At 70.2% G+C, this 115343-nt stretch carries 89 protein-coding genes, 2 tRNA genes and 2 pseudogenes (1 of these 93 cut by a window edge); 34 read left to right on the top strand and 59 right to left on the bottom strand.

All coding sequences use genetic code 11. The features are described from left to right. A protein-coding gene (locus tag AMK16_RS19885) for a threonine/serine ThrE exporter family protein (RefSeq protein ID WP_073917534.1) crosses the window boundary here: on the top strand, positions 1 to 1561 show its 3' portion. The gene continues 80 nt to the left of window position 1, outside the view; only the last 1561 of its 1641 coding nucleotides appear in the window; the start codon falls outside the window, past its left edge; its stop codon occupies positions 1559 to 1561. Positions 1562 to 1690: 129 nt separating this feature from the next. Here the strand turns inward: AMK16_RS19885 and AMK16_RS19880 are convergent. The 6 genes and pseudogenes from AMK16_RS19880 to AMK16_RS19855 all read right to left on the bottom strand — a co-directional run. Beyond that, positions 1691 to 2329: pseudogene (locus AMK16_RS19880) on the bottom strand (DedA family protein); the annotation flags it as partial. Between the two features lie 141 nt (positions 2330 to 2470). Continuing rightward, a complete protein-coding gene (locus AMK16_RS19875) occupies positions 2471 to 3229 on the bottom strand; it encodes a MerR family transcriptional regulator (RefSeq protein ID WP_073917530.1) in 759 nt (252 codons plus the stop codon). A gap of 95 nt (positions 3230 to 3324) precedes the next feature. Further along, complete coding sequence (locus tag AMK16_RS19870) at positions 3325 to 3921, bottom strand: DinB family protein (protein WP_073917528.1); 597 nt, start codon at positions 3919 to 3921, stop codon at positions 3325 to 3327. 109 nt (positions 3922 to 4030) lie between these two features. Continuing rightward, positions 4031 to 6106, bottom strand: a pseudogene (gene mrdA, locus AMK16_RS19865) (penicillin-binding protein 2); the annotation flags it as partial. 58 nt (positions 6107 to 6164) lie between these two features. After that, complete coding sequence (locus AMK16_RS19860) at positions 6165 to 7622, bottom strand: aldehyde dehydrogenase family protein (protein ID WP_073917527.1); 1458 nt, start codon at positions 7620 to 7622, stop codon at positions 6165 to 6167. Between the two features lie 89 nt (positions 7623 to 7711). Beyond that, positions 7712 to 8590 (bottom strand): helix-turn-helix domain-containing protein, encoded by an 879-nt coding sequence (locus AMK16_RS19855; RefSeq protein ID WP_073917525.1) that lies wholly within the window; start codon positions 8588 to 8590, stop codon positions 7712 to 7714. Between the two features lie 339 nt (positions 8591 to 8929). Between AMK16_RS19855 and AMK16_RS19850 the strand changes: the two genes are divergently transcribed. Then, positions 8930 to 9436 carry an ATP-binding protein gene (locus tag AMK16_RS19850; protein ID WP_073917523.1) on the top strand — a complete coding sequence of 169 codons (507 nt, stop codon included), beginning with the start codon at positions 8930 to 8932 and terminating at the stop codon, positions 9434 to 9436. 142 nt (positions 9437 to 9578) lie between these two features. Here the strand turns inward: AMK16_RS19850 and AMK16_RS19845 are convergent, their stop codons facing one another. The 3 genes from AMK16_RS19845 to AMK16_RS19835 form a co-directional block, all read right to left on the bottom strand. After that, on the bottom strand, positions 9579 to 9824 hold the full coding sequence (locus AMK16_RS19845) for a DUF397 domain-containing protein (protein ID WP_199885484.1): 246 nt from the start codon (positions 9822 to 9824) through the stop codon (positions 9579 to 9581). A 119-nt stretch (positions 9825 to 9943) separates the two neighbouring features. Continuing rightward, positions 9944 to 11989, bottom strand: a complete 2046-nt coding sequence (locus tag AMK16_RS19840; protein WP_073917521.1) for an FUSC family protein — start codon at positions 11987 to 11989, stop codon at positions 9944 to 9946. A 350-nt stretch (positions 11990 to 12339) separates the two neighbouring features. Beyond that, positions 12340 to 13512: a DUF2786 domain-containing protein gene (locus AMK16_RS19835; RefSeq protein ID WP_073917519.1), complete on the bottom strand. Its 1173-nt coding sequence runs from the start codon at positions 13510 to 13512 to the stop codon at positions 12340 to 12342. A 311-nt stretch (positions 13513 to 13823) separates the two neighbouring features. Here AMK16_RS19835 and AMK16_RS19830 point away from each other — a divergent pair, with 311 nt between their 5' ends. After that, on the top strand, positions 13824 to 15509 hold the full coding sequence (locus AMK16_RS19830) for a bifunctional 3'-5' exonuclease/DNA polymerase (RefSeq protein WP_073917824.1): 1686 nt from the start codon (positions 13824 to 13826) through the stop codon (positions 15507 to 15509). 28 nt (positions 15510 to 15537) lie between these two features. On the opposite strand, the gene AMK16_RS19825 is transcribed toward AMK16_RS19830, so the two are convergent. The 3 genes from AMK16_RS19825 to AMK16_RS35830 all read right to left on the bottom strand — a co-directional run bounded on the left by AMK16_RS19825 (position 15538) and on the right by AMK16_RS35830 (position 18923). Beyond that, positions 15538 to 16038, bottom strand: a complete 501-nt coding sequence (locus tag AMK16_RS19825) for a GNAT family N-acetyltransferase (RefSeq protein WP_073917517.1) — start codon at positions 16036 to 16038, stop codon at positions 15538 to 15540. Positions 16039 to 16238: 200 nt separating this feature from the next. Then, entirely contained in the window at positions 16239 to 17468 is a 1230-nt protein-coding gene (locus AMK16_RS19820; protein WP_073917515.1) for a serine hydrolase domain-containing protein, read from the bottom strand. A gap of 465 nt (positions 17469 to 17933) precedes the next feature. Continuing rightward, a complete protein-coding gene (locus AMK16_RS35830; protein WP_143196837.1) occupies positions 17934 to 18923 on the bottom strand; it encodes a helix-turn-helix transcriptional regulator in 990 nt (329 codons plus the stop codon). Positions 18924 to 19503: 580 nt separating this feature from the next. Between AMK16_RS35830 and AMK16_RS19810 the strand changes: the two genes are divergently transcribed. Then, positions 19504 to 21549 (top strand): hypothetical protein, encoded by a 2046-nt coding sequence (locus tag AMK16_RS19810; protein WP_143196836.1) that lies wholly within the window; start codon positions 19504 to 19506, stop codon positions 21547 to 21549. 409 nt (positions 21550 to 21958) lie between these two features. Continuing rightward, on the top strand, positions 21959 to 23935 hold the full coding sequence (locus tag AMK16_RS19805) for a DNA cytosine methyltransferase (RefSeq protein ID WP_242438804.1): 1977 nt from the start codon (positions 21959 to 21961) through the stop codon (positions 23933 to 23935). A gap of 150 nt (positions 23936 to 24085) precedes the next feature. Here AMK16_RS19805 and AMK16_RS19800 read toward each other — a convergent pair whose 3' ends face one another. From AMK16_RS19800 to AMK16_RS19755, 10 genes are all read right to left on the bottom strand, one after another. Further along, on the bottom strand, positions 24086 to 26104 hold the full coding sequence (locus AMK16_RS19800) for an AIPR family protein (RefSeq protein ID WP_073917508.1): 2019 nt from the start codon (positions 26102 to 26104) through the stop codon (positions 24086 to 24088). Continuing rightward, on the bottom strand, positions 26097 to 27104 hold the full coding sequence (locus AMK16_RS19795) for a PD-(D/E)XK motif protein (RefSeq protein WP_073917505.1): 1008 nt from the start codon (positions 27102 to 27104) through the stop codon (positions 26097 to 26099). The genes AMK16_RS19800 and AMK16_RS19795 overlap by 8 nt, the downstream gene beginning before the upstream one ends. Continuing rightward, on the bottom strand, positions 27101 to 29893 hold the full coding sequence (locus tag AMK16_RS19790; RefSeq protein WP_073917502.1) for a Z1 domain-containing protein: 2793 nt from the start codon (positions 29891 to 29893) through the stop codon (positions 27101 to 27103). The genes AMK16_RS19795 and AMK16_RS19790 overlap by 4 nt, the downstream gene beginning before the upstream one ends. 48 nt (positions 29894 to 29941) lie before the next feature. Then, positions 29942 to 31417, bottom strand: a complete 1476-nt coding sequence (locus tag AMK16_RS19785) for an ATP-binding protein (protein WP_073917820.1) — start codon at positions 31415 to 31417, stop codon at positions 29942 to 29944. 541 nt (positions 31418 to 31958) lie between these two features. Beyond that, positions 31959 to 32441 carry an NUDIX domain-containing protein gene (locus AMK16_RS19780; protein ID WP_242438803.1) on the bottom strand — a complete coding sequence of 161 codons (483 nt, stop codon included), beginning with the start codon at positions 32439 to 32441 and terminating at the stop codon, positions 31959 to 31961. A gap of 612 nt (positions 32442 to 33053) precedes the next feature. Continuing rightward, positions 33054 to 34520 carry a hypothetical protein gene (locus AMK16_RS19775; protein ID WP_073917496.1) on the bottom strand — a complete coding sequence of 489 codons (1467 nt, stop codon included), beginning with the start codon at positions 34518 to 34520 and terminating at the stop codon, positions 33054 to 33056. 71 nt (positions 34521 to 34591) lie between these two features. Beyond that, positions 34592 to 35773 (bottom strand): caspase family protein, encoded by a 1182-nt coding sequence (locus AMK16_RS19770; protein WP_073917493.1) that lies wholly within the window; start codon positions 35771 to 35773, stop codon positions 34592 to 34594. Continuing rightward, a complete protein-coding gene (locus tag AMK16_RS19765) occupies positions 35770 to 36930 on the bottom strand; it encodes a hypothetical protein (RefSeq protein ID WP_073917490.1) in 1161 nt (386 codons plus the stop codon). The genes AMK16_RS19770 and AMK16_RS19765 overlap by 4 nt, the downstream gene beginning before the upstream one ends. A 448-nt stretch (positions 36931 to 37378) precedes the next feature. Further along, on the bottom strand, positions 37379 to 38092 hold the full coding sequence (locus AMK16_RS19760; protein ID WP_073917488.1) for a creatininase family protein: 714 nt from the start codon (positions 38090 to 38092) through the stop codon (positions 37379 to 37381). Between the two features lie 19 nt (positions 38093 to 38111). Beyond that, on the bottom strand, positions 38112 to 39311 hold the full coding sequence (locus tag AMK16_RS19755; RefSeq protein ID WP_143196835.1) for a helix-turn-helix domain-containing protein: 1200 nt from the start codon (positions 39309 to 39311) through the stop codon (positions 38112 to 38114). 210 nt (positions 39312 to 39521) lie between these two features. Here AMK16_RS19755 and AMK16_RS19750 point away from each other — a divergent pair, with 210 nt between their 5' ends. From AMK16_RS19750 to AMK16_RS19720, 7 genes are all read left to right on the top strand, one after another. Beyond that, positions 39522 to 40415: an aminoglycoside phosphotransferase family protein gene (locus AMK16_RS19750; RefSeq protein WP_242438802.1), complete on the top strand. Its 894-nt coding sequence runs from the start codon at positions 39522 to 39524 to the stop codon at positions 40413 to 40415. Between the two features lie 77 nt (positions 40416 to 40492). Then, positions 40493 to 41743 (top strand): methionine adenosyltransferase, encoded by a 1251-nt coding sequence (locus AMK16_RS19745; RefSeq protein ID WP_073917483.1) that lies wholly within the window; start codon positions 40493 to 40495, stop codon positions 41741 to 41743. After that, positions 41743 to 42669: an aminoglycoside phosphotransferase family protein gene (locus AMK16_RS19740; protein WP_073917481.1), complete on the top strand. Its 927-nt coding sequence runs from the start codon at positions 41743 to 41745 to the stop codon at positions 42667 to 42669. Before AMK16_RS19745 ends, AMK16_RS19740 begins: the two co-directional genes overlap by 1 nt. Continuing rightward, a complete protein-coding gene (locus AMK16_RS19735; protein WP_073917478.1) occupies positions 42666 to 43382 on the top strand; it encodes a histidine phosphatase family protein in 717 nt (238 codons plus the stop codon). The genes AMK16_RS19740 and AMK16_RS19735 overlap by 4 nt, the downstream gene beginning before the upstream one ends. Continuing rightward, on the top strand, positions 43375 to 44667 hold the full coding sequence (gene serS / locus AMK16_RS19730) for a serine--tRNA ligase (RefSeq protein WP_073917474.1): 1293 nt from the start codon (positions 43375 to 43377) through the stop codon (positions 44665 to 44667). Before AMK16_RS19735 ends, serS begins: the two co-directional genes overlap by 8 nt. A gap of 1 nt (position 44668) precedes the next feature. Beyond that, complete coding sequence (locus AMK16_RS19725) at positions 44669 to 45691, top strand: glycosyltransferase (RefSeq protein WP_073917472.1); 1023 nt, start codon at positions 44669 to 44671, stop codon at positions 45689 to 45691. A 35-nt stretch (positions 45692 to 45726) separates the two neighbouring features. Further along, positions 45727 to 46680 carry a hypothetical protein gene (locus AMK16_RS19720; RefSeq protein WP_242438801.1) on the top strand — a complete coding sequence of 318 codons (954 nt, stop codon included), beginning with the start codon at positions 45727 to 45729 and terminating at the stop codon, positions 46678 to 46680. A gap of 30 nt (positions 46681 to 46710) precedes the next feature. Here the strand turns inward: AMK16_RS19720 and AMK16_RS19715 are convergent, their stop codons facing one another. The 6 genes from AMK16_RS19715 to AMK16_RS19690 form a co-directional block, all read right to left on the bottom strand. Continuing rightward, positions 46711 to 47244 carry a hypothetical protein gene (locus AMK16_RS19715; RefSeq protein ID WP_073917470.1) on the bottom strand — a complete coding sequence of 178 codons (534 nt, stop codon included), beginning with the start codon at positions 47242 to 47244 and terminating at the stop codon, positions 46711 to 46713. A 276-nt stretch (positions 47245 to 47520) separates the two neighbouring features. Further along, positions 47521 to 49203: a relaxase/mobilization nuclease domain-containing protein gene (locus AMK16_RS19710; protein ID WP_073917467.1), complete on the bottom strand. Its 1683-nt coding sequence runs from the start codon at positions 49201 to 49203 to the stop codon at positions 47521 to 47523. Beyond that, positions 49203 to 49859 (bottom strand): plasmid mobilization relaxosome protein MobC, encoded by a 657-nt coding sequence (locus AMK16_RS19705; protein WP_242438800.1) that lies wholly within the window; start codon positions 49857 to 49859, stop codon positions 49203 to 49205. The genes AMK16_RS19710 and AMK16_RS19705 overlap by 1 nt, the downstream gene beginning before the upstream one ends. Before the next feature lie 96 nt (positions 49860 to 49955). After that, positions 49956 to 50738: a DUF2637 domain-containing protein gene (locus tag AMK16_RS19700; protein WP_242438816.1), complete on the bottom strand. Its 783-nt coding sequence runs from the start codon at positions 50736 to 50738 to the stop codon at positions 49956 to 49958. Positions 50739 to 51151: 413 nt separating this feature from the next. Next, positions 51152 to 52435: a DUF3631 domain-containing protein gene (locus AMK16_RS19695; protein WP_073917462.1), complete on the bottom strand. Its 1284-nt coding sequence runs from the start codon at positions 52433 to 52435 to the stop codon at positions 51152 to 51154. Positions 52436 to 52665: 230 nt separating this feature from the next. Further along, positions 52666 to 52896, bottom strand: a complete 231-nt coding sequence (locus tag AMK16_RS19690) for a hypothetical protein (RefSeq protein ID WP_073917460.1) — start codon at positions 52894 to 52896, stop codon at positions 52666 to 52668. Between the two features lie 93 nt (positions 52897 to 52989). On the opposite strand from AMK16_RS19690, the gene AMK16_RS19685 reads away from it, so the two are divergent. Both AMK16_RS19685 and AMK16_RS19680 read left to right on the top strand, forming a co-directional pair. Then, positions 52990 to 53661, top strand: coding sequence for a helix-turn-helix domain-containing protein (locus AMK16_RS19685; protein WP_073917458.1), 672 nt, complete (start codon positions 52990 to 52992; stop codon positions 53659 to 53661). Continuing rightward, positions 53658 to 55268 carry a tyrosine-type recombinase/integrase gene (locus tag AMK16_RS19680; protein ID WP_073917455.1) on the top strand — a complete coding sequence of 537 codons (1611 nt, stop codon included), beginning with the start codon at positions 53658 to 53660 and terminating at the stop codon, positions 55266 to 55268. Before AMK16_RS19685 ends, AMK16_RS19680 begins: the two co-directional genes overlap by 4 nt. Positions 55269 to 55395: 127 nt before the next feature. Here AMK16_RS19680 and AMK16_RS19675 read toward each other — a convergent pair. From AMK16_RS19675 to bldG, 11 genes are all read right to left on the bottom strand, one after another. After that, positions 55396 to 55469: transfer RNA gene (locus AMK16_RS19675), tRNA-Thr, on the bottom strand. A 170-nt stretch (positions 55470 to 55639) separates the two neighbouring features. Next, positions 55640 to 57184, bottom strand: a complete 1545-nt coding sequence (locus tag AMK16_RS19670) for an alpha/beta hydrolase (RefSeq protein ID WP_073917452.1) — start codon at positions 57182 to 57184, stop codon at positions 55640 to 55642. 429 nt (positions 57185 to 57613) lie between these two features. Further along, positions 57614 to 58825, bottom strand: coding sequence for a DNA polymerase III subunit delta' (locus AMK16_RS19665; protein ID WP_073917812.1), 1212 nt, complete (start codon positions 58823 to 58825; stop codon positions 57614 to 57616). A 70-nt stretch (positions 58826 to 58895) separates the two neighbouring features. Next, positions 58896 to 62159, bottom strand: a complete 3264-nt coding sequence (gene tmk / locus AMK16_RS19660; protein WP_073917449.1) for a dTMP kinase — start codon at positions 62157 to 62159, stop codon at positions 58896 to 58898. 236 nt (positions 62160 to 62395) lie between these two features. Next, entirely contained in the window at positions 62396 to 65251 is a 2856-nt protein-coding gene (gene topA / locus AMK16_RS19655; protein WP_073917446.1) for a type I DNA topoisomerase, read from the bottom strand. A 266-nt stretch (positions 65252 to 65517) separates the two neighbouring features. Continuing rightward, the gene (locus AMK16_RS19650; RefSeq protein ID WP_443333581.1) at positions 65518 to 65727 is read right to left on the bottom strand and encodes a hypothetical protein; all 210 of its coding nucleotides are present in this window, start codon (positions 65725 to 65727) and stop codon (positions 65518 to 65520) included. Positions 65728 to 65840: 113 nt separating this feature from the next. Next, a complete protein-coding gene (locus AMK16_RS19645) occupies positions 65841 to 67394 on the bottom strand; it encodes a DUF7059 domain-containing protein (RefSeq protein WP_073917443.1) in 1554 nt (517 codons plus the stop codon). Between the two features lie 274 nt (positions 67395 to 67668). Next, positions 67669 to 68235 carry a small secreted protein gene (locus AMK16_RS19640; protein ID WP_073917440.1) on the bottom strand — a complete coding sequence of 189 codons (567 nt, stop codon included), beginning with the start codon at positions 68233 to 68235 and terminating at the stop codon, positions 67669 to 67671. 162 nt (positions 68236 to 68397) lie between these two features. Further along, positions 68398 to 70800, bottom strand: coding sequence for a sodium-translocating pyrophosphatase (locus tag AMK16_RS19635; protein ID WP_073917437.1), 2403 nt, complete (start codon positions 70798 to 70800; stop codon positions 68398 to 68400). Between the two features lie 422 nt (positions 70801 to 71222). Further along, positions 71223 to 71663 carry an ATP-binding protein gene (locus AMK16_RS19630; protein WP_107417183.1) on the bottom strand — a complete coding sequence of 147 codons (441 nt, stop codon included), beginning with the start codon at positions 71661 to 71663 and terminating at the stop codon, positions 71223 to 71225. A gap of 97 nt (positions 71664 to 71760) precedes the next feature. Then, positions 71761 to 72102, bottom strand: a complete 342-nt coding sequence (gene bldG / locus AMK16_RS19625; RefSeq protein WP_073917433.1) for an anti-sigma factor antagonist BldG — start codon at positions 72100 to 72102, stop codon at positions 71761 to 71763. Positions 72103 to 72183: 81 nt separating this feature from the next. On the opposite strand from bldG, the gene AMK16_RS19620 reads away from it, so the two are divergent. Then, on the top strand, positions 72184 to 74682 hold the full coding sequence (locus AMK16_RS19620; protein ID WP_073917431.1) for a DEAD/DEAH box helicase: 2499 nt from the start codon (positions 72184 to 72186) through the stop codon (positions 74680 to 74682). On the opposite strand, the gene AMK16_RS19615 is transcribed toward AMK16_RS19620, so the two are convergent. Genes AMK16_RS19615 through ssd form a run of 7 tightly spaced genes read right to left on the bottom strand, consistent with a single transcriptional unit; the run spans position 74649 to position 79691 of the window. Continuing rightward, positions 74649 to 75104, bottom strand: a complete 456-nt coding sequence (locus AMK16_RS19615) for an Rv3654c family TadE-like protein (protein WP_073917429.1) — start codon at positions 75102 to 75104, stop codon at positions 74649 to 74651. The two genes, AMK16_RS19620 and AMK16_RS19615, sit on opposite strands and share 34 nt — an antisense overlap. Then, positions 75101 to 75463, bottom strand: a complete 363-nt coding sequence (locus tag AMK16_RS19610; RefSeq protein ID WP_073917427.1) for a TadE family type IV pilus minor pilin — start codon at positions 75461 to 75463, stop codon at positions 75101 to 75103. Before AMK16_RS19610 ends, AMK16_RS19615 begins: the two co-directional genes overlap by 4 nt. Positions 75464 to 75503: 40 nt before the next feature. Further along, positions 75504 to 75701 carry a DUF4244 domain-containing protein gene (locus tag AMK16_RS19605; RefSeq protein WP_073917424.1) on the bottom strand — a complete coding sequence of 66 codons (198 nt, stop codon included), beginning with the start codon at positions 75699 to 75701 and terminating at the stop codon, positions 75504 to 75506. 48 nt (positions 75702 to 75749) lie between these two features. Beyond that, complete coding sequence (locus AMK16_RS19600; RefSeq protein ID WP_079191608.1) at positions 75750 to 76526, bottom strand: type II secretion system F family protein; 777 nt, start codon at positions 76524 to 76526, stop codon at positions 75750 to 75752. Further along, the gene (locus AMK16_RS19595) at positions 76526 to 77368 is read right to left on the bottom strand and encodes a type II secretion system F family protein (RefSeq protein ID WP_073917804.1); all 843 of its coding nucleotides are present in this window, start codon (positions 77366 to 77368) and stop codon (positions 76526 to 76528) included. Before AMK16_RS19595 ends, AMK16_RS19600 begins: the two co-directional genes overlap by 1 nt. Positions 77369 to 77406: 38 nt before the next feature. Next, entirely contained in the window at positions 77407 to 78555 is a 1149-nt protein-coding gene (locus AMK16_RS19590) for a TadA family conjugal transfer-associated ATPase (protein ID WP_073917421.1), read from the bottom strand. Further along, positions 78552 to 79691, bottom strand: a complete 1140-nt coding sequence (gene ssd, locus AMK16_RS19585; protein WP_073917806.1) for a septum site-determining protein Ssd — start codon at positions 79689 to 79691, stop codon at positions 78552 to 78554. The genes AMK16_RS19590 and ssd overlap by 4 nt, the downstream gene beginning before the upstream one ends. 538 nt (positions 79692 to 80229) lie before the next feature. Here ssd and AMK16_RS19580 point away from each other — a divergent pair. Further along, a complete protein-coding gene (locus tag AMK16_RS19580) occupies positions 80230 to 81105 on the top strand; it encodes an HAD family hydrolase (protein ID WP_073917418.1) in 876 nt (291 codons plus the stop codon). 495 nt (positions 81106 to 81600) lie between these two features. Here the strand turns inward: AMK16_RS19580 and AMK16_RS19575 are convergent, their stop codons facing one another. After that, positions 81601 to 82422, bottom strand: coding sequence for an oxidoreductase (locus tag AMK16_RS19575; protein WP_073917416.1), 822 nt, complete (start codon positions 82420 to 82422; stop codon positions 81601 to 81603). Positions 82423 to 82531: 109 nt separating this feature from the next. Here AMK16_RS19575 and AMK16_RS19570 point away from each other — a divergent pair, with 109 nt between their 5' ends. Next, entirely contained in the window at positions 82532 to 83590 is a 1059-nt protein-coding gene (locus AMK16_RS19570) for an ATP-binding protein (protein ID WP_242438799.1), read from the top strand. Here AMK16_RS19570 and AMK16_RS19565 read toward each other — a convergent pair. Further along, complete coding sequence (locus AMK16_RS19565) at positions 83544 to 84851, bottom strand: hypothetical protein (RefSeq protein ID WP_073917413.1); 1308 nt, start codon at positions 84849 to 84851, stop codon at positions 83544 to 83546. The two genes, AMK16_RS19570 and AMK16_RS19565, sit on opposite strands and share 47 nt — an antisense overlap. 235 nt (positions 84852 to 85086) lie before the next feature. On the opposite strand from AMK16_RS19565, the gene AMK16_RS19560 reads away from it, so the two are divergent. The 6 genes from AMK16_RS19560 to AMK16_RS36675 all read left to right on the top strand — a co-directional run bounded on the left by AMK16_RS19560 (position 85087) and on the right by AMK16_RS36675 (position 93133). Then, a complete protein-coding gene (locus AMK16_RS19560) occupies positions 85087 to 87519 on the top strand; it encodes a SulP family inorganic anion transporter (protein ID WP_073917410.1) in 2433 nt (810 codons plus the stop codon). A gap of 171 nt (positions 87520 to 87690) precedes the next feature. After that, positions 87691 to 89688, top strand: a complete 1998-nt coding sequence (gene acs / locus AMK16_RS19555; protein ID WP_073917408.1) for an acetate--CoA ligase — start codon at positions 87691 to 87693, stop codon at positions 89686 to 89688. A gap of 221 nt (positions 89689 to 89909) precedes the next feature. After that, positions 89910 to 91382: a Na+/H+ antiporter NhaA gene (gene nhaA, locus AMK16_RS19550; protein WP_073917405.1), complete on the top strand. Its 1473-nt coding sequence runs from the start codon at positions 89910 to 89912 to the stop codon at positions 91380 to 91382. Between the two features lie 54 nt (positions 91383 to 91436). Continuing rightward, a complete protein-coding gene (locus tag AMK16_RS19545) occupies positions 91437 to 91895 on the top strand; it encodes a phage holin family protein (RefSeq protein WP_073917402.1) in 459 nt (152 codons plus the stop codon). Next, on the top strand, positions 91892 to 92866 hold the full coding sequence (locus tag AMK16_RS19540; RefSeq protein ID WP_073917401.1) for an alpha/beta fold hydrolase: 975 nt from the start codon (positions 91892 to 91894) through the stop codon (positions 92864 to 92866). The genes AMK16_RS19545 and AMK16_RS19540 overlap by 4 nt, the downstream gene beginning before the upstream one ends. A gap of 93 nt (positions 92867 to 92959) precedes the next feature. After that, entirely contained in the window at positions 92960 to 93133 is a 174-nt protein-coding gene (locus tag AMK16_RS36675) for a hypothetical protein (RefSeq protein WP_199885482.1), read from the top strand. 147 nt (positions 93134 to 93280) lie between these two features. On the opposite strand, the gene AMK16_RS19535 is transcribed toward AMK16_RS36675, so the two are convergent. The 3 genes from AMK16_RS19535 to nth form a co-directional block, all read right to left on the bottom strand. Next, on the bottom strand, positions 93281 to 94483 hold the full coding sequence (locus tag AMK16_RS19535; RefSeq protein WP_073917398.1) for a MarP family serine protease: 1203 nt from the start codon (positions 94481 to 94483) through the stop codon (positions 93281 to 93283). Positions 94484 to 94496: 13 nt separating this feature from the next. Then, the gene (locus AMK16_RS19530) at positions 94497 to 95282 is read right to left on the bottom strand and encodes an NUDIX hydrolase (protein WP_242438798.1); all 786 of its coding nucleotides are present in this window, start codon (positions 95280 to 95282) and stop codon (positions 94497 to 94499) included. A gap of 77 nt (positions 95283 to 95359) precedes the next feature. After that, positions 95360 to 96226: an endonuclease III gene (nth, locus tag AMK16_RS19525; RefSeq protein ID WP_073917393.1), complete on the bottom strand. Its 867-nt coding sequence runs from the start codon at positions 96224 to 96226 to the stop codon at positions 95360 to 95362. Positions 96227 to 96480: 254 nt separating this feature from the next. On the opposite strand from nth, the gene AMK16_RS19520 reads away from it, so the two are divergent. Together AMK16_RS19520 and AMK16_RS19515 are read left to right on the top strand one after the other, a co-directional pair. Next, positions 96481 to 97155: a Crp/Fnr family transcriptional regulator gene (locus AMK16_RS19520; protein ID WP_003981529.1), complete on the top strand. Its 675-nt coding sequence runs from the start codon at positions 96481 to 96483 to the stop codon at positions 97153 to 97155. Positions 97156 to 97300: 145 nt separating this feature from the next. Continuing rightward, positions 97301 to 98110: a nucleotidyltransferase domain-containing protein gene (locus AMK16_RS19515; RefSeq protein ID WP_073917391.1), complete on the top strand. Its 810-nt coding sequence runs from the start codon at positions 97301 to 97303 to the stop codon at positions 98108 to 98110. Here the strand turns inward: AMK16_RS19515 and AMK16_RS19510 are convergent. The 5 genes from AMK16_RS19510 to AMK16_RS35155 form a co-directional block, all read right to left on the bottom strand. Next, a complete protein-coding gene (locus AMK16_RS19510; RefSeq protein ID WP_073917388.1) occupies positions 98107 to 98409 on the bottom strand; it encodes a hypothetical protein in 303 nt (100 codons plus the stop codon). The genes AMK16_RS19515 and AMK16_RS19510 overlap by 4 nt on opposite strands. Beyond that, positions 98406 to 99251, bottom strand: coding sequence for an MBL fold metallo-hydrolase (locus tag AMK16_RS19505; RefSeq protein ID WP_073917385.1), 846 nt, complete (start codon positions 99249 to 99251; stop codon positions 98406 to 98408). The genes AMK16_RS19510 and AMK16_RS19505 overlap by 4 nt, the downstream gene beginning before the upstream one ends. Further along, positions 99248 to 100147, bottom strand: a complete 900-nt coding sequence (locus tag AMK16_RS19500; RefSeq protein ID WP_073917382.1) for an NUDIX hydrolase — start codon at positions 100145 to 100147, stop codon at positions 99248 to 99250. Before AMK16_RS19500 ends, AMK16_RS19505 begins: the two co-directional genes overlap by 4 nt. Before the next feature lie 113 nt (positions 100148 to 100260). Further along, positions 100261 to 100731 carry a RidA family protein gene (locus tag AMK16_RS19495; protein ID WP_073917379.1) on the bottom strand — a complete coding sequence of 157 codons (471 nt, stop codon included), beginning with the start codon at positions 100729 to 100731 and terminating at the stop codon, positions 100261 to 100263. Further along, positions 100728 to 100889: a DUF4177 domain-containing protein gene (locus AMK16_RS35155; protein ID WP_007264966.1), complete on the bottom strand. Its 162-nt coding sequence runs from the start codon at positions 100887 to 100889 to the stop codon at positions 100728 to 100730. The genes AMK16_RS19495 and AMK16_RS35155 overlap by 4 nt, the downstream gene beginning before the upstream one ends. A 97-nt stretch (positions 100890 to 100986) precedes the next feature. On the opposite strand from AMK16_RS35155, the gene AMK16_RS19490 reads away from it, so the two are divergent. Together AMK16_RS19490 and AMK16_RS19485 are read left to right on the top strand one after the other, a co-directional pair. Further along, on the top strand, positions 100987 to 101967 hold the full coding sequence (locus AMK16_RS19490) for an ArsA family ATPase (RefSeq protein ID WP_073917376.1): 981 nt from the start codon (positions 100987 to 100989) through the stop codon (positions 101965 to 101967). Continuing rightward, complete coding sequence (locus AMK16_RS19485) at positions 101964 to 103334, top strand: ArsA family ATPase (RefSeq protein WP_073917374.1); 1371 nt, start codon at positions 101964 to 101966, stop codon at positions 103332 to 103334. The genes AMK16_RS19490 and AMK16_RS19485 overlap by 4 nt, the downstream gene beginning before the upstream one ends. A gap of 36 nt (positions 103335 to 103370) precedes the next feature. Here the strand turns inward: AMK16_RS19485 and AMK16_RS19480 are convergent, their stop codons facing one another. Continuing rightward, a complete protein-coding gene (locus AMK16_RS19480; RefSeq protein WP_199885479.1) occupies positions 103371 to 103721 on the bottom strand; it encodes a WhiB family transcriptional regulator in 351 nt (116 codons plus the stop codon). Positions 103722 to 104107: 386 nt separating this feature from the next. Here AMK16_RS19480 and AMK16_RS19470 point away from each other — a divergent pair, with 386 nt between their 5' ends. Beyond that, positions 104108 to 106414 (top strand): transglycosylase domain-containing protein, encoded by a 2307-nt coding sequence (locus tag AMK16_RS19470; RefSeq protein WP_073917370.1) that lies wholly within the window; start codon positions 104108 to 104110, stop codon positions 106412 to 106414. 444 nt (positions 106415 to 106858) lie between these two features. Here AMK16_RS19470 and AMK16_RS19465 read toward each other — a convergent pair whose 3' ends face one another. Continuing rightward, positions 106859 to 107320, bottom strand: coding sequence for a GatB/YqeY domain-containing protein (locus AMK16_RS19465; RefSeq protein ID WP_073917797.1), 462 nt, complete (start codon positions 107318 to 107320; stop codon positions 106859 to 106861). Between the two features lie 68 nt (positions 107321 to 107388). Here AMK16_RS19465 and AMK16_RS19460 point away from each other — a divergent pair, with 68 nt between their 5' ends. From AMK16_RS19460 to AMK16_RS37300, 5 genes are all read left to right on the top strand, one after another. Then, on the top strand, positions 107389 to 108327 hold the full coding sequence (locus AMK16_RS19460; RefSeq protein ID WP_073917367.1) for a metallophosphoesterase: 939 nt from the start codon (positions 107389 to 107391) through the stop codon (positions 108325 to 108327). 132 nt (positions 108328 to 108459) lie between these two features. Continuing rightward, positions 108460 to 108533, top strand: a tRNA-Pro gene (locus AMK16_RS19455). Positions 108534 to 108765: 232 nt separating this feature from the next. Further along, on the top strand, positions 108766 to 110166 hold the full coding sequence (locus AMK16_RS36670) for an MGMT family protein (protein ID WP_073917364.1): 1401 nt from the start codon (positions 108766 to 108768) through the stop codon (positions 110164 to 110166). Between the two features lie 498 nt (positions 110167 to 110664). Beyond that, complete coding sequence (locus tag AMK16_RS37305) at positions 110665 to 111312, top strand: hypothetical protein (protein WP_242438797.1); 648 nt, start codon at positions 110665 to 110667, stop codon at positions 111310 to 111312. Then, positions 111309 to 111584 carry a creatininase family protein gene (locus AMK16_RS37300; RefSeq protein WP_443333588.1) on the top strand — a complete coding sequence of 92 codons (276 nt, stop codon included), beginning with the start codon at positions 111309 to 111311 and terminating at the stop codon, positions 111582 to 111584. The genes AMK16_RS37305 and AMK16_RS37300 overlap by 4 nt, the downstream gene beginning before the upstream one ends. Positions 111585 to 111807: 223 nt before the next feature. Here AMK16_RS37300 and AMK16_RS19440 read toward each other — a convergent pair whose 3' ends face one another. After that, positions 111808 to 112632: a hypothetical protein gene (locus AMK16_RS19440; RefSeq protein WP_242438795.1), complete on the bottom strand. Its 825-nt coding sequence runs from the start codon at positions 112630 to 112632 to the stop codon at positions 111808 to 111810. 1617 nt (positions 112633 to 114249) lie between these two features. On the opposite strand from AMK16_RS19440, the gene AMK16_RS19430 reads away from it, so the two are divergent. Continuing rightward, the gene (locus AMK16_RS19430; protein ID WP_073917355.1) at positions 114250 to 114891 is read left to right on the top strand and encodes a hypothetical protein; all 642 of its coding nucleotides are present in this window, start codon (positions 114250 to 114252) and stop codon (positions 114889 to 114891) included. Positions 114892 to 115343: the final 452 nt, after the last annotated feature.

Raw genomic sequence — 115343 nt, 5'->3', positions numbered from 1 at the left:
GGAGCCGGAGGCACTGGAGGAGGACCAGCCCACCTCGGAATTCGCCCGGCCGGCGGGCGCCGAACCGGTGTCCGCCGAACCGGAGGGCTCCGCCTTCGCCACCCCGGCCACCTACAGCGCCCAGCACTCCCCGCCCGCCTACACCCCCGGTCAGGGGTTCCCCGTCGCCCTGCTGAAGGAATCCCCCTGGCAGGACCGGATGCGCACGATGCTGCGCATGCCGGTCGACGTGCGGCCGGTGCCGGACCTGGTGCAGCGGCCGACCGAGGCCGGGCCGCCCGTGGGCCGCGTGCTCGACCTGACCCTGCGCATCGGGGAGCTCCTGCTCGCGGGCGGCGAGGGCGCCGAGGACGTGGAGGCCGCCATGTTCGCGGTGGCCCGCTCCTACGGCCTGGACCGCTGCGAGCCGACGGTCACCTTCACCATGCTGTCGATCACCCACCAGCCCACCCTGGTGGGCGACCCGGTCTCGGCGAGCCGGACCGTACGGCGCCGCGGCACCGACTACAACCGGCTCGCCGCCGTCTTCCGGCTCGTGGACGACATCAGCAACGCCGAGATCGACGTCTCGCTGGAGGAGGCCTACCGGCGCCTCGCCGAGATCCGCCGCAACCGCCACCCGTACCCCGGCTGGATGCTCACGGCCTGCGCCGGGCTTCTCGCCGGCGCGGCCTCCACGCTGGTCGGCGGCGGGACGCTGGTGTTCATCGCGGCGGCGCTCGGGGCGGTCCTGGGCGACCGGCTGGCCTGGCTGTGCGCCGGGCGCGGGCTGCCGGAGTTCTACCAGTTCGTGGTCGCCGCGATGCCGCCCGCCGCCATCGGGGTGGCGCTGAACATGACGGGGATCGACGTCAAGGCCTCCGCCGTGATCACCGGCGGGCTGTTCGCGCTGCTGCCGGGGCGGGCCCTGGTCGCGGCGGTGCAGGACGGCCTGACCGGCTACTACATCACCGCCTCCGCCCGGCTCCTGGAGGTCATGTACCTCTTCATCGGGATCATCATGGGCGTGCTGGTGGTGCTCTACCTCGGCCTCCAGTTCGACTCCTCGCCCAGGCCGGAGGAGGTGCTCCAGATCACCCAGCGGCCGCTGATCCAGATCGCGGCCTCGATGGTGCTGGTCTTCACCTTCGCGATCCTGCTCCAGCAGGAACGCTCCACGGTGTGGATCGTGACCCTGAACGGCGGCGTCGCCTGGGTGACCTTCGGAGCCCTGCACTACGCCGGCGAGATCCCGCCCGTGCCGTCCACGGCCATCGCCGCCGGGCTGGTGGGCCTGTTCGGGCAGCTCTTCTCCCGCTACCGCTTCGCCTCCGCCCTGCCCTTCACCACGGCCGCGATCGGCCCCCTGCTGCCCGGCTCGGCGACGTACTACGGGCTGCTGCTGATCGCCGAGAACCGGCTCAACGAGGGACTGGGCTCCCTCACCAACGCCGCGGCCATCGCGCTGGCCATCGCGATCGGGGTCAACCTGGGCTCGGAGACCTCACGGCTGTTCATGCGCATCCCGGGCGCGGCGAGCGCCGCCAAGCGCCGCGCCGCCAAGCGCACCCGCGGCTTCTGACGGGCACGCGTACGCCCCGGGACCCCCAAGGGGTCTTCCGGGGCGTACGCGGGGCCTGCCGGCCGCCTGGGCCTAGCGCTTGGCGTGGCGGCCGCGCTGACCCGGGGCCTGGGCACCCTCGCCGTCGAGCGGGGCCGCGCCGGCCTTCGCCTTGTTCTCCTTGCGCGCCTTGAGGACTTCGAAGATCACCGGGATCAGGGAGATGAGGACGATCAGGACCAGGATCGCCTCGACATTGGTCTTGATGAACTCGATCTGTCCGAGCCAGTAGCCCGCGACCGTGATGCCCGCACCCCAGCCGATGCCGCCGATGACGTTGTACGTCAGGAAGGTGCGGTACTTCATCGAGCCGGCTCCCGCGACCATCGGCGCGAAGGTGCGGATGATCGGCACGAAGCGGGCGAGCACGATGGCCTTGGGCCCGTGCTTCTCCATGAACTCGTGCGCCTTGTCGAGGTTCTCCCGCTTGAAGACCTTGGACTTCGGCCGGTTGAAGATCTTCGGGCCGAAGAACTTGCCGATCAGGTAGCCGACCTGGTCGCCGACGACGGCGGCGACCACGATCAGCGTGCAGACCAGCCACAGCGGCTGCTTGATGTACTCGCCGTTGGCGACCAGCAGCCCCGCCGTGAACAGCAGGGAGTCACCGGGCAGGAACGCGAACAGTCCCGACTCCGCGAAGACGACGACCAGGATGCCGATCAGTCCGAAGTGCGAGATCAGATAGTCCGGGGACAGCCACTGAGGGCCGAGCGCAAGCGTGTACACGGGTTCCGGACTCTCCTGGATCGGGGGGCGTGCCGGCGGCTGCAGGCGGGGTGCGGGCGGAGCGGGCGGTTTCAATTATCAACGCACGCGACCCCCGCCCGGTTCCAGGGACCGGCGGGGGCCGCGCGCGCGTGGTCCCGTCTACGCCCCGCGCACCGCGTTGGCCGTGATCGCGTCCCGCAGGAACACCGCCAGACCCGGCCTGACGGCGTCGTAGTGGGCGGCGAACCGCTCGTCCGCGATGTACATCTCGCCGAGGCAGGTGTGCATCGCGTGGGAGCAGTCGTAGTGGTTCTGGCTGATCCAGCCGCGGTGCTCCTCCGCCAGGTCCATGGCCGCGGCCGATCCGGCGGACGCGCCGCAGTCCATCAGCGCGGCCAGCCGCCGGTTGATGTCCTCGGCCTCGGCGAGGATCCGCTTCCAGTCGTCCTTGGTGTGGGCGGCGGCCCGGGCACGCGACTGCGCGTACGCATCGGTGGCGCCCCAGCGCTGCTCGGCCTCCTTCGCGTACTGCCCCGGATCGTGGTCCCCGAAGACCTCGAACCTCTCCTCGGGCGTGAGGTTGATGCCCATCTTCTTCGCCTCCATGGCGTGCTCGACGGCCTCGGCCATCTGCTGGAGCCGGGTGATCCGCTCGGACAGCAGGGCGTGCTGCCGGCGCAGGTGCTGTTGCGGATCCGACCGCGGGTCGTCCAGCAGGACCGCGACCTCTTCGAGGGGGAAGCCGAGCTCCCGGTAGAACAGGATCCGCTGCAGACGGTCGAGGTCGGCGTCGTCGTAGCGCCGGTGGCCCGCGTGGCTGCGGCCGCTCGGCGACAGCAGCCCGATCTCGTCGTAGTGGTGCAGGGTGCGCACCGTCACTCCGGCGAGTCCGGCGACCTTGCCCACGGAGTAGCCCATCGACTCCGCTCCCCCTCTCTTTCCCTGTGGGTACGCCCCTCACTGTGGTCCCTCACGCCGCGTGAGGTGCAAGCCCGCCCGTCACGGAGCCCGCGCTACCCGCTCATGGCGCGGGTCCCGTCGACGGATTCGCGGATGATGTCCGCGTGGCCCGCGTGCCGGGCGAACTCCTCCACCAGGTGCAGGAGCATCCAGCGCACCGAGACCTCCGCGTCCTTCGGGAACCAGGGCGCCGGCGGGAGCGGGAAGGTGTCGTCGAGGCTGGGGACGGCCGCCACGAAGGCCTCCGTCTCCCGCGCGACCCCGTCCCAGTGGGCCAGCACCGAGGGCATGCTCTCCCCGTCGACGAGGCGGAAGGCGTCCTTCCAGGCGTCCGGGGCGGCCCCCTGGCCACCCGCGTCGGCGCCGGCCCCCTGGCCGCCCGCGTCGGCGCCGGCCACGCCGTCTCCCGCGCCGGGCGCCGGGGAGGCGTCCTGCGGCCGGCGCCGGGCCATCCGCAGCCAGTTGAGCTCTACCTCGGCCGCGTGCTTGAGCAGCCCCGACAGTGACAGCTCGCTGACGCAGGGGCGGCTCGCCGCCTGCTCCTCGCTCAGCCCCAGGGCCGCTTCCCGCAGCGCCGCGCGCTGCGCCTCTACGAAGGCGAGCAGCGTGCCCCGCTCGTCGCCTGGGATCTCCGTGGAAAGCCGTGCCATGACCTACCGCCTCGGGTGTCGGTGCCTCTCCTGCTGACACCCGTCACGCTACGGAGCCTTGCGGACGACTTCTGTCCGCGATCGAACGCCGACCGGTTCAGTTGGGCGCGATCTCCCCGTCCGGGCGTATCGCCGGGAGGGCGGTGGCCGGCTGCGGCAGCAGCGCCTTGGACAGGTCCTGCCTGCCCGTCGGGTCGAGCCCGTACATCGCCTCGTAGATCTTGCGGACCGCCGGTCCCGACGCGCCCGAGCCGGTGCCGCCCTGCGAGATCGTCATCACGATCGCGTAGTCCTCGGTGTACGAGGCGAACCACGAAGTGGTCTGCTTGCCCTGCACCTCGGCGGTACCGGTCTTGGCGTGCATCGGGATCTGCTTCTGCGGCCAGCCGCCGAAGCGCCAGGCCGCGCTGCCGGTGGTGGCGACCGAGGCGAGCGCCCCGTCGATGTCGTCGCGGGTCTTGGCGTCCATCGGCAGCTTGCCCTGGACCTTCGGCTCGATCTCCCGGACCGAGCTGCCGTCCGCGCTGACGACGGCCTTGCCGACGCTGGGCTGGTGCAGCGTGCCGCCGTTGGCGATGGCCGCGTAGACGGAGGCCATCTGGACGGGCGTCACCAGGGTGTCGCCCTGGCCGATCGAGTAGTTGATCGCGTCGCCCTCGCGCAGCTGGTTGCCCTGGCGGCAGTTCTCGTAGGCGATCTTCTCGGCGAAACTGCCGTTCTTCTTGCCGTCCCGGCACCAGGCGGCCTTGTTCGCCTCGAAGAAGTCCTGCTTCCACTTGCGGTCGGGGACCCGGCCGGCGACCTCGTTCGGCAGGTCGATGCCGGTGGGCTTGCCCAGCCCGAAGTCGTGGGCGGTCTTGAAGAACCAGTCGTTGGGGTTCTTCTTGGGGCTGATGCCGCCGTCCTTCTTCCACTCCTGGTCCGCGATGGCGTAGTAGACCGTGTCGCAGGAGACCTCCAGGGCGCGCCCGATGGTGATGTCCCCGTAGCCCTGCGACTCGAAGTTGGTGAAGGTCTGGTTGCCCACCGAGTAGGAGCTGGGGCAGCCGTAGCGCCCGTTGAAGGGGTACCCGGCGTTCACCGCGGCGGTCGAGGAGACCACCTTGAAGATCGAGCCGGGCGCCGCCTGGGCCTGTATCGCCCGGTTCAGCAGCGGGTAGTTCGAGTCCTTGTCGGTGAGCTTCGCGTAGTCCTTGCCGGAGATGCCGCCCACCCAGGCGTTCGGGTCGTAGGTCGGGTTCGAGGCCATGGCCACGACGCGGCCGGTCTTGGCCTCCATGACCACGACGGCCCCCGCGTCGGCCTCGTAGGTGCGGTGGGTGTTCTTGTCGTACGTCTTGCGGGCCTCGACCATCGCGTTGTTCAGCTCGCGCTCCGCGACCGCCTGCACCCGCGAGTCGATGGAGGTCACGATGTTCGAGCCGGGCAGCGCCTTGTCGGTCTGGCCCTGGCCCGTGACCCGCCCGAGGTTGTCCACCTCGTAGCGGGTGACGCCGGCCTTGCCGCGCAGTTCCTTGTCGTAGGTGCGCTCCAGGCCGGAGCGGCCGACCTGGTCGGAGCGCAGGTAGGGCGAGTCACCGTTCTTCGCCTTGGTGATCTCCTCGTCGGTGACCGGCGAGAGGTAGCCGAGCACCTGTGAGGTGTTCGCCCCGTCCGGCCCGGCGTAGCGGCGCATCGCGGTGGGCTCGGCGGTGATGCCGGGGAAGTCCTCGGCGTGCTCGTGGATCTGCAGGGCCTGCTCGGTGGTGGCCTCGTCGCTGACCGGGATCGGCTGGTAGGGGGAGCCGTTCCAGCAGGGCTGCGGGGTCTTGGCGTCGCAGAGCCGGACCTTGTCGACGACCTCCTGGGGGTTCATGCCCAGGACCCCCGCGAGGCGGGTCAGCACGGCCTTGCCGCGGTCCTTCATCGCGAGCAGCTCGGTGCGGCTGGCGGAGACCACGAGGTGGGTCTCGTTGTCGGCGAGCGGAACGCCGCGCGAGTCCAGGATCGAGCCCCGGACGGCGGGCTGGACCACCCGCTGGACGTGGTTGTTCTTGGCCTTGTCCGTGTACTCCTGGCCGTTGCGTATCTGGAGGTACCAGAGCCGTCCGCCGAGGGTGAGCAGGAGCGAGAAGACCACGATCTGTATGACGACGAGCCGGTTCTGGACCCGAGGGGTCCGGCCGGTCTGCGGTATGTTGCTCAACTCTGATCTCCCCCGGGCGGCGCCGCGTACGCCCGCCCGAGTCTAGAACGGCTCCCCGCTAGAACGGGAAGCGCGTCCGGCCGTGCTGCACGGAGATCCACTTCTGGGTGGTGAAGGCCTCGATCGTGGCCTCGCCGTTGAGCCGGCCCAGGCCCGAGGCCTTCTCGCCGCCGAAGGCCGCCAGCGGCTCGTCCCCGATGGTCGAGTCGTTGACGTGGATCATCCCGGTCTCGATGCGCTGCGCGAAGCGGACCCCGCGTTCCACGTCCCGCGTGTGCACGGCGCCGCTCAGGCCGTACGGGGTCGCGTTGGTCAGCCGTACCGCCTCGTCCTCGCCGTCGAAGACCACCAGCAGGGCCACCGGGCCGAAGATCTCCTGGCCCAGCAGCGGGGAGTCCTCGGGGAGCCCGGCCAGGACGGTGGGTTCGACCAGGTTGCCGCGCGTAGACCCCCGTACGAGCGCCTGCGCGCCCGCCTGCACGGCCTGGTCCACGAGCGCGGTCAGCGCGTCGGCCTGGAAGGAGTTGATCAGCGGGCCGATCTCGGTGTCGGCCTCGTGCGGGTCGCCCGTCCGCAGGGCCCGCACCCGCGCGGTGAACTTCCCGGTGAACTCCTCCGCGATCGCCGCGTCGACCAGGATCCGGTTGGCGGCCATGCAGACCTGGCCCTGGTAGACGAAGCGGCTGAAGACGGCCGCGTCCACCGCGTAGTCGACGTCGGCGTCGTCGAGGACGACCAGGGCGCTGTTGCCGCTGAGCTCCAGGACCGTCCGCTTGAAGTGGCGGGCGGCGACCGCCCCCACGTGGCGCCCCACCCGGTCCGAGCCCGCGAAGGAGATGACCTTGGGGACCGGGTGGGTCAGGAGCGCGTCGCCTATCTCGGCTATGTCGGTGACCAGGACGTTCAGCAGACCCGCGGGGAGCCCGGCGTCCTCGAAGATGCGGGCGATGACCCCGCCGCCGACGACGGGTGCGTTCTGGTTGGGCTTGATCACCACCGCGTTGCCGAGCGCCAGCGCGGGGGCGACGGACTTCAGCGTGACCAGGAAGGGGAAGTTGAAGGGGCTGATCACGGTGATCACGCCGACCGGGAGGCGCTGGACCCGGTTCTCCTTGCCCTCGACCGGCGAGGCCAGGATCCGGCCCTGGGGGCGCACGGCCAGCTGGATCGCCTCGCGGAGGAACTCCTTGGCGAGGTGGACCTCGTACTCGGCCTTGGGACGGGTCCCGCCGAGCTCGTCGATCATCGCCTCGACGATCTCCTTCTCGCGCTCCTCGGTGATCCGCAGGGCGCGCTCCAGGACCGTGCGTCTGCTGTAGGGGCTGGTGGCCGCCCATTCCCGCTGCGCGCGCTCGGCGGCGCGGTAGGCCTGGTCCACCTGCTCGACGGTGGCCACCGTGATGGCCGCGAGCTTCTCCCCGTTGTAGGGGTTGACGTCGATGATGTCCCACGAACCGGTGCCGGCCAGCCATTCGCCGTCGATGTACTGGTGAGCCAGGTCGCTGAATATGGACATGCCATCCCTTACTGCGAGCGCGCACCCGTGCGCTGCACCGGAGACCGATCGGTCATCATGCACTGATCAGACGTCATACTACGTGCGAATCAAGACAGTTGGAGCAGGCCACGGAGAAGATCGCGGGTCCGGTCCGCGTCCGGGCAGTCGGCCTGGAGCCGCTCCATGGCGCGGCCGTACTGCCCCACTTCCTCGTCCTTGTCCAGGTAGAGAGCGCTGGTGAGCTGTTCCAGATAGACGATGTCCTGGAGGTCCGACTCGGGGAAGCGCAGCAGGGTGAAGGCCCCGCTCTCGCCCGCGTGGCCGCCGAAGGAGAAGGGCATCACCTGGAGCTGCACGTTGGGCCGCTGCGAGACCTCGATGAGGTGCTCCAGCTGCCCGCGCATGACGTCCCGGTCGCCGTACGGGCGGCGCAGCGCGGCCTCGTCGAGGACGGCGTGGAAGACCGGGGCGCTCTCGGAGACCAGCACCTTCTGGCGCTCCAGGCGCAGGGCGACGCGGCGGTCGATCTCGGCGGCGGTGGCACCGGGCATGCCGCGGCTGACGACGGCGTGGGCGTACGCCTCGGTCTGCAACAGGCCGTGCACGAACTGGACTTCGTAGATGCGGATGAGCGAGGCCGCGCCCTCCAGACCGATGTACGTCTGGAACCACCCGGGCAGCACGTCGCCGTAACTGTGCCACCAGCCCGTCGCGTTGGCCTCGCGGACCAGGCCCAGCAGCGACTCGCGCTCGGCGTTGTCCGTGACTCCGTAGAGCGTGAGGAGGTCCTCGACGTCCCTGGCCTTGAAGCTCACCCTTCCCAACTCCAAGCGGCTGATCTTCGATTCGGATGCGCGGATCGAGTAGCCGGCCGCCTCACGGGTGATGCCGCGGGATTCTCGGAGTCGCCTGAGCTGCGAGCCCAGGAGGATGCGACGCACCACAGAACCGCTGGCTTCTGCGGTCACTAGTACTGCCCTCCCCATCGCAATGGCGTGCGCATGGTGTGCGCGGTGCGGTGGGGCCCCCGCACCCCAGGTCCCGCAGTCTGCCACCAAAACGCATCGGTCCGTACTCGTTCTGTAACGGAATACGGGCTCCCGGAAAAGAAGTCCGCTCGCATGCGTAGGAAGAAATGAGCAAGAACCGTCACGGGAGTGGACAGGTCCGGCGCGTGCACGTGCATCTGCCCTTGCATCCGGCTCCGGCATTCGGAACGATGGTCCCCGCGCACCTGCGTGCTCCTCGCGCCGGCGCCGGACCCACCCCGCAGTTCTCTTTGGACAAAGCCGCCGCTTAGTCCGCGAATCCCGGGAGTGCCTCGCATGGGGACGAATGGATCGACCATGCTCGAGCCGTTACGGCAGGGGCTTCCCCCGGTCGACCCCACGGCTGTCTCCGGGTCCGCCTCCTGCGCTCTGCCCGCCCGCTTCGAGGCGGTGCGGGGCGCGCGCACGTTCACTCGCTCGACGCTGTCCCAGTGGGGCCTCGACGGGCGCTTCGACGACGTGGCGCTGGTCGTCTCCGAGCTCGTCACCAACGCGCTGCGCCATGCCCTGCCGGAGGATTCCCGGCGGGCGGGCGAGGCGGAGCCGCCGGTGCGCCTGCACCTGATGCGGTGGCGCACCCGGCTGGTGTGCGCGGTGCGCGACCCCAGCGAGGACCGGCCCGGTGGCTGCTTCTCCCCGGAGCGGACGGACGAGAACTTCGACCTGGAGTCCGGGCGGGGGCTGTTCCTGGTGGACAGCTACAGCGACAGCTGGGGCTGGCACCCGCTCGCGGGCCGGCTCACCGGCAAGGTGGTCTGGGCCCTCTTCCTGCTCCACGACTGAGACGGGTCCGGGCCCGGCGCTGAGCCGGCCCCCGGAGCACGAGGGCATCCGATACGGACAACTGGCCGGGATTGATCATTGCGATCAGTCCCGGCCAGTGCACGTGCACGGCTCGATCGGAGCGCTCCGCGCCAACCGTTCGTCAGCTGATCAGATGATCGAATTCGCCGTCCTTGACGCCCAGGAGCAGGGCCTCTATCTCGGCGGGTGTGTAGACGAGCGCCGGACCGTCCGGAAAGCGCGAATTGCGCATGGCGACATCGCCGCCGGGCAGCCTCGCGAACTCCACGCAGGAACCCTGTGAGTTGCTGTGTCTGCTCTTCTGCCAGGTCAGTCCATACAAGGAAGCGAGTTCTGCAGCTGCCATCCCGTTGTACGCGTGGTCCACAGGAAGCCCCCGATAGTGCAGATGTCAACTGCACCGGATCATAGCTGTGTTCACAAGCGCCTGCATGGGCAGATGCACGTGCACGCGGGGTGCCCCTCCCGTCACGCAGAGGCTTCTCCTCACGCCCGCAAGGCCGCTGACACCTCGTCGAGCGAGGCCAGCATCTGCTCGGCGGCCGGCCGCAGCACCGGGGACTGCGGCGGCGCCCCGTATGCCAGCGCCGCGCGGACCTCGTCCCATTGCGGCACCCGGCCCTCCCGCACCGCCGCGGCGCCCTCCTGCGTGGCGGCGCGCAGCGCCAGCGCCAGCTCGGCGGCGCCCGGGACCGGCCCGTGCGCGCGGTCCGGGATGTGCGCCTCCAGGAGCATGGCGCCGCGGCCCATCGCGGTCAGGGCGTCACCGGCGTCGGCCGCGGCCGTGCGGGACAGGCCCCGGCTGCGCACCGGCTCGCCGGCGGCCCGCGCCAGCGCCTCGTGCCAGGCGACCCGGGCCTCGCGCGAGGCCAGCAGGCTCTCGCGCACGTCCGCCCGCCGGGCCCCGGCCGGATCCGCGTACTGGCCGAGCACCGCGGCGGCGTACCGCCCGTTCGCGGCGAGCCAGTCGGCCAGGCGGGTGCGCAGCCGCGGGGTCTCCCAGGCCGGGTAGACGGCGTAGGCGATCATCGCGAGCACTCCGCCGACCAGGGTGAGGGCGACCCGGTCCGGCACGGTCTGGTCCCAGCGGGCCCCGCCCATGCCGAGGAGGAAGACGACGTACGCGGAGACGAACACCTGGGAGACCGCGTACCCGGTGCGCATCAGGGTGTACATCAGGCCCGCGCTGACCACGGCCAGGAAGCCGGACAGGTAGGTGCCCGGCTCCGCGAGCCGCACGGTCCCGGTGGCGACGGCGACACCGACGAGGGTGCCGCAGAAGCGGGCCACGGCGCGCGAGTAGGTCTGCGTGAAGTCGGGCCGCATGACCATCACGGAAGCCATCGGGGCCCAGTAGCCGTGCCCGAAGGGCAGGACGTGGCCGAGCAGGTAGCCCGCGCAGACCACGGCGCTCACGCGCACGGCGTGCCGCAGGACCGGGGAGCCGGCACGCAGTTCGGCGCGCACGGCCCGCCACGTCAGCGGCACCTGCCGGGGCAGGGTGGGCCGCAGCCTCGGCTCGCCGGGATCGTCCGCGCGCCCGGATCCGGGGTCCGCCGTCTCCAGTACGTCGTCCAGCAGGGCGGCGAGACGGCGCGCGGGCCGGCGGGCCGCGCCGGTGAGGAGGTCCTCGGTGTCGGGGGACTTCAGTACGGCAAGGGCCGGCGCGGGGACGCGTACCCGTGCGCCGTGCCGGATCGCCCGCGCTGCGGCGTCCAGGACCGACCCGGCGGCGGCGAGCAGTTCGCGCACCCGGTCCCGCGCCGGCCCCTCGGCGGGCGCCCCGACGGCCGGGTCGGCGAGCGAGGCCAGCGCCGGCCGGATCCGCTCCGCGAGCCCGCGCACCCCGTGCAGCTCGGCGGGCCGCCGACGGGCCTGGCGGCGGGAGACCGCGGCGGCGTCCCGGGCGTGCATCAGCGGCTGCGGGTCGAAGGGCGCGAGAGGGTCGTGGCGCAGACGGCGGGCGTAGTCGGCCTCGGCGGCGAGCGCGTCGGCGAGGGCGTCACGCCGGGCGCCCCAGCGGCGGACGGGGAGCAGCACGATGAGCAGCGCCTGCACGACCCCGCCGGCGGCGATCATCGCGGCGTGCCCGGCGGCCTGGGGCACGGAGGTGGGCAGGGTGACGGTGACCAGCACGATCGCGACGTTGCTGGAGGCGATGATCCCGGCCGTGGGGCCGGCCGCCCACATCAGGCCCGTCAGGAAGGTCCAGGCGGCGAGCAGGGCGAGGAAGAGCAGGGTGTGCGAGGAGCCGACGAGGTAGCCGACGAAGGTGGAGACGGCGAGGGTCAGACCCGAGGCCAGGGCGAGGACGGGCCGCGGACGCCAGCTCTTCTGGAAGGTCGCGATGGCGGCCGAGAAGGCGCCGAAGGCGGAACTGACCGCCGCAGCGGGCCCGAGGAAGGCGAGGCCGCCCCCGATCACGAGGGCGAGCCCGAATGCGGCCCGCAACGCGGCGAGCGGCTCGAGCCGGGTCCGCTCGATCGCCACGCCCGACCGGGCGGTGTGCTTCAGCGCCCGGAACCAGCTCATGGATGCGAGGTTAAACGAAGAAGCGCGAACGAATGGGGACAAAGGGGCCACCACGGGCGCGGGCCGAGGGCGACGACACGCCACGCCGGCGGACGAGGCCAGGCAGCCAGCGGACAGCGAACGCCGGTCCGGCCCCGGCCCCCGCTGCGGGGAGCAGACGCCGGTCCGGCCCCAGCCGCGGGCCGCAGGGCCGCAGGGCCCGGGCGGCAGCCGACAGGCCGCAGGCCGCAGGCCGCAAGCCCACAGGGCCGCAGGCCACAGGGCCACAGGGCCACAGGGCCCGCGTCTACGGCGGCGGCAACGGGGTGCGGCTACGGCAGTGGGCGGGCGGCTACGCCAGTGGGCGGGGGTTACGGCAGCCGGGGGCGGCGGCCGCCCATGTGGGCGGCGTCGGCGGCCGCCGTGCCGTCCTCCCAGCCCGCGTGGTCCGTCGCCCCGCGCAGCCGCGTCGTCGTGGTCCGCGGGAACATCTCCTCCGCCCTGGAGGTCACCGCCACGTCGCGTGCCACCAGAGCCGGCAGGTTGTCCGGAGCCTCGCTCGCCGTGTGCGCCGCGGTCTCCGCGAGCCGCTGCCCCAGCCGGCTGGCGTACGCGAGCAGGAACGACTGCCGGAATGTCTTCGTCCGCTTGCGCCCGCCCGAGCGCTGCGCGGCCTCCGCGCGCGTCATCGCCGCCGTGCCCTGCACGAGCAGCGAGGTGTACAGCAGCTCCACCGCCTCCAGATCGCTCTCGAAGCCGACCACCGTCGAGAATCCAAGGCCGCTGTTCCACACCGCCCGGCAGCGGTTGGCGCCGGCCACCGCGTCGAGCAGCACCGCCTTGGCCTCCTCGTACGGCGCCTCGACGCCGATCCGGCACGCCCCGGGCACCTGCGCGGGAGCGCCACCGCGTGCGACCAGCAGCGCCTCGTCCACGGTGTGCCGGGCCATCAGCTCCTGGGCCTTGGCGCTGAGCGCCTCCGCCTCCTCGGGGAAGGTGGTGGCCTCGGCCTTCGCCAGCAGCGCCCGGATGCGGCCGAGCATCCGGGGCTCGATGTGCGCGTGCTCCAGCGGATCGGCGGGATCCCCGGGCAGCGGACCCACCGGCTCGATCGAGGGCAGCCGGATCAGCAGCCGCAGCACCTCCAGGAAGGCGGTGGCCAGCGTGAACCGGTCCGCCCGTTCGCGCTGCGCGAGCCGGTCGGCGTAGGCCGTGTCCTCACCCCACCACGCCGCGGCCTCGGTCCACCGCTCCGGGAGGCGGGCGTAGCGGCGCGCCTCGGCGGCGACCAGGTCACCGGTGATCCGCACGTGCCGCTCGTCGAGGTCGCGGCGGACCAGCCGGAGCACATCGGCCGGCCGCCACCCCCGCTCCCAGCCCTGCCGTACGTACGCCTCCCCGCGCGCCAGCAACTCCTGCCCGACCCCCGCCCACCGGGCCGGTTCGGCCGCGAGCAGCGACGCCCCGGTGTCCAGCCCGGTGTCGTCCTGGGCATACAGGGCAGCGGCGAACGCTCGGTCGACGGTCTCGGCAAGGTCTCTCACGCCTCCCAGCTTGGCAGGACCCCCCGGGCCCGGCCGACCCGGTACGCCCTCCCCGCCCGAGGCACGGCCCCGGCCTCCACGGGGTCCGCGGCGGAGCCCGGCAACGACCCGGCGGACCCGAGGCACGGCCCCGGCCTCCACGGGGTCCGCGGCGGAACCCGGCAACGACCCGGCGCCGGGAACCCGCCCGGCCCCGCCGACGCGCCGGACCCCCGCTGTCAGCCCCTGGTGGGACACTCGCACCCGTGAGCGAACCCCCCACCCGCTGGGCCCTCGCGGAGGACGGCGACGGCTGGTGGCACGCCGCACCCGTGGCCCCGGCCGCCCGTACCACTGCGGCCGATCCGGCCGAGCCGGCCGATCGCGCCCATCCCGCCACCCCCACCGGCCCCGCCACCCCCCGGCTGCGCGTGCGCGACCCCGCCGAGGCGGTCCGCGCCGCCCCGCCCGGCACCCGCTGGGTCTGGCGGTCCACCGCCGCCGTGTACCCCCGCCTGCTCGCCGCCGGCGCCCGCGTCGAGCGGTGTCACGACATCGAGGACTGTGAACTGCTCCTGCTCGGCCACGAGGGACGGTCCGGCGAGCCCCGCTCGGCCGCCGCCGCCTGGGCCCGCCTCACCGGCGGCCCCGTACCGCCCGACCCCGCGCCGCGGGCCGCCGAGCGCGGTGCGCAGGATTCCCTCTTCGAGCCCCGGCCCTCACCCGTCCCCCTCGACGCCCTGCTCGCGGTCCACGCCGACCAGGCCGCCCGGCTCGGTGCCACCGCCCACCCCGACCGGATGCGGCTGCTCACCGCCGCCGAATCCGCGGCCTTCCTCGTCGCGGCCGAGATGAACCGCGCGGGCCTGCCCTGGCGGGCCGACGTCCACCGCGCCCTGCTGACCGAGCTGCTCGGCGAGCGCTACGCGGGCGGCGGGGAGCCCCGGCGGCTGGCCGAGCTCGCCGACCGGATCTCCGCCGCGTTCGGCCGGCGGGTCCGCCCCGACCTGCCCGCCGATGTGATCAGGGCCTTCGCCGAGGCCGGCATCAAGCTCAAGTCCACCCGCCGCTGGGAGATCCAGGGGCTGGACCACCCCGCCGTCGAGCCGCTCCTCGCGTACAAGAAGCTGTACCGGATCTACACCGCCCACGGCTGGGCCTGGCTCGCGGACTGGGTCCACGAAGGCCGCTTCCGCCCGGAGTTCCTCCCCGCCGGCACCCTCACCGGCCGCTGGGTCACCAACGGCGGGGGCGCCCTGCAGATCCCCAAGGTGATCCGCCGAGCCGTCGTCGCCGACCCGGGATGGCGGCTCGTCGTCGCCGACGCCGACCAGATGGAGCCCCGCGTACTCGCCGCGATCTCCCGCGACCCCGCCTTCATGGAGGTGGCCGGCCGGCCCGAGGACCTCTACACCGCCGTCTCCCGGCAGGGCTTCTCCGGCGACCGGGACAAGGCCAAACTCGCCGTACTGGGCGCCGTTTACGGGCAGACGTCCGGCGACGGCCTGAAGAACCTGGCCGCCCTGCGCCGCCGCTTCCCCCGGGCCGTGGCCTACGTGGACGAAGCCGCCCGGGCCGGCGAGGAGGGCCGGCTCGTGCGGACCTGGCTCGGCCGCACCTGCCCGCCGCCGGCCGTTTCCGGCGACCCGGACGAGGGGGGCGGCGGCGAGGCCGGTGTCCCGCAGGACCGGGACGACGCCTGGACCCCCGGCTACGCCTCGACCGACACCCGGGCCCGCGGCCGCTTCACCCGCAACTTCGTCGTGCAGGGCAGCGCCGCCGACTGGGCCCTGCTGCTGCTCGCCGCGCTGCGGCAGGCCCTCGTCGGGATGCGGGCCGAGCTGGTCTTCTTCCAGCACGACGAGGTGGTGGTGCACTGCCCGGCCGAGGAGGCCGCGGCCGTCGCCGAGGCGATCGGCGCCGCCGGCGAGCGGGCCGGGCGCATCGCCTTCGGCGACACCCCCGTCCGCTTCCCGTTCACGACGGCGGTCGTGGAGTGCTACGCCGACGCGAAGTGACCGCGGGCGGTGACCGGCCGGGGCGTGCTCAGTCCAGCGAGCGGAAGTAGAGGTGGAACCCCTCGCGGACGAAGCCCTCCGCCTCGTACAGCCCCTGCGCGACGGTGTTGTCGTAGGCGGTCTCCAGCTGCACCCCCGCCACCCCGGCCTCGCGGGCCCGGCGCAGCACCTCCCGCAGCAGCGCGCGGCCGGCGCCGGTGCGGCGGCCGGCGGGGTCCACGAAGAGGTCCCCCAGGATCCATGCGGGCCGCAGGGCGAGGGACGAGAAGGTGCGGTAGACCTGCGCGAAGCCGACGGTCCCGGCTCCGGGGACCTCGGCGAGCAGGACGAGGGACTCGTCGTTGGCGATCCGCTCCGCCAGGAAGGCGCGCGGGCGGTCCGGGTCCCCTACCGTCACCTCGTAGAAGTCCAGGTAGCCGCGGAACAGGGCCGCCGCCGCGTCGAGGTCCGCTTCCCCCGCGGTCCGCACCGCGACCGCGGATTCACCCCGCGGGCTCCCGCTGCCGTCGTGTGCCGCCCGACCGTTCATGTGCGTCTCCCTGGTCCACTCATCGCGTCGGCACTCATTGTGCGCAGGGGCCCATGGGCGCGCGGAGGCCGGGAGGCCGGTCGACCGCCGGGAAGGCGGGGCGGGCGGGGCGGACGGGACGGATAGGACGGTAGGACGGACGGGGCGGAGGGGGCGGGCAGGGCGGACGGGCGGGCGGGCGGGCGGGCGGGCGAAGCGGCTCAGTGCTGTCCCGGTACCGGCTGGGCGGGCAGCCGGAAGAGGTGGTCCGGAGTGACGATGCGGGTGATCGCCTCACCGAAGAGCGAGCTGGGCTCGGAGCCCTCGAAGGAGATGTCCGTGTTGAGCAGCACCACCAGCGTCGCCCGGGACTGCGGCAGGTACACGGTCAGCGACTCGTAGCCGGGCAGCGAACCGTTGTGCCCGATCCAGCCGTCCACGTCGAAGATGCCGAGGCCGTAGCCCGTGTCGGGCAGGTTGCCCGCCGGGCTCACCTTCAGACGCTCGGCCTGCGTGGCCGGCGTCAGCAGGGTGCCGGTGGCCAGCGTCTTCGCCCAGGACCGCAAGTCGGCGAGGTCGGAGATCATCGCGCCGGCCGCCCAGCCCCAGGAGGGGTTCCAGTCGGTGGCGTCCTCGGTCTTCCCGGAGGCCGTCTGGTTCGTGTAGCCGTGGGCGTGGGGGGCGGGGAACTCCGCGCCCGTGGGGAAGAGCGTGTGCCGCAGTCCCGCCGGTCCGACGACCCGGTCGTTGATGGAGGACGCGAGCGGCTTGCCCGTCACCTTCTCCACCACCAGCCCCAGCAGTACCAGGTTGGTGTTGCAGTACTCGAACTCGGCGCCCGGCGCGAACTGCACGGGGTGCCGGAAGGAGTAGTCGAGCAGCTCCCGCGGGGTGAAGGGCCGCCGGGGATCACTCGTCAGGGCCTTGAAAAAGCCTTCGTCCTCCGAGTAGTTGAAGAGCCCGCTGCGCATTCCGGCCAGCTCGCGCAGGGTGATCCGGTCGCCGTTGGGAACCCCGTCGACGTACTTCCCGATCGGATCGTCCAGCCCCACCCTGCCCCCGTCCACGAGCTGGAGGACGGCCGTCACGGTGAACGTCTTGGTCTCGCTGCCGATCCGCATGTTCAGACCGGTCCGCATCGGCGCCCCCGTCGCCTTGTCCGCGACCCCGAACGCCCTGACGTACTCGCCCTTGCCCGGCGCCGACAGCGCCACCATCACCCCGGGCACCTCGGCCCGGTCCATGACCTTCCGGACGGCCCCGTCCAACTGCGCGGCCACGGCGGGCGTGAGCTCGGGGAACGGCTCCGACTCGGGAGCCGTACCGGAAACCCCCGGCGAGGGATCGGGAGCGCCCGCGTCCCAGGCGTACACCGCCCCCGCCCCTACCGGCACGGCCATCAGCGCCGCCGCCACCACCGCGACCGCCGTCCTGCTCACCCGTGACGTCATGACCGATCTCCTGCCACCCGACGCCGGCGCCCCGACCCACCGTCTCTCCACGCTAGACCCGGCACGCCGCCCGGGCGACCGCCGGCCCCGCCCCGGCCGCCACACCGGCCCACTCCACACGGCGCCCGCTGACCCGTCCCGAAAAACAGCAAAACCCCCAGGTCACGGCGAGTGAGTCCTGGGGGTTCTACAGAGCCGCCTTCGGGATTCGAACCCGAGACCTACGCATTACGAGGCCCCACAAGATCATCCCAGCTGGTTCCGGGCAGTGCCGCGGAATCCTGTTTCCCCAGGTCAGCAAGGTACGGCCCGGCCCCCGCGTGCCACCCAATCCACCCTGTGCCACCCCGTCCGCTCACGCACCGCTCACGAAAGCCGTTCCTCGGCGACGCCGTGATCGAGGAGGGCGGGCTAGCCGGTATTGGATCAGATCCGGCCGAAGTCGGCTGGCTGCTGGCTGCTGGCTCACCGTACGCAGCCACTCGCATGAAGGGCACCATTCTCAACGTCGTCGACATGAACAATGGCATCCGGAATATCCATAAAGCGCATGAGGGCCCTGACGGAGACTTTGTAGCTCCGTCCCGCCCTCGCCACAGGGAAAGGAAACTGCCCGGCCCTGATGAGTCGATGTGCGGCAGATTCGGCAATTCCCATAACCCCTGCCGCTTCTCGGAGCCCAATGAACGAGGGGTAGAGATCCGAGGCATAATAGTAGCTGCTCTGGCCGGAAATCTGAGATTGGGTCGGCCGAGAGACCTTCATCGCTTGACTGACCGACCCCGAACGGCGGCCGGCACGAATTTGATCGTGAAAACCCCGCACTACGTCGAAGTAGCCCAGCATATGAAGTAGCGACCCGAATCGTTCACCCCTGATCTGTTCTGCGACGCCCGCGTCACGGATGCTATTGACATCAATAATCGACAATGCCCGCAGCGTAGAGTCCTGAGCATTCGATTCAGGCCGGAAGATCTCGACGTCGTCGGCCGAGCACTCCGAAGATGCGGCCCTCCCACGACGAAAGGCGACATCGAAAGCCGCCTTGACCATGCGATCCCTGACGTGACGCGGCGGAACACTCATGGCAGTGTCTGCCCATACCTCCAACGCCGTTGCCGTCATTGCTGACCGGATTTCTTCACACTCGATGCGGAAGTCACGGGCGATACTCGCGGAAAGCGGACGAAAGCAGGGAGTGATGCAATCGAGGATGACCAGCCGCCAGGTTTGGTCGCCATCCAGGTCACACAGCCTCCCCATGGTGATCATGGATTCCCATAGACGGGAAGTCGGAGCGGACCGACCCGACCGGATCGCCGAAGCGCGAAATCGCGGATAAGTCGGATGGCGCTTAATTTCACATTCTTCAACATTTCCCACATGGACACAGACCGGCTCTTCTCTGAAAAGATCCCGAACAGCCCATTCAATGCGATCGAAGACATCCGGCATGATTCAGACCCCAATCTCCTCCGACCATCCACAACCGAGTGTGGCGAACCCAGAAAGACGTAAAGGCTCGCCCCCTGGCCAGACCACCCGATCGTGTAAAGAATGTTTGCACTCGGCTTTCACTGCGGACTCAGGAGAGCCATCTCGACTCAGCTGTCACCAGGTTCGCAATTCAGGAGCGGTCCGCCGACTCCCCTGGCTCCGCGCATCCCGCGGGCCCCGCCCTTGAATGCAGATCGACAGCAGAAGCAAAGAACCTCAGGCCAGATGTCTGACCTGAGGCTTCTACAGAGCCGCCTTCGGGATTCGAACCCGAGATCCAAACATCACGAGGCTCCACAAGATCATCCCGACCCGTGCCAGACCACGCCGCCAAGCCCGCTACCCCAGCTCAGGAAGGTACGGCCCGGACCCCGCGTGCCCCCCAATCCACCCTGTGGCACCCTGTTCGCTCACTCAGACCGTGGATCCGATCCACACAAATGGGGTACTCCACACCAGCATCGTCGGGTACGCAGGCACCGACAGGCGCGAGGAAAACAACACCCTTCGGGATGGGCTCCGGTGTCATCCTGTACTGGTGGACGTATCCCTGCCCGACCAACTGGGCGCAGTCGACCAAGAGTCCTGTTCCGCAGCGCCAGCGGTGATCCGAAAGTTGGATCTCTCCCCACCTCCTGCACTCATCACGGGGCAGCAGGACGTGGCCTTTGTTCCGGTAACCCGCGCGCAATGGAAGTCAGTGTTGAGGGACGCCGACCTACCTCGGCTTCAGCGGGAGACCGACGAGACGGTCGCGGAGATTCTGCGACTGCGGACCGCCTCCGGCCGGATCGTGGGGAAGGAGCTTCCGGAGCTGTTGCGGCGCCTCTGCGCGTCGGTGGTCACCGTGGGCACTGTCGCGGAAGAGGTCTCCCGGTTCAGTCCGTCCCGCACCAGCGCGGCAGAGCGACGGTTAGCGACTGACCTGGCGAATGCGAATCGGGACGAGGTGCGAACGCTGTTCGCCTGCCTGGAACAGGGATGGTCGGAGTTCGCTTGGTCTGAGGTACGGAGGCATGCTCTCGCGGCCCAAGCAACTGGACGGACTCTGGAGGCTGCCGCCAAGGTTGATCACGCCAGCCTTCCCGACGAGGACGTCTATCAGCGAACGCTCGGGATGCCGGCCGAGCAACTGCGTCCCGGATCGGGTGTGGCGTCACGGGCCCGCTTGCTGGCCGCTTGGGCGCAGGCTCCGAGTGCGCTCGATCGTCGGCTGCGACGGAGCATGAGGCATCTGGTCGATGACTCGCTACCGCTGACGGTGAAACTGCTCCATCACCTTGCCGCCCTCGCGCTGTCCGATCGCCCCTTGGTGGCGCATCGCGCCGCATTCTTGGCGCGTGATCTGGTGACGTCCCATCTGAAGGCCGAACCGGAACTGACGTGTTCGGTGATTGCACGACACGTCGATCGTGAGCCGGAGATGCTGTCCTCCCATCGCGGGCAGGTCGCCTACCGCGACGCCTACAACCGCGAGGAACACCAAGAGGAAAAGGCGCGTGCGGCCATGGACCTGCACAGGGCCGTGCTGGAAGGTGACGTCAAGCGCACGGCCGCCGTGGTCATGGAACTGCTGGGCAGGGCGGTTCCGCACGGCGCTGCGCTCTCGACCGTACGGGACCGGCTGACAGCTGAAGACGGTGAACCGCTGTGCAAGTTCCTGGCTTCGACGATCCGCACTGAGTGGCGAAACGCGAACGCACACGAAGACTTCCGCTGGGACCCTGTCAACAGCACGCTCCTCCTAGGCGGACAACCCACGGACCTGGATCAGGTAATGGACGCAGCGAACCGAGCTCGTGCCATCTGCCACGGGTTTGAGCACGGAGTTGCCTTGGCTTACGCGCAGAACGCAGCGCTGATCACCTGGGGCGTGGAAGACCCGAACTACGTCAGCCGAGATCTCTCGGTACTTCAGGCAGCTGGAGAAGCCAGATACCCGGTGCTGGACATCCGACGCCACGGCAGCCTCGTACGGTTGGACGTGCCTGACATCTCCGTTGAGACTCTGAGCGCGGCGTGCCGGGCGCTTCTCAGGGCCGCCTTGGCGGACCCCAGCGTCGAGCGCTGGGAACTACGTCAGACTTCTCTTGGCCGGGCACCTCTGTGCGTGGACCGTAGGGGAACACATGCCGGACTCCAGGTCGCGGCACCCCTCTGGGAGCTTGCCGACCCCATCCCTTTCGCCGTTCTCCCTCTACTAGCGAATGCCATGACCAATGCCGGAGAACCCGCCGAGACGGCATCTTCAACGGTTCTCTGCTTGGCCGCTGCCCACGTGGTCGGAGAACGAGACCGCTTGTCGCCTGCCCTTGCACAAGGCGATTCAGCCGCCAAGGACGAGTTGATCAGCACAACGAAGCTGATCAGCGACGGCGCCACGGCGGCAGCTCAGCTGCTTGAGGGCCCAGCCCGACGCAAGTTGCTTGCCTTCGCAGAAGTCCTTGCTGGCCACTGCCACCGGCTGCGGAGCGCTCGCGCCTTCGAGCTCGTCCACGAGTTCGTGCCGGCGGATCGGGTCCTACTGAGGCATGCGCCAGCTCGCCTGCCGTGGGTCACAGCACTCGACGAGTCTGGCGGTTGAGATCCCCGACACAGCGCAGATCATGCTTCAGAAGCCAGTACGTGCGGTGGGCCAGCGGCCGCGGTGGTTACGGCGCCTATGAAACGAGGCGCAGCACTGTGATCGAACGTGTCTTCTGGTGCGGGGTCTCGTTGAGGCAGGTAGCGATCGTGGATGTGTCGCCCTGAAACAAGACAGTCACGGGGAGAGTCCTAGGGGGGCTCCTTTAACATGGGGTGTCTCATGAGGAGATCACTACTTTAAGCGACCACTTTCGCACGGCGAGTGGGCGGTGGCGTTCGCTCGGCAGGTCACCCGCGTGGTAGTCGAGGGTTTACGGCGGCGCGGACCAACCGGAAGCCTTGCCTCCGCAGCGTCATGCGTGATCTCCTGGAGCTCGTTCAGGTCGGCAAGTACGGAGGATTGGGTCGTGGCAAAGGAGAAGGGGGCGAAAAATACGTATGGCGTGCCCCTGGAGCGGAGCGACTACCTCAAGCTGGACAAGCACAAATACCACTGTGAGCCAGAAAAATTCGGGGAATGGGTCCGGTCTGGTTACGGGAAAGGCAAGCGCCTCGCCGTTGACCTTTTCTCGGGCGCCGGCGGTCTGAGTCTCGGCCTTGAACGAGCCGGATGGACCACCGCCGCGGCCGTGGACTTCGACGAGCGGGCACGCGAGACTCATGCGGTGAACTTCCCCGGAATGAGCCTTTGTGTCGACCTCGGGGACGACGGACAGCGAGGCGCGTTCGTCCAGCGAATTCTTGACTCCGGAGCCGAGATCGACATCGTGGCGGGAGGCCCTCCCTGTCAGCCCTTCAGTCGTGCCGGGCGTAGCAAGATTCGGCACTTGGTCGACAACCACAACCGCGACCCGCACGATATCCGCAAGGAACTGTGGCGCGCCTATGTCGACGTGGTGGAGCAGCTCCTTCCTCGTACTGTCCTCATGGAGAACGTCCCCGACATGGGACTCGGCGACGATTTCAGCGTGATCCGCATCATCGAGGCAAAGCTGGAGAGCCTTGGGTACGCGACCCAGGTTCGTCTCGTCGATGCGTGGAACTATCGCGTTCCGCAGCACAGGAAGCGTCTGATCCTGCTTGCGCGGAGAGATGGTGGCAGCTTCACGTGGGATAAGCCAAAGAAGCAGACCACCCTTCGGGATGCCATTAGCGACCTTCCTGCGATCAATCCGAAGCCTTTGGACCCGGTGGGCTCCCGAATTCTTGATTACGACGAGAATCAGGAGCCGAAACCTTCTCCCTTCGCCAAGGAGATGCGCAAGAAGGCGGATAAAAATGTAATCCATGACCACATGACGCGACGGGTTCGCGCTGACGACTTCAAGATTTTCACCATCATGGATTCCAAGACCCTCTACTCCGAGCTGGAGGAGAAGCTGGGAGACGACGAGAAGGAATTCCAGAGGTACGACGCGGAGCAGTTCACGGACAAGTACAAGAAGCTCGACTGGAACGAGTTGAGCCGTACAATCACTGCGCACATCGCCAAGGATGGTTACTGGTACATCCATCCTGAAGAGCCGCGAACGCTGACCGTACGTGAAGCCGCGAGGATCCAGACCTTCCCGGACCGCTTTCGGTTCGCAGGCACACGGAGCGACGCCTTCCGGCAGATTGGCAACGCGGTTCCCCCGCTGTTGGGTGAAGCTGCAGCCCGGGTTCTCCTGCCGCAAGATGCACCCGTCGGACACGAGGCCACGGACAAGTGGCCGAAGGTACGTGAGGAGCTGACTCGCTGGGCCAAGGAGCAGCGCGCTGGTAAGCAGTGGTACCAGTTCCCCAACGGCCGGAAGATGAAGCCGCTCGGCGCTCTCGTCATGGCGGTGCTCTCGGGAGGCAAGCTGCATCCGAGTCAGCTCGCCAACGTGATGAACGGTGTTGCTGGACACAAGGAACTGACACGGGACGTTTACCTTGCCCTCGTGAACGCGGCACCGACAGCAGCAGCCCGCCAGCGTTTGGAAGACCGACTCGGTCCGGTTGTCGACAAGCCCGAGGTCTGGGTAGACGCGGATTCGATCCTTGATCACAGCAAGATGATGGGGCTCAAGCCAGCTGAGCTCGCGTTGTTCAGACTGCTGGCCGGCGACGACATCATGCTGGTCAACCAGGGTGCATTGCGGGTGGCTGCGAGGTTGCAGCAGAACCAATCACACCTGACCAACCGACTGACCGAGGGGCGGCTTAACCTCATAAAGCTTCTCGGCGCTGGCCGTGATGCACCGGTGCGCATGGCCGCCATCAGGTTCGTCGGCGAGAACCTGTGCCGGGACAAGCAGCCCGTCTGTGGAAGCTGCCCGCTGAGTGACTACTGCCCAACCCGTCCACAGGAGGACGAGGGAGCCGCAGCCACCTTCGATGCTGTGCTATCCGCAGACTGACAGGTCCTTCCCCGGCAGAACAGGGACGCTGAGGCGTGTGGCGTCGGCGATGGGCGGGTGGCTCGCTCGGCGTCAGCCTTGACTTCCAGACGACTGCTAGGCGAGGAAACCCTGCAGCGGCAGCCCCAACTGTTCCGGGACTGCCGCCGCTCACGCCGTCTCGTGGTCAAGGTCGGCGGGAACAGGGTGGAACCCCTGCCGCAGGGCGTCTTCGTAGACCTCTATCGCCTGCCTGGCCTGGGCCCCGACGACCCGTCGCCCCTGGGATAGACGCTGCGCGACGCGGTCGGCGAGCTGCCTGTCCACGGAGCGCAGGACCCGGCCCTCGCGGGCCCAATCCGCGAGAGCTTGCCACTCCTCGCTGGGGATGTCCTCGACGGCGGCTTCTGCCTCGTCCGACTCGGTGCTCTCGGGCGAGGCGATCTCGAAGGGATCAGCCGTGAGCTCGGTGGCAAGCGTGGCGGGGAGCGTCCACGGGATGCGCGACACCTCGTCCCAGCAGTCGGGCTTCTTCGCCCATTCCGACACGTGCCGGTCGCCGGAGATCACCGTTTCCATGATCAAGGGACAGAGTTCGTCGAGGGCGCTGTTCAGGGCATCTGTGGTGCCCTGTTCGTTCCAGATCCTGTCGAGGTCGATCCGCTTCTTGGCCTCAAGCGAGAGCCGGGCGACCGTGTAGGTCGTGATCAGCCGTTTGTGGCTACCAGCCGAGTGTGTACGGGCGATCCGGTCGGCAGCCTGGAAAAGGAGGGAGGTGGCGATGGCGCGCTTGCAGTACTGCACGTCCACGACGGGATCGGACTTCTCGATCCGCTCCATGAAGTGGGCGAAGTTCTTCTGGGCGCCGCGGCTCACCCAGTGCGGGAGCTGTTCCCAGGAGTGCACGAAGGTGGCCAGGTCGGACTTGCTGAATCTCTGCCGGGTCGGCGTGATCAGCTTGAACTTGCGCTGGGCGGCGCGCGTCTCATACTCGGCGGACTTGTCGGTGTACTGACCCCGAGCCCGCTCGTAGAACCATCGCGTTTCCTGACCGCTGCCGTCGGTTGCGGGAGCCCACAGGCTGCGGGAGACACGCTCGAAGGCGACGTGGAACTCGTGGTTTGAGCTGAAGTCGACGAGCGTCACCTTGTTCTGGGTGTTGGAGTACTGGGAGATCCTCGGAACGATCTCGGAAAGGTGGGCGGGATCGACGATCGTGAGCTTCATCTGCACGTGTACCCCGTCCAAGTCCCGCTTGTCACGGGTCAGGACGTGGTGCAGCGAGGCGGTGGTCTGGCCGCCGTTGACGATTTGGAGGCCGGTCATGCTCCTGATGGCGATGGGACTGCCAGCCTCGTCGGTCTCGAAGTCCACGTCTGAGGCGGTGGCGGTCACACCGTTGTTGTAGGCGAGGAACTGGCCCGGAGCGTTCAGCAGGGTGTCGCGGATACCCTTGTTCACGGCGCCGCGGGTCTGGAGGAAGGACCGGACGTTGAGTTCGAGCAGTCGGGTCCGGTGCTCCTTGTACAGCTCGGCCAGCTGCCGACCGGGAATCACGGCCAGGACGACCGAGTAGTTGGGCTCGTCGCTGTGAGCCGCCAGGCACGGAAGGGGACGCTCGAAAGTCACCTTGATGGGCTCGCCGATGCTCCCGGATGTCTCGTGCCTGTGGAGCCGCGCGAGGTCCCAGAGCTCGTAGGTGACGGGGATCCCCTCGAACTCGGTGGGTTCCGGGGCGCTCGTCGTGCTGACCCGGTTGCTGAGGAGGAAGAGGCGGATCTTCGGAACATTCGACAACGCCTTCTCCACACCGACGCACATGTCGTGCACGTCGGTGTTGTCCTCCTGGTTGGGGCGGATTGCCCCGTGCTTTCCCAGGAACGCGAACAACCTGCGGAACAGCCTGTCGGACTCGGCCTTGGTCAGCTTGCTGCTCGACGGGGTCAGGTTGAAGTCCGTCGTGTAGAGGTCGAGGCTGGACCCGTCCTCAGGCAGGCCGTAGCCGTAGATCTCCAGTCCCCGAGATGAGTGGTAGGCGAGTGCCGCGTCGGTGACGACACCGGCTTCCTCAAGGATCTCGAGTACGTGCTGGGTGAACGTGTTCGGAATCGAGCCGCCCTCGGCGTCCGCCAGCGCCTGGATGTCGGTGACCAGCGCGCGGGAGTACTCGTGGACGTCGTGCTCAGCCATGGGTTCCTCGGATCAGGTCGACCAGTGTTTCGGCGGTCACGCTGTGGGTGGCCAGGGCCGACACGTCAATGGTGTAGGTGCAGTTGCCGATCCCGGGCGGCAGCGCGGCCTCGACGATCCGGGGGAAACCCTCCCCGACCGTCCAGAACTCGCTGCGACGCAGGGTGTAGCGATCATGGTCGTAGAGGTCCCGTTGGTTCGGCAGATAGCCGGCTTGGACCAGCAGGCTCTCGAAGCGCTGTGAGGCGGACGGTGAGGTCAGACGAGCCCGTATCTCGTCCACCAGGCCGTTCAGGCTCGTGCCGAGCCCCCGCTGCCGGTCGTCGAGGACGACATGGGCCAGTGCGAGGGGCGTCGAGTCGGCCGTGTCCAGCTGCCGCTCGCTCGCGATCTGCACCGTCCGGGGAGAGCGGACCGTGGTCGACTTCACCTCGACCGCAGCGCCAGGCAGCTGGAAGTCCTGGTTCGTCTGCCGGGGTCCGGTCCAAGAGCTGATAGCTGTGTGCTGGTCGACAGCCGGCAATACGTACTCGAGGAGAAAGTGGAGTTCGCCGAAGAGGCCGCACCGAGCCTGTCGGGACAGGCCCTCGCGTGACACAGAGCGCAGCAGCTGCTGCCACCCAACGTAGCGACGAACCGCAGCCTCCGCCGCCGTCTCGGTGGTCGGTGAGTCCCGCACCACCTCTGCGATGTCGGAGACGAGCGGGGTGAACACCTCCGTGAGTTCGTCGTCAGTGAGCATGACCTGGAGCTCGTACTGGTTGCCGGACACCGACGACAGGTTCAGCTGCAGGCCACGTGTGGCCGGCAGTTGTTGGATCTCCTGACGTACGGTGTCAGCGGTCCTGGCGTCAGTGCCGAGCAGCAGCATCCGCCGGAGGGCGGGGTGCGTCACCGACACCTGGATGTCGTGTGGGGAGTCGGGGTAGAGCCGCCGGGTGGACCTCCCCGGGGTCTGCTGGTGAGCTTCCAGCTCCTGCCACACACTCTCGTCGATCACTCTTCGTCCTCGAAGTCGTCGAACTCCATGTCCTGCTTGAACCAGATGTCGTTCACCACGTACTCAGTCTTCAACTGGTGGCGGGAGAACGGGAAGCTGATTGCGAACCCGACCAGCGGAGCGACCGGCTCGGGGTTTCCCGACGACTTGGCCACCTCGGCAGGGCTGAGGGGATAGAGCAGAAGCAACGGCTGGTCAGGGCGGCGCTGGTGACGCAAAGGCCGACCGCGGGGGGTGTCCGGATCGAGCGGTTCCCCCTTCCTGTTGAGCTTCCCCTTCGCGGCTTCCTGCGTGGCTTCCAGGGCACGCTTGAGCTGTTCCGGGGTCAGGTCGCGGAGCTCGTCGGCAGGGCTGAGCACACGCTTGATCGTGTAGCGGCCGGAAAAAACTTCCGAGGACCTGGAGTGGCTGCGCGTGATGAGGCCGACGGAATGGCCTGCGATCTCGGCCGGAGCTCCCTCGGGCAGTCGGCTCGCCAGACGGATCGTCCAGTTGCCCAGCTCACCCTGTTTGGCGCACTGGCGTACGTACTCCGCGATGAATGCCGGCCGCACCCGCTGGGCCTGTCGGTCGGTGAGGTAGGAGTCGAGGAAACCTTCGGTGACGTCGGAGGATGCGACGCCGCTCCAGACAATGGTCCCGCTCCGCTCGTCCACCTCCCTGGCGGAGTGCGCATCGAGGCGTGCGACAAACGACTCCAGCAGCTCGTGGTTGCTACGGACCACCTTCTCGGAGAGGTCGAAGATGGTCGTCTCGGGAAGCTCACCGGAGTAGCTGAGGCGGACACGTGTGCCCTGCCTCATCTTGTTGGACGCCGTGATACCGAGGCCTAGCGACGAGGTTCTGACCTTGAGACCGTACTCGCGGGGGGTGAGTCCAACCGCGGACATCTCCTCGACGTCGCGCCGGAGTTCGTCTGTGGCGGCAGTGATCTCCGCGTACTGGCGCTGCAGCGTACGTGTCGTGTACAGCCGACACAGGTCTTCGTAGCGAGGCCGGTAGCCGAACCAACGTCCCATCTGCAACAAGGTGTCGTACGTCTTGGAGGCACGCAGGTAGTAGCTGACCGACAGCCCTTCGAGGGTCAGACCGCGGGAGAGCTTCTCGCCGCCTACGGCGATGACTGACAAGCCGGTCTCCCGGCGCTCGTAGTACTGGAGGGCGTCCTTCGCCGCACCGTTGACGGCCATGACGATGATCTTCGCGAGGGCGGCATGGAGATGAGCTTCGACTTCCTCCCAGTCGAGCCTGTCACCGGTCATGTCCTCGGTGCAGGGGACGAAGTCCTCCTCCCAGAGCTGCCGCAGCTCTTCCTCGAGTTCTTCACGTGCGCTGCTGAACCGGTCCTGGAGAACGTCGAAGAGCAGGCGTACATGGGCGTCGATCTGGTCGCGGACCTGCTGCTGCACAGCGGTGAAGCGAGTCACGTGCACCAACATGGAGTTGTGCACTGCGACCTGCCCGCGCGCTCGGCGTGCCGCACAGGTCAGGACGAAGGACCGGATGGCGCGCTGGAGCGACTCCGGAAGGAAGTCGGGAACCTGGAGGTGGGACTTGTGCTTGTCCGGCACCCAGAGGTCCGTGTCCTTGATGTGCCTTATAAGCGGCAGGGGCTCGATGTCCTCCTCGTCGCCGTCGGTCTGCAGACCGAAGAGACGCTCGGGACCGAGGTAGTTTGACGGCGCCCGCAGGGTACGGATGAAACTCTCCGGGAAGAGGTCGGGGCCCAGTTCGGCATCGTCTGTGTCGGGGTTGATGTAGATGTTCGCGAAGGGAGTCGCGGTGTAGCCGACGTAGGACGCCTTTGTGAAGCTGTTGACCAGCCGCCTGATGGCCTTGTTGATCGCCGACGGGTTGGTGTCCGGGTCCTTGGAAGTGTTCACCCCGGCGTTGTCGGCTTCGTCGTCGATCACGAACAAGGGAAGGTCGGGAACGACCATCCGGCCGGTCTCCGGGTCCTCCACGCCGTGGTTGTCGATGACCCAGTCGCGCAGGTTGTCGATGATCCGACGGTTCTTTTTGACCACGAGGACCACTGGGACACTGCCCACCGGCACGTTCGCGGAGACCGCCGTCTTCCGGGCGAAGTCCCCCTTCTCGTGACTGGTGGTGAGCGACGCGGCCTTCAGCCGCTTGCCGTGATGCGACATAGCGCCAACACCGATATGACGATGCGCGTCGTCGTCCGAGCGGAACTGGTACTGGGTGTCGAACCCGAGGAGTCCCTCGTCGATACGGAGCTGGGTCTGGCTGCGCAGGTCGTTGTGGATCCCTGCGAACACCACGATGAGCCGGTAGCCGGCGTCGGCTGCCTTCGCGGCGAGCCCGATGAACTGCCCCGTCTTACCGGACTGTACCTGTCCGATCACGAGCCCGGTCCTGCGCCAGATGCCTTCTCGCTGAGGGTCTTCCAGCTCACCGAGAACGTCGTCGGTGCTCTGGTCAAGGCGGCGCACGAGCTGCGTCGGGAGCTTGGACACACTCAGCAGGTAGCGCCGGTAGCGGTCCCAGAAGTCCCACTCCCGGTCTGCCTTCGCGTCGGCGAGCCAGGCCACGTGGCCCTCGTCGTTCGTCATGGCGGAGGAATCAGCCTGGAACACGGAAGCTCGGGCCTCGAGCACCTTTCGCACCTGGTCCCGCTCCACGGTGATCCCCTGGGCAGCAAGGATGCTGACCGCGGTGTTCACGGCGAAGTCCACCTCGGCCGGCGTTGCCTGGCGGTCACCCGGCAGGAGCAGCAACGCGGTCTGTTCGGCCTTCTCGAGACTGTCTTCGGGGGTGGTGCTCACAGCGACCTCCAGCGGCCGGGTCGGTTGGGAGTGGGGCTACCAGGTGGGTCAGGAGTTCCAGAAGCCTTGTTGCTCGTCGAAGGGAGGCATGGAGCCGAGTACTCCCCGGGCGTCCTCAGGGGAGCGGCCCTGCTCCAAGAGCGCCTCGTACACCCGGCGAGCGATGTCGACGGTCTCGGGAGCGGCTGGCCCTGGACCGCCGAAGGGTTCGGGGTCGTCGACCGTGTCGGTCTCGTGGAGCATGCGGAGCGCCGTGACCGGGACCGTCTCCTCAAGGAGGCGGAGCATCGAGCGGACGACTTCCGGATTGCCCCCTTGGTCATCCATCGCTGCCTTCACCAAGGGGTGTTTTCTGTTGATACGCAGAGTGATCCGGCCGTCGTGACGCTTCACATTCCAGGCAAACCTCAGGGGGTCACCGTGCGCCCGCGACACCACCTGACCACGCTGTCGTGCGGAACGGGAGGCCGCCTCGCGGGTGTACCTGGCGATCCTCTCCAGGTGACGGCGCAAGGAGACGGGGGGAACCACGCTCGCTTTGCGTACGTCCACGCCCCAGTCCGCGTCGGCCTCCGCAGGGATGTCCACGGCGATCCGCGCGAGGTTGTACTTCTCTTCGCGCTTCAGGCCGCGGATCCCCAGCCAGTCACCGGCCAGAATCAGGCGATCACGGCGGTAGACGTAGAACCCCTGTTGCCCCAGCCACCCCCTCTGCCCGGCAGCCGACTCGTATTCGGCCTCCGAGAGACGCTGTGCCGTGGGGAGGATGAAGGGCTCCACGCGCACCGACTGCGATCCCAACGGCAAAGGCTCCCAGGGGATCCGCTGTACCGACGGGTGCGTGGACAGAAACGGGTCCCACGGGGAGAGGTCGGAGCCGCGCACCCGGATCCGGCACCGGACCGGACGCTTCAGGAAACGCGCGAAGACCATCGAGAGGTGGGCTTCGGTACGCTCCACCTCCGCATAGAACTGGGCCTGCGTCTTTTCGTCGTCGCCGGCCACGGCGGTGTTGTGGTAGCCGGAGAGCTGCTCCCACAGGACGACGGTCCCGTGCTGCATGCTTCCCGCGATCCGACGCAGGAGGGTCGAGGTTGTGTCGCCGGGGTCACGGAGTAGCCGCCACTCCTTGTAGTGCTCCACGACACCGAGGTCCCACGTCCGAACGTGCCAGATCCCGTCCTTGGCTGTGGCTACGGTGAGCTTGCGGCACTGGGAGAACGAGGCGGACTTCAACCCCACACCGAAACGACCGAGATCCGTGGCACTCCGTTCGGCGGATGGGCCGCGGGCCGCCACCGTCATGGCGGTCACCAGCTCGGGCTCCGTCATCCCCTTGCCGTCGTCCGTCACTGAGATCCAGGAACCCTGTCCGTCCCACGTGAAGTCGACGTCGATGTTCTTGGCCTCTGCGGAGACGCTGTTGTCCACAAGATCTGCGACGGCGGCGGGAAGCGAGTAGCCGAGCGAACTGAGCGACGCCACCATGCCGGCAGGGTCAGGCGCGGCAACGTCGAAGTCCATCTTCACGCTCCGTACCCGGTGCACCCGGTCAGTCCTGTGTGGTCGATTCGTCTGTGTGCTCTGCGAAGCGGCACGTGGCAGGACTGCTCGGGCTTCGTGCGGTGAGTGCGCTGCAACTCGTCCCGCGTCAGCCGAAATCCCCCGTTCGGAGCATGCTACCGAAAGGGGCTGGTCGGGCGTAGGTGATCTTTAAGAAGAGTTGTCCACTGGAGGCCTGCTCAGTCCAGGTCGCGTTCGCCACAGCGTCGTTGGTGACACGGGTTGCCACGGGTGGTGTTCACGCTGAGAGGACTGGCCTGGCCCCCTATTGGGCATGGAGCAGGCCATGGGTGAATCGACAGGGGCTCGGCCAATCCGAGTGTGCGAGCCGGAGTTCAGAGATGTGCTTCCCCGGCGGTGGGCACATTCTCAGGGGTGGCGGCGCGTGCAGCGGGGCTCGGTCCGGCGCTAGCAGCGAACGCTGAGCTGCTGGCTGCTGCGGCGGTGCTGCATGACGTGGCTTACGGGCCCGGCTGGAGACGGGTTTCCTGCACCGGTGTGGTCATGCCCCTGTTTCCGGCGACTGTCCGTGTTCCAAGTAGGCAGTCAGGCCGTTCGTTCGGGCCTGGATGCCAGCGGCGATTCGGCGCGCGAGGCGGGGGATGGTGAGGTCTGGCACCTGTTCGGCGCCGTGGAAGTCGTAGCCGCGGAGCTCGTCCGCTTGCAGTGCAATCTGCTGACGGAGGTCGGCGCTGAGACAGCCGCCGTCGAAGAGGTAGAGCACCTTGTCGCCCTCTCCCGGGTTCGGCGCCCAGTCGACGACGAGGAGGCGGCCGATGTGCGGCTCGATGCCCAATTCCTCCTGGACCTCACGCACACAGGCTTGTCGAGGCGACTCACCTTCCTCGACGTAGCCGCCGGGAATGTCTCGATAGTCCTTGTACGACGGCTCGACGAGCAGGACTCGATCAGCTTCGTCGAAGAAGAGGGCGCCAGCCGCCATGCGGGGGTGGGCCATCTTCGCTTCATGCTCGCTCTCGCTCACGGATTCGACTCTAGCCGCCCGCCACGATGTGGAGCCTTCGGGCCAGGTCCGCCACGGGATGGGACGGCCGGCCTCTGGTGTCGCGTATCCAGCCGATGACCAGCTCTCGGCTCATGTAGTGGTGGCGGACCTCTTCGGGGGCGGCCTGTTCGGCATCCAGGAGGACGGCCAGCGCTCGCGCACTCTCCGCGTGACAGGAAGTGCGACCAAAACGCTTTCCAAATGTTCGTACGCCCGTCCGGCGGAGGTTGTACTCGTCCTGACCTGCGGCGGAGCGTTCGGTGTGGCCTCGCCCGGCCAGCCCCGGACAGGGGTGAATGAGACCAGGAATGAGACCATCCTGAGGGCGGGTACGTCAGGGTCGAGGGCGTATGAGTGGGAACCGCATGCGGCCGAGACTGACAGCGTCCTTGCCGCCTGCATGGTTTCGCGCAACGGTTCATCACCGTCCGGCGCTGGTCGTGTGTCGGGCCACGCCGTCCGTTCGCGGCGTGGCCGCCCTACCGCAGAGTCGACAGAGCCCCTGCCTGCGGTGGCCCAGGCGGTGATGCTGCTGGTGAACTGTCGAGCCTTGATCGCGTCGTATAACTCCCGAGGCTGTATCCCCGCAGGCTACGCATCATCGCCGCGGCCCAAGCGCATGCCGGGTAGCAGATCTGCCAGTTGACCTGCAAGACCGCTTTGGATGTCGTCTTCCACCCCGGGAATACTCAGAGTCATCCGCCCATCACTCACGTGTTCCCGGATGGCCTCCAACTCGCGTCCCATGGCCGCGACGTCGCGTGAGGTGAGCCGTAGTTCCAGGATGTGGGTGTCGCGGAAAAGGACGGGGCGGATGTCCGTGCGGGTCATCAACTGCCGCGCGAAGTGCCACAGCCACTCCGGGTCACGGTGACGGATGATCAGCGTGAACGCCATCGGGCTGCGGTGAGTGAGGGGCGCATCCGGGTCGTGCCATGCCCGGGCGGCCACCATCCGCTGCTGGAGTGCGCGCGCGGGTTGCCAGTTGATGTGCGCGCCGTCGCCGGCGGGCACGAGTTTGAAGTGCAGGGACTCTTCGTGTGGTGGCGGGAGGCGCCGCGCCGGAGCGCGCGTGGGTTGCTCGGGACTTTGGGCGGTGTAGGTAGTCAGCGCGGTGTGTGCGCTGGAGTTGAGGCAGTGCTCGAGCCATCGCCAGGATGCCGGCCGCTCACTACGGCGATCTCGGGCAAGCCGCATCGTGTCGGCCAGAATACGCAGCCCTTCCGCAGCCATCGGCAGCGTGCGGTCATCTGCCAGCTGCTCCACGACGCTGCGGATGTCGAAACGGCGCCGTGTCCGGTGGGCCACCCAGAGCCCGATGGCCAGGGAGTCCGCCACTCCCTCGCCGGTGGTCCGCTGAGAGGCCAGGCCCTGCAGCCATTGTTGTGCTCCTTCCACCTCACCTCGTCGGCATAGCGAGTATCCGATGGCCAGATCAAACAGAGTGGGCCTGCGCCCAGGGGCCAGGGGAGCCTGCTGCCACGCGGTCTCGATGGCCAGAGCGGCAGGGATGCGCCCGGTACGCAGCGCTTCGAGCAGTGTGTAGCCGGAGTCGGCGACCGGTCGTACTTCGAGCGGCCCCTTCAGAGCCGTCGAGAGGGGCTTCACCGTCAACTCGGTCTGGCTGGGCAGGATGGTGCAGGCGGGGGCACGGTTGGCACCGCCTGTCTGTAGAGCCCAAATCGTGCCCGGAGTGATGTGCGGAGTGGAAGGTCCGCGATGCCTGGTGTCCCGGTCCCAGGCCATGGGAGAGTCGGTGGCCATGCTGCGGGGTTCCCACTGCCCGTCGGCGTGCTGCCAAAGGCAGATCCATCCACTACTGCTGGAGCGGGGAGTCTGCGTGCTGGACAGCGAGGGCTTCGCAGGCGGGGTGAGGGCCGTGGTGGGAGTGCTACCGCCGGTGATGACGGTCGGCTGCAGACGGATGTACGGTGACCAGCCGCGCAGGAGATGGCGTTCGCCGCGGCGCAGAGAGACGGCATGTGGGGTTCCTGCGATCAGCGGGAAGACGTCCTGGGTCTCAGAGCGACTGTTGAGCCGCTCGACGACGCCAATCACCGTTCCGGGGGTGGCGCCCGCCAGATGAGGGGGATGCACGTGTGTCGTATGTGCTCCGGACGCTGGGCTGGTCATGAAACATCCACCTGCACGGTGTGATGGAAGCATGGTGGCTGCAGCCACACCTGCTGACTTGTGGTGCTGTAGGGCCCGTCGGCGAATGCGACATGGAGGTCGCCCTCGCCTGCCGGACCCGAGTCAATCCACGGTTCAGGTCCTGGCATCCGGGACGCGACCTGGTTGCCGCGCAGGTCGGCGAGTGACCACGCCGCAGTGGCCAATGCGCTGGTGGGGGCAGTGTCAAAGTGGAACGACACCTGCGGCCGGTTGGGGAACCGCAACAGCACACCGCCGCGCACATTCGTGCTGGACGTGACGCACTGCTGCTCGGGCATATCGCGGTGGCGCAGCCCGGGCCACTGCATGAGCTGGTCGATGGCCGTCCCGATGCTGGTGGTCGTCACCTGCCAGCCTTGCCCGTCGCGGCGGTGCTCGGGCGAGAAGAGGGCCTTGAGAAGAGACCGGGTGAATAGGGTGCTCTCACCAGCGCGGCCGTGCGCCGGTGCCCCCGCCCCGGTGGAATACACGACGAGCTGTTCCGGATCATGTGAAATGTGCAGTTTAGGGCCCAGCGCCGTGGACTTCAGCGATTGCAGAGTGGCGTCCACGTCCTGCGAACTCCTGCATGCGTCGAGGAAGAAGCACTGGATGGACGCGCGGTTCCCCTGCATGTTCTGCACGGTCCCATGCACGTCGATGGAGTTTTGGAATGAGGCGAAGCGGCTGGAGCGGGTGTCCTGCAACAGCAACGCGTGATCGCCGTAGGCGCCCAGCTGGAGGCCGTGGCCGCAGAAGTAGAACAGGGCGACGTTGTCTCGGTCGCTGTCGCACCGTTCGTACCACCGCTCGAAGGCTTCCTGGACATCTTCGAGCTCGGCTGTGGTGCCGATCGCCTCGTCTACGTCGGGGAACAGGTCTGCGAAGCCTGCGGGAAGCTGCGGATCTTCGGCCGAGATGACGGCTTCGATGCTGCCTAGTGCCCGGTCCGGCACATCACGTAGCTCTTTCAACAGCGTTACGCACACCTCATACGCTGAGGCCGGAGGCGCGGTCAACTGTCCCAGCCCCTTGGCTAGCATTCCGGGGCGGGCTTGGTGCTTGCTGCCGCCGTTGAAATGGTCGTAGCGGCCGACGCCGATGACCAGGACATGGATGGCTGGGCCGGTGTCCTCGCTCTGCCACAGCGTGGTCACCGCTTCCCCTCTGCAGCGCGCATGGCAACACGATGGTGGAAGTGGGGGGAGGTGACATAGCCGCCGTGCGCCCACCAGGCCCCGGTGCCGAAGTGCAGGTCTTCCGCGCCGGCGAACACCGTGGCCGCACTGAAGGCGAGCGGGTCTGCCTGGTCCACCACGTTGATCCACCGACCCACGTTGGGTAGTGCAGGCACCTTTCGTCCGCCAGTTCCGGTCAGCGATCGGTCGCTGGCGCGGAAGAGTTTCAGCTCTTCGAAGAGTCCGACCTGCGTCCCTGCGGTGACCAGCAGATCCACCTGAAGGTGGGGACGGAAGTGGGAGAGCACGTCATGAATGATGTTGCCGCCCATGCTGTGCGCCACGACGACCAGGGGCTCGTCGTTCTGCCGAGCGTGATCGGCAGCCTCTTCGAGCGCCTCGCCAACCAAGGCAATGATCGAACTGTTCTCGACGGTGTCTCGCTGGGCGAAGTAGCCCATCACATCACCCAGCAGCAGCGCCAGCCTGCGAGTGGGTCGGCGCAGAAGTGCCGCGCCCCCACGCGTGACAGTCATGGCCGCGCAGGAGTTGAGCCGCCGCAGCACCAATCGGGCAGCCCGGGGCACACTGCTTGCGGCACCGAACGTCTCCCAGCCCTCCGCAGAACCAATGATGTTCGGCACGGGATTAGGACGCCATGCCTCGAGCTCTGCACTGAGCCGTTCCAGCAACTCCGTGTCGTCACCAACTTCGACGAGCCACGGAAAGACAGCCGGTCCGTCACCTCGCCCGCCGGTATCCGAGCGCTCAGCCCAGTACGCAGTGGCCTTCCCGCAGAACGCCGCGCCCTCACGCAGCTCGTCCTCGGTGCCGGCTAGGGCCTTACAAACGATCTCGATGGCCCACTGCAGCGAGGTCGCAGCCGCAGCGACCAGCACCCGTTCGGGCTCGGCCGCGCCGACCTGCGCGGCCACGTCTAGCACCGACGCCTCCGCGGCGCTTGCTTCTTCGGCGCCGCCGAGCCGCTCCATTCCCGCGACGTCTAGGGAAGCCCAGCCCCATGCAGGCTCCGCGAGCAGGCTGCCCCACCACGGGCTCCAGACCCGCGTCTTGTCTGGATCACAGCCCAGCGCGGACAGGACATGCTGGCGGTACAGCGCATCGCGCACAGCCATATGCTCCGGATCCTGCGGCGCTCGGTTGCCAATTCCATGGACATGCACCAACGGCACGCCAAGCCCCCTCCTCTGCGGCGAGCCCCCATTGTGCGGCACGTCACTGCCCGAACACAGCCGGATCCCCGCATACTCCGCCCGGCCGGTCATGAGGGAGACCGGTAGCGTCCCGCTCGGGGTACGAGGTGTTGGAGGCTGGGGGTCCTTGTCACCGACCAACAGGGCGATCCCTGGTGTTGGCGGGCCAGAGACTGAGCAGGATGGTACGGCGACACCGACGAGCGGAAGATGGTCCGCCGGGCCGCGACAACCTACGGTCGGATCCGCAGGCAGCCGGTGACATTGGCCCGGTCCCGAGGTAGAGGACTATCGAGCTGATCGGGAAGCCTGTGTCGCAGGCGTCAAAGCAGAAATCCTTCGAGGAAAGTGCGGGTTGGCTCGGCTGGCTTTAGTCGTTCGTGCCGAGGACTTCAAAGTGGCCGGCGAAGCTGCCGGTCAGGCTGGCCAGCACGGCTTTGCCCTTGCCTGCGGTAGCGAAGGACGGAAAGCCGATCACGCCGGATGTGGTGTACGCCCTCATGCCCTGGACTAGGAGGAAGGGACGTGGGCCGCCGTCGTGGTCGGCATCGGCGTTTCCGTCTCGCACGAGTTCTGGGGCAGCGTGCAGGAGGATGGAGGTCTCGATCTCTCCGGCGTGCATGTCGGCGTGGCGGTCGGAGTCCAAGCTGGCGTGCTCGCGGGCTCGGTCCCAGTCGGCGCTGAGCGGGAAGAGGGAGACGGCGGGACCGTCGACGTTGGCTTCCTGCACGATGTTCGACAGGACGTAGTTGCCGCCGTGGCCGTTGATGATCACGAGCTTTCTGATGCCGGACCGGGCGAGGGATGCGCGGATGTCGTCTATCACGGCGAACAGGGTCTTCGCGCTGATGCTGACCGTGCCGGGGAACGCGGCGTGCTCATGGCTGCACGACATCGTGATCGGCGGGAGCAGGTGGACCGGGTAGGCGTCAGCGACCTCCTGGCCGATGATGCAGGCGATTGCCGTGTCGGTGATCAGTGGGAGATAGCGGCCGTGCTGCTCGAAGGAGCCGACGGGGAGCACGGCGACGCGTGGCTGTCGGTCCTCGACGTCCGTGCTGGTGGCGGTCGGCAGCAGGTTCACGGCACTCCCTAAGGGTCGACTACGGGGCGGCTCTCTTCATCGTGTCGAGCTCCCTGTTCAGCTCTGAAACTTCCACCAGTTTGCGCCAGGGCGCAAGGTGGGGTTGAAGTCGGTACAGCTCGTTCAGGATGCGTGCCGAGCCCGTCCGTTGGGCGATCCCCAGTGCTTGCTCGGCGGTCTGGTGGGCCCCCTCCACGTCTTCGAGGAGGGCGTTGGCCGTTGCTAGACGTGCGAGGCACAGGCCGCGGTCCCGCTCTTGTACGGCGGGCCAGTGCCTGAGGCTTTCCTGGTAGATCTCCGCCGCCTGGCCTGGGCGTTCCAGGCGGACGTTGCAGTTCGCGGCTTCCATTTCGATGTAGGCCACGGAGCAGTACCCGGCCATGGGGTCAGCGTCATCGCCTCTGGAGGCGGCAGCGAGAGCCTGGTCGATCGCACGGGCGGTCTCGGCCGCTTCACCTAGCCCGGCCTTGCTGTTGGCAAGCTGGCGCAGTACGACGGCATGGACCCGTGGGGAGAGCTGTGTAGCGAAGCGGAGCGCGGCGCTGGCGAGGCCAGCGCCGTGTCCTGCGTGGCCGGCCTCGGTGGCGATGTTGCTGCGTCGCTGGAATAGGTAGGCGATCAACATGGGGTCGCCCAGCTCCTGGGCGTACTCCATGGCGAGGCTGGTCCACCGCATGGCCTTGTCCGCGTGGCCCGTGTCCTGATGCAGCCACCCAAGGAACTCGGTGTACCGAGCGCTGACGCGCAGGACGTCCTCGCGTAAGGGCCCGTAGGCGTCCTGGCACATCTGCTCTATGAGGGGCATCTGGCTCTGCACAGGTGCCAGCAGAAACTGTGGACCGACAAGCGGCTCGGCCTGGGCGTGCTGGTCGAGGAGGGAGGTCAGGTACGTCAGCAGCTCCGGGCTGATCGGTACGGGGTTCTTCGTCCGGAGTGGGCCCGCCGGCGGATGAGGTGTCCGGTTCTCCAGCAGGATTCCGGGCTCCGGGAATCCGAGTTCCTCGTTCGTCGCTTGGTAGGCCTCGCGGAAGAGGGGCTGGTGGTCCGCGCTCACCGGTCGTCGACCGTTCTCGTACATGGAGACGAGCGTCTTCCAGCTGGCGGGGGAGGGTGATTCGACGCCGAGGCGCTCGGCACTGGCAACAAGAGCCTCGATGAGGTCCCCCTGCATCCATCCGCGGCTGAGCCGCGCTGTCTGAAGTCTGCTCTTGGACTTCATCTCTCCCCCGAAGCACATCGCGGCCGCCCCCTCTCACTATGCGTCCAAGGTGGCGTCTGACGTGGGGAGTTAACAGTTAACAGCCGGTCCTGTTAACCCCGTCCACTGCTCGATGGCGAGGACTCGGGCTTACTTGGCGCAAGCACGACGGCGGGGCCATCAACCCCGGCAAGGTCATTCACGTGAAAGCGGCAGGCTGGAGGTGGGATTGTGCTCGGCGCTGAGATGACAGAAACGGACATCGAGCACCATCTCGGCCCCTTCGGGCCAGTGACCGGCAAGCCGCACTCCCGAACTCGGCGTGCGATGGACGGCTCTGCACTGCTGAAGGTCTACGTGGAGATCGATCCGGAAGGCCGGCGACGGCGTGAGGCTGACACGGTTGGGCGGGCCGTCCTTCGAGGGGTCTCGGCCCCGGCTGTTCTGGCCACGGGAAAGGGCGAGGCTGGGTCCTGGACGGTCTTCCGCATGCTGCCTGGGACGCCCTGCTCGATCGGCGCGCATGAAGCGATCGATGAGTACATAGGTCACGTTCTCGATGTGAGCGGCAGGGTGCATCAACCTGCTGTTGACCTCACCCCCGGCTTCGGTTGGGAACGAAGGCAAGCCGGCCCCGTTTCCCAGCACCAGTTTCTGCTGGACCAGCTCTCGTCACGCTGTCGGGGGCGGTCTTGGTGGGGGGTGCTGGGAGGGTTCCTCCTTCCACTCGACTCGCAGCCCGTGGTTTACCTGCATGGCGACCTCAAGCCCGAGCACCTCCTCGTCGACGGCGAGCGCCTACACGTCGTGGACTGGGAGGCCAGCGCCTGCGGTCCCGCTGTCGTCGATTACACCGACGTCGTCTTTCACCTCGTACGTGACTTGCTGTACGCGGACGTGCCACACGAGCGGGTTCCGGTCGATCTCCTGACTGCGATGCCGTTCAGCGGGCCCGTTCTGGCCTGGCGACTCCTCCTCTGGCTTGATCGCCGGCGGCCACACGACATCGACCTGCTCAGTACCCACGATGTTTCTCGAATCGCTGCCGAAGAGCAGCCAACAGCCGCTTACAGGGCACTGGCTCGGTCCGTTGCGGTTCTTCGGGCAGCTGGCGTCCCACGCTGACCTCGCACTTCAGCGCTCATCCGGGCGTGCTGACGCCCTGCGCACATTTCCTTAGCCCCCCTGAACGGGAGTTCTTGATGCCTCGTACAAGCACGACCATCGGAAACAGCCACCTCGTCATCGAGACCGGCAGGGCCACTCCGGACGCGACGACCATCGTGGAGCGCAAGGGCCTCGGCCACCCGGACACCCTGGCAGACCACCTCGCCGAGCGGCTGTCCCGCGCTTACAGCCACTACACCGTCCGGCACTTCGGTGCCGTCCTGCACCACAACTTCGACAAGCTCGCCCTCCTCGGTGGGGCCAGCGAGGTCCGCTACGGCGCCGGCGGGATGACGTCCCCCGTCCGCGTCCTGGTCAACGGACGGGCCGCACCCATTTGCGGCGGGGAACGGATCCCCGTACAGGAGATCGTCGAGGCCGAGGTCGGGGCCTTCTTCGCCGAGCGGCTCCCCGAGGTGTCGAACCACCTCGACATCACGTTCAACATCACCAGCAACTCCAGCCCGGGCGCCGTCCTCACCGGTGACGGAGTGCCGGACCGCACCCGCTGGTTCAACCCGCGCTCCATCGACGACCTCCGCGAGCGGCGGGTACGGCTGTCCAACGACACGTCCCTCGGGACGGGCTGGGCGCCGGAGAACCCGTTCGAGTCGTTCGTCCGCGAGCTGGTGGACCACTTCTCGGGCGAGAGTGACTTCACCCTCGCCCACGCCTGGTGCGGCTCCGACGTCAAGCTCATGGGCTACTGGGACGGGGACCGGGCGGACGTCGTGCTGTGTGTCCCTCAGAAGTCGCGCCATGTCGCCAGCCGGGCGGAGTACGTCCGCAACTCGGAGAGCGTTCTGGCCGAGTGCCACCGGCTCGCCGCCCTCCGGATGTCCGGGGCGGAGACCCGCTTCCGGCTGAACGCCCGGGACGTGCCGGAGAAGGACGAGCTGTACCTGACGTACACCGGCAGCTCCATCGAGTCCGGTGACGAGGGCGTCGTCGGCCGAGGCAACCGTGTGAACGGTCTCATCACGCCGCTGCGGCCGATGAACCTGGAGGGGGCGAACGGCAAAAACCCCGTCTACCACGTTGGCAAGCTCTACAACATCGCCGCGCAGCGGCTGGCCTCCCGGCTCCACGAGGCGACCGCGGGCCACGCGGAGGTGCACCTCGTGAGCACCACCGGGCAGCGGCTCGATGAGCCCTGGCGCATCCTCGTCCGCCTCTCCGCTCCCGACACCGAGGTCGACAAGGTGCAGGCCCTGGTCTCGGAGATCCTCACCGAGTTCCCGGCCCTGACGGACGAGCTCGTCTCCGACGGGATCGTGCTGAGCTGATGCCGAAGCGGACGCTCGGAGAGATCCCCCCAGGCTGCAGGCGGCGCTTACTCGCGCACTACGGCAACAGAGTCGAGGGCTGGATAGATGCAGTCCCCGGCCTGCTAGCGGGGGCTGCGGAACGCTGGAAGCTCTCACTCGGGGACTACTTCGACGCTGGACACGCCTCGGTGATCGCCACGGCGACCGACCTCGACGGGCGTCCGCTGCTCCTCAAAGCCTGGGTCGACCCCGCCCGGTACCGCCACGAGGTGGACGCTCTACGCCTGTGGGCCGGCGGACCAACGGCAGACGTCTTGGAGGCCGCAGACGATCTGGCTGTGGCCGCCCTCGAACTCGTAGGGGGGCGGCCCGGGGGAGCAGATCGGCCGGCGCGTGAGACGCCGATGGTCGCCGCTGCCCTTCAGGGACTCCACACCCTCGGGCGGCGCAGAAACCGGCCGAACGACTTCCCCCGGCTCGCCGGCTACCTCGACGGGGAAGTCCTCCCCCGGATCCGACGACGGGAGCACGCGCTCGACACCGGCGCCTGGCGCCCTCTCGTTGACGCCACCCTCCCGGCACTCACCGAACTTGAGGAAGACCCGAGCCGGGTGACGGTCCTGCACGCGGACCTGTACCGGGAGAACGTGCCCTTCGACTGGCTAGCGCACCCGCGCCTAATCGACCCGCTCCCCATGGTGGGTGACCCGGCGTTCGACTGGGCGTTCTGGACCGTCTACTACGACCTCGCCCGCAGGACCGGGGAGCGGCTGACCACTGCCTCACGCATCTCCCGGATCCCCATCCCCGTACTCGCGCCCTGGTGCCGCCTGCTCGCCCTCGACGGTCTCCTCTTCTACCTGGAGACCGACGACCCGAGAGCACCGCAGATGGCGGAAGTGCTCTCCGACCTCTCGGCATCAACTCCACGGAGCGGAACGTGACCACCTACATCGTTCGCCACGGCCAGACGAACTACAGCAAGCGGTACCTCGTCAATGGCGACCCGACCAAGCACATCCACCTCAACGAGGAAGGCCGGCAGTCACTCAGCCGTGCCTGGACCACCCTCCCCTTACACTCCGTGTCCACGTGGCTGACCAGCGAATTCCCGCGAGCCAAGCAGACGACTTCTCTTCTGATGGGCGTTCCCGCGGCCACGCTGGTTGTCGATGGCCGGCTGAACGAACTCGACTACGGGGAATTCGAGGGCAGCCCGTTCCTCGAATACGCGGTCTGGCTCGACACTCACGGTGCGGGGCAGCGTCCACCCGGTGCCGCAGAATCGCAGCGCGAGGGCATCCGGAGGATGCTCTCCGGGATCCTCGCCGCCCTGGAGCACCCCGGTCCCCGTGTACTCGTCAGCCACGGTCTGCTCGTCTCCGTACTGCTCTGGCACCGGGACCGCTCGCCAGACGACCGCATGCCGCTGTTCTTCCCGGAGGCCCCGTACGTCGAGCCGGTCGCCATACCCGATGACGAGCTCCCCATCCTCATCACGGCACTGCTGGACGATCTTGATATGAGCGTTCACCACGAATCAGCCACCGATGGTGACTCGACGATATTGCGGATCAGCGAGGGGTCGACGGTTGCTACCGTCGATGCGGTATCCCCATCCCACTCGCTGGATAAAAAGGATCTTCCTCATGCATGACGCCCGCGCCCTGATTGAAATGGGTGCCGAAGCAGTTCGTCGGCTCGCTCGTCGCGGTTACTCCCTGGACCTGTCCCGGCTGGAAGACCTCCAGTCCCGGCGCAACCAGAGCATCCGCTCAGCCGACGAGCTGCGGGCGGAGGCCAAGCGGGTGGCGAGCGAGGTCCAGCAGACGGCCAAGCAGGGCGGCGACATCTCCAAGCTCAAGGAGCGCGCCCGCGAGCTGAAGGACCAGATCCGGGACATCGACACCGAGCAGGAGCAGGTGCAGGAGGAGCTGACGGATCTGCTCCTGACCATCCCGAACCTGCCGGACGACGCGGCCCCGGACGGCGACTCCGACGAGTTCGCGGTCGAGGTACGGCGCGTGGGCAACCCGCCGGCCTTCTCCTTCGAGCCGAAGGACCACGTCGACCTCGGCGAGAGCACCGGCATGCTCGACTTCGCCCGGGCGACGAAGCTGTCAGGCCCCCGGTTCGTCGTCTCCCGCGGGGCGGGCGCCGCCCTGGAGCGCGCCCTGGCGACGCTCTTCCTCGACATCCACACCCGCCGTCACGGGTACGTCGAGCACGCGGTTCCGTACCTGGTCAGCCGCAAGACGATGACCGGCACCGGGCAGCTGCCGAAGTTCGAGGAGGACCTGTTCAAGACCGGCGTAGCCGACCGCGAGCTGTTCCTCATCCCGACGGCCGAGGTACCGCTGACCAACCTCTACGCCGACGAGATCATCCCGCCGGCCGATCTGCCGCTGGCCCTCACCGCGCACACTCCGTGCTTCCGGTCCGAGGCGGGCTCGTACGGTCGCGACACCCGCGGTCTGATCCGCCAGCACCAGTTCGCCAAGGTCGAGATCGTCCAGATGGTCGACCCGGCGGACGCGGACGTGACGCTGGAGACGATGGTCGGCCACGCCGAGGCGTGCCTGAAGGAGCTCGGCCTCGCGTACCGCGTCGTCAAGCTGGCCGCCGGTGACACGGGCTTCTCCGCCCAGCTCACGTACGACATCGAGGTCTGGATCCCCAGCCAGAACACGTACCGGGAGATCTCCTCGATCTCGAACTTCGGCACCTTCCAGGCCCGTCGCGCGAACATCCGCACCCGAGGCGAGGACGGCAAGCCCAAGCTCGTCGCCACCCTCAACGGCTCCGGCCTGCCCATCGGCCGCACCCTGGCCGCGCTCCTCGAACAGTGCCAGCAGCAGGACGGCTCCCTCGTCCTTCCCGAATCCCTTTTCCCGTACCTCGGCTTCCGCCGTATCTCGGCGGACGGAACACCGGAGGCATAACGTGCTCGTCGGCGTCTGCGACTTCCCTGGTAGCTACGCCTTTCCACCCGCCGGGTACGGCGGGATCGAACGATGGCTGTGGGCGGTCGCCGTCGGCGCCCGGGCCGCAGGCGCCGACGTACACCTCCTGGGGCCGGGCTGGCTCACGGACCTGGAGAACGACTGGGTCCGTAAGCCGGTCCGTCTGGAGGACGTCACCGCTGGATCGCTCGCCGAGCGCGAGCTCCGTGGCGCCCGATACGACCTTCTGATCGTGGGGCACGAGTACCCCTCGCTGCCCGCCTGGACCCGCACCTGGAACGACCTGGACTGTGACGTCGCCACGTTCCAGCACTCTCCGGTGTTCCAGCACGCCGCTACCGCCTTCGACGGCAAGCGGTCACGGCTCTACTGCTACTCGCCCGAGATGATCGAGCGGTACGCCGACCACCGGCCGATCCCCGAGCTGGCCGTGCACCTCGGCCTCAACGAGGAGGAGCCGCCGGCGGTCGCCGGTACCGACCTCGTGTGGCTCGGCCGGATCGACGAGGAGAAGGCTCCGCACATCGCCGTACGTGCTGCTCAGATACTCGGCCGCCGGATCCGGATCGTCGGACCGGTCTTCGACGAGGGCTACGTACGACGCCACGATCGGCTCTTCAGCGCAGACCACGTCAAGTGGGTCGGCGAACTCGGCGGCCCCGCCAAGACCGCTGCCATCCGCGAAGCGTCCGTCTTCGTCTACACCTACGCCCGCACCTATGTGGAGGCCGGCGCCGCTGTGTTCGGCGAATCCCTCCGCGCCGGCACCCCGATGGCCGCCCTCACCTGGCGAACCGGCACCTGCGCCGAAGCCGCCCTCTGCGACCAGACCGGCGCGATCAGCGTGGCCGATCCCGATGAGGACGACGAGACAGCGGCCCGCCGACTGGCACACGCCATCGAGCAGGCGGAGGGCCTCGACCACGGTCAGGTCCAAGAGATCGGCCTGCGCCGCTTCGACCCTGCGCGGCACTTCTCGGCGATGGCAGCCCGATCGTGCTGACTGGGGCAAGCAGTTTGGCCGGAGACTCCCTGGCCTTGCGGATACCCGCTGTGCTCCGCGCGGCGTTAGGTCCCCACTGGGAGTTCGCCGCCGACGGCTCCCGCATCCAGATCCAACACCCGCTTCGAGGCACCCCCTACAGCTCGCCGCGTCGACCACCCTCGTGGCGCGAGCTGCTGGACGGTCTGCAGCACGGGTTCGCGGGCAACGGCGCCCCTCGTGACGCCTGCCTTCCGCTCCGATGGGGCCGAGAGACCGAGCTCACCATCTCCGCGGTCCAGGCCCTCGACCCCCTCCTCAAGGAGGGCAAGCCCCACACCTATCGGAGTGGATTCCTCCCCCAGCCAGTCGTCCGCTTCACAGGCCAACGCGACGCCAGGGGCTTCTTGGCCGAGGGGTTCCTGACCTCCTTCGTCAATGTCTCCCGAGTCCAACCCATCAAGGACCTAGACGAGTACGGAGCCATCCTCGACGGCTGGCTGACCGTCCTCTCCCGACTCGGCTTCCACGCTCGGCACCTGAGCATCTACGGCACTCTCATCCCCTGGCGCCGAAAAGAGGTCGAAGGCCTAACCCTGCGCTTCCGCCACCTGGACCTCACCCTCGGCGACATCGTCCTCCTGTGGAACACCGACCACCCGGACCGCCTGGCTGTGGACCTCGGCACCGGGTTGGAACGCCTCGCCTGGGCACGTACCCGGAAACACTGGTACGACCTGGTCTACGGTCGCTTCGCCCAGTCGGCACCGCCGACGACGCTCGACGCTATCCGCACCGCCACACTCCTCCTCGGCCACGGAATCACTCCCGCGGCGCGCGGAGCGGGAGGAATCACGCGGCGAGTCATAGGCGCCATCGCCCCGGACGCTGCCCGCCTCGGCGTCAGCGCCATGGTCCGCGAGGCATTCGCCTACTGGACTCTTTTTGGCGAGCTGCGCGTTCCGTGGCCGGCAGTCGCCTGCCTCATCGAGGAAGAGGCGCTCCGGTAAACGACGGCGACGAAAGCGCTGTCCAGGGCGTCAATCGATGCGGCCCAGCACTCGAAGGCGCTCGTTCTCCTTCTCCAGCTGGGCGATGCGGCGTTCAAGCTCAGCACGGGTCGGCCGTTTTGGCGGTGGAGGAGCTGCCAGTTCTTCACGAGCAGCGGCGGGCGGCTCTCCCACGAGTCCGATGGGTTCGAAGGCCACGATCGCCGAAGACTCCTTCCCGCATTCTGGGCAGTCCATCGAGGAGGAGCCGTGCAGGGTGGGATTGCAGCTTTCGTAGTGACGCCGAGTTTCGGCGATGTGGCCGCAGTACAGACGGACCCGCCACCGCATGATCTCGTGGTCCGCCTTCTTGAAGGACTGCATCAGCTTCCAGGCATTTTCGAACGCCTGGCGGCGCCGCGCAGCCATCTCCGGGTCTGCCCGGCACTTTGCAACGTCCTCCTCGACCTGTCGGCTAACGAACTGCCTCATGGTGTCGCGCTGCTGCTGCTCGCGATGGTCTCGGGGGGTGAACTGGTACTCCTCCAGCGGAACCCCGCGACTCTCGTACTCGATGTCAGGCACGGCTGACACGCTAGATCCAAGGAGCGGAGCGGCTATGGGGGTGGAGGATCTCGACCGATTGACCCGCCGGTTCTGAACCAACTTGAATCCTGATGACCAATTAGGACAGTTGGTTGTACGAACGTCGAACCGTAGCGAGGCCGACCGGCAGCCGGGCAGTTCCCGGCAGCCGGTCTGACCGGATGGCGTGCGGCCGGTGGCGGGAAGGGCTCCCGCCACCGGCTGCCTGTCCCTGCGCTGGGTGGCTTGCCGTGTGCTTCGGCCGCCCTTCCTCGGTCAGCGACGGCGGGTTGAGTCGCTCGCTGCCCTGGCCGCCGGCTGTGCGGCAGGGGTTGCCGGCGGGGTGCGTCGGCTGCCGCGGGCAGGTAGGCCGTGAGGGGTGGCGGGCAGGTGGGCGCTGCCGCGAAGGCGCCAGACGAGGACGTCGCTGATGGAGGCGGCGGTGTCGAGTTCCCGTCGTCGGGTGGCTTCGGTGAGCAGGACGGTCGGGTCGTGGCCAGCCTTCTGGGCGTCGGTGAGGGTGGCGGCGAGGGCGGGCCAGCCGGGCTCGGTGAGGATCTGCTCGGCCAGGTCCGGTAGTGCCTGGCGGACGAGGGCGGCCTGCCGCTGCTGCACCGTGACGGCCAGACGGAAACCGCGCTGTTGGATCACGGTCAGGGGCTGCATGGCGGCTGCCTGGTAGGCGGCGTGCAGGTGCTCGGCTGCCTGGCGGGCGGCTTCGGCCTGCTGGTCGTGCTGGCGGTTGTGGTGCCAGTGCTGGGCCGCGACGACGGCCACGAGCAGGGCGTCGAGGAGGATCGCTAGGAGGGCTCCGTCCTTCGGCGCGGGTTCACGCACGATCGCCTTGATGGCCCGGCGTGTGGCCTGGGCCTGCTGGTGGCGGGCGCGGATGCGGGAGCGGCTGGCCCGCTCGAATGCCGCGGCTGCCTGGGCCAGCTGGGGCCTGTAGCTGGCGGGGGCGATGAGGGGGAGGGCGTCGAGGGTTTCGGCGACCACGGTGATGTGAGCCTGGCCCACGGCGTCGTCGGCCTGGTCGAGAACGTCAGGGATCTGGTCGACGGCGTCGGTGACCTGCTGCCATGCCGTTCGCCGACGGCCGGAGTGCCGGCCCATGGGAGCGGATTCCGTGGGTGCGAGGCGTTCGCTGATCTTGGGGTAGGACAGGTCGGGGCCGAGGGTGGAGCCTGAGAACCACACCGGCTCGCCCTTGGCGTTCCTGTCGTCGGCGAGGGCGACCTTGTAGCCGCGGATGTCGCCGGAGGGGAAGCGCTGGATGTCCACCAGCACGCCCGCGTCGCGGAGGATGGTGAAGAACTCCTCGGTGCCCGTGGCAGCCGCCACCGCCGTGCGGACGCTGGCCCGCAGCCTCTCCCGGGGCGTGGCGGTGTGCCCGGCGCGCAGGGCCCTCTCCTTCTCGGCACGGGTGGGGCGTTTGGCGGCGGTGCGGTCGCCGCGCACGACCTGGCGCAGGCCGTACTCCTTCTCGATCGCGGCGCACTCCTTGTCGGCGCGCAAGTAGTCGTTCCAGTTGCGGGGTGTGCTGAGGTCGCCGCGGACCTTGGTGGCAACGATGTGGATGTGGTCCTCGGCGTGGCGGACCGCGACCCAGCGGCAGGCGTCCGGGTCGCCGGCGGGAGCGATGCCGGTGGCGTTCAGGACACGGCGGGCGATCACCGCCCACTCCTCGTCCGACAGGATCCGGTCCTCGGGTGCGGCCCTCACCGAGCAGTGCCACACGTGCTTGTCGCGTGCCCGGTCGCCCGCCTGCTTGACCCGCAGGTCGAGGACCGTGGCGAGCTGGGCGAGCGTGGCGTCGGGGTCGCGTCCGGGATCGGGGGCGAAGCCGTCGAAGGAGGCCACGAGGTGGGGGTCGGTGTGATCCTTGGCCCGGACGGTGTCGTACAGATACCTCAGGACCCCGCGGGTGTTGGCGCCGGCCTTGCCTATCTTCGCGATCACTAGGCGGCTCGCTTCGATGTGGCGGCATCGTCCGAGGCCACATCGATCGACGTGGCGGCGTCACGGGCCAGGCCGAGGACGCGTCGGGCTTCCGCGAGAAGGGCTGTGTCCCCAGGGTGTGGATGGCCGCCGGAGTTCAGCTTGAAGGCGATCTGATTGACGTTCTTGCCGATAGCGGCGACCTGGAACCGCAGGGCGGCGAGCTCGTCGATCAGGTCATCGTGGGAGGTCCGCTGGCCGGGCAGCGCGAGATCACCGTTCAGGTGGGCCATGACGACGGCGCCGACGTAGTGCGCGCCGGCCAGATTCAGACGGCGGGCCTCGGCGAGGATCTCGGTGTGCTCGTCGGCGCTGTAGCGGACATCGACACGCATCTTGCGCTGCTCGGTGTCACGAGCGCGACGGCGGGCGACCCGGTACAGCGCGGCCTCGTCGGCGGCACGCACGACGGGCTGGCCGGCGTCGGCGCCACCGGCCGCCTCCTGCCCCGGTGCGCCCTCGCGCCGGGGTTGCACCTCCGCCACCCCCGGGGCGGAGGCAGTGTTGGACCGGCCCTTGGACGGTCCAACGCCATACCTTGCTGCCTGGTCTGGGGCTGGGGTACGGGTGTTGTGCTGCTGGTGGACGGTGAGGTCGGGGGTGTGCAGGTCGGACATGCCGGGCCTTTCTTCGGAGGTGGGGTCGCCTCAGCGGGCGGAGTGCGGGGAAGGTGCCTGCCCACCCGCGGTGCCGGTACGGGTGGGCAGGCTGGATCAGTGGACGGCGGCGGCGTGCTCGTCCAGTTCGGCCTGGAGGAGGTCCTTGACCTCCTCGGCGAGGTCCTTGTTGATGGTGAAGCCCTTGTCGCGGACGGCGTCCTCGATGCGACGGCGGGAGGCGTGTCCGTCCCGGCCGGGCTGCGCGGTGCGGCCTATCTCGATGGCCTGCTCCAAGGTGGCGCTGGGCTTGCGTCCCTTGCGCTTGGGCGGGGTGTTGATTTCCGCCTCTTGTTTCCCCGCAGGCTCGGCCACATCCCGGCTCGTTTCCACGGGTGTTGGCGCCCCAGCGTCGGCTGCCAGCACCTGGCGAGGTTCGTCCACGACGTCGGGCTTGTGGCGCGTGGCGGCTTGGACGTCTGCGGTGTTGTGGCGCGTGGCGGGTTGGCGCTGGACGAGCAAGTAGAAGTGGACCGCGCCTGCCAGTGCGAGCGGAGCGATGGCGGAGATGGCGCCCACGGTGATGTCGTCCAGCGGGAGTCCGGTGTGGCGGGCTTGCTGGTTGAGGCGGATCGCGTGGAGCACGTTGGCCCAGATGCTTGTGGCCGTGGCGAGTGCGACCAGCGAGGCCACGTAAAGGCGGGCGCGCAGAGGTCCGGCGTGCAGAACCATGAGCGCGCCGATTCCCAGGGCGATGAAGCCGTCGACGAGGAGGGGGAAGACGTATGTGAGGGCTGCGTGGACGTGGCTGGCGGCGGCCATCTGACGCAGGGCGTCGTAGGACAGCGCGAACGCGCCGAGCGCCATGAGCGCGACCCCGGTACGAATCGCCACGGCCAGTTTGGGCCGAGCCGGAGATGGGGTGGGGGAGGACGGGATGGCGTGCGAGGGCAAGCGTGAGGCTCCGGGGAGTTGGCGGGGACCACAGGGGCGGGTGGCCGTGAAGGGCGCGGACTCGTCCCACTCGTCCCGTCGCTGGTCAGAGCAGGTACGGGTGAGCGGCTGATGTCGACCCGACTCGTTGCGAGGGACGGGGCGTCCGGCTCGGAGACGGTCGGTGGGACGAGTGGGGACGGGTCGGTACGGGTGTTGGTCCGCAGACCGCGCCGACACTCCTCGGAGGGCGGCGGAGAGCCGCGCCTGCCGTGTTCGGCGAGGTCAGCAGCGTGGTGATGTCGGGTTGACCCGTTGCGGCGTCCTGACCCGTCCCCGCGCTGACCTGCGCGGGGACGGGTGGGACGAGTTGAGGCGGGTCACGGCCCGGTGGCGGGTGCTGCCTTGTGAGCGGGCTGTTCCGGCGGGCAGTACCGGGTCCAGGCGTCGGTGAACTGCGCGAGGGTGAAGCCCTTGGCCTGGTTGCCGCCGGGGAAGCGGCGGTTGCCGGAGCTGATGCCGTAGTCGGTCAGCAGGGCCCGCAGCTTCAGTGGGGTGAGCCCGGCGGAGCTGATCTCGGCCCACGGCGCCTCAGGGTCCTCGTTAAGGAAGTTCAGCAGGTCGGCGGTCCGCAGGGCGGGCGGGTTACCCACGCTGGCGAACGCTTTGCGGATGTCGGTCAGGATGCGGATCTTCAGCCCGCCGTCCTGGTCCCGCCCGGACTCGTAGTCCGTCATGGCCTTGCACGCCGTACGGGCGATCATCGGCCAGCGCCCGCCCGCGAGGTTGGCGACGCTGATCAACGGCTCCCACGTGTCGGCGGCGCGGTCGTCGACCGGGAGCTTGGGCTCCAGCGCGATGGCCTCGTCGCGGACGCTGGCCAGCCAGGCCGCCAGCCGCTCCCGAAGTGCCCTGACCGCCAGGTCGTCGCGGCCGTAACGCCAGGAGGTCACCTTCTCGCCGCTGGCACGGCGGCGCATGCGGATGACCACGGACCGGTCCATGATCGTGTCGGGCAGGTCCCCGATGCCGGCCAGGGCGGCCATGGCGAAGGTGGAGAACTTCTGCACGTCGTGGTTCGGGCCGGACACGCGCAGGGTGGGGCGGTTGCGCTGGTGGCCCGCGTTGAGCAGGCCGCGCATCTCCTCGTTCTTCTCCGCGACCTTCGCCGACCCGAAGATCGTGTCTACCTCGTCCACCAGCAGGGTGGGCGGATTGCCCTCGCTGATCGAGCGGAAGATCGCCGCCGCTGACGCGTTGACCGTGATCAGCGGATCGTGGACGGTCTCGATCAGGACCTCCAGCAGCCGCGACTTCCCGCACCGCTTCGCGGGCCCGACCACCGCCAGGCGCGGGGCGTGCTGCCACACGGTTTGCAGGTGGGTGGCTGCCGCCCACAGCGTGGTGGCGGTCAGGGCCTCCTCGCTGGGCATGACCACGTAGCGGCGGATCGTGGTCCACAGCTCGTCCAGGAACTGCTCCCCCTCCGAGGCGGGGGCCCGCGGCTCCGGAGGGCTATCGGCCTCGACAGAGGATTCGGCGGCTGCGTCGAGCTCTCCGTCCTGTGCGCCGCGCAGGTGGGCATCCAGCTGGCCGGGGATCGCGGGCACGGGCCAGCCCGTCTTGGCGGGTGCGGCAGGGGGCGTGGATGTCGTAGGTTTCAAGAGGCAGCTCCTTCTCGTGTGGCCGCGTGCGTGCAGGCCACTCGGGTTGACCGTGTGATCGCGTGTGGGGATGTTGCCGGGGCCTCCGACGTTGGCGCGTCGGGGGCTCATTCGTTTCCCGTGAGCCCTTGGCGGAGCCGGGCGACGACGAACAGTACGTCCGACCCCTGGCACAGTCCAGCATTTCTGTGTCAGCTCCGCGCAGAATCGTCTGCTACTTTCTCTCCGCCTCAAGCGGCCAGGCCCAGCAGGTCCAGCAGGTCTGCGGTCACCACGCGGTACGCCTTGCCCAGCCGCAGCACCTTGCACGGGTACTCGCCCCGCTTGGCCAGCTCGTAGCCCTTGCTCCGCCCGAGGCCCAGCGCGCGATTGCTGGTGTCCAGGTCAATGGCCGCCGGCAAGGCCAACACCTCCTCGCGACTCATCCCCTTCGACCTGGTTCCGGTCGGGTTTTCCCGCACGCAGCACTCCTCTCGTCACAGCCGTCGGCGAACGCGGTGGCACGTCCGGCTCCGGGCCTACGAGAACAAGTCTGGTCGAGCTAATGTGTCTCTATGACACAACATGGATCTGATGATGAAGACGAGGACAACGTCCCGGAGTGGGCGGACCACGTCATGGCCACCGTGGCTAACGAAGTCCGGAGACGGAGAAAGGAAATTGGTTGGAGCGCACAGGAGTTGTCCGACCGCTGCGAGCTGCTTGGACACCCCATCCCTCGCAACGTGATCGCGAACATGGAGTCTGGCCGCAGGGCCAACCTTCCGCTGGTCGATGTCATCGTGCTGGCAGAGGCCCTCTGGACTAACCCGATCTGCCTGATCTACCCCGTCGGGTACGTACCCGAGGTGCAGCGGCTGCCTCTCCAGGAGCGGATCCCTCCGTGGGAGGCCCTGCTCTGGTTCTCGGCCCAGGACGACGCCGGACTGGACGACCACGAAATGCTCCACCGGCAGCGCCAGCACATCTCAGCCCTGTCTGAGGCCGAGAGCGCCATGGCGGGTGAAGGCTACGCAAAGTACGCCGTCGAAACCGAGAAGGACCCGGTCCGACGCGCCGACGCCCAACGCGCCCATGCGGCCTTCGCCGAGCGAGTCTCCCAAGCCAAGGAGTCCCTCCGCGAGGCCCGCTCATACATCAGCAGCCACGGCGGGATCCTTCCCTATCTGCCGCCCGAGCTCGCCGATATCGACCCACCCGACACTGACGAAGAGGACGACATTTGAAGGGCTCCACCTACCGGCGCTGTTCCTGCCGCGACCCCAAGACCGGCAAGGAACTCGGCACTTCCTGCCCCAAGCGCAACAGCAGGAACCACTGCAAGTACTCCATACGCCAGGAGCTGCCGACCCGCGAGGACGGCAGCAGGCGATCGTTCGCCCGTGGCGGGTACGCCAACGTCAAGGCGGCGCAGGCCGATCTCGACCAGGTGCGCGCCCTGCTCGGGCTCGCCGAGTCCGACGACCCCGAAGGCACCCAGCTGGTCGCTGAGATGCTGGCCGAGGTCAGCGGCGAGAAGCTGCCGCTGCCCAACGTGGAGGAGACCCGGCGGCGGCTCAAGGCCGGCCAGGACCTCGTCGGGAGCCTGACCGTGGCCGAGTGGCTGGACCGGTGGCTGGCGGGCAAGCGGATCCGGAAGTCGGGCATCAGCCGGTACGAGACGGACATCCGTGTGCACCTCAAGCCGCACATCGGGCACCGGCGCCTTGACCGGCTGCGGGTCAGCCACCTGAGCGAGATGTTCACGGCCATCGCCGACGGCAACGCCGAGGTCCTGGAGCAGAACGCCCAGCGGCGGGCAGCCGTGGAGGAGTTGTCGACGATCCCGTGGAAGGGGGCCGAGAACCGTGCTCGCCGGAAGGCGCTGAAGGCGGCGATCGACGCGATGCCGGCCTTCCGACGGGTGACCGGCCCTGCCACGCGCCAGCACGTTAAAGCCACGCTCCGCGCGTCCCTGAACGACGCGATCGGGCAGCAGATCATCACGTTCAACCCGGCGGCCCACGTCGAGATCGATCCGGTGCGCAAGCCAAAGGCGCTGGTGTGGACGGACGAGCGGGTCGCCAAGTGGGAGCAGACCGGCGAGAAGCCCTCCCCGGTGATGGTCTGGACGCCGGAACAGACAGGCGCCTTCCTCGACTTCGTCGCTCCCGACCGGCTGTACACCATGTGGCACCTGATCGCGTTCCGCGGTCTGCGGCGCGGCGAGGCGTGCGGGCAGCCCTGGTCGGAGACCAACCTCGACCGGCACTCCCTCACCGTGACCGGGCAGCTGGTCCAGGACGGCTGGGAGGTCGAGGCGTCCGAGCCGAAGACGGACAGCGGCTTCCGTGTGGTCGCGGTCGACGATGACACGGTCGGCGTCCTGGAGCGGCACCGGAAGCAGCAGGAGGCCGACCATGCCGAGTGGGGGGCGGCCTGGGTGAACACCGGGCTCGTCTTCACTCAGGAGGATGGCTCCTGGCTGCACCCGGGCAAGGTCACCGATCTCTTCGAGCGGCTCGTGGCGGCCTCCGGGCTGCCGCCGATCCGGCTGCACGATCTCCGGCACGGCGCGGCGACGCTCATGCTGGCGGCCGACATCGACATCAAGATCGTGTCGGACACGCTCGGCCACAGCGACACCCGGATCACGCGCGACATCTACCAGAGCGTGCTCCCCCACGTCGGCAAGAGCGCCGCCGAGGCCACGGCCAAGCTGGTCCCCCTCCAACGCAAGGCGGAGCAGGAGGAGCAGGCCCGCAAGGCCGCCAAGAAGGCCAAGCAAGCCGCGAAGGCGAAGGCCAAAGGGAAGAAGAAGGCCAAGGCCAAGAAGGCCGCCCACAAGGGGTGACGTCGGCCCCTCCGCTCACGCATCGCTCACGCACGGGGTTTCGGACCCCAGCCGCCGCGCGCGCCGACTGACCCCGGAAATAGCAAAACCCCCAGGTCACGGCGAGTGAGTCCTGGGGGTTCTACAGAGCCGCCTTCGGGATTCGAACCCGAGACCTACGCATTACGAGTGCGTTGCTCTGGCCAACTGAGCTAAGGCGGCACCGCTGGTCAGACAAGTATTCCCCCGGAGAGGTGCTCTCATCAGCAGCGGCGCCAAGTCTACAGGGTGTGGAAGGGTGCCCCGAACCAGGTTGCACGGAGGCCGGGAAAGGACCACTTACCGGGACGGAGACCTCATTTCCGGCACGACCGCCCCCGGTGTCTCCGCCCTCAGCACTTCTTGCCGTCGGCCGGGGCCTTGCCCTCCAGCAGGTACCGGTTGATGGAGGTGTCGATGCAGTCGCTGCCGCGCCCGTAGGCCGTGTGGCCGTCGCCGTCGTAGGTCAGCAGGGTGCCCGACTCCAGCTGGCCCGCGAGGGCCTGGGCCCACTTGTACGGGGTCGCCGGGTCGCGGGTGGTGCCGACCACCAGGATCGGGGCGGCGCCCTTGGCGGTCAGCGGCCTCGCCGTGCCCGTGGCCTTCACCGGCCAGTACGTGCAGTTCAGCGAGGCCCAGGCCAGGCCCGTGCCGAAGACCGGGGAGGCTTTCTCGAAGGACGGCAGGGCGCTCTGGACTTCCTCCGGACCGGCGAAGGCCGGGGGCTGGTCGAGGCAGTTGACGGCGGCGTTCGCGAACATCAGGTTGGCGTACTTGCCGTCCGGTCCGCGCTCGTAGTAGCTGTCCGCCAGGCTCAGCAGGCTCGCCCCGTCACCGTTCATGGCCGCGGTGAGCGCCTCGCGCAGCTGCGGCCAGGCGCTCTCGTCGTACAGCGCCGCGATCGCCCCGGTGGTCGCCAGCGCCTCGCCCAGCGGGCGGTCCGCATCGCCCGAGGGCACCGGCTGGGCGTCGGCCTTGCGGAAGAAGTCCTTCAGGCGGGCCGCCATCGCCTCCGGACCGCCCTTGCCGAGGGGGCAGTCGGGCTGCTTCGCGCAGTCCTCGGCGAAGGCGGTGAAGGCGGTCTCGAAGCCCTCGGTCTGGTCGCGGTTGAGGTCCACCGCCGAGCGGGTGGGGTCCATCGCGCCGTCCAGGACCAGCCGGCCGACCCGGGCCGGGAAGAGGTCCGCGTAGGTCGCCCCGAGGAAGGTGCCGTAGGAGGCTCCGACGTAGTTGAGCTTCTCGTCGCCGAGCACCCCGCGCAGCAGGTCCATGTCCCGGGCGGCGTCGACGGTGGAGACGTGCGGGAGGATCCGCTCGGAGCGCTTCTGGCAGCCGGCGGCGAACTCCTTGAAGGAGGCCACCAGCCGTGCCCGCTCGGCCGCGTCGTCCGGCGTCTGGTCCACCTGCGTGTACTTGTCCATCTCCGGGCCGGTCAGGCACTCGACGGGGCTGCTGCGGTCCACTCCGCGCGGGTCGAAGGACACCATGTCGTACCGGGCGCGGACGGGAGCCGGGTACCCGATCCCCGCGTACGCCTGGAGGTACCCGATGCCGGATCCGCCGGGGCCGCCCGGGTTGACCACGAGAGAGCCGAGCCGCTTGCCGGGGCCGGTGGCCTGGCGGCGGGCCACCGCGATGTCGACGTCCTGGCCGGAGCCGGGGTTCGCGTAGTCCAGGGGGGCCTTCATCGTGGCGCACTGGAAGCCGGGGACACCGCATTCGCGCCAGCTCAGCTTCTGCTCGTAGTACGGGCGCAGGGCGGCCGGGTCCGCGGACGGAGAAGCGAAGGACGCGGCGGCCCGGGGTCCCCCCGACCCGCCCGAGGTGCATCCGGAGAGCAGCAGCCCGGCGGCTGCGATCACGGTTCCGGTGGTACGCAGCAGGCGACTGGTGTCCATCCTCGGAGCCTACGGCCTGTCGGCACCGGACAGCGGGCGGCCCCGCACCGGACGCCCGCGGGGACCGCGCGGCCCGCGGCCGGACGGGGGCACGGACGGGGCCACGACGGGGCCGGGGACGGACCCCGTCCCGCCCCCACCGCCGGTCCCCCCGTACGGGTGAACCCGTCAACCCGGCGTGGGCTGAACCCGGCCCCCGACCGGCGAGGACACCGGGAGCCCCGCGACGGCCCGCGACGGTGACACCCGGCAGCGGACGGGCCACGGCGATGCCCCGCTGCCGCCCGCCCCCGGTGCGGTCCGGCGAGGGGACGGCCGCAGGCCGGAAAGGCCGGAGGCCGCCCGCGCCCCGCCCCCGGTGGGCCCGGCGAGGGGACGGCCGCAGGCCGGAAAGGCCGGAGCCCGTCCGCGCCCCGCCCCCGGGGCGGCTCAGCCCGCCCGCAGCGACATCGTCATGGCCTCGACCGCGAGGAGGGGCGCCACATTGCGGTCCAGGGCGTCCCGGCAGGCGATGATCGCCTCGATCCTGCGCAGGGTCCGCTCCGGCCCCGAGGCGCGGGCGATCCGGTCGAGGTCGGGCCGTATCTCCTCGTTGGCGATGGCCACGGTCGAACCGAGCTGCAGGGCCAGCACGTCCCGGTAGAAGGTGGTGAGGTCGGTCAGCGCCAGGTCCAGGCTGTCGCGCTGGGTACGGGTGCGGCGGCGCTTCTGCCGGTCCTCCAGCTCCTTCATCACGCCCGCCGTGCCCCGCGGCATCCGGCTGCCGGCGCCCGCTCCGGCGCCGAGCGCCGCCCGCAGCTCCTCGGTCTCCCGCGTGTCGACCTCCTCGGCGACCTGCTTGGCGTCCTCGGCGGCGGCGTCGACCAGCTCCTGCGCGGCCTTGAGGCAGCCGCCCACGTCGTCGACACGGAGCGGAAGCTTCAGCACGGTGGCCCGGCGGGCGCGGGCGGACTCGTCGGTGGCGAGCCGGCGGGCCCGGCCGATGTGCCCCTGGGTCGCGCGGGCGGCGGCCGCCGCGAGTGCGGGCTCGATGCCGTCCCGCCGCACCAGCACGTCGGCGACGGCAGCCACCGGCGGGGTGCGCAGGGTCAGGTGCCGGCAGCGGGAGCGGATCGTGGGCAGCACGTCCTCCAGGGAAGGCGCGCACAACAGCCACACCGTCCGCGGGGCGGGCTCCTCCACGGCCTTGAGGATCACGTTGCCCGCGCCCTCGGTGAGCCGGTCGGCATCCTCCAGGACGATGACCTGCCATCGGCCCACGGCCGGGGAGAGCTGCGCCCGGCGGACCAGCTCCCGGGTCTCCTTCACGCCGATGGACAGCAGATCGGTCCGGACGATCTCCACATCGGAATGCGTACCGATCAGGGTGGTGTGGCAGCCCTCGCAGAAGCCGCAGCCCGGCTCCCCGCCGAGGGCGCGGTCGGGGCTGGTGCACTGGAGGGCGGCCGCGAAGGCACGGGCGGCGGTGGACCGCCCGGAACCGGGCGGCCCGGTGAACAGCCAGGCGTGCGTCATCTTGGAGGCGGCGGGCGGCTCCGTCCCCTCCACGACGGCCGTGACCAGGCCGTCGGCGTCACGGGCGGCGGCGGCCAGCTGCGTCTGGACCCGCTCCTGCCCCACCAGGTCGTCCCATACGGGCATGCCGCCCACCGCCTTTCACTCTCCGTGCGCCCATTGTGGCGGGCGCCACTGACAACCCCTCCCGCGCCGGTCAGCGGCGGCGGTGCGGGCCCTGCCCGTCGTCGTCGCCGTCCTCGCTCTCCCGGCGCCGGCCGAGCAGTTCGTCCGCCAGCGTCGGCAGGTCGTCCAGCGGCGTCTCCTCCGCCCAGTCCGGGCGCGGGCGGCGCGGACGGCCGTCCTCGCCGAGGACCGGCAGCTCGCGCGTCCGGTCGTTGCCGGGCTCCCGGAAGATGCCGGGCGGCACCCGGTCGGCCGGGTCCTGCCGGGGGCGCCGGGCCGTGGGCCGCGAAGCGGACCGGGCCGGTCCGGTCGTCGCCTGCGGCGCGGGTCCGTCGCCGGGGCGTACGGGGGGCAGTACGGCCGTCTCGTCGTCCGGGCGGACCGGCGGCTTCGTCAGGTCGGCCTTCGGCACGGGCACGGTCTGGGTGACGTCGTCCGGCTGGACGACCCGCCGGAGCGCCGGCGTCTCGACCGTCACGGCGTCGTCCGGATGCGGCCCGGCCTCGGGGGCGGCCGCGGGAGCCTGCGCCGGGGCCGAGGCGGCCCGCGCGGACGCGGCCCGACCCGACGTACCGGGATCCGAGGAGACCGAAGGAGCCTGCGCGGCCTGAGCCGACGCGCCCGGTGCGGCCTGTGCCGGGGCAGCCGGGGCAGCCTGCGCCGCCGACGCCGCGGCAGCCGACGCCGCCGAGGCGGCCGCAGCCTCCGCCGCCGCCTCGGCCGCGGCGGCCGCCGCCAGCCGGCGCGCCTGCTCCGCCTTCAGCAGGGCCTCCTCGGCCCGCCGCTGCTTCTCCAGCCGCCGTTCCTCGGCCTCGGCCCGCAGCCGGGCCTCCTCCTGCGCCTGCCGCCGCAGCCGCTCCTGCTCCGCTGCCCGCGCCTTCTCCTCGGCCTCCGCGCGCAGTCGCTCGGCCTCGGCCCGGGCCCGGGCCTCCTCCTCGACGCGCTGCCGCTCCTCCTCGGCCCTGCGGGCGGCCTCGGCCTCGGCCCGGATCCGGGCCTCCTCGGCCTCGCGCGCCCTGCGGGCCTCTTCCTCGGCCCGCAGCCGCTCCTCCTCGGCCTTGCGCGCCGCCTCTTCCTCGGCCCTGCGCCGGGCCTCCTCCTCGGCGAGGCGCCGCGCCTGCGCCAGCGCGGCCAGCTCGGCCTCCGAGAGCGGGAGCATCCGGTCCAGGCGGTGGCGTACGACGGTGGTGACCGCTTCCGGGTCCTGGCCCGCGTCAACCACCAGGTAGCGGCCGGGGTCGGCCGCGGCGAGGGTCAGGAAGCCCGACCGCACCCGCTGGTGGAACTCCGCCGGCTCCGACTCCAGCCGGTCGGGGGCCTCGGTGAACCGTTCCCGCGCCGTCTCCGGGGACACGTCGAGCAGCACCGTCAGATGCGGGACGAGCCCGTCGGTGGCCCAGCGCGAGATGCGGGCGATCTCCGTCGGGGACAGGTCGCGGCCGGCGCCCTGGTAGGCCACCGAGGAGTCGATGTAGCGGTCCGAGACGACCACCGCGCCGCGCTCCAGGGCCGGGCGCACCACCGTGTCCACGTGCTCGGCGCGGTCGGCGGCGTACAGCAGTGCCTCGGCGCGGTTCGACAACCCCGCGGAGGAGATATCGAGGAGGATGGAGCGCAGCCGCTTGCCGACCGGGGTGGCCCCCGGCTCGCGGGTCACGACGACCTCGTGGCCCTTGCCCCGTATCCAGTCGGCCAGCGCCTCCACCTGGGTGGACTTGCCGGCGCCGTCGCCGCCCTCCAGGACGATGAAGAAGCCGGTTCCGGAGGTCGCCTGGCCCGGTTCGCCGCCGCGCAGCGCCTCGCGCAGGTCGCGCCGCAGGGGCACGCCCCTGCGGTCGTCGGCCTTGGTCAGGACCACGGCGGCGAGCGGCAGCAGCAGGACGCCGACCAGCATCAGGGTGTAGGCGGCTCCGCCGTGCGAGAGGACGACCTCGCCGCCGCCCAGCCGGTGCGGACCGATCGCGGCGGCCAGGAGCGGGCCGGCGAGGGCCCCGAGGGCCACGGCCACCCGTACGACGGCCTGCAGGTGCTCGGTGACCCGGGCCCGGCGGAACTCCTCGGTCTCCTGGTCCAGCAGGGTGTGGGCGGTGTTGGCCGCGACCCCTGCCGAGGTGCCCGCGAGCAGCGCGGTGAGCAGCACCGTCGCGGTGTCGGGGATCAGCCCGGTCAGCAGCAGCGCGAGCCCGGTCACCGCTATGGCCAGGGCCAGCAGGCGGCGCCGGGACAGCGCGGGCAGCACCTTGCCGGCCTGGGTGGCGCGGATGCCGGCGGCGGTGCCGCCGAGCAGGGCGAGGACGAACAGCGCGAAGGCCGCCGGTCCGCCGCCGAGGTCGGAGGCGTGCAGCACGGACACGGCCACCGCGCAGGACACCGCTCCGGCGACCGCGGCGCCGGCCAGGACCAGCAGGGGGACGGCGCCGGTACGGCCCTTTTCGGGCCGGTCGCCCGCCTTGGGGGCGCGCAGCCCTTCCAGCGGCGAGCGGGGCCGCGGGGTCTTCGTCCGGGGCAGCACCAGCGGCAGCAGCAGCGAGACGGAGGCCGCGAAGAGGCCGGAGGCCACGTACGAGCCGAGGGCGGCCTGGTTGTCCGCGAACCAGTCCACGCCGAGACCGAGGGCCTTGCCGACCAGGGTGGCGGCCAGCAGCACGGCCGCGGCAGCCGGGAGCGTCGCGAATCCCGTACGCAGGGTCAGCCGCCGCAGCGCGTCCAGGTGGTCGGGAAGCGGCCGTACGGTCGCCCCCTCCGGCGGCGGCGCCGGCAGCAGGGCGGGAGCCGCGCTGTCCTTGGCCAGGGTCCACAGCCGCTCGGCGGCGCCGGCGACGAAGACGGTGGCCAGCAGGGCGGTGAGCGCGTGCTCCGGCAGCCAGCCGAGCCACAGCGGGGCCACGACGAAGAGCCCGAGCCGGAGCCCGTCGGCGCCGATCATGGTCCAGCGGCGGTCCAGCTTGCCGCCGGGGGCGAAGAGCCCGGCCAGCGGGCCCAGCAGGACCGCACCGAAGAGCAGGGTGGCAAGGATCCGGACCCCGAAGACGACGGCGACGGCGAGCGCCGCGCCGCGGTACCCACCGCCGAAGGACTCCTCGGCGACCGCCGCCTGAAGGGCCAGCAGAACCAGCACCAGCAAGGCGAGGGCATCGCCGATGCCGCTCACCAGCTGGGCGCTCCACAGCCGGCGCAGCCTCGGGGTGCGTAGCAGGGCGCGCACCGCACGCTCGCGGGAATCCGCGGCTAGGGCTTCGTCGTAGGTGGGGTTCGCGGGGGCGGTCACGACCGTCGGCTGCTCGGCTCGCGTCATCCGCCCAGCCTATCCGCTGCGCTCGACTCCATGCGGCCGAGCACCGACCGGTGTGATCCGCACTGCTCACAGCCGTCGCGCCGCGCCCCGGCCGCCCGGCCCGCCGACGCGAACGACCCGGCCTTCCGGCCGCGAACGACCCGCCCGACGCGAACGACCCGGCCCCCGTGCCTGCGCACGTGGGCCGGGTCGTTCGCGGCCAAAAGGCCCGAGGGCCGGGCCCCCGGGTCGCGTTGCTACTCGTCCGTCGAGGCGGTCGCCGATCCCGCCGTCTTCTTCGCCGCGGCAGCGCTCTTCGTCGCCGTCGTCTTCTTCGCCGCCGGAGCCTTCTTCGCGGCCGCCGTCGTCTTCTTGGCCGCCGTCGCCGTCGTCTTCTTCGCGGCGCTCTTGGTCGCCGTCGCCTTCTTCGCCGGGGCCTTCTTGGCCGGAGCCTTCTTCGCCACCTTCTTGGCCGGGCCCTTCGCCCGCTTCTCGGCGAGCAGCTCGTAGCCCCGCTCCGGCGTGATCGTCTCGACGTCGTCGTCCCGCCGCAGCGTCGCGTTCGTCTCGCCGTCCGTCACGTACGGCCCGAAGCGGCCGTCCTTGACCACCACCGGCTTCTCGCTGACCGGGTCGGTGCCCAGCTCCTTCAGCGGCGGCTTGGCCGCGGCGCGGCCCCGCTGCTTCGGCTGCGCGTAGATGGCCAGGGCCTCGTCCAGCGTGATGGAGAAGAGCTGGTCCTCGGTCTCCAGCGACCGCGAGTCCGTGCCCTTCTTCAGGTACGGGCCGTAGCGGCCGTTCTGGGCCGTGATCTCCACGCCCTCCGCGTCGGCGCCGACCACGCGGGGCAGCGACATCAGCTTCAGCGCGTCGTCGAGCGTGACGGTGTCCAGGGACATCGACTGGAAGAGCGACGCCGTCCTCGGCTTGACCGCGTTCTTGCCGGTCTTCGGGGTGCCCTCGGGCAGGATCTCCGTCACGTACGGCCCGTAGCGGCCGTCCTTGGCGACGATCTCGTTCCCGCTGACCGGGTCCTTGCCGAGCGCGAACTCTCCGCTCGGCTTGGCGAACAGCTCTTCCGCGTACTCGACCGACAGCTCGTCCGGAGCCATGTCGTCCGGTACGTCGGCCCGCTGGTGGCCCTCCGCGTCCTTCTCGCCGCGCTCCACGTAGGGCCCGTAGCGGCCGACCCGCAGCACGATGCCCTCGCCGACGGGGAAGGAGGAGATCTCCCGGGCGTCGATCGCGCCCAGGTCCGTGACCAGCTCCTTCAGGCCGCCGAGGTGGTCCCCCTCGGCGGGCACGACCTCGGTCGCGTCCTCCGAGCCGAAGTAGAACCGCTTCAGCCACGGCACGGACTGGGCCTCGCCCCGCGCGATGCGGTCGAGGTCGTCCTCCATCTTCGCGGTGAAGTCGTAGTCGACGAGCCGGCCGAAGTGCGTCTCCAGCAGGTTCACGACGGCGAACGACAGGAAGGACGGGACGAGCGCCGTGCCCTTCTTGAAGACGTAACCGCGGTCGAGGATCGTGCCGATGATCGACGCGTACGTCGACGGGCGGCCGATCTCGCGCTCTTCGAGCTCCTTGACCAGCGACGCCTCGGTGTAACGGGCCGGCGGCTTCGTCGAGTGGCCGTCCGCCGTGATCTCCTCGGCGGACAGCGCATCGCCCTCCGCGACCTGCGGGAGGCGCTTCTCGCGGTCGTCGAGCTCGGCGTTCGGGTCGTCCGCGCCCTCCACGTAAGCCTTCATGAAGCCGTGGAAGGTGATCGTCTTGCCGGAGGCGCTGAACTCCGCGTCCCGGCCGTCCGAGGCCCGGCCGCCGATCTTCACGGTCACCGAGTTGCCGACCGCGTCCTTCATCTGGGAGGCGACGGTCCGCTTCCAGATCAGCTCGTACAGGCGGAACTGGTCACCGGTCAGACCCGTCTCGGCCGGCGTGCGGAAACGGTCGCCCGAGGGGCGGATCGCCTCGTGGGCCTCCTGCGCGTTCTTGACCTTGCCGGCGTAGACGCGCGGCTTCTCGGGCAGGTAGTCCGCCCCGTAGAGCTGCGTGACCTGCGCCCGCGCCGCCGAGATCGCGGTCTCGGAGAGCGTGGTGGAGTCCGTACGCATGTAGGTGATGAAGCCGTTCTCGTACAGCTTCTGGGCCACCTGCATGGTCGCCTTCGCACCGAAGCCCAGCTTGCGCGAGGCCTCCTGCTGGAGCGTCGTCGTACGGAACGGCGCGTACGGGGAGCGGCGGTACGGCTTGGACTCGACCGAGCGGACGGCGAACGAAGCGCCTTCCAGCGCGGCGGCGAGCGCCCGGGCGTTCGCCTCGTCCAGGTGCAGCACCTCGCTCTTGAGCTGCCCGGTCGAGCCGAAGTCGCGGCCCTGCGCCACGCGCTTGCCGTCCACCGTGTTCAGGCGCGCGACCAGCGTGGAGGGGTCGGAGGCGTCACCGGCGCGACCGGTGGAGAAGGTGCCGGTCAGGTCCCAGTACTCGGCGGAGCGGAAGGCGATGCGCTCGCGCTCCCGCTCGACGACGAGGCGGGTGGCCACGGACTGGACGCGGCCCGCCGACAGCTTCGGCATGACCTTCTTCCACAGGACCGGCGAGACCTCGTAGCCGTAGAGACGGTCGAGGATGCGGCGGGTCTCCTGGGCGTCGACCATGCGCTGGTTCAGCTCGCGCGGGTTAGCGACGGCGTCGCGGATCGCGTCCTTGGTGATCTCGTGGAAGACCATCCGGTGGACGGGGACCTTGGGCTTGAGGACTTCCTGCAGGTGCCACGCGATGGCTTCGCCCTCGCGGTCCTCATCGGTGGCGAGGAAGAGTTCGTCGGATTCGGCCAGCAGCTCCTTGAGCTTCCTGACCTGGGCCTTCTTGTCGGCGTTGACGACGTAGATCGGGGCGAAGTCGTGCTCGACGTCCACACCGAGGCGGCGCACCTCGCCGGTGTACTTGTCGGGAACCTCGGCCGCGCCACTGGGGAGGTCGCGGATGTGCCCGACGCTCGCCTCGACGACGTATCCGGGGCCGAGGTAGCCCTTGATCGTCTTCGCCTTGGCAGGGGACTCGACGATGACGAGTCGGCGGCCGCCCTTTGCGGTCTCGCTAGTCGGGGACAACTTGGCTCTTCTCTCCGGTCGGCACTCGGTCGCAGTACGGCGACGCTGCGGAGTGTGACGGTACAACCCGCCCCCGTGTCAAACGGCACAAGCCCGCAACGGCCACTCGAACGGTAACCCGACAAGTGCCGTTTCTGCCGCCCGGATGCCGCGCCGGACGCTTCCCGGTCACCGGGCCGAGTGGCCGCGGGGCCGTCCGGCAGCGCCCCCGCACCCCCTCCCACGTCGGCTTTCCCGCTCGCCACGGCCCGCTCCGGAGCTTCTCGTCACAGCCGCGCGACGCACCACCCGCCGAGGGCCAGCGACGTCGCGGCGACGAGCAGCGCCAGCGGTACGGCCACGGCGGGGCGCACGCCCTGCGCCACCGGCGCGCGGTGCAGGGCGCGCGCTGTCGTCCAGGCCAGCAGGGCGGCCCCGAACAGCAGGAACACGGCCGCCGCGAAGATCGCCGGGCCGCTGTCGATCCCCTTGTCCATGCTGTTCTCCCCACCCCCGGGCCGCCCGCGGGATCCCCCCGGATCCCGCCCGGCAGGAGCCTGCCGTCCGCGTGCGTACGGCGGGCGAACCCCGGGTTACATCCCGGTGCCGGCTACCCCTCGGGGTGCGCCACGGGCTCCAGGAATCCCTGCTCGACCAGCATCCGGATGGCCTCCGGCGTCCGGTCCCGCAGAACGACCGGATCCTCCTGCACCAGCTGCGCGATCGCGTCGAGGATCCGGCCCGCGCTCAGTGAGCCGTCACACACTCCGGCGAAGCCCGCGCCGACCGTGTCGACCTTGGTGGCCCGGCGCATGCCGCGGTTCTGCCGCAGCACCACGTGCTCGGGGTCCTCCGCGCCGGGCGTGCCGACCTGCTCCTGGACCACCTCGTGCGCCAGCAGGAAGTACCCCTCCAGCAGCGAGGCGTCGTCGTGGCGGCGCAGGTAGTCCTGGCGGGCGAAGTGGGCCAGGACGGTCCCGCCGAGCGGCTGCTCCACCGAATGCGGCCATTCCTCGACCACGATCGAGGGCTCGGCCGCGTCCGTCCGGCGCAGGGTGATCCACCCGAAGCCCACGGACCTGGTCTTGCGAGCCTCGAACTCGTCCAGCCAGGCTTCGTAGCGCCGCGCGTATTCGGCGGGATCGCTGTGGTGGTCGCCCGCGTCGCGCAGCCACAGCTCCGCGTACTGCGTCACGTCCTGCACGTCACGCTGCACGATCCACGCGTCGCAGCCGCGCGGCACCCAGGAGCGGACCCGGTCGTGCCAGTCCTCGCCCTCGACGTGCTGCCAGTTGCCGAGGAACTGCGCGTACCCGCCGGGGTTCAGGTGGGCGCCGGCCTCCTGGACCAGCGTGCGGCACAGGTCGTCGCCGCCCATGCCGCCGTCCCGGTACGTCAGCCGGGCGCCGGGAGAGATCACGAAGGGCGGGTTCGACACGATGAGGTCGTACGTCGCGTCCCCGACCGGGTCGAAGAGCGACCCGGTGAGCAGTTCGGCGTCCGGGGCGCCGGACAGCGCCAGCGTCAGCCGGGTGAATTCCAGGGCCCGGGGGTTGACGTCGGTGGCCGTGACCCGGGTGGCGTGCTGGGCGGCGTGCAGCGCCTGGAGGCCCGACCCGGTGCCGAGGTCCAGGGCGGAGCCCACCGGGAGGGGGACGGTGATCCCGGCCAGCGTGGTGGAGGCGCCGCCGACCCCGAGGACCACCTCGGTGCCCGGCTCCCTCCCGCGGCCGCCGATGCCCCCGGCGCCGCCGACGGCGCATCCGAGGTCGGAGACGACGAACCAGTCCCCGCCGGTCCCGTCGCCGGCGTCGGCGTCGGCGTCGGGGCCGGCGTACGGACGTACGTCGACGGTGGCGCGCACCGACTCGCCCTCCCGCAGCAGCCAGCCGTCGGCCAGGGCCACCCCGACGGGCAGCGCGGCCTCGGCGTGCGCGTACGGGACGCTCTGCTGGAGCAGGAACAGCCGCACCAGCACAGCGAGGGGGGCGTCTCCGGCGCCGCGGGTGGCGCGCAGGGCGGGGACCGTCTCGCTGCGGGCCAGGGCGGCGTAGGCGGGGGCGCCGAGCAGGTCGAGCAGCCCGTCGGCGGTGAAGCCGGCGGCGAGCAGCGCGCTACGGAGCTCGGCGGCGTGATCGGGCGAGGGAAGACTGGTGGTACTCACCCGACCATTGTGGCCGCTGGGAGCGCCAATCGGTGCGCCGCGCGGGCACTTGGCGTGGGAACCGTCCCCCTGCGGGCACGTGGCGTGGGAACCGTCCCCCCCGCCGGAGCGGGGCCCGCCGGGCCCGGGCGCGCCCCCGGCGCCGCAGGGACTTCCCCCGCCGGGTGCGCGGCGCCGCACGTACGGCAGGGCGGCCGCGGCCCCGCGGGACACGGCCGCCCGATCCGCCCGTCACGGCCTTCGCGGAGGTCCGCCCGTCACGGCCTTCCCGGAGCTACTTGGCCGACGGCGAGGGCGCCGTCACCTGGCAGCCCTTCTGTCCGTTCATCGCCTTGTCCAGACCGCCCGCGTTGAGCTGCGCGAGCGCGTCCTTGCCGCCCTGCGTCGCCTGCTGCAGACCGCCCGCGACCTCCTTGAGGCCCTCGGCGAACTTCGTCTGGTCCTTCGGGTCCAGGCCGTCCATCTTGGTCTTGAGTTCGGCGTAGCCCTTGGAGGTCTCGTTGAAGCCCTTGACCGCGGCCTCCTGCGTCGCCTGGCCGTTCTTGACCGGCGGGACTCCCGCCCCCTGCAGGGCGGCGCCCATCGTCTTGTACGACTCGGACATGGTCCCGAACGCCGCCGAATCGGTCGTCTGGACCTCCTCGGGCTTGCTGCTCTCGGTCGCCACGCGCTTGATCTCGGCGTTGGCCGTCTCGATCTTCTTCAGTTCGGGCTGCCACTGGTCGCAGACCTTCTTGGCCCAGGCGTCGGCCTTCTTGTCGCCGTCGTCCCCGCCGCAGCCGGACAGGACGAGCATCAGCACCGCGCCGCCCGACAAGGCGGCCGCAAGCTTCTTGTTCACCGGATTGGTCCCTTCGAAGGCTCTCGGCCCGGAAGATACACGCCTGCCATCGGGGGACGCACAAAGGCGGACAGACGGCGCGTCAGTCCGCGCCGCCTGTCCGCCCTTCGGGCGTACGGCCGGTCCTGCCCGGCGCCGCCCGTACCGCTGTCGCTACCCGGGTCAGGAGACCGCCGCGGGATCGGCCGGCTGGGCCACCCGCTCGACGGCCCCGCCGTCCTCCTCCTCGCCCACGGCGATGCCGCGGCGCTTGGAGACGTACACGGCGCCGACGATGACGCCGATCGCGAGGACCGCGACGATCGCCCGCACGGTCGCGCTGGTGTCCTCGCCGTAGCTGAACTGCACGACGGCGGGGGCGATCAGCAGCGCCACCAGGTTCATGACCTTGAGCAGCGGGTTGATCGCCGGACCGGCGGTGTCCTTGAACGGGTCGCCGACCGTGTCGCCGATGACGACCGCGGCGTGGGCCTCACTGCCCTTGCCGCCGTGGTGGCCGTCCTCGACCAGCTTCTTGGCGTTGTCCCACGCCCCACCGGAGTTGGCGAGGAAGACGGCCATCAGCGTGCCCGTGCCGATGGCCCCCGCGAGGAACGAGCCGAGGGCGCCGACGCCGAGGGAGAAGCCCACGGCGATCGGGGTCAGGACGGCGAGCAGGCCGGGCGTGGCGAGCTCGCGCAGCGCGTCCTTGGTGCAGATGTCCACGACGCGCCCGTACTCGGGCTTCTCCGAGTAGTCCATGATCCCGGGGTGCTCGCGGAACTGCCGGCGCACCTCGTACACCACGGCGCCCGCGGAACGGGAGACCGCGTTGATGGCGAGCCCAGAGAAGAGGAACACCACCGCCGCGCCCAGGATCAGCCCGACGAGGTTGTTGGGCTGCGCGATGTCCAGGCTGAGGTTCATCTCGCCGGCCTTGGCGCCGACCTCCTTGACGGCGGTCGCGATCGCGTCGTTGTACGAGCCGAAGAGCGCGGCTGCGGCGAGCACGGCCGTGGCGATGGCGATGCCCTTGGTGATCGCCTTGGTGGTGTTGCCCACCGCGTCCAGGTCGGTCAGCACCTGCGCGCCGGCGCCCTCGACGTCGCCCGACATCTCGGCGATGCCCTGGGCGTTGTCGGAGACGGGACCGAAGGTGTCCATGGCGACGATGACGCCGACGGTGGTGAGCAGGCCGGTGCCGGCCAGGGCCACCGCGAACAGCGCGAGCATGATCGAGGTGCCGCCGAGCAGGAACGCCCCGTAGACGCCGAGACCGATGAGCAGCGCCGTGTAGACGGCCGACTCCAGGCCGACGGAGATGCCTGCGAGGACGACGGTGGCCGCGCCGGTGAGGGAGGACTTGCCGATGTCCCGGACGGGACGGCGGCTGGTCTCGGTGAAGTAGCCGGTCAGCTGCTGGATGAGGGCGGCCAGCACGATGCCGATCGCGACGGCGACGACGGCCAGGACGCGCGGGTCGCCCGAGTGGCCCAGGATCGCGGCGTCCTCGACGCCGACCAGCTCCTTGTAGGTGGCCGGCAGGTAGGCGTAGACGGCGACCGCGACCAGCACGAGGGAGATCACGGCGGAGATGAAGAAGCCGCGGTTGATCGCGGTCATGCCGCTGCGGTCGCTGCGGCGCGGGGACACCGCGAAGATGCCGATCATGGCGGTGACGACGCCGATCGCGGGGACGATCAGCGGGAAGGCCAAGCCCAGGTCGCCGAAGGCGGCCTTGCCCAGGATGAGCGCGGCCACCAGGGTGACGGCGTACGACTCGAAGAGGTCGGCGGCCATTCCCGCGCAGTCGCCGACGTTGTCGCCCACGTTGTCGGCGATGGTCGCGGCATTGCGCGGGTCGTCCTCCGGAATGCCCTGCTCGACCTTGCCGACCAGGTCGGCGCCGACGTCGGCGGCCTTGGTGAAGATGCCGCCGCCGACGCGCATGAACATCGCGATGAGCGCGGCGCCGAGGCCGAAGCCCTCCAGGACCTTGGGCGCGTCGGCCGCGTAGACCAGGACGACGCAGGAGGCGCCGAGCAGGCCGAGGCCGACGGTGAACATGCCGACCACGCCGCCCGTGCGGAAGGCGATCCTCATCGCCTTGTGGGAGACCTCGGTCAGGTCCCTGGCGGGCTCCCCCTCGGCGGGGGTGGCCTCGCGTGCGGCCGCGGCGACGCGGACGTTGGCACGGACGGCCAGTCGCATGCCGATGTAGCCGGTGGCCGCCGAGAAGAGCGCGCCCACGAGGAAGAAGGCGGACCGCCCCGCCCGCTGCGACCAGGTGTCGGCGGGGAGCAGGAAGAGCAGGAAGAAGACCACGACGGCGAAGACGGCGAGGGTGCGCAGCTGGCGTCCCAGGTAGGCGTTGGCGCCCTCCTGGACGGCTGCGGCGATCTTCTTCATGCTGTCGGTTCCCTCGTCGGCGGCGAGGACCTGGCGGACCAGGATCTGTGCGACGACGAGGGCGGCCAGTGCCACGGCCGCGATGACGATCACGATGAGCCGGTTGTCATCGGTGAGTACTGCGGCTGCCAGATCCGAGGTGCGATCGGGCGCGATAGGGGTGAAGAGCCCCGTCATTCGTCCTCCTTGACGTGATGAGCTCAAGATGTGGACGGATTGTAGGGAGCGCGCCCCGATCAAAACAGTGCACGGGAAACGGAATTGGCGTGCTCCTGCTCCTCACCAATAGATCGCGCCCCTTCATTACCCCCGAAAGTGGTAATGGGACAAAGGCATTGACGCCCGATCGCCGATCAAGAGAAATGGAAAAGGCCCTGCTCAGCAGGGCCTTGATTCTGATCCGAAGATATGAGGGCAATGCGCGGCCCCCTGGGTCTAAGGGCTGTCCCGCAATCCCCGGTGGACCAGCGCACGGCGTCAGATGCGGTGCATCGCAAGGCGGATGGGCGCCCTCATACTGGGCGTATCGGGGCGTTCCGACAACGCCGCGAGGCGCCGTAGCCGGCGTCGTGCGCCCGCCGGGGATTGCGGGACAGCCCTTAGGGAACGTCGGAGTCGGCCGAGACGGGCCAGCTCATCCGAATGGTCCCGCCCCCTTCCCCGCTGGTCACCTCGACGTCGTCGACGAGCCCGCTGATCACGGCGAGACCCATCTCGTCCTCGCCCTCGATGTCCGGGTCCAGGACGGCGTCGATGCCGGCGACGGCATCCACCGGCCCGCCGGCCGGTCCGGGGAGCTCGTCGCCGACCTCGATGGAGAACACTTTCTCCTCCTCGGTCAGGACGACCCGGACGGGCGCGGTCAGCCCGTTGCTCCGATGGAGTCCGACGGCACGTGAGCAGGCCTCGCCGACGGCGAGGCGCACCTCGTCGAGGACGGCTTCCTCCACACCCGCGCGCCGCGCCACGGCGGCCGCGACCAGGCGGGCCGTCCGGACGTGTTCGGGCTGGGCGCTGAAGCGCAGTTCAACGGTGGCCATGCGCGTCCCCCTCGGACTACGGGCGTGCCTTGACAGGGGCCGGGCCGGCGACGGCCCGGTACCCCTCATCTCGTCGGCTCCTTACTGTCCGGAGCCCTCAGTCAGTAGCGCTGACGGCGTCTTCCACGGTCGTGTGGATCGGGAACACCTTGGTCAGACCGGTGATGCGGAAGATCTTCAGGATGCGCTCCTGATTGCACACCAGACGGAGCGAACCCTCGTGCGCGCGGACGCGCTTGAGGCCTCCCACCAGCACACCAAGCCCGGTGGAGTCGAGGAAGTCCACTCGCTCCATGTCGACTACCAGGTGGTAGCTGCCGTCGTTCACCAACTCCACCAACTGCTCGCGCAGCTTGGGCGCGGTATACACATCAATCTCGCCACCGACCTCCACGACCGTACGGTCGCCGACAGTGCGAGTCGACAGGGACAGGTCCACGGATCCTCCAGCACCTTGCTATCGAGCGGCGCCCCCCAGGGGCCTCCCCACCCGAAGGTAGGCGAGGGATTGGCTGCCGCAATGGCATTCAATCACTTACCGGCAGGCGCGCACGACGCCTTCCGACCATTGTCCCGCACGCCAGTGACACACTCGCTTCCAATGGCCAATACTCACCGTCCCGGTCGGCCCACGGCACCCGCGGACTCCAGACCCACCCCCGGCACGGTCCTGGACCGGCTGGCACGGGGGCCTTCCCGCGCTGCGCGCATCACCCATACGGAGCACTTGCCCCCTCGGGAGGGACGTCATGCAGTCTGGCCCGACCGCATCCGAACGGATGTCGTAGCCGCAATCCAGGCAGCCGGGATCGACCATCCGTGGGAACACCAGGCCGCGGCCGCCGAGCACGCCCTGGACGGCACCTCCGTGGTCGTCGCCACCGGCACCGCCTCGGGCAAGTCGCTGGCCTACCTGGCGCCCGTGCTCTCCGCCCTCGCCGAGGGGGCCGACGCCCCGAACGGCAGGGGCGCCACCGCCTTGTACCTGGCCCCCACCAAGGCCCTGGCCGCTGACCAGCGACGCGCCGTGCGGGAGCTGGCCGCCCCGCTCGGCACCGCGGTCCGCGCCGCCGTCTACGACGGCGACACGCCCGTCGAGGAACGCGAATGGGTGCGCCAGTACGCCAACTACGTGCTGACCAATCCCGACATGCTGCACCGGGGCATCCTCCCGGCCCACCCGCGCTGGTCCTCCTTCCTGCGGGCCCTGCGCTACGTCGTGATCGACGAGTGCCACACCTACCGGGGGGTCTTCGGCTCCCACGTGGCACAGGTGCTGCGCCGGCTGCGGCGCCTGTGCGCCCGCTACGGCTCCGACCCGGTCTTCCTGCTGGCCTCGGCCACCGCCGGCGACCCGGCCGCGGCGGCCTCCCGGCTGACCGGCGTCACAGTGACCGAGATCACCGACGACGCCTCCCCGCGCGGCGAGGTCGTCTTCGCCCTGTGGGAGCCGCCGCTGCTGAGCGAGCTGCGGGGCGAGAAGGGCGCCCCCGTGCGCCGCACGGCCACCGCCGAGACCGCCGACCTGCTGACGGATCTGGTCGTCCAGGGGGTCCGCACGGTCGCCTTCGTGCGTTCGCGGCGGGGCGCCGAGCTGATCGCGGTGATCGCCCAGGAGCGGCTCGCCGAGGTGGACCCCTCACTGTCCCGGCGCGTCGCCGCCTACCGGGGCGGCTACCTGCCCGAGGAGCGCCGCTTGCTGGAGCGGTCCCTGCGCTCCGGCGAGCTGCTGGGCCTGGCCGCCACGACCGCCCTGGAGCTCGGCGTGGACGTCTCGGGCCTGGACGCCGTCCTGATCACCGGCTACCCGGGCACCCGGGCCTCCCTGTGGCAGCAGGCGGGCCGGGCCGGGCGGGCCGGCCAGGGCGCCCTGGCCGTGCTGGTGGCCCGCGACGACCCGCTGGACACCTACCTCGTCCACCACCCCGAAGCGCTCTTCCGGCAGCCGGTGGAGGCCACCGTCCTCGACCCGGACAACCCGTACGTCCTGGCCCCCCATCTGTGTGCGGCGGCGTCGGAGCTGCCGTTGACCGAGGCGGACCGGGAGCTCTTCGGTCCGGCGACCGCGGAGCTGCTCCCCCAGCTGGAGGCGGCGAAGCTGCTGCGCCGGCGGGCCACGGCCTGGCACTGGACCCGCCGGGAGCGGGCTTGCGACCTGGCCGACATCCGCGGCGGCGGCGGCCGCCCGGTCCAGATCGTGGAGGCCGCAACGGGCCGGCTGCTCGGCACGGTCGACGAGTCGGCCGCCCACACGGCCGTCCACGACGGGGCCGTCCACCTCCACCAGGGCCGCACGTACCTCGTGCAGCACCTGGACCTGGAGGACGCGGTGGCCCTGGTCGAGGAGGCGGACCCGCCCTTCTCCACCACCGCCCGCGACACCACCTCCATCTCCATCCTGGAGACCGAGACCGAGCTCCCCTGGGGCGCGGCCCGGCTCTGCTACGGCTCGGTCGAGGTCACCAACCAGGTCGTCTCCTACCTGCGGCGCAAACTGATCACCGGGGAGGTGCTGGGCGAGACCAAACTGGATCTGCCGCCCCGCACCCTGCGCACCAGGGCCGTGTGGTGGACGGTCACCGAGGACCAGCTGGACGAGGCCCGGATCCATCCGGAGATCCTCGGCGGCGCCCTGCACGCCGCCGAGCACGCCTCCATCGGACTGCTGCCGCTGTTCGCCACCTGCGACCGCTGGGACATCGGCGGTGTCTCCGTGCCGCTGCACCCCGACACCCTGCTGCCCACGGTCTTCGTCTACGACGGCCACCCGGGCGGTGCCGGCTTCGCGGAGCGCGCCTTCCACACGGCCCGCGCCTGGCTGACGGCGACCCGCGACGCGATCACGGCCTGCGAATGCGAGGCGGGCTGCCCCTCCTGCATCCAGTCCCCCAAGTGCGGCAACGGCAACGAACCCCTCCACAAGCGGGGCGCCGTCCGTCTCCTGACCCGCCTCCTCTCCGAAGCCCCGCCCGACCCGGCCCCCGATCAGCCCCCACCCCCCGGACCCCCCGCCCGATGACCCCCGGGACGCCCCGCCGCAGCACCCCGGACCGGCCCGGGATCCGGGGCAGGAGCCGGGGCGGGAGCCGGGGCGGGATCCGGCGCGGGAGGGGTGCGGGGCGGGCCGGCTCGGGCGCGGATCGCCGGGGTGAAGGGGCCCGCACCCGGGCGGGCCGTGACCTCGGCGACCTCGCCCCGGACCTCGCAGGCGGCCAGGGCCGCCCCCTGCGCCGCGGCCACCCGCAGCGCCGCCCCGCAGGCCCGCTCCGGCCCGTGCGCCCAGGTCGCCGCCGCCGCGAGCGCCGCCAGGTCCGCGGCCGATGCCGCCCGGTGCCGGGCCACGACCGCCTGGCCGAGCACCAGCACACCGCCGAAGACCGCCGCCAGTACGGTCGCAGCAAGCGTCGCCCACACCGTGGCCGAGCCCCGGTCCCGGCTCACGGCGGCGGCCCCACGCTGTCCTCCGCCAGGGCGACCGCCTGTGCGCCGAGCCGTACCGGCAGCCCTCCCGGCCCCGGCGCCGGAGCCGCCACCCGTACCCGCCAGAGGTCCCCCTCCCGCTCCAGTTCCACCCGCGCCCCGGCCGGCGCGGCCTGCCGGGCCGCCGCCAGCGCCACCTCCCCGGGCTCCGAGCGGGCCGCCGCCCGGGCGCCGGCCCGGGCCGCGTCCACACACCGGATCTGCGCGGCCGCTGCCATCAGCGCCCACACCAGGAGCGCCGCGAAGAGCACCAGCGCCGGGATGACCAGCGCGGCCTCCGCCGTCACGTAGCCCCGGTCTCCCGTGCACCGGTCTCCCATGCGCCGGTCTCCCCGGCGCCGGTTCCTTGCGGCGCTTTTCTCAGAAGGGCACATCGAGTGCCTTCCCGATGGTCGACTGAAGGGCCGTGGCGACCACTTCACTCGTCACCACTTTGTACAGAACGGCCGCGAACGCACAGGCCGCGATCGTTCCCATGGCGTATTCCGAAGTGGACATGCCCGCATCGCCGCGGCGACCCCGCAATGCCGTCCGGACACGAAACCAGATGATCCTCATGGCAACCTCCTGTTGATTTCCTCGTGGATGGGTGTGACTTATGTGACGTCAGGTGTTCGAGAGAAGACCCGAGGCCATTCCGATCACCACCGGAGCAACCCCGATTGCGAGAAAAGCGGGGAGAAAACACAGCCCCACCGGTGCGGTGACGAGCACCGCCGCCCGCTGCGCCCTGGCGCCCGCCTGCCGGGCCCGGTCCTCCCGCAGAGCCGACGCGAGCCGGGAGACCGGTTCCGCGGCGGGAGCCCCCGTCCGCGCGGCCCGCTCCAGACAGCCGGCAAGGTCCCGAGCGCCCGGTATCTCGGCCAACCTGCCCCACGCGACGCCCGGTTCGCCGCCGAGCCGAACCTCCGCCCCGGCTCGGGCCAACCCCTCGCCCACCGGACCGCCCAAGGACTCCCCCACCACCTCAGCAGCCTCCACCGGCCCCGCCCCGGCGGCCAGGCAGGCCGCCAACAGGTCCGCCGCTAAGGCCAGCTGACGCTCCACCTCCCCCGGATCCGCCCCGGCCGGCGGCCGCGCCCGCCGCTGCCACCGGCGCACCCCGAGCGCCGCCGGCACCCCGACCGCGACCCCGGCCGCCCCGCCGACCAGCACCCAGGCCGCCAGCAGCGCTCCGGCCGGCCCGCCCCACGCCGTCACGACCCCGCGCAGCCGCGCGGCCCGGTCCGGCCCCCTCGATACCGGCGGCACGCCCAGCAGGCCCCCGGCCCTGCGCCGGGCCCGGCGCGCCCGCAGCCCAGCGGCCGCGGCCGAACCGGCACACAGCGCCGCCACCGCCAGGCACAGCACGATCCCCAGCCTGTGGACGGTGAAGCCGCCCATCACCGCTCCCCCGTCCGCACGATCCGCCGGCACCACGCCAGCCCGAGTGCCTCCAGCACCGCGCCAGCGAGCAGGCACCCCCAGCCCATCGGGGTGTGCAGCAGCACGCGCAGGGGATCGGCGCCCAGCCCGGTGCCGATCAACAGGCCCACCAGGGGCAGCAGGGCGAGCACCACCGCCGTGGACCGCGCCCCCGCCAGCTGGGCGCGCAGCGACTCCTGCCGGTCCCGCTCGGAGCGCAAGGCGCCTTCCAGCCGGTCCAGTCCGGCGGCCAGTCCCGCTCCGCCGTCCACCGACACCCGCCAGCAGGCGGCCATCCCCGCCAGTCCCTCGGCGCCGGGCTCCCGCGCGGCCAGCCGCAGGGCCCCGGGCACGTCCCCGCCGAACGCCGCAGCGGCCAGCACGCCCGTCTCCAGCGCCCCCGGCCCGCCGGGGCCGGCGGCCGTGCGCCGTATCGCCGCCGTCAGGGCCTGCCCGGGCTGGGCTCCCGCCCGCAGCTCCCCCACCGCCGCGCCGCACAGGGCGACCACCTCCGCGGCCCGCGCCGCCCTGGCCCGCTCCCGGGCCCGGCCCCGCAGCCACCGGCGTACCAGCGGCACCGCCGCCGCCCCGGCCAGCAGCGGGATCGCCGAGCCACCCAGCACCGCGACCACCAGCCCGGCGCCAACGCAGGCCCACTCCCGCCAGCGCTCCGCCCGCATCCGCACGCCGGCCAGCAACCGCTCCCGGCGCACCGGCCCAGCCGCGACCACCGGGCCGCCCCCGGCCAGCACCAACCGGGTCCGCCGGGACACCCGGTCCCCGCCGGTCAGCGCCCAGGCTGCCGCTCCGGCACACAGCATCCCGGCGAACACCGGCACCGGCGCCGCCGCCCCCGGGTTCACCGGGCACCCCGCAGCAGCGGCCGCAGCCGTTCCCAGCCCCGCTCCCGTACGAAGCCCCGCGCCGACCAGCGCAGCGCCGGCACGGTGACCACCAGCCCGGCGGGATCGCGCTCCAGCACGTGCACCTCGGCCACCCGCCGCCGGCCCTCGCGGTCCCGCGCCAGGTGGATCACCAGGGTCAGCGCCGCCGCCAATTGGCTGTGCAACGCGGCCCGGTCGAGCCCGGCGGCGGTACCGAGCGCCTCCAGCCGGGCCGGTACATGGGCGGCGGCATTGGCGTGGACCGTGCCGCAGCCACCCTCGTGCCCGGTGTTGAGGGCGGCCAGCAGGTCCGCCACCTCGGCGCCCCGCACCTCCCCGACCACCAGCCGGTCGGGCCGCATCCGCAGCGCTTGGCGGACCAGGTCCGCCAGCGTGACCAGGCCCGCGCCCTCCTGGTTGGCGGGCCTGGCCTCCAGGCGCACCACATGCGGATGGTCGGGCCGCAGCTCGGACGAGTCCTCGGCGAGCACGATCCGCTCACCTGGGCCGACCAGCCCCAGCAGGGCGCTCAGCAGGGTCGTCTTCCCGGTCCCCGTCCCACCGGAGACGAGGAACGACAGCCGGGCCTCGACCATGTCCCGCAGCAGCCGCTGCCCGCCGGGCGGCAGGGTGCCGGCCGCGACCAGCTCCTCCAGCGTGAACGCCCTGGGCCGCACCACCCGCAGCGAGAGGCAGGCCGATCCCACCGCCACCGGCGGCAGCACCGCGTGCAGCCTGGTGCCGTCGGGCATCCGGGCGTCGACCCAGGGCCGGGCGTCGTCCAGGCGGCGCCCGGCGACGGCGGCCAGCCGCTGGGCGAGCTTGCGCACGGCGTCGGTGCCCGTGAAGGTCACCCCGGTCAGCTCCAGTCCGCCGCCCCGGTCCACCCACACCCGGTCGGGGGCCGCCACCAGCACGTCGGTGACCTCCGGGTCGGCGAGCAGCGGCTCCAGTGGGCCCGCGCCGACCAGTTCGGAACGCAATTCGGCCGCGACGCCCAGCACTTCGGCGTCGCCGAGCAGACGGCCCTGGGCCCGCAGCGCCGCCGCCACGCGCGCCGGGGTCGGCTCGGCCCCGCTCTCGGCCAGCCGGCGGCGCACCGCGTCCAGGAGCACGGCGCTCATGCCGGCACCGCCTGGGCGGAGCCGAGCGCCCGCTGCCAGAAGCCGTCGCAGAAGCGGGCCAGCGGGCCGCGCCCCTGCGCCCCCGGGGGCTCCCCCTCGGCCACCCGGCCCGGGAGCCCCACCTCGACCGGCACCTCCCCGGCCAGCGGCGCCCCCAGCAGCCCGGCCACGGCCTGTGGTTCGAGACCGCCGGGGCAGCGGCCCCGTACGACGACACGTACGTCCCGGGCCACCATCCGGACCCCGGCCGCCACCCGGCCCGCGGCGGCCACCGACCGCAGTTCGCCCGGCACCACCATCAGCACCAGGTCGAGCTGCGCGAGCACCTCGGCCACGGCTTCGTCCACCCGCCGGGGGAGGTCGACCACCACGACGCCGCCGCGGCGGCGCGCCGCGGCCACCACCGAACGCACGGCGGCGGGGGGTACCACGACGCGGTCCCCCCGGTCCCAGCTGAGCAGCCGCAACGAGTGCACTTCGGGCAGGGACTCCTCCAGCGCACCGGCGCCGACCCGGCCGCGCGAGGCCGCGAAATCCGGCCATCGCAGCCCTTCCGCGCGCTCGCCGCCGAGCAGGACGTCCATGCCGCCGCCCAGGGGGTCCCCGTCGATGAGGATGGTCCGCTCTCCGGCGCGCGCGGCCCGCAGCGCGAGGGCGCAGGCCAGGGTGGAGGCCCCGGCCCCACCGCTGCCGCCGATCACGCCGACGGCGAGGGCGGGCCGCCCGGCGCCTTCCACCACATCGGCGATGCGGTCGACGAGGCGGCTCTCGGCATCCGGGAGCCTCAGCACCTCCTCGGCGCCGATCTCCACCGCCAGCTGCCACACGAGGGGGTCGTCCAGCTCCCGGCCGACGAGGAACACGCCGTCCCTGCGGGGCGCCCCGCGCACCCGCCGTGCCGCGTCGTCCCCGACCAGCACCAGCGGCGCGGACTCCCACCCGACACCCCCGGCGGACACGCCCGGCGCCCCTTCCCCCGGCACCTCGTGACCGTGGTGCACGTGCGGTTCGGCGCCCGCGGCGGCGCAGAGCCGCAGGAGGTCGTCGAGCAGCAGGGGATCCTCGGTGACGATCAGCGGGCGCCCGCCACCGCCCGCTCCCGCGGCCACACCACCGGCAGCAGCGGTTCCGGCCACTGCCACGGCCCCGTGCACCACAGCATTCGCGGTGCCTGCCCCGGCCGCCACCGCCTTCGGAGTTTCACACGACTTGGATCGAGCCACGATCTCCGCCCCCTTCTCGCAACGAAATGAAGCGCCGCGGACTTCGCGGCTGGAATCACCGTGCAGCGATCGGGAAAAAGAAGTGGATCTTGATCCAAAACTGTGGACAACGCATCGGCTGTGAATAACCCGTTCACCCTGCCGGGGGAGTTCCACAGCGCGGTGGAACCGTTACGCTCCGTCACGAGTCTGGGTAAAGGAGAGTCTTCGACGGGGAGGCGCCATGAGACAGGGGGGCCCAGGAATGGTCACTTGGGGCCGAAGGCAGGGACGCGAACCGCGTCCGGACATGCGACGACCCCCGCCGGGGGGGAGAGCGGGGGTCGTCCCCACGGTCCGACTCGGGGGGGGAGGAGCCAGACCGGGTTAGCACGGTCGCGAACGATCCGTGACTTCCATGGTGTACCCGAGAGCCTTCTCAGGCAAACCCACGCGCCACACCTTACGCCGAATGGTGGGCGCATATGCTCGGGGCGTGGAAAATCAGCCCTTGCCGCACTCCTCGCCTCGCACCGCAGCGTTCTTCGACCTGGACAAGACGGTCATTGCGAAGTCGAGCACCCTGACGTTCAGCAAGTCCTTCTACCAGGGCGGCCTGATCAACCGGCGGGCCGTGCTGCGCACCGCGTACACGCAGTTCATCTACTTGGCCGGCGGCGCCGACCACGACCAGATGGAACGGATGCGCGAGTACCTCTCCGCCCTGTGCAAGGGGTGGAACGTGCAGCAGGTCCGGGAGATCGTCGCGGAAACCCTGCACGACCTCATCGACCCGATCATCTACGACGAGGCCGCGTCCCTCATCGAGGCCCACCACACCGCCGGCCGCGACGTGGTGATCGTGTCGACCTCGGGCGCGGAGGTCGTCGAGCCGATCGGGGAGATGCTCGGGGCCGACCGCGTCGTCGCCACGCGCATGGTCGTGGGCGAGGACGGCTGCTTCACCGGTGAGGTCGAGTACTACGCCTACGGCCCGACCAAGGCGGAGGCCGTCCGCGAGCTCGCCGAGTCCGAGGGGTACGACCTCGCCCGCTGCTACGCCTACAGCGACTCGGCCACCGACGTCCCGATGCTGGAGGCGGTGGGACACCCCCACGCCGTCAATCCCGACCGGGCACTGCGCCGGGAGGCCGTGGCGCGGGAGTGGCCGGTGCTCGTCTTCAGCCGGCCGGTGCGGCTGAAGCAGCGGCTGCCGGGGCTGTCGATGCCCGCCCGCCCGGCGCTGGTCGCCGCCGCGGCGGTGGGCGCCGCGGCCGCCACGGCGGGGCTGGTCTGGTACGCGAGCAGGCGCCGGGCGGGCGCACTTGCAGCTGCCGCCTCCGGCTGAGCCCCGCGGCGAAATGGCCGGTAATGCGATGGTGCGAGATATCCGTTTCGCACCAATCCGTCCAGGAAAGTAAAGAAGTCCGACCAGGGGTTTCGCTCATCTCGGAAGCGGAGTACAAAGGAGTCAACGGCCCGCGAGACCAAAGAACATCCGAGAGGATCATCTTTAAAACGCAGTAAGGCCCACGGACCGAAGCACGAACGCCGAGCACCCACGCGACGTCGACCCGTCGATTACGGGCCAGCCGCACCAGGTGACGGGCAAAGTTCCCGACCTGATGGGCATATTTCGAGGACGCTTGGTAACACGGCGGGAGTGCCAGCGGCGACACCAGCAAAACGGTGTCGCCGCAACCCTTTGTCCGGCCACCCCGGACCCCCCGGCCGCTCCGGCTCCTCACGCTCCCCCAGCCGCTCCGGACCCCCAGCCGCTCCGGCTCCTCACGGCTCCTCCGGACGCCGCCGCGCCCCGGGACGGTCCGCCGCCCGTCAGGCGTCAGGCCGCGCCCCGCTGCAGGGCCTCGCACACCGCCGTCGACTCCCGCACGCCCAGCTCGACCGCCCGCCCGCAGTGGGCGATCCAGGCGCCCAGCCCCTCCGGAGTGCCGGAGACGTAGCCCTCGAAGGCGGCCAGGTACGCCTCCCGGCCCTGTTCCGCGTGCCCGACCTCCGCCGGGCAGATCGCCTTGGGATCCAGACCGCTGTTGATCAGGACGATGCGCTCGGCGGCCCGCGCGACCAGCCCGTTGTACGTACCGAAGGGGCGCAGGGCCAGCAGCTCGCCGTGCACGACCGCTGCCGTCACCAGCGCCGGGGCGGACCCGCCCGCGATGACCAGCCGGGACAGTCCGTCCAGTCGGCCCGCGACCTCTTCCGCGTCCGGCAGCGGGAGGTCCACCAGCGGTTCGTGCACCGGCTCGCCCGCAAGCCGCGGCCTGCCCACCACGTCGCCGTCCGCCGTCGACCCCGACGCCACGAGGTGCAGCCGCGCCAGGACCCGCAGCGGCGACTGGCGCCAGATGCTCAGCAGCTGCCCCGCCTCCGCGGTGAGCCGCAGCGCGGCGCCCACCGTCAGCGCCTCGGCCTCCGAGCCGAAGTCGGTCCTGCGGCGGACCTCCTCCAGCGCCCAGTCCGCGCCGGACAGCGCCGCGCTCCCGCGGGCACCGCGCAGCGCGGCCTCCGAGGTGATCTCGCCGCTGCGGCGGCGCATCACCCGGTGCCCGTAGACACGGTCCACGGCCTTGCGTACGGAATCCACGGAATCGGCGACACCGGGCAGCCCGGCCAGCGGGGCCAGCGGGTCAGAAGCGCTACTCATAAGTAGGGAGCCTACGCACTGGCCACCCGTGACACCGACCCCTCCTTGGAGTGGTCTTCTTCACTCACTTCGACCACTCTTCGCGGTCAAGCCGCTACGCTTGGTGAACATGAAGATCGCTTTCGTGGGAAAGGGCGGCAGCGGCAAGACGACGCTGTCCTCGCTCTTCATCCGCCACCTCGCCGCCAATGAAGCCCCCGTCATCGCAGTGGACGCCGACATCAACCAGCATCTGGGCGCCGCGCTCGGTCTCGGCGAGGACGAGGCCGCCGCACTGCCCGCGATGGGCGCCCACCTTCCCCTGATCAAGGAGTACCTGCGGGGCTCCAACCCCCGCATCACCTCCGCCGACAGAATGATCAAGACGACCCCGCCCGGCCGGGGTTCACGCCTGCTGCGGGTGACCGAGGACAACCCGGTGTACGACGCCTGCGCGCGCACCGTCCTGCTCGACGGAGAGCCCGTACGGCTCATGGCGACCGGGCCGTTCACCGAGGCCGACCTCGGCGTGGCCTGCTACCACTCCAAGGTCGGGGCGGTCGAGCTGTGCCTCAACCACCTCGTGGACGGGCCCGACGAGTACGTCGTCGTCGACATGACCGCAGGCTCCGACTCCTTCGCCTCCGGCATGTTCACGCGCTTCGACGTGACCTTCCTGGTGGCCGAGCCGACCCGCAAGGGCATCGGTGTCTACCGCCAGTACAAGGAGTACGCCCGCGACTTCGGGGTCTCGCTCAAGGTCGTCGGCAACAAGGTGCAGGGGCCCGAGGACATCGAGTTCCTCCAGGACGAGGTGGGCGAGGACCTGCTGGTCACCGTGGGGCACTCCGACTGGGTGCGAGCGATGGAGAAGGGCCGGCCGGCCGCCTTCGAGCTGCTGGAGGCGACCAACCGGCTGGCCCTGCAGTCCCTGCAGGACGCGGCCGACGACTCCTACGCGCACCGCGACTGGGAGCGGTACACCGAGCAGATGGTGGGTTTCCACCTCAAGAACGCTCAGAGCTGGGGCAACGCCAAGACCGGGACCGATCTGGCGGACCAGGTCGATCCCGGTTTCGTCCTGCGCGAGGAGAGCGCGGCGGACCGGGCTCCCGGGGAGGCGGCGCAGGGCGACGCTCCCGTCAGCCCTCCTCACCTCCCGCTTCGGCCTGCTCCCCAGCCGGCGTGACGGCCGCGGGGGCCGCCGGCGGAGCGGGCGGCGGTCCCGCGGTCAGGAACTTCGACCAGCCCTGCTTCGGCGCCTCGCCGACGTCGAGGGTGCGCATCCACTCCAGGGCCTTGGGGTCCTGTGCGTCCAGCCAGTCCGCCAGCTCGCGGAACGGCACGCAGCGGACCTCCTTCTGGGTGCACATCGACTCGATGGACTCCTCGACGGCGCGCATGTAGGTGCCGCCGTTCCAGGACTCGAAGTGGTTGCCGATGATCAGCGGTGCGCGGTTGCCCTGATAGGCCCGGTCGAAGGCCTGCCGCAGGCCGTCGCGCATCTGGTCGCCCCAGTACGTGTGCTGCGAGGGGTCGCCCTGCGAGGTGGTCCCCGACTGGTTGACCATGTAGTTGTAGTCCATGCTCAGCGTGTCGAAGGCGCGGCCCGGCATGGGCACGAGCTGGAGCGGCAGGTCCCAGAGCCCGTCCGTCTTCTTGGGCCAGATCTGCTTGCTGATGCCGCTGGAGTCGTAGCGGAAGCCCATGTCCCTGGCCGCCAGCATGAAGTTCTTCTGGCCTTCGAGGCAGGGGGTGCGGGCCCCGATGAGTTCCTTGTCGTAGTCGAAGGGGAGCGGCGCGTGGTCCTTCAGGCCGGCGTTGGTCTTCCAGTTCTTGACGAAGGACTTCGCCTGGTTGATCTCGCTCTTCCACTCCTCCACCGACCAGGTGCCGACGCCGCCGTCGGGGCCGCAGAAGTGGCCGTTGAAGTGGGTACCGATCTCGTTGCCCTCCAGCCAGGCCGCGCGGACCTGGGTGGCGGTGTCCTTGATGCCCTGGAGGTCGCCGAATCCGATGTCGGATCGGCCCGGCGCGTGCTGCGGGGCGGTGTAGAGGGAGCGCTTCTCCTCGGGGAGCATGTACACGCCGCTGAGGAAGTACGTCATGCGGGCGTTGTACTTCTTGCCCACCTCGCGGAAATGCGAGAAGAGCTTCTGACTGTCCTCGCCGGCCCCGTCCCAGGAGAACACCACGAACTGCGGCGGCTTTTCGCCGGGCTTGAGCTTCTGCGGCTTCTGTACGTTCGGCTGCGCACCGGTGTAGACGGTCGACCCGTCACCGATGGGCCGGTTGACGCTGCCGGGCGCCTCGGGCACGGCGCCCTTGCGGGCGTTCTGGCCCCCGGGGGCCGGGGACTTGGCGGGTTCCGAGGTGCTGCAGCCGGCACCCCCAAGGACCAGCGCCGTGGCGACCAGGCCGCCGGCGATCTTCTTCGTGGCGGCGATCATCCGCCCCACCTCTCCCTCGCAGTTCCATCGCAGGACTTCCGCGCCGCAACGTCCCACGCGGTCCGCAAAGAAGAAAGTATGACAAGCCGTACAAAATGCTTAATCACCCGTGCGTGGTAATTCGTAGGCTATTTGCCCGTATTATCCACCATCGTTCTTTACTCTCCATTACCATCCATTTACCGAGCGTTGAGACTCCCGCCGCTTCATCACTCTCCCCGAGGAGACGGGACCCATGACAGCCACCTGCCCCCCACGCACGAGCGAAGAGACGCACGGGAAGGCCCTCGCGGCCTCCGGTGCACAGCGCCGCAGGGACCGCCCCAAGGACCTGCCCGCGGACCTCTCCGCCTCCCTCGCCGTCTTCCTGATCGCCCTGCCGTTCTCGCTCGGCATCGCGCTGGCCACCGGAGCACCGCTCCAGGCCGGCCTGGTCGCCGCCGCGGTCGGCGGAATCGTCGCCGGACGCCTCGGCGGCGCACCCCTCCAGGTGAGCGGGCCCGCGGCCGGACTCACGGTCGTCACCGCCGAGTTGGTCCAGCACTACGGATGGCGCACCACCTGCGCCATCACCGTGTTCGCCGGTTTCTGCCAGGTCGGCCTGGCCCTGTTGCGCACCGCCCGGTCCGCCCTCATGGTCAGCCCGGCCATCGTCCACGGCATGCTCGCGGGCGTCGGCGTGACCATCGCGCTGGCCCAGCTGCACATCGTGCTCGGCGGTACCCCGCAGAGCTCGGCCGTCGCCAATGTCCTCGGGCTGCCGGCGCAAATGGCGGAGCTGCACCCGGCCGCACTCGGCATCAGCGTGCTGACCCTGCTCGTCCTGTTCGGCTGGCCCAAGCTGCCCGGGCGCACGGGCCGCGCCCTGCGCAAGGTGCCGGCCGCCCTCGCCGCCGTCGCGACGGCCACCGCCTTCGCCGCCCTGGCCGGGCTCAGCCTGCCGCGGGTGGACCTGCCCTCGTGGCGCAGCCACGCGCTGCCCCAGATGCCCGAGGGGCCGGCCCTCGGGATCATCGCCGCCGTACTGACCGTCACCCTGGTCGGCAGCGTGGAGTCCCTGCTCTCCGCCGTCGCGACCGACAAACTGATCGCCTCCGAGCGCGCCGCCGGCCGGCGGCCGCCGCGCGCCGACCTCAACCGGGAGCTGCGGGGACAGGGAGCGGCCAACATCGTCTCCGGCGCCCTCGGCGGACTGCCCGTCGCGGGCGGAGCGGTCCGCAGCGTGGCCAACGTCAAGTCCGGCGCCGTGAGCAGGCGGTCGGTCATGTTGCACGGCCTGTGGATCCTGCTCGCGACCGGGCTGCTCGTGCCGGTCTTGGACCTGATTCCGCTCGCCGCGCTCGCCGCGCTCGTGATGGCGGTGGGCGTGCAGATGGTGAATGCCACGCACCTGCGCAGCGTCACCCGGCACCGGGAGGCCCTGGTCTACGGGACGACCATCGTGGCCGTGGTCCTCGGCGGGGTCCTGGAGGGCGTCGCCATCGGCATCGCGGTGGCGGTCGCACTGGCTCTGTACCGCCTGACGCGGACCCGCATCACGGTGGAGCAGCTGGACAGCGGCGTCCACCGAGTCTGGGCGCGAGGGCAGTTGACCTTCCTCGCGGTGCCGCGGCTGAGCCGGGTGCTGAGCCACATCCCGCACGAAGCACGCGTGCTGGTCGAGCTGGACGGCTCCTTCATGGACCACGCGGCCTACGAGACGCTCCAGGACTGGCAGGACGCCCACGTGGCGCACGGGGGATCGGTGGAGGTCACCGGCCGCCACGCCGAGGGGGCCCAGCACTCCGACCTGGCCCGGCGCACCTCCCAGCGCGGCGGGCACCAGTGCTGCCGCCCCTGGACTCCGTGGCAGAACCACTGCGACCACCGCGCCGCGAACACCCCTACGGAGCCGGAGCGGACGACCGCCACCCTGGCAGCGGCGTCGGCAGCGGCATCGGCATCGGCATCCGCGTCGGGCCAGGCACCGGCGGCGGCCACGGCGCCTCCCCGGCGGCGCGGCGCCGGCCAGCTGGCAAACGGGATCGGCGCCTTCCAGCGCGACACCGCCCCCCACGTGCGCGACGAGCTGGCCCGACTCGCCCGCGAGGGGCAGCGCCCCTCCCAGCTCTTCCTCACCTGCGCCGACTCCCGCCTGGTCACCAGCATGATCACGGCCAGCGGACCGGGTGACCTCTTCACCGTCCGCAATGTCGGCAACCTCGTCCCGCTGCCGGGCGCCGAATCCACCGACGACTCGGTCGCGGCGGCCATCGAGTACGCGGTGGACGTGCTCCAGGTTGACAGCATCACGGTGTGCGGGCACTCCGGGTGCGGAGCCATGCAGGCGCTGCTCGACTCCACCCCCGGGGCGCCCATGACCCCGCTGCGCCGCTGGCTGCGGCACGGTCTGCCCAGCCTGGAGCGGATGGCCAGCCGCCACCACGCCTGGGCCCGGATCTCGGGCCGGCTCCCGGCCGACGCCGTGGAGCAGCTGTGCCTGACCAATGTGGTGCAGCAGCTGGAGCACCTGCGGGCCCACGAATCGGTGGCCAGGCGGCTCGCCGAGGGCACGCTGGAGCTGCACGGGATGTACTTCCACGTGGGTGAGGCGCAGGCCTACCTGCTCTCGGGGGGCGAGGACTTCTTCGACTGCCGGGTCTTCGACACCGTCGGCCAGAGCGTCTGATCACGACGTCTTCGCGGCACGCCCGAACCGGTACTCTCCGGTACCCGTGCAATCGTTCGGCCCCTTCCCGCACCCGCAGCGGGGAGGGGCCGTCGCATAGGTGCTGGCGTGCTATAGGTCTAAACCAATTTCAGGTTACCCCTTGTCACCTGGGCCGCTGACTGATGAGCTATGCCCGGGGACACAACGGACACCCTGGGAAAGGGAGATGTCGTGAGCAATGAAAGCCTGGCCAATCTGCTCAAGGAGGAGCGGCGGTTCGCACCGCCCGCCGATCTGGCCGCCGCTGCCAATGTCACCGAGGCGGCGTACGCACAGGCCGACGCGGACCGGCTGGGCTTCTGGGCCGAGCAGGCCCGGCGGCTGACCTGGGCCACGGAGCCGGCCGAGACGCTCGACTGGAGCAACCCGCCCTTCGCGAAGTGGTTCGCGGACGGCAAGCTGAACGTCGCGTACAACTGCTTGGACCGGCACGTCGAGGCCGGCAACGGCGACCGTGTCGCGATCCACTTCGAGGGCGAGCCCGGCGACAGCCGCGCGATCACCTACGCCGAGCTCAAGGACGAGGTCTGCCGGGCCGCCCACGCCCTGACCGAGCTGGGCGTCCAGGCGGGCGACCGCGTCGCCGTCTACCTGCCGATGATCCCCGAGGCGGTCGTCGCGATGCTCGCGTGCGCCCGCATCGGCGCCGCGCACTCCGTGGTCTTCGGCGGCTTCTCCGCGGACGCCGTCGCCTCCCGCATCCAGGACGCGGACGCCAAGCTCGTGATCACCGCCGACGGCGGCTACCGCCGCGGCAAGCCGACCGCCCTCAAGCCCGCCATCGACGAGGCCGTCGCCAAGTGCCCGCAGGTCGAGCACGTGCTCGTCGTGCGCCGCACCGGCCAGGACACCGCCTTCAGCGAGGGCCGGGACATCTGGTGGCACGATGCCGTCGGCCGCCAGTTGGCCGAGCACACCGCGCAGCCCTTCGACGCCGAGCACCCGCTCTTCATCCTCTACACCTCGGGGACCACGGGTAAGCCGAAGGGCATCCTGCACACCTCGGGCGGCTACCTCACGCAGGCGGCCTACACCCACCACGCCGTCTTCGACCTGAAGCCGGACACCGACGTCTACTGGTGCACCGCCGACATCGGCTGGGTGACCGGGCACTCCTACATCGTCTACGGTCCGCTCGCCAACGGCGCCACCCAGGTGATGTACGAGGGCACCCCGGACACCCCGCACCAGGGCCGGTTCTGGGAGATCGTGCAGAAGTACGGCGTCACCCTCCTCTACACGGCGCCCACGGCCATCCGGACCTTCATGAAGTGGGGCGACGACATCCCCGCGAAGTTCGACCTCTCCAGCCTTCGCGTCCTGGGCTCCGTCGGCGAGCCGATCAACCCGGAGGCCTGGATGTGGTACCGCAAGCACATCGGCGGCGACCGCTGTCCGATCGTGGACACGTGGTGGCAGACCGAGACCGGCGCCATGATGATCTCCCCGCTGCCCGGCGTCACACAGACCAAGCCGGGCTCGGCGCAGCGCGCGCTGCCCGGCATCGGCGCCACCGTGGTGGACGACGAGGCGGGCGAGGTCCCGAACGGCGGCGGCGGCTACCTCGTGCTGACCGAGCCGTGGCCGTCGATGCTGCGCACCATCTGGGGCGACGACCAGCGGTTCATCGACACCTACTGGTCGCGCTTCGAGGGCAAGTACTTCGCGGGCGACGGTGCCAAGAAGGACGAGGACGGCGACATCTGGCTGCTCGGCCGGGTAGACGACGTGATGCTGGTCTCCGGCCACAACATCTCCACCACCGAGGTCGAGTCGGCGCTCGTCTCGCACCCCGCGGTCGCCGAGGCGGCCGTGGTCGGCGCCAACGACGAGACGACCGGGCAGGCCATCGTGGCCTTCGTGATCCTGCGCGGCAGCGCCTCCGAGACCGAGAGCCTGGTCGCGGAGCTGCGCAACCACGTGGGCGCCACGCTCGGCCCGATCGCCAAGCCGAAGCGGATCCTGCCGGTCCAGGAGCTCCCGAAGACCCGCTCGGGCAAGATCATGCGCCGGCTGCTCCGCGACGTCGCGGAGAACCGGGCGGTCGGCGACGTCACCACGCTGGCCGACTCCTCGGTCATGGACCTGATCCAGAGCAGGCTCCCGGGCGCTTCCAGCGAGGACTGACCCGGACGGGTACGGCCTCGGAGGGCGTGTGGCGCAGAGCGCGCCGCACGCCCTCCTCCCGTTTAAGGTGAAGATCACCCGATACGACCGCGCGGACCCGGTAAGATGCCCGAACCGTCAATAATCGACGTCCACTACAACGAACACACACAGGGTGCGCCGGGAAGTCTGGTCGGCAACTGCATGAGTCATGCCGTCGACCGCCCCGGAGGTGCCCCACCGTGGCCACGCCCACGCCCCCGCCGCCCGCCCAGGACCCCGCACCCGCGCAGAGCGCCACCCCCGCCGCCGGCCGCAAGCTCCTCGGCAGGCTCTCGCTGCCCGAGCGCCGCTTCGTCGCGGAGGCTCTGCGCACCGAGACGGTCGGCGGCGTACTGCTGCTCATGGCCGCCGTCGCCGCACTGCTGTGGGCCAACATCCCGCCGATCGCCGACAGCTACGCGAGCGTCCGGTCCTTCCACATCGGCCCCGCCGCCCTCGGCCTGGACCTCTCGCTCCAGCACTGGGCGGCCGACGGCCTGCTCGCGGTCTTCTTCTTCGTCGCAGGCATCGAACTCAAGCGCGAACTCGTCGCCGGCGACCTGCGCGACGCGAAGGCGGCCGCCCTCCCGGTGATCGCCGCGCTCTGCGGCATGGCCGCCCCGGCGCTGGTCTACCTGCTGGTCAACGCGCTCGGCAACGGTTCCGCGAGCGGATGGGCGGTCCCGACCGCCACCGACATCGCCTTCGCGCTGGCCGTCCTCGCGGTCATCGGCACCTCCCTGCCCTCCGCCCTGCGTGCCTTCCTGCTCACCCTCGCCGTCGTCGACGACCTCTTCGCCATTCTGATCATCGCGGTCTTCTTCACCAGCGGGATCGACTTCCTCGCACTCGGCGGCGCGGTCGCCGGCCTGGTCCTCTTCTGGTTCCTGCTGCGCTTGGATGTCCGCGGCTGGTACGTCTACGTCCCGCTCGCCCTGGTCGTCTGGGGCCTGATGTACAACAGCGGCGTCCACTCCACCATCGCCGGCGTCGCCATGGGCCTGATGCTGCGCTGCCACCGCAGGGAGGGCGAGGAGCAGTCCCCCGGCGAGCGCATCGAGCACCTGGTCCGGCCCCTCTCGGCCGGTCTCGCCGTCCCCTTGTTCGCGCTGTTCGCCGCCGGCGTCTCCCTCTCCGACGAAGCCATCGCCCAGGTCTTCACCCGGCCGCAGACCCTCGGCGTGGTCCTCGGCCTCCTCGTCGGCAAGACGGTGGGCATCTTCGGCGGGACCTGGCTGGCCGCCCGCTTCACCAAGGCCGAACTCAACGACGACCTCGCGTGGCCGGACGTCCTGGCCGTGGCCACGCTCGCGGGCATCGGCTTCACCGTCTCCCTGCTGATCGCCGAACTCGCCTTCGCCGGCGACGAAACGCTGACGGACGAGGTCAAGGCCGCCGTCCTGATCGGCTCCTTCGCAGCCGCTCTCGTCGCGGCCGTCATGCTCAAGATCCGCGACCGCAAGTACCGGGCGCTGACCGAGGCGGAGGAACGCGACGAGGACCTCGACGGCATCCCGGACATCTACGAGGAGGACAAGCCCGAATACCACCTGCGGATGGCCAGGATCCACGAGGAGAAAGCCGCCGAACACCGCCGCCGGGCCCGCATCGCGGCCGCCACCGCCGCCGAAGAACCGGCCGGGTCCAGCACCGAGGGCAACCGTCCGGCATGATCTGAACTACGACGGAGGACCGCCGCCGGCAGCAGACGACAGAGGGAGAGAGCGATGAGCGCAGTGGACCAAGGGGCGCAAGGAGCCGAGCGCACACTCGGCCAGCTGGTCGCCTCGGCCACCGCCGAGATGTCCGCCCTGGTGCACGACGAGATCGCCCTCGCCAAGGTGGAGATCAAGCAGGACGTCAAGCGGGCGGGCATCGGCAGCGGGGCGGCGATCGTCGCGGGCGTGCTCCTGCTCTTCTCCCTCCCCGTACTGAGTTTCGCCGCGGCCTACGGGATCCATAACCTCGGCCTCGGCCTCGCCTGGTCCTTCCTCATCGTCGGCGGCGCGTTCTGGCTGCTCGCGGGCCTGATCGGACTCCTGGCCGTCGTCAAGTTCAAGAAGGTCAAGCCGCCGACGAAGACCATCGAATCGGTCAAGCAGACCGCCGCGCTCGTCGGGACCGTCAAGCCCCACGCACGGCCGGCCAGTGACAAGGCCGTGGGTGTGGCACGCTCGTCCTCATGACATCCACGCCGGACCCGGGCAATCCCCCCACCGCTGCCACGGCGGTACGGCTCGACCTCCCCGGCGGGAGGGCGGTGACGCACCGGGACGTCGCCGCCAACGGCGCCCGCTTCCACGTCGCCGAGCTCGGTGACGGGCCGCTGGTCCTGCTGCTGCACGGCTTCCCGCAGTTCTGGTGGACCTGGCGCCACCAGTTGACGGCCCTCGCCGACGCCGGCTACCGGGCCGTCGCGATGGACCTGCGCGGAGTGGGCGGCAGCGACCGCACCCCGCGCGGCTACGACCCCGCCAATCTGGCGCTCGACATCACCGGGGTCGTACGGTCCCTCGGCGAGCCGGACGCCGCCCTGGTCGGGCACGACCTGGGCGGCTACCTCGCCTGGACGGCGGCCGTGATGCGGCCCAAGCTGGTGCGCCGCCTCGTCGTCTCCTCCATGCCGCACCCGCGCCGCTGGCGCTCGGCGATGATGTCCGACTTCGGCCAGACGCGGGCGAGTTCGCACATCTGGGGCTTTCAGCGGCCCTTCGTCCCCGAGCGGCAGCTCGTCGCCGACGACGGCGCCCTGGTGGCGGAGCTGATCCGTGACTGGTCGGGGCCCCTGCTGGGAGAGGACGGGGACACCGCCGCCGACGAGGCGCTCGCCGTGTACCGGCGGGCCATGTGCATCCCTTCCACCGCACACTGCTCGATCGAGCCGTACCGCTGGATGATGCGGTCGATGGCCCGGCCCGACGGGCTCCAGTACTACCGGCGGATGAAGCGCCCGGTGCGGGTGCCGACGCTGCACCTGCACGGCTCGCTCGACCCGGTGATGCGTACGCGCAGCGCGGCCGGTTCCGGTGAGTACGTCGAAGCCCCGTACCGGTGGCGGCTGTTCGAAGGCCTGGGGCACTTCCCGCACGAGGAGGACCCGGTGGCCTTCTCGACGGAGCTGGTGAACTGGCTCAAGGACCCGGAACCGGACCGCTGAGCGGTCTGACCACCGTTCAATTGCCCGGCGCATAGGCCAATTGGCCGCTCCCGACGGGATTACGGACCTTGGGGCCCGGGCACAGCTCGGAGTATGGGCTGGACGCACGACTACGGTGACACCGCACACGAACGCCGCTCGGCAGCGACGCCGGGCGCCCTCGGGGGAACCGGCCGCCACGGCCACGACCTCCGCCTCGGGATCCCGCGCATCCTGCGCCGCCGGGCCCTGTGGGTCTCGGCGCGCCTGCGTCATCCGCGCACGTAGGAGCCACGTAGGAGCCCGGCGCCCCCACCGGCGAGCCTGGCGGCCCCACCGGCGGGCCCGGCGGGCCCCCGGCACCGTCCGGCGTGCCCGTCGGACCTCTCCGGCGCGTCCGGCTCGCAGGTGCGTCGGCCCGTCAGGCCGGGCGTCTCAGAGGGCGCAGCCCTGGCTGTCGATCCGCTGCTCGGCGCTCCGGCCCATCCGGATGTCGTCGCGGATCTCGTCCGCCGTCAGCGCGTAGCCGGTGTTCGGGTCGTCGAGGGACTTCGCGAAGACGACCCCGTACACCTTGCCGTCGGGCGTCAGCAGCGGTCCGCCGGAGTTGCCCTGGCGGACGGTCGCGAACAGTGAGTAGACGTCGCGCCGGACGGTGCCGCGGTGGTAGATGTCCGGGCCGTTGGCGTTGATCCGGCCGCGGACGCGGGCGGGCCGCACGTCGTACGCGCCGTTCTCCGGGAAGCCGGCGACGATCGCGTCGCTGCCGCTCGTCGCGTCCCGGTCGGTGAACTCCAGCGCCGGGGCCTTCAGCTTGGGCACGTCCAGGACGGCGATGTCGCGCTCCCAGTCGTAGAGCACGACCTTGCCGTCGTAGAGCCTGCCCTCGCCGCCGACCTGAACGGTCGGCTCGCCGACCCCGCCGACGACGTGCGCATTGGTCATCACCTTGCCGGGTGCGAAGACGAAGCCGGTGCCCTCCAGCACCTTGCTGCAGCTGGGCGCGGTGCCGACCACCTTGACGATGGAGCGCTTGGCCTGGCCGGTGACGGGGCTGTTGACGAGGTCCGGGTCGGGCGCCTGCACCTCGGTGATGGGCTCGTTGGAGAACGGGGTGAAGACCTGCGGGAAGCCGTTCTGCGTGAGGATGGAGCTGAAGTCGGAGAACCAGGTGTTCGCCTGGCCGGGCAGCACGCGCGACACGCCGAGGAGCACCTTGGAGTTGCGGACTTCCTTGCCGAGCGTGGGAAGCGAGGTCCCGGCGAGCGCCGAGCCGATCAGCCAGGCCACCAGCAGCATCGCGACCACGTTGACCAGGGCGCCGCCGGTCGCGTCGAGCGCGCGCGCCGGCGACCAGGTGATGTGGCGGCGCAGCCTGTTCCCCAGATGGGTGGTCAGGGCCTGGCCGATCGACGCACAGATGATGATCACGACGACGGCGATGACGACCACCGTGGTGGACACCTGGGTGCCGTTGTCCGTCACCCGGTCCCAGATCAGCGGGAGCAGGGACACGGCGACGAGACCACCGCCGAGGAAGCCGGTCACCGACAGGACGCCGACGACGAAGCCCTGGCGGTAGCCGACGATCGCGAACCACACGGCGGCGAGCAACAACAGGATGTCCAGCACGTTCACAGGGGTCACCGTCTCACGCGCGCCAGTCGAGCGGGACCTGCCGGGAACGGTCCCAGGGCAGCTCCCAGCCCGCGAAATGCAGGATCCTGTCGATCACTCCGGCGGTGAAACCCCAGACCAGAGCCGATTCGACGGTGAATCCCGGTCCCAGGTGGCCGCTCGGGTGGACGGTCATGACCCGGTGCCCGGGGTCCGTGAGATCCGCCACGGGCACCGTGAAGACGCGGGCCGTCTCCGCCGGATCCACCACGCCGACCGGGCTCGGGGCGCGCCACCAGCCGAGCACCGGGGTCACGACGAACTCGCTGACCGGGATGTAGAGCCGGGGCAGCACTCCGAAGAGCTGGACGCCGCTGGGGTCGAGCCCGGTCTCCTCCTCGGCCTCGCGCAGCGCGGCGCGCAGCGGGCCGGTGGTGTGCGGGTCGCCGTCCTGCGGGTCGAGGGCGCCGCCCGGGAAGGACGGCTGGCCCGCGTGCGAACGCAGGGTGCCGGCGCGCTCCATGAGGAGCAGCTCCGGCCCGCGCGGGCCCTCGCCGAACAGCACGAGGACGGCGGACTGCCGCCCGCGGCCGTCCTCGGGCGGCAGGAACCGGCTCAGTTGGGTGGGCCGCACCGTCCGCGCGGCCCGGGCTACGGGATCGAGCCAGCCGGGCAGGCCGCGGGTGGTGAGGACGGGGCCGGTGTCCGAGCCGTCGTGCGGGCCCTCCTGTGCGCCGCGGGACGCGCCGGCGCCCGCGCCCGCACGTCCCGCCGCGTGCACCTCGGCATCGGCCGGGCTGTTCCGCGTAGCTCCAGTCATAGGCACCCCTGTCCGTGATCTCCCACACCGCCGAACGCGGTCCGGGTACCGATTCGTTCCTGTCGGGTTCGTTCCTGTCAGGGCGCCGCGGTGGCGCCCAGGGGCGGGGCCGGGCGGCCCGGGTAGTCCGGGGGCGGGCTCAGCCGCTGGCCCGGCTGGCCCCCCTTCTCGTACTTGAGCAGCTTCCGCGCCTTCTCCGGATCCGTCTCGCCCTCCCCGTAGGCCGGGCACAGCGGGGCGATCGGGCAGGCCCCGCAGGCGGGCTTGCGCGCGTGGCAGATCCGGCGCCCGTGGAAGACGACGCGGTGCGACAGCATCGTCCACTCGCTCTTGGGGAAGATCGCGCAGATCTCCGCCTCGACCTTCTCCGGGTCCTCCTGCCCGGTCCACTTCCAGCGGCGCACCAGTCGGCCGAAGTGGGTGTCGACCGTGATGCCCGGGACACCGAACGCATTGCCGAGGACCACGTTCGCGGTCTTGCGGCCGACTCCCGGCAGCGACACCAGGTCCTCGATCCGGCCCGGCACCTCCCCGCCGAAATCATCCCGCAGCGCCCGCGACAGGCCGAGCAGGGAGCGGGACTTCGCCCGGAAGAAACCGGTGGGCCGGATCAGCTCCTCCAGCGCCTCGGGCTCGGCCGCGGCCATGTCCTCGGGGGTCGGGTAGGCCGCGAAGAGGGCCGGCGTCGTCTGGTTCACCCGCAGGTCGGTCGTCTGCGCGGAGAGCACCGTCGCGACGAGCAGCTCGAAGGGGTTGCGGAAGTCGAGCTCCGGATGGGCGTACGGATAGACCTCGGCCAGCTCGCGGTTGATGCGGCGGGCACGGCGCACCATGGCCACCCGGGATTCGGGCTTGGGCACTTTGGGCGTTTTCTTGGCCGAAGCTTTGCCCGCGGGGGCGGGCGGAGCCTTCGCGGGTACCTCCCCGGGGGCCTGTTCGCCCACGGCTGAATTATGGGCGGCGGTCACTCCCGCGGACCCCTTGGCCTGTGCTCTCACCGGCTTATTGGACACCCGGCCAGCCTAAGGCCGGCCGCCGACACCCGCCCGGACCTCTGGTAACACCACTCCGATTGGCCACCCACCACCCAGCACCCGCCCGCGTCCGGCATCCTAGGTAGTGATTGATCGCACTGTTTGAGCCGTCCGGCAAAATGGGAGACCGGTCCCCTGAGCTGGTCGACATAGGAGAGAAACTCGTGGACGACGTTCTGCGGCGCGCCCCGCTCTTCGCGGCGCTCGATGACGAGCAGGCCGCGGAGCTCCGCGCCTCCATGGGCGAGGTGACCCTCGCACGCGGTGACGCCCTGTTCCACGAGGGCGATCCCGGCGACCGGCTGTACGTCGTGACCGAGGGCAAGGTGAAGCTCCACCGCACCTCCCCCGACGGTCGCGAGAACATGCTGGCCGTCCTCGGCCCCGGCGAGCTGATCGGAGAGCTGTCGCTCTTCGACCCGGGCCCGCGCACCGCCACCGCCACCGCGCTGACCGAGGTCAAGCTCCTCGGTCTCGGCCACGGCGACCTCCAGCCCTGGCTGAACGCCCGGCCCGAGGTCGCGACCGCGCTGCTGCGCGCCGTCGCACGGCGCCTGCGCAAGACCAACGACCAGATGTCCGACCTGGTCTTCTCCGACGTTCCCGGCCGTGTGGCCCGGGCGCTCCTCGACCTGTCGCGCCGCTTCGGCGTGCAGTCCGAGGAGGGCATCCACGTCGTGCACGACCTCACGCAGGAGGAGCTCGCGCAGCTCGTCGGCGCCTCCCGCGAGACCGTGAACAAGGCGCTCGCCGACTTCGCGGGCCGCGGCTGGCTCCGTCTGGAGGCCCGCGCGGTGATCCTGCTCGATGTGGAGCGCCTCGCGAAGCGCTCGCGCTGACGCCGGCCCGCCGCCGTCGTGAAGGGGTCCTGTCCGTCCACCGGGCGGGGCCCCTTCGCGCGTCCGGGTGCCGCGCCGCCACGGGTGCGCCGCGCCCCCGCGCCGCCTCGGCCGCTTGAGGGGCCCCACCGTGCACAGTGAAGCCATGGAACACAGGGGCCTCGACCCGTACGGGTACTTCGAGCGGGAGGGATCCCTCGGCCGGATCCAGGAGGAGTTCCGGCCCGTCGTGGCCGCCGCGCGCGAAGCCATCGCCGAGGCGTACGGGCAGCGCCTGCACAGCGCCTACCTGTACGGGTCCGTGCCGCGCGGGACGGCCCGCCCCGGGCGGTCCGACCTCGACCTGCTGCTCGCCCTGCACCGGGAGCCCGCGCAGGACGACCGGGACGCCGCCGAGGTACTGACGCGCGCCCTCGACGAGGACTTCCCGCAGATCGACGGGACCGGCATCCTGCTGTTCGGCAAGGACACCCTGCTGAGCGATGCCGAACGCCACGACCTCGGCTGGTTCGTCGCCTGCCTGTGCACCCCGCTGCTCGGCGCCGACCTGGCCGAGCACCTGCCCCGCTACCGCCCCGACAGCCTGCTCGCCCGGGAGACCAACGGGGACCTGGCCGTCCTGCTGCCCGGCTGGCGGGCGCGGGCCCGCGCCGCCTCGACGCCGCAGGAGCTGCGCGCACTGAGCCGGGCCTTCGCCCGCCGGCTGGTGCGCACCGGCTTCACCCTGGTCATGCCGAGGTGGGGCGGCTGGACCAGCGACCTCGCCCAGTCCGCGGAGGTGTTCGGCGCGTACTACCCCGAGCGCGCGGCCCAGATGCGGGCCGCGGCCGCCGTGGCGCTGGATCCGGTCGCCGACCCGGCCGTGCTGCGCTCGTACGTCGAGGACCTCGGGCCGTGGCTCGCGGACGAGTACACCTCCCGGCACGGCATCAAAACGCCCAGGCCGCCCGCTTAGGCAGTCCGGTCGACACCGGCCTCCAGGGCCTCGACGGCCGTCTTGGCCTCCCGCAGGTCCGCGCCTGTGAGCCGCCGGTAGACCTTGATCGCCTCGATGGTGCGGCCGGCGCGCAGCAGCGCCCGTACGTCCTCCAGACCCGCCTGCTCCGGCTCCTCGATGCCGAGGTGGTCCAGGAGCAGGCCCATGCGGCGCTCCAGGCGCTCGGCACGGCGTTCGAGCGCCTTCGTGCGCAGGGTCACCGTCGAGGTGATCCAGGCGCCGGTGGCGATGAGCGCGAACAGCACGACGTAGGTCATTCGGGTCCCCCTGGGATCAGTCCGTGATCTTGAAGGTACTCGAGCTGCGCGCGTACGGACCATTCGGCGGCGGGCCACAGGGAGCGGTCCACGTCCGCGTACACGTGGGCGACGACCGCCTCGGGCGTCTCGAAGCCGTTCTCGACGGCCGTCTCGACCTGGGCGAGCCGGTGCGCGCGGTGGGCCAGGTAGTACTCGACGACGCCCTGGGCGTCGTCCAGCACCGGCCCGTGGCCCGGCAGGACGGTGTGCACCCCGTCGTCGACGGTCAGCGAACGCAGACGGCGCAGGGAGTCCAGGTAGTCGCCCAGCCGCCCGTCGGGGTGTGCGACCACGGTGGTGCCGCGGCCCAGGACCGTGTCGCCGGTCAGCACGGCCCGGTCGGCGGGCAGGTGGAAGCAGAGCGAGTCGCTGGTGTGCCCGGGGGTCGGCACGACGCGCAGCTCCAGACCGCCGGTGCGGATCACGTCCCCGGCGGCCAGCCCCTCGTCACCGAGGCGCAGCGCCGGGTCCAGGGCGCGGACCCTGGTGCCGGTGAGCTCGGCGAAACGGCCGGCGCCCTCGGCGTGGTCGGGATGGCCGTGGGTGAGCAGGGTCAGGGCGATCCGCTTGCCGGCCCGCTCGGCGGTGTCGACGACCGCCCGCAGGTGCGCCTCGTCCAGCGGGCCGGGGTCGATGACGACGGCCAGCTCGGAGCCGGGCTCGGACAGGAGCCAGGTGTTGGTGCCGTCCAGGGTCATCGGGGAGGCGTTGGGCGCCAGGACGTTGACCGCCCGGGCGGTGGCCCGCCCGGAGGAGACCACCCCGCGGGGATGGCCGGGCAGTGCGGCGGCGTCGCTCATGCGGGACCTCCGTGGCGCACGCGCCTGGTGAACTCGTCGTGGCCCGGCCAGCTGAGGACCACCTCGCCGCCCTCCAGCGCGGCCCGGGCCAGCACGGGGGTCAGGTCCTGCGCGCCGGCCGCGGCGAGCGCCCCGGCGGCGGTCCCGTACGGCTCCAGGGAGCGCAGGGTGGAGATGGTGGGCGGCATCATCAGCAGCTCGCCCTCGTCGTACCGGGCGGCGGCCTCGGCCGGGCGGATCCACACGGTCCGGTCGGCCTCGGTGGAGGCGTTGCGGGTGCGCTGGCCCTCGGGCAGGGCGGCGACGAAGAACCAGGTGTCGTAGCGGCGCGGCTCGAACTCCGGGGTGATCCAGCGCGCCCACGCCCCGAGCAGGTCCGAGCGCAACCGCAGGCCGCGCCGGTCCAGGAACTGCGCGAAGGACAGCTCCCGCGCCACGAGGGCCTGCCGGTCGGCTTCCCAGTCGTCGCCCGTGGTGTCGCCGACGACGGTGTCCGGGGTCTGTCCGGCGAGCAGGACGCCGGCCTCCTCGAAGGTCTCCCGTACGGCGCCGCAGACGATGGCCTGGGCGGTGGCGGGATCGGTGCCGAGGCGTGCGGCCCATTCCTCGCGGGCCGGTCCGGCCCAGCCCACCTGGTGCTCCTCGTCGCGGGGGTCGACCCCGCCGCCGGGGTAGGCGTACGCGCCTCCGGCGAAGGCCATGGAGGTCCGCCGGCGCAGCATGTGCACGATGGGTCCGCCGGGGGTATCACGCAGGAGCATGACGGTGGCCGCGCGTCTGGGCTCCACCGGGGTGAGCGAGCCGTCCGCGAGCGCGCGGATGCGGTCGGGCCACTCCGGCGGGTACCACTGGCCTCCGGCGGGGGGCTGCTGCTGACCGTACTGACCATTCGGCATGGCGGGATGCTACGGCCATCCGGCCCGATGTTCGAGTGGTCCCCGCCGTGGCGAGGGCCCGGGCCGCGTCGCGGCCCGGGCCCCGCCGCCCGTGCTCCGCCGGGCGGGGCGGGTCAGTAGGAGCTGAGCTCGACCTGGATCTCGATCTCGACCGGGGCGTCCAGCGGGAGTACCGCCACGCCGACGGCGCTGCGGGCGTGGACGCCCTTGTCGCCGAGGACGGCGCCCAGGAGCTCGCTCGCCCCGTTCAGCACGCCCGGCTGGCCCGTGAAGTCGGGGGCCGAGGCCACGAAGCCGACCACCTTCACGACACGCGCGATCTTGTCGAGGTCGCCGATGACCGACTTCACGGCGGCCAGGGCGTTCAGCGCGCACGTGGCGGCCAGCTCCTTGGCCTGCTCCGGCGAGACCTCGGCGCCGACCTTGCCGGTGACCGGCATGCTGCCCTTGACCATCGGGAGCTGCCCCGCGGTGTACACGTACTGGCCCGACCGCACGGCCGGCTGGTAGGTGGCCAGCGGCGGGACGACCTCGGGCAGGGTCAGGCCCAGTTCGGCCAGCTTCGCGTCGACGACGCCGCTCATGCCTTCTCCCGCTTGAGGTAGGCCACGAGCTGCTCGGGGTTGTTCGGGCCGGGCACGACCTGGACGAGCTCCCAGCCGTCCTCGCCCCAGGTGTCCAGGATCTGCTTGGTGGCGTGGACCAGCAGCGGGACCGTCGCGTATTCGAACTTCTTGGTCATGGGAGCGAGGGTAGTGCCTGCGGTGCGGGGCTCTCGCGCGCCCCGGCGTGCGGGGCTCATGCGCGCCCCGGGAGCCGAGTCGTTAGGCTCGGACGCTGTGAGCAGGCTCCAGGTGGTCAGCGGCAAGGGCGGCACCGGCAAGACCACGGTCGCCGCGGCACTCGCGCTTGCCCTCGCACGCGAGGGCAAGCGGACTCTTCTGGTGGAGGTCGAGGGCAGGCAGGGTCTCGCACAGCTCTTCGGTACCGAGGCGCTCCCGTACGAGGAGCGGAAGATCGCCGTCGCGCCCGGGGGCGGTGAGGTCTTCGCGCTCGCCATCGACGCCGAGCGGGCGCTGCTGGACTACCTCCAGATGTTCTACAAACTCGGCTCGGCCGGCCGCGCGCTCAAGAAGCTCGGCGCCATCGACTTCGCGACGACCATCGCGCCCGGGCTGCGCGACGTGCTGCTGACGGGCAAGGCATGCGAGGCGGTGCGGCGCAAGGACAAGGCCGGCCGGTTCGTCTACGACCACGTGATCATGGACGCCCCGCCGACCGGGCGGATCACCCGGTTCCTCAACGTCAACGACGAGGTGGCCGGCCTGGCCCGGTTCGGGCCGATCCACAACCAGGCCCAGGCCGTCATGAAGGTGCTCAAGTCCCCCGAGACGGCCGTCCACCTGGTCACGCTGCTGGAGGAGATGCCCGTCCAGGAGACGGCGGACGGCATCGCGGAACTGCGGGAAGCCGGGCTCCCGGTGGGCCGGGTCGTCGTCAACATGGTGCGCCCGCACCATCTGGACGAGGAGACCCTGCGGGCCGCGGCCGATGACCACCGCGCCGGGGTGGCCCGGGCGCTCTCCCGGGCGGGCCTGGGCGGCGCGCGCCCCGGCGGACTCGCCGAGCGGCTGGTCGACCCGCTGCTCGCGCAGGCCGCCGAGCACGCGGGCAGGGTGGAACTGGAGCGCGCGCAGCGCGTCGTACTGGCGGATCTGGACGTGCCGGCGTACGAACTGCCCCTGCTCGGCGCGGGGGTGGAGCTGGCCGGGTTGTACGAGCTGGCCAAGGAACTGCGCAAGCAGTCGGTGGCCGAATGAGCGAGGGGGTGGACACCGTGGGCCTGGACATTCCGCCGCGGCTGGTGGTCGACGGACTGCTGGACGACCCGGAGACCCGGATCATCGTGTGCTGCGGTTCGGGCGGGGTCGGCAAGACCACCACGGCCGCGGCGCTGGGCGTACGGGCGGCCGAGCGCGGGCGCAGGGCGGTCGTGCTCACGATCGACCCGGCGCGGCGCCTGGCGCAGTCGATGGGGATCGACTCGCTGGACAACACCCCCCGCGAGGTGGCGGGGGTGGGGCTGGACGGTGGCGGACTGCACGCCATGATGCTGGACATGAAGCGGACCTTCGACGAGATCGTCGAGGCGCACGCGGACGGCGAGCGGGCCCGGGCCATCCTCGCCAACCCCTTCTACCAGTCCCTGTCGGCCGGTTTCGCCGGCACGCAGGAGTACATGGCGATGGAGAAGCTGGGGCAGCTGCGGGCCCGGCCCGACTGGGACCTGATCGTCGTGGACACCCCGCCGAGCCGCTCCGCGCTGGACTTCCTGGACGCGCCGAAGCGGCTCGGGTCCTTCCTGGACGGGAAGTTCATCCGGGTGCTGATGGCTCCGGCCAAGGTCGGCGGCCGGGCCGGGATGAAGTTCCTCAATGTCGGCATGTCGATGATGACCGGCACCCTCAGCAAGCTGATGGGCGCCTCGCTGCTGAAGGACGTACAGACCTTCGTGGCCGCGATGGACACCATGTTCGGCGGTTTCCGCACGCGCGCGGACGCCACCTTCCGGCTGCTCCAGGCTCCCGGTACGGCCTTCCTCGTGGTCGCGGCGCCGGAGCCGGACGCGCTGCGCGAGGCGGCGTACTTCGTGGAGCGGCTGGCCGCGGAGAGCATGCCGCTGGCCGGTCTGGTGCTGAACCGGGTGCACGGCAGCGGCGCCGACCAGCTGTCCGCCGAGAGGGCGTTGGCCGCCGCAGAGAATCTTGAGGAGGGCGGCATTGTCGATCAGGAGTCCGGGAAAGCTGGACTTCGTGACGGGGCGGCAGAAACTCCGAAGACTCCCGAACCCGGTTCCCCCAGCACCGCGAGCGACACGACGGAGGCCGACGAGACCGATGCGGTCGATCAGGACGCGGTCGATCAGGACGCAGCCGATCGGGGTGCAGCCAATCAGGACGCGGTCGACGAGAGGGTCGTCGACGAGATCACGGCAGGATTGCTGCGCCTGCACGCCGAACGCATGCAGGTGATCGCGCGCGAGCAGCGCACGCGCGACCGCTTCACCTCACTCCACCCTGAGGTGGCAGTGGCCGAGGTGGCCGCCCTGCCCGGCGATGTGCACGATCTCGCCGGGCTGCGGGCCATCGGGGAGCGGCTCGCGGCCGGGGATCCGGCCGGAGCGTAGGCGTTCGTACGCCGACGAAGCGGGTGGCCGGGTGATCTACCCGGCCGCCGCGTACGTCTCGTACGGGACGTCCATCTCCTCGTCGACATCCATGGTCAGGATGTCCGTGCTGCGCTCGTACTCCGTGCGAGCGGTTTCGAGCAGCCGTCGCCACGAGGTGACGGTGGGACGCCGGCGCAGCAGCGCCCGACGTTCCCGCTCGGTCATTCCGCCCCACACGCCGAACTCGACGCGGTTGTCGAGCGCATCGGCCAGGCATTCGGTCCGCACCGGACATCCGGTGCACACCGCCTTGGCCCTGTTCTGTGCCGCTCCTTGAACGAACAGTTCATCCGGATCGGTAGTGCGGCAGGCTGCCTGCGCACTCCAGTCGGTAACCCAGCCCATCCCGGCGCCGTCCTCTCCCGAATCGAGGCTCCCCCACGGCGGCAGAGGCATATTCACCGCTGCCAGTTGAGGACGTTACGGAAGGCGAGCACAGTGCAACACCCCCGACGGGCCCAATCTTGAATGGTCCGAACGGACTATGGGTAAGCGGCAGATCACCCGACGGAGTGATCCGGCGACATGCCCGACCATTCCGGCGATTCGGGTGGAATCGGTGCGGCTCGGGCGGCCCAGCAGGCGAGATTCGGACATGAGTCCACCCCATTCGGGAAGGGTGAAAATCAAGCCGAGGGGTTGATGTCGCACCACTCTGCTGTGACAGTTGGGGACAGCTTAGGCCAAGGCATTCGCGTGTGTCCGGCGAATCAGAACGTAGGCTGCCCTCCATGGGAAAGAAGCGCTCGGGCGGCGGGCTCACGGGGAGCCAGCAGGCCGCCAAGTTCCTCGGTGTGTCCGTTCTCTCCGGATGTGTGCTGGCCGGCATGGCGATTCCGGCGGCAGGCGCCCTGGGGCTCGCGGCCAAGGGCACGGTAGAGGGATTCGACGAGATCCCGGCCAATCTCAAGACTCCGCCGCTGAGCCAGCGGACCACGATTCTGGACTCCGAGGGTGGCCTGATCGCCACGGTCTATTCGCGTGACCGCCAGGTGGTCCCCCTCACGGCGATCTCCCCGTACATGCAGAAGGCGATCGTCGCCATCGAGGACTCCCGTTTCTACGAACACGGGGCGGTCGACCTCAAGGGCATCCTGCGCGCGGTCAACCGCAACGCCCAGGAGGGCGGCGCCGCACAGGGCGCGTCCACGCTCACGCAGCAGTACGTGAAGAACGTGTTCGTCGAAGAGGCCGGCGACGACGAGACCAAAGTGCGCGAAGCCCAGGAGAAGAGCCTCGGCCGGAAGATCCGCGAGCTGAAGTACGCGATCCAGGTCGAGGAGGAGCTCGGGAAGAAGAAGATCCTCGAGAACTACCTCAACATCACCTACTTCGGCCAGCAGGCCTACGGCATCGAATCCGCCGCACAGCGCTACTTCAGCAAGCCGGCCAAGGACCTGACGCTGGACGAGTCGGCGCTGCTGGCGGGCGTCGTGCAGTCGCCGAGCCGGTACGACCCGGTGAACGACGCGCAGGAGGCGACGAAGCGCCGCAACATCGTCCTCCAGCGGATGGCCGACACGAAGGACGTCTCGCAGACGGAGGCGGACGCGGCGAAGGCGAAGCCGGTCGCGCTGAAGGTGACCAAGCCCAGGAACGGCTGCATCACGGCCGTCAAGGGCGCGGGCTTCTTCTGTGACTACGTCCGCAACTCCTTCCTGACCGACGCCGTCTTCGGCAAGACCCGCGAGGAGCGGGCCAAGGTCTGGAACCAGGGCGGCCTGACGGTCCGTACGACCCTGGACCCGCAGTCGCAGGACGCCGCCAACGAGTCGATCAAGGACCACGTCTACCAGGACGACTCGATCGCCACGGCCGTGACCATGGTCCAGCCGGGCACCGGCCGGGTGCTGGCGATGGGGCAGTCCAAGCCGTACGGCTTCGGCAAGAACGAGACGCAGATCAACTTCTCCGTGGACAAGCGGATGGGCGGCTCGAACTTCGGCTTCCAGGTCGGCTCGACCTTCAAGCCCTTCATCGCGGCGGCCGCGCTGGAGCGGGGCATGCCGCCGACGAAGGTCTACCAGGCGCCGAACAAGATGGACTACCCGACGCCGATCACCAAGTGCGACGGGACGCAGTGGCTGAACCTGCCGATGCAGGGCGGCAAGCTGCAGACGGCCAAGAACGAGACCGAGGACGAGATCGGTCCGTACGCGCTGAAGACGGCGATGGAGAAGTCCATCAACACGTACTTCGTCGAGATGATCGGCGAGATCGGCCTCTGCCCGGTGACCGAGATGACGCAGAAGCTCGGCGTGGTCCCGGCCGACGGCTCGAAGCTGCCCGAGGCGCCCTCCATCGCGCTGGGCTCCGCCGAGCTCTCCCCGCTGACGATGGCCGGCGCGTACGCCACCTTCGCCAACCGCGGCACCCACTGCACCCCGATCGCCATCGAGTCGATCACCGACGCGCACGGCAAGGCCCTCGCGGTGCCGAAGTCGCAGTGCACGCGGGCGATGTCGACCGAGACGGCCGACACCATCAACACCCTGCTGCGCGGAGTGGTCGACTCCGGTACCGGTGAGCGGGCCGGCCTGACCGACCGCGACAGTGCGGGCAAGACCGGTACGACGGACTCCCGGTACAACGCCTGGTTCGTCGGCTACACGCCGAACATCTCCGGCGCGGTGTGGGTCGGCTCGGGTGGCGCCAAGAAGATCACGATGGAGGACATCGTGATCGGCGGCCGGTCGTACGACAAGGTCTTCGGCGGTGGCTTGCCCGGCCCCATCTGGAAGGACGCGGTCACCGGAGCACTGTCCGGCCGCGAGGCCCCGGGCTTCGCCACCGTCAGCATCCCGGAGCCCTCGGTCCCGGGGGGCGGCGGCGGCAACAACGGCGGCAAGCCGGCCACGAACCCGGTGAAGCCCGGGAAGCCGGCCAAGCCCGGCGGCGACGGCAAGCCGGGCGGACGCCCCGGCGGGGCGACGGCCGCCGGAACCACCGGGGGACGGACGGGCGGCGCCGGCCCGGACAACCCCTTCCCCGTGCTCCCCGTGGAGCCGGGCCTGATCGGCGGCCGCGACACCCAGTAGGTCAGCCGGGCGGACCCACCCGCGGTGGGCCCGTGGACGCACGGCACGCGAAGGGGCCCCAGCCGGATCCGGCTGGGGCCCCTGGCACGTCCGGAGGGACGCGGGGTCGCGCGCGGCGCGGTCGTGCGACGCGTGATCACGTGCGGTGCGACGCGAGGTCGGCACCGCGCGAGGTCGGCACGGCGCGAGGTCGGCACGGCGCGAGGTCGGCACGGCGCGAGGTCGGCACGGCGCGAGGTCGGCACGGCGCGAGGTCGGCGCAGCGTCAGGTGCGGCGCAGGCCGCTCGCACGCCGGGCGCGGCGCGGACCTCACGCCGGGTGCGGCGCGGCGCCTCAGCGCGGCGCGGCCCTACGTATGGCGCGGCGTCACGCGGGGCGCCGCGCTCCGTACGGGGGCGCCGCGCTCCGTACGGGGGCGCGGCGCTCCGTACGGGGGCGCGGCGTCAGGAGAGCTGCTTCTTGACGGCGGCGGCGACCCGCCCGCCGTCCGCCAGACCCGCGACCTTCGGGTTCACGATCTTCATGACGGCGCCCATGGCGCGCGGCCCCTCCGCGCCCGCCGCCCTGGCCTCCTCGACCGCCTGCGCGACGATCGCGGCGAGCTCGTCGTCGCCGAGCTGTCGGGGCAGGTAGGTGTCGAGGAACTCGCCCTCCGCGGTCTCCCGCGCGGCCTGCTCGGGACGGCCGCCCTGCGCGAAGGCCTCCGCGGCCTCGCGGCGCTTCTTCGCCTCCTTGGCGATCACCTTGAGGACTTCCTCGTCGGAGAGCACGCGCGCTTCCTTGCCCGCGACCTCCTCCTTGGTGATGGCGGAGAGGGTCAGTCGCAGCGTGGACGAGTGCAGCTCGTCGCGCGCCCTGATGGCGGTCGTGAGGTCTTCCTGGAGCTTGGCCTTGAGCGTGGTCATGCCCATGAGTCTGCCAGGTACGGGGGCGGCGGCGCCCGCCGGTTTTGCGGGTCTGCGACGATGGGGCCATGCGTGCGCGTTACGGAGTACCCCTGAAGGCAGCCGCCGGCATCGCGGCGGTGGGGGCCGCGGGTGTTGCCTATGCCGCCGGTTTCGAGGCGCGGTCCTTCCGCCTGCGCCGGGTCACGGTGCCCGTCCTGCCCCGGGGGATGCGCCCGCTGCGCGTGCTCCAGGTCTCGGACATCCACATGGTCGGCGGGCAGCGCAAGAAGCGCGCCTGGTTGCAGTCCCTCGCCGGGCTGCGCCCCGACTTCGTCGTGAACACCGGCGACAACCTCTCCGACACGGGGGGTGTCCCGGAGGTGCTCGACGCCCTGGGCCCGCTGATGTCCTTCCCCGGCGTTTACGTCTTCGGATCGAACGACTACTACGGGCCGCGGCTGCGCAATCCGGGGCGCTACCTGATCGAGAAGACCCAGGGCCGGCACGGACTGAACGGCAACAAGCCGGTCGTCGGCGCCGTCCACAACCCCTGGGAGGAGATGCGGGACGCCTTCGACGCGGCCGGCTGGGTCAACCTGACCAACACCCGGGGGCGGCTCAAGCTGGACGGCCTGGAGCTGGCTTTCACCGGCCTGGACGACCCCCACATCAAGCGGGACCGCTACGAGCGGGTCGCGGGCGGCCCGGAGGCGGACGCCGACTTCTCGATGGCCGTGGTGCACGCGCCGTACCTGCGCACGCTGGAAGCCTTCACGGCCGACGGCTACCCGCTGATCCTGGCGGGGCACACGCACGGCGGCCAGCTGTGCATCCCCTTCTACGGGGCGCTCGTCACCAACTGCGACCTGGACACGAAGCGGGTGAAGGGCCTCTCCACGCACGAGACCGGCGGCCGGCGCGCGTACCTGCACGTCTCGGCGGGCTGCGGTACCAACCGGTACACCCCGGTCCGCTTCGCCTGCCCACCGGAGGCGACCCTCCTGACACTGACGCCACGGGCGTAGTCCCGCCGGGCCTGCCCGCCCGGTCCCGGCCACCCGCGGCCCAGCCCCGGCCAAACCGGATTTCGTCTCCGGCCACGGGTCCGCTAAAGTAATCGATGTCGCCAGGGCAGCAAGCGCTGCAAAGGCGGCGATCGGGGTGTAGCGCAGCTTGGCAGCGCGCTTCGTTCGGGACGAAGAGGTCGTGGGTTCAAATCCCGCCACCCCGACTTCGTAAGACCAGTTCAGGGGCCTGATCCGCATCGCGGATCAGGCCCCTGTTTGGCGTTTGCCCCTGTCTGGGGAGCCATCGGGGAGCCGACTTCGGAATCCGGCTCCCAGATGTCTCCCGAACCCTTCCGCGATCTACCGCAACGAACTGCCCCGGGAGCGACCCGCACGTAGGCTCGGGGCGGTCCGACGCGAGAGCGCCTGGCTGACGCATCGGGGCAGGGGGACAGCGTGGATCATCTCTTCACCGTCGACGGGGGCTCGGCCGCGCCGGTCTCACCGACCACGCTGGCCGCGGAAGGCCTCCTCGAACGGCAGCACCTCCAGGAGTGGGTGACAGCGCACCCTCAGATCCTCGGCGAATCGGTGCTCGTGATCACCTCCGAGTTCGATCGGTGGGCCGACACGGACGGGGTGCCGGCACGCGACCGCTTGGACGTCCTGGGCCTGGATGCCACAGGGCGCCTCGTGGTGGTCGAGCTGAAGCGGGGTACCGCCGACCGGGACGTCCACCTCCAGGCGATCACCTACGCCGCCCTGGTGTCCCGGTTCGACCTCGACACGCTGGCCCAGGCACACCGCGAGTTCCGCAAGAGTCGGGGCGAGATCCTCGAACTCGACACGTGCCGTCAGCGTCTCCTGGACCACGTGGACGGGGACTGGAGCCCTGAACTGCTCCAGCGCCCCAGGCAGGTGATCATTGCTGCCGACTTCCCCAAGCAGGTCACCCACACCGTGGTGTGGCTGTCGGAGATGAACCTCGACATCGACCTCATCCAGGTGGGCCTGTGGAAGGTGAAGGACCAGCTCGTCGCCGGCTTCACCAAGGTCTACCCCACCCCGGAGGTGGAGGAGTTCACTCTCGCTCCGGCCAGGATCGAGGCCAAGGCCGCGGCCCAGAAGCTGGAGGAACGTTCGCGGGCCCAGAACGCCGTGCACGTCATAGGCGACGCCGGGCTGATCCCGGATGGGGCCCTGCTCCGGCTGACGCCGAGGCACGGAGTGACCGAAGGCATCCGCGAGGACATCCTGGCCTGGGTCGGTGAGGACCGCAGCCGAGCAAGTGTCACGTGGAACAACAACACCGCCAAGCCGCTGACGTGGAAGAGCGACGGCAAGCCGTACACCCCGACCGGACTGGCCAACCACATCTTCACCAGCGTGACCGGCCGCAAGGCCGACGGCATACAGGGAACCACCTGGTGGGACATCGACACCGCCCACGTCCCGGACGCAGTCGACCCCGACGAGTGGGGAGCATTGGCCGGCACCCACCTCGCGAGCCTGGCCAAGCAGCTCAACGGCACCAGCAAGGACTGGACAGGCCTGCACACCCTCCTGAACGCCGTCCCCGCCGGACGGTGGACGACCTACGGGGACGTGGCGGCCGTGATCAGCAGCCACTCCGTCCCGGTCGGCACCCACTTGGCAACCTGCGGCCAGTGCCCTAATGCCTGGCGGGTCCTCAACGCAGCGGGCCGCATCAGCCCCGGCTTCCGGTGGACCGACCCCACCCGCACAGACTCACCCGCCGACGTCCTGGCGACCGAGGGCGTCCGTTTCGATGGAGGGGCAGCGGATCCGACTGCGCGCCTGTCCGTGGACGCCCTGAAGGCCCTCCCCGGCGACTGACCCCGAACTGCCGTAGAAGCCGGCCGGGAACCAGCCCCGGAAAGCCGACCGCACAGCTTGTGCCCACCAGATCGCTGACGCTACGACGATCACATGCACCGTTGGACACCGCTCAACGATTGCCGACTCGCCCTCCTCACAGGCATCGGGGAGGGAAGCGACCCGGTCACGTCAGATTCCCCGGGGCTCGCCCTTACTGCGCGTGCCCTGAAGGAACGGGGCCTCATCACCATGCCGAAGGAGGGCGGACGGTGGCAGGCGGAGATCTCCGATGCCGGACGCTTCTACCTCCAGCACGGCCATGCCTCCCGAGCCCAAGAACCCAGCCGAACCAAAAACTCGTGTTCAGCGTGCGCCCAAGGTTCCACAGCCCTCCCCCGCGGATATCGGGGTGGTCTTGATCGCGGAAGTGCAGCAGGCTGTGCGTTTCCTGCGCACCCCGGATCCGGGTGAGGCGGAGCGGGCCCGGTACCGGCGGGCCTTCGATGCCGCAAGGCAGTGTCCCCCGGCCGGATACCACCTGAAGTACACCGGGCGGGCCAAGGGAGACATCAGCTCCGGGCGAACGGCGAGGACGACACCGAGTGGAACCGCATCAGGCTCGCACGCAGGAGGACTCTGACCGACGTCGACGATGTGATCGCGGCAGTCGAGAAGGACCACAGCGCCTTCGAAGTCTCGGAGGAGGTACTCCCCCGGGTTCTGTCTCTACTCCGGCTGCTCGCCGAGCGCGCCTTCGCCCTCCATGGTGAGATCACGGTCTCCAGGAAGTGCAAGCAGCCAAGGCCGTTGCTCACCGTCCATGGCATCACGTGCGAGATCAGCTTCCGTGAGCGGCAGAGGCAGGTCCGGTACGTGCCCACGCAGCCGGGTCGGCGCACGTACGACTGGCAGCGGGTGACGCCGGCGCACCGGTCCGAGCCTTCCGGAGAGCTTGAGTTGCGCCTGGGCATCAAAAGGGAGTGGGCCGACGCCGACGGGAGCCAGTTGAAAGACCAGATCGATACGGTCTTCAAGGTGCTGAAGGCCCGTGCGCAGGAGCAGGAGCGGGCCATGCTGAGCAGGAAGCCAACGTCGACGGCCCCGTCGTCTCCCTCCTCCCGCTCAGCGCCGACTGGGACCGAGCACGCGATCACGCCGATCTGATCTCCGACCGCCGTGCCGACATGCACGCAGGCGAGATCGAGACCTCCATCCTCCTGCACGCTGCCCCAGAGCTTGTGCGCGACGGAAACGCCAATGCCGACCATGGCGGCGGCCCCCGCCCCTTCCTCCTGGTCCAGGGCATGGGGGCGTACACCGCATCCGGCGTGATCGGCTTTCCGTCCTTCGCCACTGCAGGCAAGGGCAAAGCCGTGCTGGCCAGCCTGACCGGCAGCTTCGCGGGCCACCTCGAATCCCTCGGCGCGAACGACTGAAGCCGGCCAAGCCAACCCGCACCAGACCCGCTCGTCGAGCGAGGCGGGCGGCGCCGACGACATCAAAGACTGCTAGCTCCCAGCCCGGTGTCGCCACACTCACCACTGGTGAGTGGCACCCCACGATCCGCAGCGCCCCGGTGGACCCAGTCCAGGCCGAGGGCTTCAAGGTGGGCACTGGGCGCTCGGGCTGACTCCCCCGATCCGAGTCGACCACCAGCGGTCAGGTGCTCGCTGACCTATTCGTATCCGAGTTGGTGGAGAGACGAAGGATCTTGTCCCAAGTAGCCACTACCCCCGCAGCGGCAGCCGTCGCCAGGGCGACGCCGACAGCTGACGAAGCCAAGGCAAAGACGATGCCAGCGAGACAGAGGGTGAACGCAGATCCTCTCAGTACCTGCTGCCGCCACGCTCTGCGCTCCCGGTGACTGTGCAATAGCCCCTCGGCGGATACGTCCCCAGGTGCAAGATCTTGCAACTGGCCGCTGGCGAGCACTTTCAGGATTCGCTCCATTTCGAGCAGAGCGCGCTTCGCGCCGTCGATGCGATCAAGTTCAACCCCGTCCCGAAGCTCACGCACGAGGGCGGCAGCCGCTGAGAACCGGGCGACGACCTGGGGCATGGGGTTGCGGCCATCCGGAAGCGCACGTTGCACGGCATACCTCTCCAGCGCGATGGCGAAGTCTTCCAGCGCTCGGACTGCCGCAACGTGTGGGGAGTTGAAGGGCGATGCCGTCGGAGGCTCCTTACCCGTCAGCTCCAGTGGCTGGAGGAGTGCCCCATAGGCCCTACGCACCGTGACCGTCACGGCCTCGGTTGTCCACCGTTGCATGCCTTGGTTTGTGACAAGCGAGGCGATCACAGCAGTGATCAACATGGGCGTCACCGTGGCCCCCATGGCGATGGCGTCGCGCCATACGTGCCCGCTTGTGCGCTGGATGGTTGCTGCAAGGGCACCCCCCGCTGAGACGGACATGGCGACGGGGACGATCATCTTGAGGGCGAGTGCCCTGCGGGACACCTGGTACAGGACATCTTCACGCTGCAAGTAGTCCAGTGTCGGACGGTCTGGACGCGTCGCAAAGGAGCTGTCGCGGACGCGGCGAACCAGGTGCGCGGCGCCGTCTTGCGTGTGCCCGCGCGCGAGCCCAGCAGATCCGTTCCAAGAGCGTTCTGTTACCTCGGCGCTGCGACGTCGCCGTCATGGTCAGGGCCCATATCGACACTGTCCAAGCAGTGAAGATGAGAGCCCCTAACTCGGCTTTCGACACGTTCTCCCCCTCCGGGGCATCGTGGGGCTCAGCCCCATCACAAGTCCCTATGCCCTGGCGAGGTTCACAAATACCTCACTGTCAGTAAGAAGCCCCGCTCGAACCGAATACCGTCGATCTGGGCACCGTAGCCCGTGACCAGCTACAGAACCGGGCCGCCAGCCTGGCAGAAGACCTCGCTCCAAGCTCTCAGTTCTGGTCTCATTCCCCTACGTCCGGGACCGTCCAGGGGACCGTCAACCAGCGGCTCCGCCGCAGGTCAGAGCACCTCCGCACGCCCCAGGACCCCCGTAAGAACATTTGGAAAGCGTGGTGGGGGCAACCCCTCACGAGTTCGAATCTCGTATCCCCCGCACCCGCCAAACGAATTACCCGACTGCGTCCCGGTCGGGTCCTTCGTCGTTCCGTGGTCGCAGTTGCCCTCCGCTGCGGCTTCGGAGCTAGCGCCGTTGAGGACAGCGCGGCACGCACGGCAGAACATGGCGGCGTCCCGCCCGTACCGGCGCATTAGCTGGCCGCACTTGGCGCATGGCTCGAAGAACGCGTCGGTACGCCTTCGGCCGCAGCGGTTTCACAGCAGACCCTTGCGCGTGTCCTGGACCATGGTGGCGGCGGTCGATGCAAAGGCGCGATTCCAGGGGCGCTGACAGGCGGTCTCCTGACCGGGCTTGTGACTCTTCGAAACGCGCGTCTGCACCGTCCAACGCGGCCCGAGACCAGGGCCGGTGGCGATCAAGAAGAGCTGTTCACCGTGACGTTCGACGAAGCGCCTGTAGCCCTCCCTCAACGCACAGGCAGACGTGGTCGAGAACGTCAGATCCCCCCTTCGAGCTGGTCCCGCAATCGCCCGAGATAGAGACGGCGCTGACCATCGGCAGGTATGGCCCGGACAACGACCAGTGTTCCGCGTAAGTTGGTGAGGATCGCAGTCGTCCGTCCTAAGGGATGCGCGTTCCAGACGGACCCGCATCAGCACGACAGGTCACGACGCCATCCACGCCCTGATCGCCCCGGCTCGGCCGCATCGTTACTTCAGCGTTCTGCGGCGACAACGAGGCCGCCGACGACACCCGCGATCGTCGAAATGGTCCGAGCAGACGGAGACCGCGCCCGGCAGCAGGCAGTCGCAATTGGGTGCCGGGCCAGACCGGCCGACGCGGTGCCACGCCAGGACACAGACACGGGGCGGTGAGAGCTCCTGGGAGATTTCCATCATCAGGTCGCGTCAGGCACTGTTCCGTAGCCGATGATTTGAGATTTGACGAGGCCCTGGGGCTGTATGGGGGAAAAGTCGGGCCCTTCAGCGCGCCTGGTGATAGGTCAACCCCCGTTGTCGTCATCCTATCGACTGAAAGTCAGGATCCGGACTGCAAGGACGACGAAAGGTCAGTCGAATGCACCTCACCAAGCGGTTCGTCGCGATCAGCACCGCAGCCACGGCGGCGGTTCTGTTCAGCGCCGGCGGCGCCCAGGCTCAGGAGAACGGAGAATTCCTTTCGTTCCTCGGCAACACGACGCTTCTTCGGGTCTCATATCCGGTGCAGGTCGGCAATGACAACACCTACACCGGCCCGCAGAACACCAACACCAACAACAACACCGGAGGGGGCACGAACAACAACAACAACAATAACGGGGCGGGGGGCCTGCAGCAGGACGTTGCTGGGCTCTACTCGCGCAGCACAGCCCTCATGCAGGTCTCGCACCCGGTGCAGGTCGGCAACGGCAACACTTACACCGGCCCGCAGAACACCAACACCAACAACAACACCGGCGGGGGGACGAACAACAACAACAACAACAACGGGGGCGTAAACAACAACAATAACAATAACAACCTCGGGGGCGGGGTGAACAACAATAACAACAACAATAACAACATCGGCAGCGGCAGCGGCATCGACAAGGGCAACCAGATGCGCAAAACGGCTCGCCTCCAGGACGGTGCAGCCATGCAATCCTGCTACCCGATGACGCGCCTTGCGCAGGACATCGCCGTCATTGAACACCTGAACATCGACTGTGACCAGCATTGAATTGACCGGTGCGCCCGGGAAATGAGGCGCAGTGCACTGCGGGCCGCACCAGGCGTCGGTCAATTCCAGGTCGGCGGCATGCCGTGAACGATCACAGCAATCGAAATCCATAGCTCCATACCTGGCGCTCGGTACCACCGATCGACCACCACCCGGTTGATTCGGCCACAGGATTACACGCGCCTGTATGAGCTCCCGCACGACCCTTCAGATGCAAGGCGATCTGGCGCTGGACGCCGACGATGACGGGCACTGAGCGTCAGGCGGCCTCCGCCACCCCAAGACGCGCGACACGACAATCCGGCGGCCAGGTGACTTCGAAACCACCGGCCGCCGGAATGGGAACATCAGTTGTTATTGTTGTTGTTGTTCGCAGCCCCTCCGCCGTTGTTGTTATTGTTGTTGTTGTTCGCAGCCCCTCCGCCGTTGTTGTTATTGTTGTTGTTGTTCGC

Source organism: Streptomyces sp. CB00455, from assembly GCF_001905445.1.
In the GTDB taxonomy this organism is placed as follows: Bacteria; Actinomycetota; Actinomycetes; order Streptomycetales; family Streptomycetaceae; genus Streptomyces.
Note: the sequence above shows the minus strand (reverse complement) of the source record. Positions and strands in the feature narration are given on the sequence as shown.

Excerpts from the sequence above, each read along its gene's own strand:
- AMK16_RS19875 (WP_073917530.1), bottom strand. The coding sequence starts at position 3,229 with ATGGGCTACTCCGTGGGCAAGGTCGCCGGACTCGCCGGAGTGACGGTG.
- AMK16_RS19870 (WP_073917528.1), bottom strand. The coding sequence starts at position 3,921 with ATGGCACGGCTTTCCACGGAGATCCCAGGCGACGAGCGGGGCACGCTG.
- AMK16_RS19860 (WP_073917527.1), bottom strand. The coding sequence starts at position 7,622 with ATGTCCATATTCAGCGACCTGGCTCACCAGTACATCGACGGCGAATGG.
- AMK16_RS19855 (WP_073917525.1), bottom strand. The coding sequence starts at position 8,590 with ATGGGGAGGGCAGTACTAGTGACCGCAGAAGCCAGCGGTTCTGTGGTG.
- AMK16_RS19850 (WP_073917523.1), top strand. The coding sequence starts at position 8,930 with ATGGGGACGAATGGATCGACCATGCTCGAGCCGTTACGGCAGGGGCTT.
- AMK16_RS19840 (WP_073917521.1), bottom strand. The coding sequence starts at position 11,989 with ATGAGCTGGTTCCGGGCGCTGAAGCACACCGCCCGGTCGGGCGTGGCG.
- AMK16_RS19825 (WP_073917517.1), bottom strand. The coding sequence starts at position 16,038 with ATGAACGGTCGGGCGGCACACGACGGCAGCGGGAGCCCGCGGGGTGAA.
- AMK16_RS19820 (WP_073917515.1), bottom strand. The coding sequence starts at position 17,468 with ATGACGTCACGGGTGAGCAGGACGGCGGTCGCGGTGGTGGCGGCGGCG.
- AMK16_RS35830 (WP_143196837.1), bottom strand. The coding sequence starts at position 18,923 with ATGCCGGATGTCTTCGATCGCATTGAATGGGCTGTTCGGGATCTTTTC.
- AMK16_RS19800 (WP_073917508.1), bottom strand. The coding sequence starts at position 26,104 with ATGGCTGAGCACGACGTCCACGAGTACTCCCGCGCGCTGGTCACCGAC.
- AMK16_RS19785 (WP_073917820.1), bottom strand. The coding sequence starts at position 31,417 with ATGGACTTCGACGTTGCCGCGCCTGACCCTGCCGGCATGGTGGCGTCG.
- AMK16_RS19765 (WP_073917490.1), bottom strand. The coding sequence starts at position 36,930 with ATGGCTGTGCGCGATGCGCTGTACCGCCAGCATGTCCTGTCCGCGCTG.
- AMK16_RS19755 (WP_143196835.1), bottom strand. The coding sequence starts at position 39,311 with ATGAAGTCCAAGAGCAGACTTCAGACAGCGCGGCTCAGCCGCGGATGG.
- AMK16_RS19745 (WP_073917483.1), top strand. The coding sequence starts at position 40,493 with ATGCCTCGTACAAGCACGACCATCGGAAACAGCCACCTCGTCATCGAG.
- AMK16_RS19740 (WP_073917481.1), top strand. The coding sequence starts at position 41,743 with ATGCCGAAGCGGACGCTCGGAGAGATCCCCCCAGGCTGCAGGCGGCGC.
- serS (WP_073917474.1), top strand. The coding sequence starts at position 43,375 with ATGCATGACGCCCGCGCCCTGATTGAAATGGGTGCCGAAGCAGTTCGT.
- AMK16_RS19705 (WP_242438800.1), bottom strand. The coding sequence starts at position 49,859 with ATGTCCGACCTGCACACCCCCGACCTCACCGTCCACCAGCAGCACAAC.
- AMK16_RS19685 (WP_073917458.1), top strand. The coding sequence starts at position 52,990 with ATGACACAACATGGATCTGATGATGAAGACGAGGACAACGTCCCGGAG.
- AMK16_RS19670 (WP_073917452.1), bottom strand. The coding sequence starts at position 57,184 with ATGGACACCAGTCGCCTGCTGCGTACCACCGGAACCGTGATCGCAGCC.
- AMK16_RS19665 (WP_073917812.1), bottom strand. The coding sequence starts at position 58,825 with ATGCCCGTATGGGACGACCTGGTGGGGCAGGAGCGGGTCCAGACGCAG.
- tmk (WP_073917449.1), bottom strand. The coding sequence starts at position 62,159 with ATGACGCGAGCCGAGCAGCCGACGGTCGTGACCGCCCCCGCGAACCCC.
- AMK16_RS19650 (WP_443333581.1), bottom strand. The coding sequence starts at position 65,727 with ATGGACAAGGGGATCGACAGCGGCCCGGCGATCTTCGCGGCGGCCGTG.
- AMK16_RS19635 (WP_073917437.1), bottom strand. The coding sequence starts at position 70,800 with ATGACGGGGCTCTTCACCCCTATCGCGCCCGATCGCACCTCGGATCTG.
- AMK16_RS19630 (WP_107417183.1), bottom strand. The coding sequence starts at position 71,663 with ATGGCCACCGTTGAACTGCGCTTCAGCGCCCAGCCCGAACACGTCCGG.
- AMK16_RS19620 (WP_073917431.1), top strand. The coding sequence starts at position 72,184 with ATGGCATTCAATCACTTACCGGCAGGCGCGCACGACGCCTTCCGACCA.
- AMK16_RS19610 (WP_073917427.1), bottom strand. The coding sequence starts at position 75,463 with ATGGGAGACCGGTGCACGGGAGACCGGGGCTACGTGACGGCGGAGGCC.
- AMK16_RS19605 (WP_073917424.1), bottom strand. The coding sequence starts at position 75,701 with ATGAGGATCATCTGGTTTCGTGTCCGGACGGCATTGCGGGGTCGCCGC.
- AMK16_RS19600 (WP_079191608.1), bottom strand. The coding sequence starts at position 76,526 with ATGGGCGGCTTCACCGTCCACAGGCTGGGGATCGTGCTGTGCCTGGCG.
- AMK16_RS19595 (WP_073917804.1), bottom strand. The coding sequence starts at position 77,368 with ATGCTGTGTGCCGGAGCGGCAGCCTGGGCGCTGACCGGCGGGGACCGG.
- AMK16_RS19590 (WP_073917421.1), bottom strand. The coding sequence starts at position 78,555 with ATGAGCGCCGTGCTCCTGGACGCGGTGCGCCGCCGGCTGGCCGAGAGC.
- AMK16_RS19580 (WP_073917418.1), top strand. The coding sequence starts at position 80,230 with ATGGTGGGCGCATATGCTCGGGGCGTGGAAAATCAGCCCTTGCCGCAC.
- AMK16_RS19575 (WP_073917416.1), bottom strand. The coding sequence starts at position 82,422 with ATGAGTAGCGCTTCTGACCCGCTGGCCCCGCTGGCCGGGCTGCCCGGT.
- AMK16_RS19570 (WP_242438799.1), top strand. The coding sequence starts at position 82,532 with ATGAAGATCGCTTTCGTGGGAAAGGGCGGCAGCGGCAAGACGACGCTG.
- AMK16_RS19565 (WP_073917413.1), bottom strand. The coding sequence starts at position 84,851 with ATGATCGCCGCCACGAAGAAGATCGCCGGCGGCCTGGTCGCCACGGCG.
- AMK16_RS19560 (WP_073917410.1), top strand. The coding sequence starts at position 85,087 with ATGACAGCCACCTGCCCCCCACGCACGAGCGAAGAGACGCACGGGAAG.
- acs (WP_073917408.1), top strand. The coding sequence starts at position 87,691 with ATGCCCGGGGACACAACGGACACCCTGGGAAAGGGAGATGTCGTGAGC.
- AMK16_RS19545 (WP_073917402.1), top strand. The coding sequence starts at position 91,437 with ATGAGCGCAGTGGACCAAGGGGCGCAAGGAGCCGAGCGCACACTCGGC.
- AMK16_RS19540 (WP_073917401.1), top strand. The coding sequence starts at position 91,892 with ATGACATCCACGCCGGACCCGGGCAATCCCCCCACCGCTGCCACGGCG.
- AMK16_RS36675 (WP_199885482.1), top strand. The coding sequence starts at position 92,960 with ATGGGCTGGACGCACGACTACGGTGACACCGCACACGAACGCCGCTCG.
- AMK16_RS19530 (WP_242438798.1), bottom strand. The coding sequence starts at position 95,282 with ATGACTGGAGCTACGCGGAACAGCCCGGCCGATGCCGAGGTGCACGCG.
- AMK16_RS19515 (WP_073917391.1), top strand. The coding sequence starts at position 97,301 with ATGGAACACAGGGGCCTCGACCCGTACGGGTACTTCGAGCGGGAGGGA.
- AMK16_RS19510 (WP_073917388.1), bottom strand. The coding sequence starts at position 98,409 with ATGACCTACGTCGTGCTGTTCGCGCTCATCGCCACCGGCGCCTGGATC.
- AMK16_RS19505 (WP_073917385.1), bottom strand. The coding sequence starts at position 99,251 with ATGAGCGACGCCGCCGCACTGCCCGGCCATCCCCGCGGGGTGGTCTCC.
- AMK16_RS19500 (WP_073917382.1), bottom strand. The coding sequence starts at position 100,147 with ATGCCGAATGGTCAGTACGGTCAGCAGCAGCCCCCCGCCGGAGGCCAG.
- AMK16_RS19495 (WP_073917379.1), bottom strand. The coding sequence starts at position 100,731 with ATGAGCGGCGTCGTCGACGCGAAGCTGGCCGAACTGGGCCTGACCCTG.
- AMK16_RS35155 (WP_007264966.1), bottom strand. The coding sequence starts at position 100,889 with ATGACCAAGAAGTTCGAATACGCGACGGTCCCGCTGCTGGTCCACGCC.
- AMK16_RS19485 (WP_073917374.1), top strand. The coding sequence starts at position 101,964 with ATGAGCGAGGGGGTGGACACCGTGGGCCTGGACATTCCGCCGCGGCTG.
- AMK16_RS19480 (WP_199885479.1), bottom strand. The coding sequence starts at position 103,721 with ATGGGCTGGGTTACCGACTGGAGTGCGCAGGCAGCCTGCCGCACTACC.
- AMK16_RS19470 (WP_073917370.1), top strand. The coding sequence starts at position 104,108 with ATGGGAAAGAAGCGCTCGGGCGGCGGGCTCACGGGGAGCCAGCAGGCC.
- AMK16_RS19465 (WP_073917797.1), bottom strand. The coding sequence starts at position 107,320 with ATGACCACGCTCAAGGCCAAGCTCCAGGAAGACCTCACGACCGCCATC.
- AMK16_RS19460 (WP_073917367.1), top strand. The coding sequence starts at position 107,389 with ATGCGTGCGCGTTACGGAGTACCCCTGAAGGCAGCCGCCGGCATCGCG.
- AMK16_RS19430 (WP_073917355.1), top strand. The coding sequence starts at position 114,250 with ATGCACCTCACCAAGCGGTTCGTCGCGATCAGCACCGCAGCCACGGCG.